Raw genomic sequence first — 112,678 nt, 5'->3', positions numbered from 1 at the left:
CACGACCGTCACGGCTGCCGTGAGGCCGGCCTTGGCCTTCGTGCGGCGGAGGAAGCTGGGCATCGGGGTGCTGGACATGAGGGGCCTTCCATGGAGGACGAGGGTGCGGTTCACCGGTCTTCGCACCGGCTGAAGGCCGGGCGGCGGCACCGCTTCCACCGTTGTAGCCAGCCCTTCCGAACCGCACAAACACCCTTTTCCCCTAAGCGGCTTCGTAGGACGCGGGGCCCCGCCGGACACGGTCCGGGCGAGTCCCGGCCCAGGTCGGCGCGGCGTTCGATCCCCGGCGGGCCCGGCACGAAGCGGGATAGTAGTGGGACCAAAGGCCTGTGACCTGGGTCACATCGGATGCGGGCCGGTCGGCAAACTGCCAGGTGAGAGGGCATGCCCGATCGGCGGGTAAGCCCCCTCCCCCGATGAAGTCCACCGGCCGGGGGAGGTGACGGCACAGACGCGGTCGCGGCTCTCGGCCGACCGGCAGCGCAGCGCAGAACCCCCGCACGGGCTGCGCACGGGGGTTCTGCGGGGTGGAGCCGGTTCGGCGGCGGCAGGCGGACCGAGGGCCGCCTTGTCGCACCCCTGTCCGGACCCTGCCGGAGCCTTGACCTGCCCGATCGTATGGCCGGGAGGCTGGCCGCTCGCCTGCCGCCACGAGCCGCGGCGGCCGTGGCGGTCCACCGTCAGCCCTGCCGCACCAAGGCTTCGTACGGGAAGGGCAGGTCCGGGGACAGGAACAGCACCTCGGTGGCGTGGTTCTCGTCGGCTCCGGGGTAGTGGCGGCCGAACGCCTCCCACTCGGCTACCAGCGCCTCGTAGACCGGCGTGGAGACCGGTGCGGAGGCAGGCGTGGAGACCGGCGTGGAGACCGGTGCGGAGACCGGTGCGGGCGCAGGAGCGGGATACGGCCGCCGCGGGGCCTCGTACAGGGCCACCGGAGGCAAGGGCGCAGGCGCCTGGGCCGGGGGCATGCGGTCGTCGGTGTACAGCGGGGGCAGCGGGGGCAGCGAGGGCAGCGGCGCGGTGGGAAACATGGCGGTGTCCTTTCGGCATGTGGGGGTGGGATGGCTCCGATGCTGCGGCGCCCGGCCTCCGGTGTCGAACGGTGCTCGCGTTGCCTGACGCGATGCCGCCCGTAACCCTCCGTTAGGCCCGGGCCCCGTAGCTTGTGCGCCGTGCACCCACCCCGGGCCACCGGCCGGTCAACGTATCCGGCCCACACGAGGAGGCGGTCGCCCAGAGCAGCCCCACCCCCGAAAGGATGGATCAACTCCATGTCCGACAGCAGTACTTGGCAGCCGCAATCGCCACCTCGCCGGCGCGCGGCCGCCGGACGTCACCGCAAGCCGTCCGGCCGGGGGACCATGATCGCGGTGCGCACCGGTGTCACCACGGGAGTGCTCGGCACCGTGGCGGCGGTCTCCCCGGTGGCGGCCGTAGGCGCCACCGATCCGGCCGAGCACGACCGGGAGTCCGTCACCATGGAGCTGAAACTGGACCTGTCCTCGCTCCTGGACTCGGCCACCGCCCAGACGTCGGACGCCCTGTGGCACCAAGGCGAGGTCCACGCCCGCCAGGCCGCCGAGGCGCAGGCCGCGGCCGAAGCGAAGGCCGCCGCCGAAAAGGCCGCACGGGAGAAGGCCACCGCGGAGAAGGCCGCACAGGAGAAGGCCGCCGCAGAGAAAGCGGCACGGGAGAAGGCCGCACGAGCCAAGGCGGCCAGGGAAAAGGCCGCACGGGACAAGGCAGCCAAGGCGAAGGCCGCGCAGGCGGCGGCGAAATCCGCACGGACCGCTGCGGCCGATCCGGCATCGGGCCCGCCCGCAACAGGAACCGGCTCAGCCGCCGTGGTCGACTTCGCCCGCGCCCAGCTGGGCAGCGCCTACATCATGGGTGGTACGAGCACTTCGGGGTGGGACTGCTCGGGGCTGGTACAAGCCGCCTACAGGCAGGCCGGGATCGAACTTCCGCGCGTGTCCCAGAGCCAGTCGGCCGTGGGCACCTCCGTGGCGCTGAACGCCCTGCGGGCCGGAGACATCCTGTACTGGGGCGCGCCCGGCAGCGCGCACCACGTCGCCCTCTACATCGGTGACGGCAAGTTCATCGGCGCCCAGAACCCGTCCGTCGGCGTCGTCGAACGCACCATGGACTACGACGCGCCGTCGGGGGCGGTGCGGGTGCTGTGATGCGGGGTGTGGTACCAGCACGACGTGCGGGAGCGGCAGCCATGTGGCTGCCGCTCCCGCACGTGGGGCCCGTTCCTCCGCGGAGGGGGCCCGGTCAGCCGACGCTGACCGCGAGCGGTCCGGCCGAAGAATTCAGATAGGTCACGAGCAGGACGACCTCGTCACTGCCCGTGTTGAGCCCCTCGTGAACGTGCTCGTCTCCACGAGGCTCCAGCAGGGCGTCCCCCGAGTGGTAGACGTGGGTGGTGCCGTTCGCGGCGACGTGCGTCAGCTCGCCCTGCTCCACGACGGCCAACACGTCACCGGGGTGGTAGTGCCGGCCCGTGCTTCCGCCCACCGGGATCGTGATGCGCCGCATGAGCACTTCCGACACGTCGTCGACGTGCAGTTCGATGGGCTCGGGAGCGGTTCCCTTGGCGAGGTGCCGGGCCGTCGGGGCGTACGGGTGGTCCCCGTACCCCTCGGCCCGGAATTCATCGGCCGGCGCGGTCGGGCGCCGAGCGGGGTCGGGGCGGGTGAGGGGGGACGTGGTGGCCATGGGAGCCTCCGGGTTCGAGTTGTCTTCCGACCCCTTCAGGCTCCGCCCGGCCGGGCGGATGGACACCCCCCGAACGGGGGACGGTAACGGACGGGATCTCCGACGCGACCATGCACGCCCGCCTCGTCGTGAACCACTCGCGAGGAGCATCCCGCCGATCCGGTCCAGGCGAAGAATCCGTCGTCGGCGTCCCGGCAGGCTCCCTACGACACACGGGCTACGGCTATGTCCTGCGCCCCTGCCACGATGGCTGCTCAGACGCGGCAGAACCCACCGGATCTCCCGCCGCGGCATCGAGTCCGCCCAGCGCCTGGGCCGTCACCACTGGACCATCGAACGCACCACGGCCTGGCTCGCCGGCTGCCGCCGGGGTGCGGAACACCTCGAGCAGTCCGACCAGGCCGACGCAGATCCGGGAGACCGCTCGTCGACATGCCTGCGTCCGGGCCGAGGGCTTCGACCAGGTCGTCGACGGAGCGCGAGGGGACCCCACGGGGATCGATCAGGCGCTCAGCACCGTGATCATCTCCTTGGTCTGCTCAAACACCCCCGGCGCGGAAGCCGCCGGCCCTCACCTTCGGGACGGCCCGGACCGAGCAGGCGAAACAAGCCGTGCCGGGACAAGGTCACCGTGCACTCCTCGGGCATGCGGGGCAAGAACTCACACACCGCCAACGAGCCAACGCACAGCATTTCGAATCATCATCCCCGCGCGATGGACGAAATGCCATAGTAGCGTGCAACACACTCGCGCACCCAACCCCTTTCTCCAGGGGAAAACGCATCAGTCAACCCAGCGATGGAAAGTGGACTGTATACCACTGGCCCCTTCGCGGCAATTGAAGCGACAATGCGCGTATTCTGATAGTCCCATTTCTGAGCCCTTACCTCCATGACCTGACCCAATTGCAGAAGGATGAACAGAAAATGCCAGGAGATAGCACACAAACCAATGGACGTGACGTTCTTGAGGATTCGCTCGGTGAGGATGTTCGAATTTCTACTTCTTAGCCAGATGCCAATCAAGAGGCCGCACCACACCAGTACCAGGACAAATCCCAGCAGGAAATCATTCCAGGTTCGGCTCACCTGGTAGCCGATTTCCCCCAAGGAAACTCGCACGAGAATCACCGCCAGCAGACTCGCCAGAATTTGGGCAGCGACTGGCACAACAAATACTTTCCAGTTGAGGAATGACCTGGGGGCAGGAGGCTGCAAAAACAGGGACACAAAAAGCCCGACCATCAGAGCGAGCAGATAACCCCAGGTGGTCAAAATGGTCCCCATGATTCGCAGCCAATCCACAACTCCATCCGCGATGACACCCAGCTGCACCCCGCCGTAGGCAAGGCTTCGACTCCGATCGCGACTGCCGGGTGAGGTGGCCAGGATGGCAACCCCTGATACCAGACCGGCCATGGCAGTAACAGACCACACTCCAGCGAAAACGTTTCTGCGCCACGGGAAAGCAACCAGGTACACCACAAGGAACGCTACTAGCACCAACCCGGTCTCTTCCCCCATCAGACTGATTGCCAAACCGCCACCGAACGTGCCGACGAGGCAAATTGCACGCGTTAGAGGCGCCTTACTCCTGTGCGCCCAGAGAACGAACGAAACGGCAACAACCGGAGGGACGGTGTGGGTCACCACCCCCGCCGACCAGTAAAATGTTTGATACGGGTTTGGCTGCGCGGCAAAAAACACCAACCGACGCGGCGCTGAACTTTTTACGGGAGATGGCAAGCGTGCCCCGAATCGTTCGACTGCAAGGTCGAAGAGCAGCCAGAAAGTCACCAGCGTAAAGGCGGCCAAAATGATCGGGAAAACCTTCAAGCCGAAGAGTCCGGCCTCGGCATATGCACCCACCACGAGGCCGTTGATGAACCGTCCATTCCCGACTGAGTAGAAATTCTCCGCGAGCCCAAACGCGGACATGGCATCCATGTCCGCGATGTAGCACCAGTCATCTGCAATGGGCCTGACGTAAGACGTCTGTGCACACAAAAGAAAAACGCCTGCCGCGAGCATCACGGCAGGCGCCCATTTAACAATTTCGGGAATGGTCAGCTTGATTGATCTAACGGTTGGCATACCCCACAGCCCTTCTCGTCATGTAAATCTCTTGACATGCTGTGGGCTACTTGCTTGATCCGCGATCTGGGTTACGCCCAACTGGCGGCACGACAGTCAGGGGTTCTCCACGGGGTAGGGGTTGCGGCGACGAGACTGGGCGAGGGCCCCGACACCAGGGCTAATTCATAGTCGTGTTGATCATGTTGCGTCGCAGGTCAGGGGTAGTCCGAGGAGGTCGAGTGGGTGGGTGAAGGGTGTGTCGGAGGTCTCGCGGAGTCCGGCGGCGATGTTGTGGTGGCCGGCGTCGCGGAGGGTGTTGATCGCGAGGTTGCGGAGGGTGGCCATGTTGGCGGGTCCGTGTCCGGTGCGGATCTTGGAGGCGTCCTCGGCGAAGGTGGTGTCCCGGACGTGGTGGACGGCCTCGATGCCCCACTGCGCTCTGGCGATACGGCCGACGACCTGGGGTGATGCCTCGGATGACGTCATGCTGGTGAAGGCATGGACAGTTTGGCAGGTGACACGGCCGGTCTTCAGATCGGTGCGGTGCCGCAGGATTTTCACCGCCTGGACGACGTGGGGGAAGTCCAGGCCGAGGCCGGTGACGGTGAGGGTGCGGACCGAGCGGGTCTCGCGCCGGCCGTGCCCGCGCTCGCGGTCGTAGCGGCGAGCGGTCACCTCCTTCCACGGCAGGGCCTTGATGGCCGCGTGGAGGTTCGGCTGGTTGCCCTTGACCACCATCAGGTAGTGGGCGTTCTTCGCCTCGACCAGCCATTTCGCGTGTTCGCGCTGGGTATGCAAGGGCGTCGGCGGTGACCACCGTGCCGGTCAGGTCGAACGGGGCGAGCAGGGCGGCGAACCCTGCTATTTCGTTGGTTTTGTCCGGTACTCGGAGCTGGCTGACTGTGCGGCCGGCGGCTGTGACTGCGGACAGGAGGTGGGCGGCTGGGGCGGTGTCGTTGCGTGATCCGCGGGCACTCTTGCCGTCGACCGCGACCGATTCCGTACCGGCCGGGCTGTGTCCCAGGAGGTCGGCAAGGCCGCCGGGGCACACTGCGATCAGTACCCGGCGCACGGTGGAGAGTGAGGCCGGACGGCGGACCCCGAGGGGGCTGCGCGGATGAAACCCCAGGCGGGCGAGGGTGTCCTGGGGTGCGCGGCGGGCCCACTGCCCGATCGCGGCGTAGGAGCGTGCCCCGGCCAGGACCGCACACGCCGCGGCCAGGAGCACCGGGGCAAGGGCATGGCGGCGTCCGCGGCGATCACGCGGATCGGGCAGGGCACTGAGCCGAACGTTCATGTCGGGGAGCTCGCGCTGCCGACGCGAGGGCGACTTGGTCAGACAGACGGTGGCGGACTGGCGGCACATCGAGGCTCCGATGATCAGGCGACGTGAAGGTCACCTTGATCATCGGAGCCTCGATACATGCCCCAATGCCGTACTGAAGGTTCGTCACACCCCTGTGACCAGCAAGTTCTCCAGGCCATCAGGACTATGAATCAGCCCTGCCGACACCCACGGCTCCCGTGCCGGCGCTGGAAGCTTTCGAAGTCTCAACCCGCTGCCATCGGCAAGCCCGGAAGGTCTTGGCAGGAAAGTTCAGACAGGACAAGTTCAGACGTCTGTCAAAGCGGTTCCGGGCCCAGTCGGCCTCAGTTCGAACCCCGCGTACACGGTCTTGCCGCATCCATTGTCGCGGCGGGGTGTCACACCCCAGCGGTCGGCGAGGGCGGTCACCAACTGGCAGCCGTAGCCGCCGGTCTCGCCCTTCGCCTCTTCCACGGGTTCCCGGGGCATGGCTTCGGACGTGTCCTCGACCTCGACCACGAGCTCGCCCCGCTCGCACCGCACCCGCACCTCGTCCACTCCGCCGGCGTGGCGGCAGGCGTTGGTGACCAGCTCGGAGACCACCAGGAGGACGTCATCGGCCCGGCGCTCGACTTCCCGGCACCCCGCGCGGCTGCAGTCGTCGATCAGGTCGGCCACGAGCTTGCGGGCGTCCCGGACGGCCATCGTCGCGCAGCCGGGCCGGATCAGCGACGATGCGGTGCAGGGGGTCTGGGGCGCCATGCTCATGATCAATCCCATTTCGGACGATGCAGCCGGACATATCCGGCACTCGGTTTGCGTGCTTCATTCAGCACACCCGAGCCGCCCCGTCCGGGGATCCACCAGCAGGCCGTCCCGGGACCGGACGCCGAGCCGCCCGGCGGCTGACACCGGGTCCCCCGAACGGCCCTCCCCGGATCGGCCCGGCTCCGCGCGCTGCCGCCCCGCCGCGGGGCTCGTTCCCCCCGCCCCCTCCCCCTACTGGTGGAGCCACCCCGCTCGCCCCGCCCGGCATCCTCGACGGACCAGCGACGCGAGGAGCCCCGGAGCGGGGGACGGACGGGAGCACACACCGTGGACAAGGCCATCGGACGTACAGCGGTGGTGGTGCTGTTGCTGCTCCTGGCCCTGTTGGTCCGTGCCACCTGGATACAGGGCCCCGAGGCCAAAGCACTGGCCGACAACGCCCACAACCAGCGGTCGTCACTGCGGCGCTACGCCCGGCCGCTCGGCGACATCTACGCGGGCGGGCAGCCCGTGACCGGTTCGAGCCGCACCGGTTCGGGCCCGCTCGCCTACCAGCGCACCTACACCGACGGCCCCCTGTACGCCCCCGTCACCGGATACGACTCCCAGCTCTACGGCAGCACCCTGCTCGAGCGGCTCTACCGGAGCGTCCTGGACGGCACGGACAGCCGCCTGCAGTCACCGCTGGACGTACTGACCAAGAGCCCCGGTCCCCCGGGAGCGGTCATGACCACCATCGACCCCGCGGTCCAGCAGGCCGGCTTCGACGCCCTGCACGGCGCCTCGGGAGGCGCCGTGGCCCTCGATCCGGCGTCGGGAGCCGTCCTGGCCATGGTCAGCTCGCCCTCGTACGACCCGGGGCCCATCAGCGGCGGCCCCGGCGCCACCGCGGCCTGGAAGCGGCTGTCGGCCGACCGGGGCCGCGCCATGGCCAACCTCGCCCTGCGCGAACCCGTCGCGCCCGGATCGGCGTTCAAGCTGGTCACCGCGGCCGCCGCACTGGAGGACGGGCTGTACCCGTCGATCGACACGCCCACCCGCAGCCCCCTGCCGTACACGCTGCCCGGCACCCGGACGACCTTGCCCAATGAGGAGGCGTCCGCGCCGTGCCGGAACGCCACGCTGCGTACTGCCCTGCGCTATTCGTGCAACAACGTGTTCGCGAACGTCGCCCATGACCTGGGGCAGCCGAAGATGCTCGCCATGGCCCGCAAGTTCGGCTTCGACGAGTCCCGTCAGGACTTCCCGGTCCGGGCGGCCACCAGCGTGTACCCCACCTCGGCGATGACGGCGTCCTCGCTCGCACTCACCGGCATCGGCCAGTTCGACGTCAGCGCCACTCCCCTGGAGATGGCGATGGTCTCGGCGGCCATCGAGAACGGCGGCAGCCTCACCGCCCCGTACCTGGTCTCCGAGGTCACCGACCACGCCGGCCATCCGGTGGCCGGCGTCCCCCACGGCGGCACGTCCCAGGTGATCAGCCCCCGGACCGCCGGGCAACTGCGCAGCGCGATGGAGACGGTCGTCGCCGAGGGCAGCGGCGCGGCCGCCCGCGTGCCGGGAGCGGAGGTCGGTGGCAAGACCGGCACGGCCCAGCAGGGCCTCGGCAACAGCGGGACCCCGTACGCCTGGTTCACCGCGTACGGACGCAAGGGCGACCGTCAGGTGGCCGTCGCGGTGTGGATCAAGGATTCGGGCGCGGCTCGCTCCGCCGTCTCGGGCGGGCGGCTGGCCGCGCCGGTGGCCGCACGGATGATGGCCGCCGCCCTGAACTCCTGACCGCCGGGAGCGGGCCATGGGGGGACCGCTCCCGGCGGGGGTGGTGCGGGACGGGAACACCCCGGGGCGAGGGTGTGTGACAGGCCCGGCCGCGCACCAGCCGGCTTCGCCGTCCGGCGCGCTCACCCTGACAGCGCCCGCCGGCCGGCGCACCCGGCCACCGGAGGCCCTTTCGGGGGACCGGCAGGGGCTCCGTACGGCCTCCCCCGGCCGGAACGGCTCCGGTCGGCCCGCTCGGTCCGCCCCCTCGGCCCGGCCTCAGCGACCCGCCGCGGCAGGGGCCCCCGCGGCCGCACGCGCACCCACGCTGCCCCGACGTCTACCCCGGCGACGGCTGCCTCCGGCGCGCCGCGGAGGCACCGTACGGAGGAGCACCCCTGCACCCGCCCGCAGGGGCAGTACCCCTCCAAGGAACCGACATGCCTCCTCCCCCCTCTTCCCGGGCCCGCCGCACGGACGGCCGCGGCACGCGCCGCGCGGGCCGCCGGGCCGCGCCACGCGGCAAGGCGGCGCGCCCCTCCACCTCCCCGCCCCGGCGGGCGGCTCCGCCCCGGGCTGCGGCCCGGAGGGGCACCATCGCCGGCCGGCTCGGCGTGTTCCTGTGCGTACTGGGCCTGCTGCTGGGGCTGTACACCGCCTACTCGGTGTGGGGTACCGACTTCTTCGCGAACCGGAGCGCCGAGAGCGCCTCCGCCGATCTGCGTGACCAGTGGAAGCACGACGGCACGGCGCCAGGCGGGCGCCCGCCTCCGCCGGGAAGCGCGATCGGATTCCTGTACGTGCCCAGGATGGGCAAAAAGCCCATCCTCATCGAGCCCGGCACGTCCAAGAACGTCCTCGACAAGGGTGTGGCGGGCGTCTACACCGATGCCGCCAGGCCCTGGGACACGACCGGCAACTTCGCACTGGCCGCGCACCGGGCCGGACACGGGGCGAAGTTCCTCGACATGGACCGGATCCGCCCGGGCGACGTGGCGGCCGTCGAGACCCGCGACACCTGGTACGTCTACACGATGGACAAGGTGCTGCCGAAGACCTCCATCTACAACACCGGCATCCTCCAGGCCGTGCCCAAGGGCTCGGGCTACACCGAGCCCGGCCGGTACCTCACGCTGACCACGTGCACCCCGAAGTACACCTCGAAGAACCGCATGGCCGCATGGGGGCACCTGGTGCGCACGATGCCCGTGGACCCCTCCGGGGCCCTGCCGAAGGAGCTGAGGTGAAGGAGCGCCCCCGGATCGACGTGGCACTGGGCCAGGACCGGGCCGCGGAACTCGTCGGCAGGTACCGCGACCGGCTCGTGGAGCAGGACATGATCCCGCCCGACCGGGCACTGCGCCTGGCGTGCCAGGCGTACTGCGACGGGTACGTGTACGTCCTCGCGGCGCCGGGGCAGGTCTGGGAACGGATCGAGCAGCACGCCTGGGGCGGCGACCACCTGCTGATCCTCTCCCTCGACCAGTCCTGGCTGGGCCGCACCGCCCTGTGCGAGTTCGACGACGGGGAGCACGAAGAGCTGCTCCTCGACGAGCTGGACGAGCACTACACGCTCCACTCCTGGCCCGCCGAGGAGGGCGGCGAGCCCTCGTGGACCGGCCCCGGGCAGCGCCCGTACTGACCGCACGGCAACCCAGTGGGGCCTCCCCCGCAGTCTCCCGGGCATGCGGGTGAGGGGTGGATCCCCCGGCCGCTCCGACGACCGGGGGATCGGCGGTGCGGCACTGCCCGCCCAGACTGGACGGACAGGCCCCACAGGCCCCCGCCCACCCCGCGCCACCTGCCCTTCCGGGTAGTCCGAAGGGGCAGAGGCGTCACTTCGGCCCCTCCGAGGAGCACGATGTCCGCCATCCTGACGCAACCGTCACCGGCCCGGCCGTCCGCCGGGGGCGGCGGCTTCCGCGGACATCCGCGGGGGCTCGCCACGCTCTTCATGACGGAGATGTGGGAACGCTTCAGCTTCTACGGCATGCGCGCCCTGCTCGTCTTCTACTTGATCTCCGGGGGCCCCGCCGGGCTGAAGGCCCACCTGCCCGGCGGCGGCCTGGGCATGACCCTGGCCACGGCGACCGCCGTGTACTCCGTCTACGAGGCCGTCGTGTACCTGATGACGATGCCCGGCGGATGGTTCGCGGACCGGGTCTGGGGCGCCCGGCGGACCGTGGCCTTCGGCGGCGTCGTGATCATGGTCGGGCACTTCGTGCTCGCCGTGCCCGGCAGCACGGCCTTCCTGATCGGCCTCGCGCTGGTCGCGGTGGGTTCGGGCCTGCTCAAGGCGAACGTGGCGGCCATGGTCGGCCACCTCTACCCGCGCCCGGACGACCCCCGGCGCGACGGCGGCTTCACGCTCTTCTACGTCGGCATCAACATCGGCGGCCTGCTCGCCCCCCTGGTGATCGGCACCGTCGGCGAGACGGTGAGCTGGGCACTGGCCTTCGTCCTCTCCGGTGTGGGCATGGCGCTCGGGCTGGCCCAGTACCTGGCCGGCACGCGGCACCTGGCCGAGGCCAGCGACCGCGTCCCCCACCCCCTCAGCGCGGGCGAACGCCGCTGCCTGACCCGCCGGACGCTCGCCGCCCTGGCCGTGATCGCCGCCTTCTACACGGCGGTGTCCGCCACCGGGCACTACACCCTCACCTGGGCCCTGCTGCCGCTGACCGTGATCGGTCTGGCCGTGCCCGTGACCGTCCTGGTACGGATGAAGCGCGACCGGACGCTGACGGCGGACGAGCAGGCGAAGCTGCGCGGATACGTCTGGCTGTTCGTCGCCGCGGCCGTGTTCTGGATGATCTACGACCAGGCCGGATCCACGCTGCTGGCGTTCGCCAAGACCAGCACCTCCCCGACGATCGGCGGGTTCGCCGTCCCGGGCTCCTGGTACCAGACCCTCAACCCCGTCTTCATCATCGTCCTGGCTCCGTTCTTCGTCTGGCTGTGGCTGCACCTGGCGCGGCGCCGCCGGCAGGCGAGCAACGCCGGCAAGTTCAGTGCGGGCCTGCTGCTGATCGGCCTCTCCTTCCTGGTCTTCCTGCTCCCCCTGCACCTGGCCTCGGGCGGCGCGCTGGTCAGCCCCTGGTGGCTCGTGGGGATCTTCCTGGTGCAGACGCTGGGTGAGCTGAGCCTGTCCCCCGTGGGACTGTCCGCCACCACGCAGCTCGCGCCGCGCAAGTACTGCAGCCAGATGATGGGCGTGTGGTTCCTGGCGATCACGGCGGGCGACTCCGTGACGGGCCTGCTGTCCATGGCGCACGTGAACCTGGCGGCCACTCCCGCCGTCGCGGTGGAGGGCACCGTGGCCGTCCTGGCCGGTCTGACCGTCTACCTCTCGCGCCGCGGCATCAGCCGGCTGATGGGCGCGGCGGCCTGACCGCCGCCAGCCCCGCCAGCCGACCACCGGGCCCCGAGGCCCGAGTCCGGCACCGGCCCACCCCCCCCCTCCTCCTGAAAGGCCCCCCATGACCCCCCAAACCCGGCTCGCCCGTGCCTCGGCCGCCACGATGACCACGTTCGGCCTGGTGGGCGCCATCAGCGCGGTCTGGGTGGTCCGCATTCCGGCCCTGCGGGACAAGTTCGGCCTGACCGAGTCCCAGGTGGGGCTGGAGGTGCTCGCCTGGGGCATCGGAGCCCTGGTGGTCATGCAGGCGTCCACCCGGCTCCTCGCCCGTTACGGAAGTCACCGCGTGCTCCGTGCGGCCGTTCCCGCTTCGGTGGCCGGTCTGCTGCTGCTCGCCTTCGCCCCCGGTTTCGGCTTCCTCCTGGCAGGGGGCTTCCTGTTCGGAGGCCTGTTCGGCCTGGTGGACGTGGCGGCCAACGCCCAGGCCTCGCACCTGGAACGGGTCGGCGGCCGTCCGCTGATGGGCCGGATGCACGCGGGGTGGAGCCTGGGCGCGGTGACCGGTGGTCTGCTCGGGTCCGGGCTGGCCGCGGCCGGACTGGGTTTCACGCCCTCGGTGGCGCTGGCCGCCCTGATCGCCCTCGTGCCGGCGCTGTACACGACCTCCGGCTTCCTGCCCGACGAGGCTCCCCCGGCCGGCGCCGCGGGCCGAGCCCCCCGCGTACGGCTCCCGCGTTCGGTACTGGTGCTGGGCGCCCTGATGTTCTGCGCCTTCCTCGCCGAGGGGGCGGTCGCAGACTGGAGCGGCCTGCACCTCCATGACGGGCTGGGGGCCTCGGAGGCGGTCGCGGCCCTCGGCTACCCCGCCTTCGAACTGGCCATGCTCGGCGGACGGCTGCTGTGCGACCGGCTGACCGGCCGCTGCGGGGCCCGGCTGCTGCTGACCGGTGCGGGACTGGCCGGTGCGGCCGGGTTCGCCGTCTTCATCGCCGTGCACTCCGCGCCACTCGCGGTCGCCGGGCTGGTCCTCGTCGGCGCCGCGGTGTGCGTGGTCGTACCGCTGACCTTCTCCCTGGCCGGGCTCACCGGCGGCGAACACGCCACGGCGGCCATCGCCCGGGCCGGAACCCTGGGCTACTGCGGGCTGCTCCTCGGTCCCGTCGCCATCGGCCTGGTCGCCGAGCACACCTCACTGCGGACCGGGTTCCTCCTCCTCATTCCGGTCTGTCTGGCGATCGCCGGCGGCGCCTGGTCCCTGCCTGACCTGCGGGTCCCGGCCCATGCGGACGCCGCCGACACACCGACCGGCCTCCACCACGCCTGACGCGAAAGGCAACCGCATCATGACCGACCTCTTCCTGATGGCCCACGGCACCGCCCCGTCGCTGGGGCCCCGGGTCCGCGTCCCGGCCGGGCGCAGCCTCGCCTTCTACGCGGATCCGGGCACCGCCCTGTCGATGACGGAGGTCCAGCTGGTCGTCTCCGGGGCGGACGGCGCTCCGGCGCCCCGGGTCCGCAGTGGCGTCATGGTCTCCAACACTCAGCTGTTCCCCGTGTCCGACTTCGAACTCTCCACGGCCTACGCGCACTTCAGTGAGTGCAAAGGCGAGTTGATGACCCTGCCGGGCGCGATGTGGCTCTGCACGAACCCCTCGCTCTGCTCGGGCCTCCGGCACGTGTGCGGCGGGGTGCTCGGCCCGGACTTCGCCGCGTACGACAGGATCCACGTACTGGCCTGCCGCGGCGGGGCCGAGAGCGCGAACTCCGTCCTGGAGGCGCTGGCCCGGGAGACGGACTGCTTCCTGGCGAGCAACTACGCGGCCACGCGAGCCCACTGGGGGACTCTGGACCAGACGCACCAGGCGCGCTACCTCGGGTTCGACGGGGTGCTGCTGTGGTTCCAGGTGCACAGCAGCGAGCTGCGGGCGGCGGGCGCGGTGGGCGAGTTCCACCGGCTGCTCGACTTCCAGACGTCCATGCCGAAGGAGTACCGGGACCTCCTGCTCGGGGCCGGGAACGACGCCTGGCCGTGGATCAAGGAGTTCATGGACCAGTTGCGGACCGAACAGCAGGCGCTCGTGGATCTGGAACGGAGTTTCGACGCCACCGTGTGGTCCGCCCTGAGCGAACCCGGACAGCGGCGCGCCCTGGAGGTCTACCGGCTGTGGGGCCCCTCGTACCTCGATTCGGTGGAGGACGCCATCACCGCCGCGGGACTGGTGGTGCCCGGCCGGCTGACCCTCTGATCTGCGGGCCGGCCGCGGGAACGAGCCGGTCGGCCCGGCCGGTGACACGCGTACCGCCGAGATCAGGCCAGACCTGCCAGGGCGGCCAGCACCGTTTCGACCCGGCGGTCCAAGGGGCCGTCGAGCTCCAGGATCGGCACGCGCCCCCACGCGTCCAGTGGATCGCCGTGCAGGATCTCGGTGAGGGCCTCGTCCACCACGCTGCGCAGGCCGGGCAGTTCCGCCCCGGGCAGTAGTCGTTCCGTCTCCTCGGTCACCGGCAGGAACACCAGGAGGTCCAGGCTCGACATGGCCGATTCCAGCGCCTCGTGCGTGGCGTCGTCGGCCTCCTCCTCGACGGAGCGGCCGTGCGCCACGAGGTAGGCGAGGAAGTCCGCCGGCGTCCGGTCGAAGACGACGTCGGCGTCACCGGGACCGAGCATCACCACAGACCTGGCGAGCTGCGCCCGGTAGTCCCCGGGCGTGGGGGGATCCGCGAAGGGGTAGCCCTCCTCCTCCATGACCAGGTACGGCTCCGCCGCGGCCGCGTGCCCGGGCAGCGCCGCACACAGCTCCTCCACCAGGGTCGTCTTGCCCGTTCCGTGCGTGCCGGAGACACCGATGCGCATGGCCGCCTCCTTCCCCGGGCCCGGTCCCCGCCCCTGCCACCGTACGGCTGCCGCGGCGGCCGCCGCGCGTCGGCCGCGGTGGCGCCCGCCACGAAGGGGATCTAGCGTCGGAGCATGCCGACCACTCACGGACAGCAGGCCGCCGGGCCGCCGGGCGGCCTCTCCGCCGGGCCCGTCGCACTGGCCTGGCTGACCCAGTTCCTCGTGGGCACGGACCTGTTCGTCGTGGCCCCGCTGCTGCCCGCCATCGCCGCGTCCTTCGGCGTCTCGGTGACCAGCACCGGCCTCCTGGTCACCGCGTTCTCGATCGCGTACGTGGTGGCCTCGCCCTTCGCCGGCTGGCTGTCCGACCGGCGTGACCGCGCCACGGTCCTGGTGTGGGCACTGGTCCTGTTCTCCGCGGCCAATGCCGGAACCGCGCTGGCACCGGACTTCGGCACGCTGCTCGCGACGCGGGTCGTCGCCGGCGTCGCCGCGGCCGCCACCGGCCCCACGGTGTACGCGCTCGTCTCGACGCGGTCCCGGGACCAGGCCCGGGCCCAGGTCCTCGCCGTCGTGGGGTCCGGACTGCTGACCGCCCTGTGGGTGGGTGCTCCCGCAGGTGCGGTGCTGGGCCGGCACGTCGGCTGGCAGGCCGCCTTCGTCATCCTGGCCGCCGGGACGCTCGTGCTGGCCGTGCCGCACGCGTTCGTCTGGCGGGCCCGGCCCGTGACGGCACCCGCCGAGCCGCCCCCGGCCCACGGAGCGGCCGCGCGCCCGCCGTGGACCGTGGCCGTGTCGGCCGTCGCGGTCACGGCCCTGTGGGCGTTCGCCGTCTACGGCCTGTACACCTTCCTGGCCGTCGCCCTGCACGCCGACGGGCGGGCCGGAGCCGTCACCTGGCTGCTGGTGGTGTACGGCGTCGGCGCCGTCATCGGCGGACAGCTCGGCGGCCGGATCGCCGACCGGGCCGGAGCCGTACGGGTCACCATGGCGGCACTGGCCCTGACGGCGGCCCTCGAAGCCGTCGTGGCCCTGGCCTTCCCGGTGACGTGGGCGCTGGCCGCCGCCCTGGGCCCGTTCGCCCTGGCCGCGTACGCCTTCTTCCCGGCCCAGCAGCGGCACCTGGTCGACTCGTTCCCCGGCCGGGCGACGGTGATGCTGTCGTGGAACAACAGCGCGCTGTTCGTGGGGCTGTCCCTGGCCGGGGTACTGGGCGGACAGATCGTGCACGCCCTCGACTACCGGGCGCTCGTCTGGATCTGTGCCGCCGTGGCCGTACCGGCGTGTCTGATCGCCCGCGGACGTCCGCCCCGGACCGGCGGCGAGCGGGGTGAGCGGTGAGCCGGCACGGGAGCCCGTGGCTACCCTCCGCGACGGCCGGCGTGCGCACGGCTCACTCCCCCTCGCGGAAGGCCTCGCCAACCTGCGCGGTTCCTTAGGAGTTCCTGATGAGGAGCATCAGAACCGTCTCAAACCCCGGTGGCGACCCTAGGCTCACGGTCGGCCAGAACGGCTAGATCCACTTCCGGCGGGCACCTCGCGCCGGCCCGTTCCGGCCGCGCTCCGTCGGCCTCCTCCCGGCCACGGAGAAGTCTCCGCTGACAAGGGGTACACCGTCATGGCCGCACACCGTCGTCAACGAGCGTCCCGCATACCGGGGCTCGTCCGTTTCTCCGCCGTCTCGCTGACGGTGGCCACCGCCGCGTTCGCCACCGCGTGCGGCGCCGACACCGGCAAGAGCGACAACGCCAAGAACGTGGCCGCGTCCTCGGCGCCGGAGCCGTACGTTTCGGAGACCCCGATCGGCACGGTGACGACGCCCGAGTCCGGCGACCCCACCCCGTCCGCCTCGGCCAGCGCCTCCGCCGCTCCCAGCACGTCCGCGTCCGCGGCGCCCGCCAACCCCAACGCCGCCCCCGCTTCGGCCCCCGCCGCCAAGACCTCCTCGAAGCCCGCGGCGTCCAAGGCGGCGCCCGCCCCGAAGACCAGCGCCCCCACCGGCGGCGGGGCCAAGGGCTCCTCCGGTTTCACCGCCGGATACCAGGAGGGCGCCAACGCCTCGTCGGCCGTCAAGGCGGCGATCGCCGCGGCCAAGGCCGACGGCAAGAAGGTGCTGATCGACTTCGGAGCGAACTGGTGCGGCAACTGCAAGGCCGCAGACAAGGTGTTCGGCGGCAGCACCGTGGGCGGGATCCTCGACTCGTCCTACCACGTCGTCAAGGCCGACATCGACTCCAACTTCGATCTGCTGCGCGACTACTCCCCGAGCACCGGCGAGGCGTACAAGATGCCGGTGCTCGTCATCCTGGACGGCAACGGCAAGGTCGTGACCGAGACCCACTCGACCGGCAACCCGCCCCTCACCAACGACGGCCTGAGCGCGTTCCTCCGAAAGTGGGCCTGATGGCCGGGCCCGTCCACAGAGCGCTGCGCGGGCCGGCGGCGGCCGGCGTGCTGCTGCTCCTCTCGCTCGGCACCGCCGGCTGCGGCGGCACCACTCCGCAGCCGGCGGGCCATGCGGCCTCCGGCACGGCGACCACGGTGGACGTCATCGACGCCGCCGCCCGGCAGGCCGCCCCCGACAGCTCCGGCACCGCGCTCGACGGCACCGGCACCGCCCTCAGCTCGTACCGGGGCGATGTGGTGGTCGTCAACGTGTGGGGCTCCTGGTGCGCCCCGTGCCGTACCGAGGCCCCTGAGCTGGCGGCCCTGGGCGACGCCCTGGGACCGCGCGGGGTGCGTCTGCTCGGCATCAACGTCCGCGACCGGTCGACCGGCCCCGCCCGGAAGTTCGAGGAGACCTACGGCCTGCGCTACCCGAGCATCCACGACCCGGACGGCGCCCTCCTGCAGGCCTACCCGCCCGCCCTGCTGAACCCCCAGGCCATCCCCTCCACCCTGGTGATCGACCGGGCGGGGCGGATCGCGGCGGCCGTGTCCGGGCCGGTCACCCGGGCCCAGCTGGAGCCGCTGGTGACACGCATCGCGGAGGAGCCGGCATGACGGGTACCGCCTGGAACGCTCTCGCGGCGGCGGACGGCATGGCCGTCACCGGCACGCTCCTGCTGGCCGTTCCGGTGGCCGTGGCCGCCGGCCTGGTGTCGTTCCTCTCGCCCTGCGTCCTGCCGCTCGTACCCGGCTACCTCAGTTACGTCACCAGCCTCTCGGTGGCCGACCTCAGCGAGGCGAACGGGGGCAGGCGCGGCCGGATGGTCGCCGGATCCGCTCTGTTCGTCCTGGGTTTCAGCGCGGTCCTGATCTCCGGCGGCGCCCTGTTCGGCTATGTCGGGCGGAACCTGATCGCCCATCAGGACACCATCACCTTGGTGCTGGGCCTGTTCACCATAGCCATGGGGCTCGCCTTCGCCGGCTGGCTGCCGGGCTTCACCCAGCGCGAGTTCCGCAGTCACCACCGGCCCACCCTCGGCCTGGTCGGGGCCCCTCTGCTGGGCGTCGTCTTCGGCGTCGGATGGACCCCGTGCATCGGCCCGACCCTGGCCGCCGTGCAAGCGCTGGCCTGGAACGAAGCCAGCGCCGGGCGCGGCGCACTGCTGATGGTCTTCTACTGCGCCGGGCTCGGCGCCCCCTTCCTGCTCACCGCCCTGGCCTTCCGGCGGGCGCTCGGCGCCTTCCGCTGGGTCCGTGAGCACCACCGGACCGTCATGAGGGCCGGCGGCCTGATGCTCGTCATGGTCGGCGCCCTGCTGGCCACGGGGATCTGGGCCGACATGGTCTACACCCTCCAACTGCACCTCGCCGGTACCTCTTCCGCCCTGTGAAGCCGGCACCGTCCCACCCCAGAGGAATTCGACACGTGAAACTGCACGCCTCCACCGCACGCCCCGGTACGGCCCCACACGAGGGCCCCCGCCGAGGCGCTCGGCGCCACGCGGCCCGGGCGGCAGCGGGCCTCCTGCTCGCGGCCGCCGCCCTCACGGGGTGCGGCCAGGAGAAGGAGAGCCAGCCCGAACACGCCGCGGCCGTAGCCGAGTTCAAGGAGAACGGCGTCACGGTGAAGCTGAGCGTCTCCGACTGGAAGGCCTCCGCGGGCACCCTGGTGGCCACGTTCACCCCGGACAAGCCCGGATACCACCTCTACAGCGCCGATCTGCCCGCGGACGGCATCGAAGGGGTGGGCCGGCCCACGGAGATCCGTCTCGGCGGGACCGCCGCCGCGACCGGCGCCCTGCAGGCGGACGCGGACGTACGGACCATCAGCGTCCCCGGAGTGGACTCTCCCGTACCGGTCTACCCGGACGGTCCCGTGACCACGAGGCTGCCGATCCGGGCGACGGGCCCGGGTGAGGCGGAGGTCGTGATCGGCTACGCGAGCTGCAGCTCGACCGAGGGGTGCACGATCCCGGTGTCCGGCCGCAAGGTGGCCCTGCACACCGACACCGACCACGTCTCGCTCACGGCGGGCTGACGGCAGTACCGGGGGAAGCCCGCGCCCGCGGCCCCCGGGCCGGGCGCGGGCGCGTCGGCGGGGCGTGTGACGGGCTCCTCCCCCGCCCGAGGGGCTGACCGGAGGATCCGGACCCGTGGCAGCGTCCTGAATGGTGGAGGACACACCCCTCCTCCCGCCGAAGGAACCCCTCCATGAGTGCCCAGCTCACCGCCCGGCCGCTGACCGAAGCCCGCCTGTCCGGGCACTGGGTGTGCGACTCCTGGTGCGGCACGTGCGACGGCCGCCCGGCGCAGCAGGTCGCGGTGTACGCCGCCTCCGCCTCCTCCCGTGCGGACGAGGCCGCCGCCGCCCTCGGCGGCGAGGCACACATCCACTACATAGCCCGTGGCGACCGCCTGTCGGTCGTCGTACCTGCCGGGGCACGGGCCTCCTGAACCCGTCGTCCCCCGAAGACGGGCCCGCCGCCCCCTGCCGGGGCGGCGGGCCCGTCTTCGTGCGTGACGGGGAAGGGCTACTGCGTGCCCACCGAGCACGCATGGGCCAGGGCCTGGTCCAGACCGGTCCGGTGGATGCCGTCGAGGTGCATCTGCCCGATCACTCCCGCCTTCGCCTCGTCCAGCGCCGCCCCGCACCCGGAGCTGCTCAGGAACGGCTGGGCCTCGTGGATCGCGGTGATCAGGTCGCCGTCGATGCGGTCCAGTACGGGCCGTACCTCCGTGGCGAGGTCGGGGCGAGCCCCGGGGCGGAGCGCGGGGTTCTTCTCCCAAGCCGCGTACAGCGCGCGCTGCACCGTCTTGTTTGCGGTGATCTGACCCTCGAAGATCCGCTGTACGCCGGCCCGGTCGACTCCGCGTTCGGCGGCCTGCGAGGCCGCGGCGTCGAGGACGGCCCGTTCCCGGGCCGGGTCGTCGATGGGCTGCTCGGTTCCCCACTTCGCCGCGGCCACCGTGTCGGCGGTCATCACGCGCTCGGCGGAGAGGCGTACGAGCTTCGACAGTGCCTGCTCTCCGGGCCGGGGGGCTCCCGGGTGCTGCGATGCTCCGCAGGCCACCAGGAGTACCGCGCTCCCGCACGTCAGGGCGGTCAGGACGATGGAACGTCGGTTGGTGCGCATGTACCCACCGTCCGCCGTCTTCGTGCCGGACAGCGCCACCGATCGGCTGTGGCGGCGGCTGATGTCCCGACGGCCCGATCCACCTGCCTCCGGGACCCCTGGCGGGACTCCGCTCCCCCAGTCGGGGGGCGGGCCGGTCCCCCTCAAGCGGATCTGATCGGCCCAGTCGGCCGGGCCCCTGCCGCTCGTACAGTCCGGGTATGAACAAAAGGTCTCCCCTGGACGCGGCCGACCAAGCCGAGTTCTCGCTGATCTGGTTCGACCACGCCCGGTGGGAAGGGGACTGCACGGGAATGCGCCGCGCCCTCCTGAGCATGGCCCGGTGCATGCACGACATGGGCGATCCGGCGACGGCCGCCGAGGTACAGGCCCTGGCGGACCTGCACGCGGCGCACCCCACCGCGGCACCGGTCGAGCCCAGCCGTCTCCCGCGGCAGGGCCGCGACCCGCACGACGGACCACTCGCGAACTGAACGGTTCCGGTGCGGGTCCGCGGGTGCCACCGTGCCGGACCCACCACACCGGGGGACCATGGTCCCGTACTCGAGAGGGAAACACCGTGTGCACGCACGAACCCGCATGTCCGTCGTCGGCCTCACCCGACAGCGACGCCGCCGTGATCGTCGTCAACCGCCCCGGACGGGGCTGGGCCCGGCTCGGCAACGGCGTGACCCTGTTCGCGGCCTCGGAGTGTGGTCATCGTGTCGCCTGAGTCCGCCAGGTACACCCCCGCGTCGGCCTTCGCTGAGGCACTGGTCCAGGTCGAGGCGCTCTCCCGCGCCTTCACCTCGGACAGCCTCCACCTGGAGCGGCTCGCCCTCCACCCGGGCCCCTCGGCGCACGACGGGCCGGATTCCCGCCGCCGGCGGTGGCTGCAACGGCTCCTGCTCCTCGACATCGCCTACGGCGAGCCCACGTCCGCCGTCGTCCGGCTCGCCTCCGATCTGACACGCGACTCGGGCGCCCTGCGACCCGCACGCGACCTCTGCCGGGCGATCCTGGCCGGCGGCGAACCCGCTGCGGAGTCGACGCTGGCGAGCGAGCTCGCATACGACGCGATCGCCCGCTACACGCTCGAGACCTTCCGGCCGAACCTGATCAAGGCACACGCCCTGTGGGCCGGTCCGTCCGCCCGTGAGCGGAACCGCTTCTCGTCGGAGGTCACCGCCGTACTGGACCGGGGCCGCGCCCGGCTGTCCGCCCTGGACGAAGCATTCCGCAACGCCGAACACGCGGCCTGGCTCCTGCGCCCCTCGGAGCGCGCCGCGCGGCACCCGGTGGCGTACTGAGCGCGTCCGGCACGACCCGTGCCCGCCCCTGTTCCGCATGGTCTCAGGGGCTCAGCCTGTGCAGGGCCTCCTTCCACGCCTTCGCAGCCACCGCGGAGAGAGACCCGGCGCCTTCGGCACGCTCCCCGATGTCGGAGGAGGGCTGCCAGGCCGAGTGCAAGGCACGCCAGAAATCGTTCCAGGCCGCCGTCTCCGTGGGCCCGTGGCCCTCGATGCCTGCCAGCGCGTCACAGGAGACGACGTAGCCGTCGGGTGTCAGGCGAACGGTCGGAGCGGACATGACGCACCTTCCCCGGGCAGTGGCTGGCAGGCCCAGTCTCCGTTGACGCGGCCGGATGCGCATGCCGGAGCACATCACGGGACACGCGAGACCACTCGGACAGCCACGGCACCCGTGGTTATGCCCCTGTAGCCACGGTCCGCGAGGGCGAGGATCCACCCGGTCGGACAGGCCACGGCATCATCCAAGCCTGCCCGACCCGGCACATCCTCGTACTCGCGGACCGCGCCTACCCTCGTGAAGGCTGTCCATGTCCTACCGACCTGCGACTGTTCAGGATAGAAACGGTGCAGCAGGAATCACGGTCAGCATGGAACAGCCCTGACGACTCACATGGCTTGGGGCGGCATGTTCTGAATTGCCTGATATTTGGCCACAACCCTTGCGAGGAACGGCGGAAATCCTTCCCAATGCACCTGGATCGCACCGTCCACATAGAGATTTCCGAGAATGCCGACGAGACATTGGATTATTTCGTCCGGCACCTTTGCGAGTTCCGCAGTGAAATCGTCCGGGATCATGCAGTTGATGTCGGCGAGGCCGTCGGCGTTCTTCTCTTTGAGGTACTTCTCCTTATAGAGGAAGAATTGCAACTCGCCAGAATTAATGGGCAGGACGTGACTTGCATCTAGAAACTCCACGATTTCCCGAAGCTCTTCGTCCGTACCGGAGCCCCTTGATACGATCGGCGAGATCAGGTAGTAGAGGTCAACGGCGGCGATCGTCCGGGGTGTGACTTGCTCGGCGATTCCGTTCAGGTAGGCATAGAAGGCGTTACGCCACTGCTCCGAGGTCGTGGCATCGAAGAAGCTGCTCGGTGACTCCCCGACACCCGACAGCACCTGGGGAAAATACTTCATTCCACTCCGCAGAAACGCCGCGATTCCATGCGGTGTAAGGGACTTCCACAGATCCTCGCACGCGGGACCCATGCCAGCCGACATGAGCTGCGCGGCCTTGACTGTTCGAGCTCGCTTCACCTGCGACACAACGGCCTGAGGATCCACCTTCGCCTTCCGCTTGAAATTGTTCACCTCTTTCCTGAGTGACGGAAAATGCCTATTGTCATCATCCGGGAACTCGGTCACCCCTCCGGGCCTACGCCAGGATTTATCGTAGTCCTTTCGCTCCTCGGATCCGAAGGCCACCGTACTTGAGTATTCGACCTCATTCAGGGGTTTTGCGTCAAAATTATTTACCCTGCATATCATGAGATGCAGGTCGATGGGCCCGGGGTGCTTCTTCGCTACTTCCGACAACAGGAAGCGCAGCATGGCAAAATCATGCTTCAGCCAATCCAGGGTTCCGAGGCCGGGTCCACTCACTTCATCCAAGCCGGCAATATAAAGTGTGCTCCCGGTGGCACCTTTGGCTGCGAGGGTTCGCGTAATCAGTGTATCGGTGAACCGGGTCACCTTGTAGTTCGGCATGGTAGCCCGCCCAGTGCCTCTACCGAACTCATCCCGCGCCCCGAGGGAGCCATTCGAGTCGATTGCCGCATAGGCATTTGGACCGAGCAAGGATTCTCCAGCATCGGCATACACAAAGACCTTCATGCCCGGCGGAATCTTTATTTCCTGACCCGATTGCAACTGGCCGTGCCCTGCAATGAATACCTTTTCCATCTTCACTCCCGTGTCGTCGTCGGAGGCATGCGGCTGGCCGATCCAGCCGATTTCACTCCATTCCCATACTCTCGCGCCAGGCTCATCGGGAGACAGGGCAATTGGGGCAGTATTTTCTTGGCATACTTGGCGCGCGATTGGGCACCCCACAAGCTCAACCAGCGAGAAGGGGCTGCCTGTGGCCCGGGTGCCCCTTCAACGGCCCTTTCGAGGAGTGGGGCTCCGCACCCGGACCAACGCCATCAGTGCGCCTGACCGGCAGGCCCAGCCGGCCCTGGAAGGCATGCTCAGGCTTCGCCCGCACCGTCTCCCAGCACCAGCGTCGTGGTGCGGGTATGACCGTCGCGCTCGTACGTGATGGCGGTCCGGTCGCCGGGGTGGTGCGCCCAGACCGCGGCTATGAGCGCGGGGACGGAGTCGACGGGACGGCCGTCGAAGGCGGTGATCAGGTCCCCGGGGTGCAGTCCGGCCTTGTCGGCGGGACCGCCGGACGTGATCGCCGCAGCGGTGTCCTTCGCGGACTCGGGCATGATCTGTACGCCGTCGCCCCGGAATCCGTTGTTCACCTTGAGGCCGAGCTGGGCGTAGTGCGCCGTGCCGTGTTCCACGAGGCTGTCGGCGACCCACTTCGCCTGGTCGATCGGGATGGCGAAGCCCAGGCCGACGCTGCTGGCCGGGCCGCCCTCCAGCGAAGTGGCGGCGCTGATGGCCGAGTTGATGCCGATGACCTGACCGGCGTCGTCGAGCAGCGGCCCTCCCGAGTTGCCGGGATTGATGGGTGCGTCCGTCTGCAGCGCGTTCAGGAACGCGGTCGCCGTGCCGTTCTGGGTGACCACCGGACGGTCCAGGGCACTCAGGATGCCCGACGTGACCGTTCCCGACAGGTCGAAGGGGGCGCCGACCGCCACCACGGGGTCGCCCACGACGGCGTCGTCCGAATTGCCGAGCGCCAGCGGAACCGAGGGCCGGTGCGAGCCGACGAGCTTCACGACGGCGATGTCGTAGCCGGGGGCCGCGCCGACGACGGCGGCCGGGGAGCTGGAGCCGTCGGCGAAGGTCACCGTGAGCTTGGCGGGCTTGCCCTGGGGGTCGACGACGTGGGCGTTGGTCAGTATGTGGCCCGCGGAGTCGAAGAAGAAGCCGGTGCCGACCATGTGAACGCCGGGGCGGGTGGCATCGATCGTGACGGTGCTGCGCAGGGCAGCCGCCGCGACTCCCGGGACCGGGCCGGCGTCTTGCCCGTTGCCGGACCGGGCTGCCGCCTCCGGGCCGACGGAGCGGACCTCCACGGATGCACCGGCACCGGCCGCGAGGGCACCCGCGGCGCCGCCCGCGGCACCGACCAGCATGGCGGCACCCAGCCCGGCCACCACGAGGCGCCGGGTGCGGTGCCGCCTGGCGCGGTCAGCGGATGCCGTTCGGGCTCCGGAGGTCGAAGCCGTTGGGGCCGGACCCGGGGCTGCGGCTCGTGCCGCCTCCGGATCCGGCGCGCCGGGCGGGGAGGAGAGCACGACGGCGGTTACGCAGCCGGGGGCCTTGCCGCGCGGGTTTCCGGAGGCCGGGGAGGCGGCAGCGGGCGAGTCGGGGGCCGCACTCGCCAGGGAACGGGCCTCTTCGGCCTCCTCGGCCTCTTCGCAGGTGCCCTCCGCAGCCGGGTCAGTGCCGGGAGGAACTTCCGTAGCGGTAGCTTCCACGCGCGGGGCGCCGGTGGCATGGGCCTCCGCGACCGCGCCCTCTTCGGTCGTGCCGACGGCGGCAGGGGCCTTCGTAGCCGGGGCCGGGGCCTTCCGCTCCGCCACAGGGGGCTCCTGAGACGGGGGCTGCGCGGCTCGAGCCTCCGAGGCCTGGGGCTCCGGGGCGCCCGTTTCCTCGTGCGGGAGCGGTGTGGTCGCCGGTGGTGGCGAAGGCGCCGCCGGGTCCTGCATCTCATTGGGCGTGCTCACCGGGGACCTGCCTTCCTTGGCCCGCGGGGCGGGCACGGCGGTGGAGTGACGACCCCAGCATCGGTGGCGCCGCGCCCGTGCCGGTTCCGCCGACCGGCGGAACCGGGCGGTGGATACGGCCCTCCGCCCCGGGTCAGCGTCCGCGGACCGTCCCGGAGGCGCAGAACACCGTCACCGTCGCCATGAGGGTGCCCGCCCGGTCACGGTGCAGGAGGCGCTGCATCCACCGCTCCAGCCCCTCGCGGTCGGCGTCGGCCCCGGACAGGAGGCCCCGCAACGTGCTGGTGAGGTCGAAGACCGCCTCGATCTCCGCATGGCCCCGAGCCGCCAGCAGGTGACCCGTCAGCGTGACGTCCCGTACTCCGGCCGCGTCGAGAAGCGCGGGCAGCTCCCGGCCGATCCAGCCGTTGCGGAATCCCGCGCACCAGGCGTGCGCCACGGCACGCGTGGTGTCCCGGTCGTCGTCCGTAACCGTGAAGGTCTCCCAGTCGGGTTCTGCACACGCCACCCGGCCTCCGGCCCGCACCGCGCGGACCAGCTCGCCAACGGCCTGCGCGGGGTCTCGTACGTGCTGGAGGGCACGGTCGACGCGGGCCGCGTCGAAGGCGCCGGCGGCCAGGGGGAGCCGGTGCGCGTCGCCGACCGCGTAGCGGACCTGCGGCATGTCCGTCGGTACGAGCGCCCGTGCGCGTGCCAGGAGCCCCGTGCTCCTGTCGACTCCGAGGGCGAGCCCGCGGGAGCCCACGCGACGGCCCGTCCGCACCACGTCGTAGCCCAGGCCGCACCCGACGTCGACCACCCGGTCGCCGGGTGCGGCGGACAGTCGCCGGGCCAGCTCGGCCTTGTAGGCCGCGGTGCAGCTCATGCCTTCGAGCACACGCAGACACGACGAGAGCGACGACACGTCCTGCGCGTCGGCCTCGCGGAACGCGCTCGCCAGGCTGTTTCCCGTAGCGGGTCCCGCCTCCCCGGGGTCGCGGGCATCCGGGCCTCGGGCGGTAGGACGAGGGGACGGTTCCACAGCCCTCCTCCCGCCGTCCGTATGCCTTCCTGAACCTCCCCAGTCTGGCCCCTCGGTACGTGGGGTGCACAGCCGTACGGCACGGGCACGGGCCGGATGACCACGGCCGGTACGTAGTCTTGGGCGCGGCGAGGGACCCGAAGCCCGGGCCCCGCCGCCCCTCCCCCGCCCCGGTAGCTCAGTGGACAGAGCAGGCGCCTTCTAAGCGCTTGGCCGCAGGTTCGAGTCCTGCCCGGGGCACCGCACGCCGATGCCACGGCGGCACCCGGCCCGCACACATCACGTGTTCGATCACCCGTGATCGCAGAGTACGGCCGGCCGGCCCGCCTCGCCCTATCCCCGACGACCTGCGTTCGCCGCGCGGGGGCGCTGGCGTACCCAAACGGCTCCGCGGCCCCGGCATCCCCCGCCGGAGTCGGCCGATCGGAGGAGGCCGTCCGCTTGGCCGTCCGGACACGATGGGGACATCACCCCGTTCGCACCGCAGCTAGGAGCTCCGGCATGTCCCGTACGACCCCCCGCTCGCGCTACAGGATTCCCGCCATCGCCGCGACCGCCGCGCTCGCCCTCGGGGCGCTGGCGTGTGGCGCCGGCGCGGCCGCGGCCGATCCCGCGCCCGCCGCCCCGTCGTCCGGGTCCACGACCTCGAGCCCGTCGGCGGACGCTGCGGCGCCCGCGCAGGTCCCGAGCAGCTTCACCAAGACCTCTCAGGGCGGCTCCGGTACGGTCGATCTGACCATTGACGACGGGCCGGATCCCGATTTCACTCCCCAAGTTCTCAAGGTCCTGCACGACAACGGCGTCCACGCCACCTTCTGCATGATCGGCAACAACGCGCAGCAGCACCCGGGCCTGGTCAAGAAGGTCGCGCGGGCGGGCAACCGGCTCTGCGACCACTCCGTCAACCACGACATGACGATGGACCAGAAGACCGTCCCGTACCAGGAGCGGGAGATCCTCGGCGCGGAGAAGACGATCGACACTGCCGCGGGCGGTGTCGCGAAGGCCCAGTACTACCGGGCTCCGGGCGGTGCGTTCACCCCGGCCAGCCGCGCGTTCGCCGCCTCGCAGGGCCTGCGGCCGCTGGGGTGGGACATCGACCCCAAGGACTGGAGCACCCCGGGTACGCAGCAGATCGTCTCCGCCGTGAAGGAGCAGTTCAACAACGGCAAGGGCAACGGGCCGATCATCCTGTTCCACGACGGGGGCGGCAACCGCTCCGAGACGGTGGCGGCGCTCAAGCAGCTGATCCCCTGGTTCAAGGCCCAGGGCTACGGCTTCTCCTTCCCCTCGACGACCGCGCCCTGACATCCCGCGGCCGGACTGCCTGCCGCACGCACGGATCCCCCCACCCGCACGTCCCCTACGCCCGCACGGGCTCATGGCCGCACGGGCGCACACCAGCCGGACGGCACGGCCCGCACGACGGCGTCCGGCCTCCGCACCTTCGCAAGGACCGTCGGAGTCACGTATGAAGAAGCCCTCCCCGACCATGACAGCCCTGCTCGCGGTGGGGGTGTGCGCCGCGGCCACAGCCGCGGCCCTCACCCTGCCCCCGGGCTCCGGCGGCAGCACGACCACTGCCGCCGCCCACGCCGCGCACCGGTCCGCGTCCATATCGTTCAGCCCCGCCGACGGAGCCACCGGGATCGCTCCCGGAGAAGGCGCCTCGGTCTCCGTGAGCGGCGGACGCCTGGACTCGGTGACGATGGACCCGGCCGCCCCTGGAGCCGACGCTTCGGGCACGCTCTCCCCGGACGGGACGCACTGGTCCTCCGGCGGAATCCTGGCCCCGGGAACCACGTACACCGTGCACGCCGTCGCCCGGACAAGCGGCGGATCGGGCCAGACGGTCACTCGGGACTCCTCGTTCACGACCCTGCCGGCGGCGGACGTCCTACACGCCACGGTGACGCCCTCGGCCTCGGCCACGGTGGGCGTCGGCATGCCGGTCTCCGTCACCTTCGACAAGCCCGTGGCTTGGCAGGGGGAGGTCCAGCGGCACATCACGGTGACCTCCAGCAGCGGCCACCAGGTGGTCGGCCATTGGTTCGGCCCGAACCGCCTCGACTTCCGGCCCGAGTCGTACTGGCAGCCGGGCTCGAAGATCGACGTGACGCTCGCCCTCGACGGAGTGTCCGCGGGACCGGACGCGATGGGTGTCCAGAACGCCTCGGAAGAGTTCACCGTGGGCCGCTCCCAGATCTCGACGGTCGATGTCGCCGCGAAGACGATGACGGTCGACCGCGACGGCACCATCCTCAAGACGCTGCCCGTGTCGGCGGGTTCGCCCGAGCACGCGACGTACGACGGCACGATGGTGATCTCCTCGAAAAGCCTGAGCACCGTCATGAACGGGGCCACCGTCGGGCTGCTCGACCCGGACGGCAAGCCCCAGTACGAGATCCCGGACGTACCGCACGCCATGCGCCTGACCGACTCCGGCACGTTCGTCCACGGCAACTACTGGGCGGATCCTCAGGTGTTCGGCAAGCAGAACACCAGCCACGGCTGCATCGGACTCCGCGATGTGCAGGGCGGCGCCGACCCGAACACCCCTGCCGCATGGTTCTACGACAACTCCCTCGTCGGTGACGTGGTGATCGTCAAGAACTCGAGCGGCACCCCCGTTGCGCCGGGCAACGGCCTGAGCGACTGGAACCTGAACTGGAGCCAGTGGACGGACGGTTCGGCTCCGAGCTGAGCCGCGGCGGGTGTACGCAAAAGCCCCGCGGGGCCGCCCCGTCTCCGATGTGGAGACGGGGCGGCCCCGCGGGCCGCGCCCTTCCGCGTATGCCGCTCAGCGGGTCAGTGGCGGCGGCGGGCCGCGATCAGCAGCGCCGCGCCGATCCCGGCCGCGCCCAGGGCTCCGCCTCCCCACCACAGGGCGTTGGTGCCCGTGGAAGCCAGGACCTGGTCGACCAGGGACTGCCCGCCGTCGTCGGCGGGAGGCTGCTGCCCGTCGCCGGGCGGTGGGGTCTGGCCGTCGGGCTTGCCCGGGTCGCCGGGGTTACCCGGGTCATCCGGCTTGCCCGGGTCGTCCGGCTTACCGGGGTCGTCCGGCTTGCCCTGGTCGTCGGGCTTGTCGGCGGTGGCCTTCACCCGGGTGCTGGCACAGATGTCCTGGCACTCCTGGGGGTTGGCCGCATCCGAACGGGCCGCCAGCACATCGAACGGGAACTCCTTGGCCTCCTCCGGGGTGAAGGAGAGCGTGAGCGACTTCTCCTCCCCCGCCTTCAGCCCTCCGACCTTCCAGGTCCCGTAACCCTCACCACCCGGCTCGCCGTTGAAATTGGCACCACCGTCGTGAGTAAGGCCGTTCACCGTCGGCAGGCCGACCTCGACGACCGTGTTACGGGCCGTCGAGGGACCCTCCTTGTTGGCGACCGTGACCTTCACCTTGGCCTGCTCGCCCACCTTGACGGTGTCCTTGCCGTCCAGCGCCGCGATCGTCACATCGAGCCCGGCGACCTGCTGCACGTCAACACTCTTCTCCACCGAGTCGCCGACCTTGCTCCCCTTGCTCTCGTCCAACTGCGTCGTCGACTGCTTCACAGTCGCCCGATAGTCCAGCTTGTCGTGATCGGGGAGCACCGTACCCGTCATCTTGAGCACGGCCTGACCGTTGACCGGCACATCCGCCGGCTTCCACAGACCGCCCTCATACGTCCCCCCGTTCTCCCCGGGCGCCGCCTCGGCGTCACCGACACCCGCCGGCACCGGAACCTCGATCTCAAGCCCACGCGCCTTGGACACACCCGGGTTCGCCGTCTTCACGGTCCACGACACCTTCTGACCCGGCAGCGGAAGACTGCCCGTGCCCCCCTCCGGGGTCACCGTCAGCAGCGCCGCAGCCCGCTGCACCACGTTCAACTCGCTCACGGCCATGTGACCCTCGACCGCGTTCTCGCCATCGCACGTCGTCTTGTAGTCGCCACGCGGGTCAGGGATATCGGCCCCTACGAGGCACACCCGGTGCACCGTCTTCTCCTCGTCGGCGGGGACGACCCCCTTGACCGTCAGTTCGGCGGTGTCCTCAGACGCGATAGCGGGGATGGTCCATACCCCGTCCTCGTACGACGTGCCCGTCGGACCGGTCCATGTGCCCGGCACCATGCCGGTGGGCATGGAGTGGGTGATCTGCACCTTCGAGGCCTTGGACGGACCGGCGTTCTTCACAGCGATCTTGTACGTGACGTGGTCGCCCGGTACATACTCCTGCGGCGCACCGCCAGCGGGAGGAACGACCGACACCCGGACGTTGAGCTTCGCATTCCGCTCGACCTGGACGCTCTTGGACGACGTGTCGTTACTGGGGTTGGTTTCGTCGAACTCCTCACCCGATGACCAACCGATCTTGGCGCCGAGGTCCATCCGCGACTCGTCGGCCGGCACAGTGACCGGGATCTTCAGCATGGCACTTTCGCCGGCCGGCAACTTCCCTACGGACCAGATTCCATCCTTGTACCCCGGCACCTCTTCGTCCGGAACAACGTTCTTGGGCAACGACACTTCTACGTCGACCTGCGCGGGACTGGCCGGACCGTGATTCGTAGCCGTCACGTTCAGCGAGACCTTCTCTCCGGGCTTCACAGAGTTGCCGACCGGCGAGCCGTCCTTGAGGATGTCCGCCTTCACCTCTAGATCGACTTTTCTCGTTGCCGTGCTCTCGAACAGCCTGGAATTCTCCCCCGGTTTCACATCGATGGTGCGCGACGAGAGGGCAGCCTGCGCCTTAAGAGAGCCGTCAGCACTGACAGCACCAACAGTTCCCGAGAAGGTCACGCTCACATCGCCCTGGGGGTCAATCTTTGCGATCTTGCATTCGAGGCCCGTGCGATTCTGATCCGGCAGGCACGCCTGACCGCCCGCCTCCGCCGCGAACGAAGACTCGGAGATTTCGGTTGGCCGAGCGACCTTGATGACGACGTCTTTAGCGGCAAATTTTCCGGCGTTCTTTACGTGCGTAACAAGATCGGCCTTGTCGCCCACCACGTACGAGGTGGCATTAAAACCGCTGTCCCCCAAGAATTGCAGGTCAGCCGTCGCAACATCAACATCCGCACCCGCCAGCGGAATTTTCTTTCCATCCAGGGCGAGATCGGGCTTCAGTTCAAACTTTCCGTTGAGCCCGGCAGCGTCAGACTTGCTACCGAAGTGGATCGGGTATGAAATCCTGTAGTGGTCACCCGTTTTCAGCTCACCGTCGCCGGCGCTTCCCATCGGAGCCACCAGAGAATGGTTGATCTCCTTTACATCCTTGACCGACTGAGGAACCTCCTTTCCGTCCACAATGCGGTCGATCTTCACCTTGTCCTTGTCGAAGTCGACCCCCTTCGGTAGGGGAACCGTGAACAGCGCCCCCCGCCCCGGCGCCCCACCGTCCTGAGTGACGTCATACGTCACCGTGCGGCTCTCCCCGTACTCCATGGGCTCGACAGCACTGGGAGTCCCCGTGACCACGGGTACATACTCGATCTTGAGGTTGTCAATCGCAACCGGGCCAACCGCACCCAGAAGGACAGCCTGGGTACCGCCCGAGGAATGGAACTCACCCGTAACGGGTGTCCACTTGTTGGGTTCCGCCGTGGTCGTCTTGACACTGTCGCCCACAGTCGACCTCAGCGACGCATAACCACTCAGCATGGATTTGACGTAGAAGCTGTACCGCAGGTTTCCCGCCTGCGCCGGGAATAGCTGCTTCAGCTGGTCATTGTCGACCACGACAAACTGGTCCCCATCTTTGGCACCTCCCCCCTGACCTTTTCCATAGATCTTTGGAGTGCTACTGCCGAGCATGAACCAGCCCTCGGGAATACGCGCCTCGATTCCACCCCCGACCGCAGGTTTTTCAAAACTTCCGTTCCGGAAGTCGGGCGGCGCCGCCGGCAACTCCGCAACCTGGTTGCGGCCGGCTTCGGCGCTCGCATACTGGAGCGCGAGTGTAGACATGAGCAGTGAGGCCGTTCCGGCCCCGACCCATGCCATCTTGCGTGAAGCCCTATGCTTTCTGCTCCCCATGTGCGGGACCTTCCGTCTGCCGAACCACTGAGTGCAATCCAGGACATGCTCATCGGAACGCGCGGTCGGCGCAGGTGCCGGACGGGTAATCGTTCGCGAGAGCTGAAGGGCCGGGCCGGCGCGGCCGGAACACCTCGGAAGGGTTCACCGTGGGCCGCTCCCAGATCTCGACTGCCGGAACCTGAACTGGAGCCAGTGGAAGGTCGGTTCGGCTCCGAGCTGAGCCGCGGCCGGTGCACGCGAAAGCCCCGCAGGGCCGCCCCGCCTCGACAACGGAGGCGGGGCGGTCCTGCGGGGAGGGCCTGAGCCCGGACCGGTGCGCGTGTGTGCGCGTGTGCCGCGCCGCAGGTCAGCGGCGGCGACGGGCCGCGATCAGCAGCGCCGCATCGATCCCGGCCGCGCCCAGAGCTCCGCCTCCGCACCACAGGGCGTTGCTGCCCGTGGAGGCCAGGACCTGGTCGACCAGGGACTGCCCGCCGTCGTCGGCGGGAGGCTGCCGCCCGTCGCCCGGGCAAGCCAGATGACCCGGTGAGCCGGACGACCCGGTAAGCCGGACGACCCGACCGGGGCGGGAAAAGGGGGACGGACGATCGGCCGGAGCCGGTCGTCCCCGCTCAGCAGTCACCGCGGTGCACGTGCCTGACCATTTCACGGGCGGATTTCCGACAGGACCGAAGTCACTACACCGATGGGACTTTTGTCAATCCACCAAAGGGGCCGACCCTTATCGGTCCAATCGTTGCCCGTATGCCTCCTCCGGCTTCGGGTGGTGGCGGAGAGGATGGGGCGTCATCACCCAACGGAGGCTTTACATGAACAGCACGCCCCGGCCGTCCATTCGCGTTCTGATCGCGGATGACCACCCCGTATACCGGAACGGGGTGCGCCGGGAACTGGAGTCCGAAGAGGGACTCGATGTCGTCCGCGTGTGCCAGGACGGCAAGGAAGCCCTGTCCGGCATCATGGAGGACGAGCCCGACGTCGCCCTCCTGGATCACCGCATGCCGGGCCTCGACGGCGCCCAGGTGGCCCGGAGCGCGGTCGAGTCCGGTTCCTCCACCAAGATGCTGATCCTATCCGCGTTCACGGAGAACTCGACGGTGTACCAGGCGCTGCGGGACGGAGCCTGGGGGTACCTCACCAAGGACGTCGAACCGTACGAGATCGTGCAGGCCGTCAAGGCCTGCCACCAGGGCGATCCGGTGCTGCCGCCGCGGCTCACCGCGGGGTTGATCTCCGAGATACGCACCCGCACCGAGATACGCGACCCGCATCTGACCCAGCGGGAGATGGAGATCCTCAAGATGCTGGCATCGGGGATGTCCACCCCCGACATCGCCCGCTCCGTGTACCTGGCGCCGTCGACGGTCAAGACCCACATCCAGCACGTCTGCGACAAGCTCGGGGTGTCGGGACGCGCCGCCGTCGTCGCGGAGGCCATGCGGCGGGGGATCCTCGATTAGCGGTCGCGCGGACGGCCCGGCGCACGCGGCCCTCGGGCCTCGGCCTCGGGCCGCCGGACCGGAACACGGCCGCGGGAACACGCCCGAGCATCCTCGCCGGCAGTCGATAGAGGTCCCCCACATCCGGGATTGCCCTGTGAACGACGCGACCGACCCCCAGCTCCGCGCCCGGACCGCGGGCTCCTACTCCGGCGGTGGCCTCGCCGCCGTCAAGACCTGGCACCTCGCGGACCTCGCACGGATCGCCGCCTGGCTCAGGTTCGCCTTCCTGGCCGTCCTCGCGCTGGCCTGTGTGCTGGAACGATCCGGCGGCGCTCCGCTGCCGCTGCCCGAGACGGCGGTGATCGCCGGCTACGCCGCCCTCGTGGCGGCGGCGATGGCGGCCCGCCGGCGGCTGCCGGCGCTGCGTCCCCACACCCGGTTCGCCTCCGCACTGCTGTGGGGAGACCTCGCTGTCGTGGTCGTCCTCCAACTGGTGTCGGACGGTGCTCCCGCGCTCGCGCTCGCGCTGTTCCTGGTACCGATGTCCGCGGGGTTCCAACTCCCGGTGCGGCGCACCGCCACCATCGCCGGCGTCTGTCTCGCCACGTACGCGGTACTGCTGGCGGCGGATTCACGGCTGCGGGTGCGCACCGTCGACGAGAACACCGTCGCGGTCCTCGCCTTCCTCCTGCTGACCTGCCTCGCCTGCCTGGCCCTGGCCCGGCAGCACCAGGAGCGGTCGGACCGGATCGACCAACTGACCTGCGAGCGGGCGCAACTGCTGGCGGAGGTGATGTCCGCCGAGGAACGTGAGCGGGCCACCCTGGCGGAGCTGCTGCACGACGGGCCGCTCCAGTCCGTGCTGGCCGTCCGGCTGGAGCTGGGGACTTCACAGCGGCTCGGCGGACCGGACGACGTCGCCACGGCACGCGTCCGGCTGCTCGACATCGCACGGCAACTGCGCTCCCTCACCGCCGAACTGCACCCGCTGATGCTGGAGGCGAAGGGCATCGGGCACGTACTGGAGCTACTGGTCGACACCACGGTGGCGCGGGCGGGCCTGCACGGCGAGTGCGTGGTCACCGTCGACCACGATGCCCGGCACCCCGACCACCGCGAGGCCATCGTGTTCACCGCGGCACGCGAACTGCTCAACAACGTCGTCCTGCACGCCCGGGCCACGCGCTTCAGCGTCTCGCTCACGGAGGAGGCGGGGGTGTGGCGCCTGGAGGTACGCGACGACGGCCGCGGCATCGCCCCCGGGGAGCCGCGCGACAAGCTGCTCGACGGGCACATCGGGCTCGCTTCGCTGCGCGTGCGCACGGAGGCGGCCCTCGGCACGCTGACGATCGGCTCGGGGCCGGAGGGCACCTGCGTCGCGGTCACCCTGCCGCCCCTGCGCGCCCCGTCCGCCCCGGCTCCGGGATCCGCCGGGCGCGGCCGCCGGGCCACCTGGCCGAACGCCGGCCCCCGCCGCCGGACGTGAGACCGCGCCGGCGCAAGGCGCCCGCTGGGCTTGCCGCAGCGCTCCGTTAACCCTGCGGGACGCACTCTGGACACGTCCTGTGTCCGCCCCTCGCAGCCCGCCGGCTCCACCAGCGGCAGTTTGGGCCCCGTCATGCGTCTCACCAACCCGTCCGGCCGTCGGCGCCGGAGCAGGCCTTGGTCCGGTCCCGGGCTCCGGGCCGGATCCTCCGGCGCAATCGGCCCCGGCCCCGGCCCCGGCCCCGAGCCGCCCCGGCGCGGCCGGGCGGAACGGCGGCGCCTGGCGCGGCGGGTCCGCAGGCGGCGGGCCCGGCGGGTGCCGCGCCGCGCCGCCGCCGTCCTGTGCGGCGGCATCCTGCTGACGCTCCTGCTCAAGACCTTCGTCGCGCAGGCGTTCGTGATCCCTTCCGCGTCCATGGATCCCACGCTCCGAGTCGGCGACCGGATCCTGGTCGAAAGGTTCAGCCGCTGGTTCGGGAGCGGTCCCGCGCGCGGTGACGTCGCCGTCTTCACCGACCCGGGCGGCTGGATCCAGCACCCGTCCGGTCCAGGGTCCGGCCAGTTCCCCGGCGAAGGAGTGCTCGCCGCGCTCGGGCTCGTGCCCAGCGGGGACGGCCGTACGCTGGTCAAACGCGTGGTCGCGGTCGGCGGTGACACCGTCGAAGGGGATGCGGACGGGCGCGTGCGCGTCGACGGCATGCCGGTGGACCCGCCTCCCGGCACACCCACCGGGCCGGTCCGCGCCGCCGCTCCGTTCCGCGTCACGGTTCCGGCCGGGCGGCTGTTCGTACTCGGCGACAACCGGGGGAACTCAGCCGATTCGCGGGCGCACCTCGACAACGGCTACGGGGGATCGATCCCCGACAGCTCAGTCGTCGGAAAGGCCGTCGCCGTGGTGTGGCCCGGCGAGCACTGGCGGTCGTTGTGACCCCCTCCTCCGCCCGGACCCGCCGATCGGTGGAGGTCCGACGGCGTGCGGCGGCCCAGCATGGGACCGTGCCCGCCGGGACGTTCGGTTCCCCCCTCGTCCCGGCCGGGCCGCCAAACCGCGGCGTGCGGACGGCCGGTCGGCCGGGACGACGCCGGAAATCCGTGCCGTACCGGCCCGTCCGATTGGCGAGAATTCGTTGGACACCAGAATTCTGTCCCCCATGCCGCGTACCGGCACCCTGACCCACCTCCCGCACGGCCCGCGGCTTCCCTCCGCCGCCTCTCCGCAGTCCACCCTGTCACTGGGGGTGGAGGAGGAGTACCTCCTCCTGGACGCCCGGACCTGGCAACTGGTCCCCGCCGCCCCCGAGATCCTCGCCGACGTCGCGGACTCCGGGCACGCCTTCCACGGCGAGGGCACCCTCTACCAGGTGGAAACGGCCACCCCCGTGCACTACACCCTCGACGGCCTGCGCGACAGCCTGACCGGCGCACGTCGCGTCCTCGCCACCGCCGCCCGCGCCCGCGGCTACCGCCTGGTCGCCTCGGCTTCCCCGGTCCTCGCGCCACCCTCCCCGCTGGCCCTCAACCTCGACAAGGAGCGGCGCCAGACCCGCCGGGCCCTCTTCGGGCCGCTGACCGACAACCTCGTCCAGTGCGGCCGTCACGTCCACGTCGGAACGCTCGACAAGGACACCGCCGTCCGCGCCTCCAACCGGATGCGCCCCTGGATCCCGACCTTCGTCGCACTCGCGGCGGGTTCGCCCTTCTGGAACGGGCGCGACACCGGTCACGCGAGCTGGCGGACCGTCGCCTGGTCCTCCTGGCCGTCCGCCGGGCTGCCCCCGCACTTCCTGTCCACGGCCGCGTACGACGGCGCGGTCCGGAGCCTGGTCGACTCCGGCGCCGCGCTGGACGACGGGATGGTCTATTGGGACCTCCGCCCCAGCGCGACCTGGCCCACCCTCGAACTGCGCGCGCCCGACATGTCTCCCCGACTGGACGGTGCTCTTCTCCAGGCGGCCTTGGCCAGGGCTCTGGTGGCCCATGCGACGGCCGACGACCCCGGCATGATCACCGGTCCGACGGTTTCCGACCGGGGACTGCGGCTGGCACGCTGGCGCGCCGCGCGGGACGGTTTCGAGGGCTCGGGCCTGGACCCCTTCACCGGCGCGGAAGTGCCGGCCGCCACCCTCGCGTGGCAGCTCGTCGACCTCCTCGGTCCGCACCTCGAAGCGGCCGGGGACTACGACCACGTCGCGCGGACCCTCACCGGAATGCTGCAGCACGGTTCGTCCGCCGCACGGCAGCGGGCCGCATTCGCCCGGCGCCAGTCCCCCGCCGACGTACTGCGCCACCTGGCCGACGAGACCGAGGCCTGCTGAGGGCCGACCGCCGGACCGCTCCAGCACCGCGGGCCCGCTCTTCCACCACTCGGGTCCTCCGATCGGTGGAGGAGCGGGCTCGCGGTGCTCCATACGTTGGGAACACGGGGCCGTCGGGCCCCGCCCCCCGCCCCCACCGGGCCGCCGTCGAAGGGTGAAGAAATTGTCCAGGTACACGCGCCGGGCCGAGATGACCCCGGAACAGAGTGCGAGGGAGCGGCGCGAGGTCAAACGGCGCAGGTACCTGGTCGAGCGCGGCACACCGTCGCGCAGCAAGGACATAGCCGCGGTCCGGAGGCACTGCCGCAGTCTCTACTACGAGGGCGGCATGACCTCCCACGCGATGGCCGCCCAGAGCGGTGTGGGCCGGGATACGATCATGCACCTGATCAACGGCTACCGGGTGGTCCGCGGTGAACGCGTGACGGTCGACTGTCTGCTCCAGTCGACGATCGACAAGCTCTGGAGCATCCGGCTGGAGCGGCCCGCGGCCAAGAGCCGCTCCGGGGCCCAGCTGCCGCCGCTCGGCACCCGCAGACGCCTCCAGGCACTCAACGCCATGGGGTACGACTGCGTCTGGATGGCCGGGGAGCTGGGGCTCTCCGCGGGCAACCTGAGCACCCTGATGCTGAGCCACCGCGGCCGCCGCTACGTGTACGCCGCCACGGCGCACCGCATCGCCGCCTTCTACGAGAAGTACCAGCACAGCAACCCCGCCGAGCTGGGCCGCAGCGCCTGGCACATCAGCACGACGCGGTCCCGTGCCCGGAAGAACGGCTACGTCCCGCCGTGGTGCTGGGACGACGAGACGATCGACGACCCGGCCGCCGAACCGGAGTGGACGGGCGCCTGCGGGACGGCCGAGGGGTACGCGATCCACCGGCGGGAGCAGATCCCGCCGTGCCGGCGCTGCCGGGACGCCCGGCGCGTCCCGGACGCCGACGTGCCGTCGGCGCCCCTGGCGGGGGCAGCGGCCTCAGCCGCTCCCGCGCTCGCCCGCCGCGCCGGCCGGCGCCCCGTGCGCCTCCCCGCCCCGGCAGCGGGGCCCGGGCGCCGGCCCGTGGCCGCCTGAAGCGGCCCGTCAGAACCGGGCGTCCTCGTACTCCGGCCCGGCCGCCCCGGTGAGCGTGCGGGCCATGCCCTGCGCCTGTTCCAGCCAGCGGGCGAACGGCTCGGCCTCCACCTCGGGCAGCACCTCGTACAGGTTCTCCACCTGCCAGGCGTACGGCTCCTGCTCGTTCGGGCGGGCGTACGAGACGTGGAGCGCTGCATACGCCAGCGCGTAGTACGGGGTGGTCGCGTCGAGGAGCCGACCCGGCTGCTGGGGGTCGAGCAGCCAGTGGGCCTGGACGACGTCGATCTGGTCGGGCAGGTACCGCTCGGGGTGGAGCAGCTCGGCTCCCGTGGCGTCGGCGCGTGCCGCACAGACCGTCCCGATGACCGCCGATGCCAGGTCCGAGACCACTACGCCGCCGACGACCGCCGTGCGGCTCAGGTCCAGCGGGCGCACCACGCCGCAGGCGTCCTCGAAGTGCACCGTCAGCCCGTCGACGACCATGCAGGGCCCGTGCTCACGCAGGGTCGCCGCGTCGGCGCGGTGCAGCGTGAAAACGGCCGTGGCGGAGAACCACGTCTGGGTCACCTGGTTCCAGAGCTTGAAGGCGTGCCCGGCGGTGCAGCGGTCGGGCAGCGGGACGCCCTGCGGCCGGCCCTCCGGGGCCTTCGCGCCCGCAGGGCGCACGGGCGGACGGGTGGCCCCCTTCGCCACGGCCCGGGCGTCGCCGGGCAGCTTCCGGCGTCCCTTCTCGTCGCCCACGGGAACGGGGGTCCGTAGTTCCGACCCCACCGCCTCGCGGACGACGGATACCAGGCCGACGGCGGCGCCTGCCGGTGTGGTGGCCATGACCAGGGTGCTCTCCGCGAGGGCCGCCGCCGCCGTGGCCATGCCCTGCTCGAAGGGGGTCCCGGCGCTCAGCACGTTCGAGACGACTCCGAAGCCTTCGTTGGTGGTGTCCAGCGCGTCCGCAGCCCGGCCCCCGGCGGTGCGCAGGCCGTGCTTCCCGGCCCGGGCGCTGCCGACCGGGGCCTTCTTGTCCTGCGCCGCCTTCTTCAGATCGCGCGTCGGGACGGCCTTCGTGCTCAGGAGTTCCGCGACACGGTTCGGGTCGGTCGTCTCCCGGGCGGCGCGGGCCTTCATGGCCGCCGCCGGCCCGACGACGCCGCCGACCGCGATGCCCACGGTCACGGCTGCCAGGGGCGGGCAGACGGCCGAGGCCGCCGTGCAAGCGGCGCTCAGTACGGTCACGCCGGCCTTGAAGGTCATGACCTTCAGGGCGAAGACCGGGTCGTAGTGGTCGACGGCGCCGGTGAACTCGGCCCGGGCGGTGTCGACGGCCCGCTCCCACACGTCTCCGCACAGTCGCGCGATCGTGTCGTGGTACGCCTCGACCGCCGTCCGGAGCCCTGCCAGATCACCGCGCGCACGGGTGAGCGAGGCCTTCAGGACGGCGTCGTAGCCCTGCTCCCCCGCATCGGAGCCCAGGGTCCGACCGAGTGCGTCGGCGCTGTCACGTAGTGCACGTTCCGCCTCCAGGAGGCCTGACAGGAGGCGGGACAGGTCCCGCTCCGCGGTATGCGCACCCGCTTTGGCCGGGCGGGTGTCTCCGGGGGCTCGCCAGGACAGGCTGTCCTCCAGCCGCAGCACGGACAGCATGCACTGCGCCATGTCCTCCTTCCCCGCGGCCAGGTCCTTCAGCATGGCGACGGCCCGGACGAGGGCGGCGCGAGCGTCTTTCTGCGTCGGGACGGGATCAGGAGCGGAGCCGCCCGGCCCTGCGGCGCCACCGGTCCGGGTGCCGCCCTCCAGCTCGGCATGGAGCTGCGCAATGGCATTGCGCAGCAGCAGGGCCTGCGCCCTCTCCAGCTCCTTGCCGGCCATCACCCGGGTCAGGAGGTCGGCAGCGACGAAGCCGCCGACGGCGTCCAGGTGCTTGCCCACCAGCCGTGCCTGGCGCAGGGCGTCCTTGCGGCGGTACCTGTACACGGGCAGGGGGCCGCGCTTCTTCAGGTACGCGGCGTCCTCGGCCGTCAGGCCGGCCGGGACGGCGCGTCCCTTCTTGTGGTTCGTCTCCATACGGTGCTCCTCTGATCGGGCGATCCGGTGTGTGAACCGGTGCTCCGGCGCACGCTAGGGAGGGTTCCGCGGCCGCGTCCCGCCCGATCGTGCAGGCTTGCGGCCCTCTCCCGGACTCCGGCGGTGGAGAGGATCACCACGCGTGCAGCTCGTCGAGGTCCTGGGGCCAGCGGGCGAGCTCGAAGCTCCGCCCGAGTTCGCCCAGCGGCACCCGGGCGACGATGCCGCAGGGCTCGCGGCACACCGCGAAGTGGCCGGATTCGTCGTTCTCCACCTCCAGGACGAGCAGTTCGTCCGCGTCGGGGGCCCCGCCACCGGTGCGCGCGGCCGCCTCGGCCGCGCTGCGCACCCACACCTGTCCCGGGGCGACCAGCAGATGGACGCAACCGGAGGCGAAGGCGTAGCAGGCGACCTCAAGGGCAGCGGACGGGGGAAGCAGGTCCAGCCGCTCCAGGCGCGCCCGGTAGGCGTTGACCAGCTCCGCGGCGCGTACGCCTCCCACAACCAGATCTATCCTCGAACCCATGTGAATCAACTCCGTTTCCGGTAGGGAAAAATGCTGCCGCGTCACCGCAGCGCCGGAGGTCGGCGTGCAAGGGGCGGAGCGCCCATGCTGCGGTCGGCTGCCGGGTCTGACCGATCCCCTTCGGGCAGCGCTCCGTGCAGTCCTCGCGCCGTGCCCCCCGGCTGCGCCAGGGGTCCCGCGAGGTCTGCCCCGGTGGCTGCCCGGCCGGCCCTGCCCGTGGTCCGCGCGACGTGATCGGCTGGATGCAGCCCGCCCGACGGGCCGCCGCGGCACCGCTCGTCAGGCGCCGTCCGTCCCCCGTATCCACCTGCTGTGAAGGTCCGCACCATGCACGTCCGTACCCGTAAGACCGCGCCGGCCGTCCAGGACATCGACATCGTCGACCGGGCCGAAGAGACCCTCCGGATCCAGTCCCAGGCCCTGGGGCTGCCGCCCGGCGCACTCGACGACCAGCTGGCCGTACGACGCGCCCGGGGAGCCCACGGACTGAGCGCGTTCGGCGCCTTCGAGGACGGTCGGCTGGTGGGCTTCGCCTACGGCGTGGGAGCCGACGAGTCCTACCCGTGGCGGGCGCCCGTCAGTGCCCGCCTGCACCGTGCGGGGCACAGCTCCTGGGCCGAGAACGCCTTCTACGTCTGTGAACTGCACATGCTGCCGGCGTTCCAGCGCCGCGGACTGGGCACTCTCCTGCTCACCACGCTCTGCTCGCGCGCGACGGAACGCCGCGTCGTCCTGACGACCCCGGCCGGACCGACGCCCGCCCGGCGGCTCTACCAGCGGTTCGGCTACCGCGACCTGGTGACCGAACCCGAGGGCGCGGAGCAGTACACGATCATGGGTGCGAGGCTCCCGCTGGTCCCCGAGGTGTTCCGCTCGATGGCGGCCTGAAGCCGGTCGCCACGCCACCGCCCCTCCCCCATCTGGCGGGGCCCCTCCCCTGCGGCACCGTCCGGTGGGCGGATCCCCCGGCCATGCGCCGACGGAGACGCTGTCAGCGGCACCCGCCCACACAACGGACGCCGCCGGCCGACCCCGGCCGGGCGGCGTCCCGTCCGCAGGAGAGGCCCATGCTCGCCGTCGAGGTCCCCACGTCCCGTCACTCGCGCACCGGGTGGATGCACGCCGCCCTGCGCCAAGCGTCCCGGTCCGGCTGCCGGTACACGATGGGCGCCGTCCTCGTGCGCGGCAACCGCGTCGTCGCGGCCGCCCCCAACAAACGGCGCAACTCCCCCTTCGTCGACTTCCGCAACAGCACCTTCCACGCCGAGGTGGCCGCGCTGCGGCGGGCCAGGCGCACCGAGGGGGCCACCATGTACGTGGCCCGCCTGGACGCGCTGCTCCGCCCGGCGATGGCCCGGCCGTGCCCCCGGTGCCAGCAGGCCCTCTGGGAGGCGGGCGTCCAGCGAGTCTTCTACACGGACGAATGCGGCTCCGTGCAGTGCATGGACATCGTCCAGGGCCCCTGACCCTCCTCCGAAGCCTTCACCGCCCGGGTCCGCCCGGCCGGCCCGCCGAGACGGCGACACCGTTAGGAAGTGCCATGGCATCGACCATCCCGCAGCTCACGGAGCGGACGCCGAAAACGGTGCGGAGCCCGATATCCGCCCGGATCGCCGCGCTGCCCGCGCGGCTCGACGAGGAGCCGGCGAACCGCTGGCTCCTGCGGCGGATGCCCGCTGCCCTCCGCCGGCCGGTGCGCAACGGTTCGCACCGAAGGGCGGCCCCGGTGCACGTGCCCCTGCGCGGCGGACCGGGGGTCGGCACCGTCGCGGCGCGGGACGCGGACGGGCCGCCCGGTGCCGCGGCCTGATGCGCGGCCCCGCCGCTGAAGCCCGGCGATCGCCGGCCACGGCGTTCACCCTCCCGCAGTCCCGCGTCAATGAACACCTAACCTCCGGGCCGCCAGCATGGAAGGCCCCATGGCGCCCGCGCGCCGCCCGTCCCGAAAGGCCCACCCCCACATGCTGCACGCTCCAGCCGACACCGCCCGCCCGGGCGGCACGCTCTCCCGGCCCCGGGAGGCCGGACCCTCCGCGATGCGGCGGACGTTCTACAAGCTGCGCCAGGAGGTCTGGCACCTCACGACAGCCAAACCGGTCAGCCGGAAGCAGCGGGTCCGATGAGCAGGTCACACCGCAGCCAGAGGCCCCGGGCCCACGGCCGGTCCCGGCGACGGCGCCTGCTCAGGGCCGGGGCGTTCGCGGCACTCGCCATGACCTTGGGGGGCGGCGCGCTGGCGTACGCCTGCTACGAGAACCTCGACGGGAACATCAAGTCGGCCGATCTCGCGGCTGCGTTGGGGGATGACCGGCCCGCCCGGTCCCCGCAGGGAGCCGTCAACATCGCCCTGATCGGCTCGGACAGCAGGGCGGGCACCGGCGGCGCCTACGGGAAGGGCTACACCAGCCAGCAGTCCGACACCCTGATGGTGCTGCACCTGTCGGCGGACCACCGACGGGCGACGGTGGTGTCGCTGCCGCGTGACTCCTGGGTGGACATCCCCAGCTGCGATCTCGGTGACGGCAAGACGTCCCGGCCGACCAAGGCCAAGATAAACAGTGCCTTCGCGGTCGGCAGTTCGCACGGCGGGGTGGCAGGCGGCGCCGCCTGCGCCATCAAGACGGTCGAGCTCAACACCGGCCTGCACATCGACCACTTCATGGAAATCGACTTCTCGGGTTTCAAGGACGTGGTCGACGCGCTCGGCGGTGTCCGGATGTGCCTGCCCCAGCCGATCGCGGACAAGAAGGCCTCCGTCTCCCTGCCCGCCGGCTGCCAGACCCTCGACGGCGAGCAGGCACTGGGGTTCGCCCGGGCTCGCTACTCCCTCGGCGACGGCAGCGACATCGGACGCATCGGACGGCAGCAGGAACTCCTGACCGAGATCTTCAGAACCGTCCAGGACAAGAAGTTCGACGCACCGGCGCTCTACCGGCTCGCCGACGCGGCGACCGGGTCGCTCACCGTCGACAACGGACTCGGCGGCCTGTCCGGCCTGCTGGGGCTCGCCCGGGACTTGCAGGCGATGCCCGAGCACGGCCTCACGTTCGTCACGGTCCCGAACCAGCCGCGCGCCCTGACGGTTCCGACCGACAAGGCCAATGTCGTGTGGAAACCCGCGGCCGCGGAACTCTTCGCCGCGCTGCGCGAAGACCGGCCCGTCGGCAAGGACGCGAAACCCCTCGCGGAGCCGGGTAGCGGTGTGCCGGACCCAGGCGGTCCCTCCGCGTCGTCGACCCGGCGGGACACCGAGGTCTCCGTCCTCAACGGGACCGGCCTGACCGGCAAGGCCTCCGAGATCGCCGCCAAGGCGACCGCGGACGGCTTCGGCAAGGTCACCACGGGCAACACTGCCACCCGGGAGGCCACCACCGTGATCCGGTACGCGCCGGGGCGCGAGGAGGCGGCGCGCGCACTGGCCGCCGCACTCGGACTCGACCCGTCGCTGCTGCGCCCGGCCGACGCCGGTGCGCCGGCCCCGGCCGTCACCCTCGTCATCGGGGCGGACCACTCCTCGGCCGGGCTCTGAGGCCCGTTCGGCGCCCGACCGCCGGTACGGCGGACGGCCCGGCCCCTCTGTGGCAAGGGGCCGGGCCGTCCGGCGTACCGGCGGTCCTGTTCGGCGGTGTCCCTCGTCTTCCCGGTCAGTGCCGTCGGCGTACGGAGCGGGCCCGCGGGCCGCGGGCGTCCGTGAACAGCTCGTAGAGGACGACATCGCCCTCGGCGGATTCCGCCTCAGGCGGGTCCGTCACCATGTCCGAGCAGTGGACCAACAGGTCGGCGGCGGCCCCGTCGTCCGGACGCACGAGCCCGAACTCCCCGTCCGGCGCCCGCCAGAGCAGTCTTCCCTGCACGGTCCTGCAATCGCTCTCCGGCATGACCGGCTCCTTCCTTCGCGGCACGTCATCACCGGTGTCAACCCATCACGTGCGCAGCGCGCGGAGAAGGGCATTCGGACAGCATTTCGCGCGGACGCTCACGCCGGGCGATCGGCCGCCGCCCTCCGGGATTCCCTCATCAGCATGCGGCGGCCCGCCACCACGGCCCCCAGACCGGCCGCCACGAGAGCGGCGTCGACCGCCCGGTCCGCCGTGGTGTCCGACGTGCGGCGGGACCCGGTGGCGGTGGCCGTGCGCGACGCCGCCTCGGCGGTCGGTGTCGCCGGGTCCTGCTTCGGGGCCGCGTCGGCGACCGGGGCGGAGCTGAGCCCGGAGTGCACGGCCTTCGCGACGGCCTCGACGGTGGCGATGCCGTAGCGGTAGCCCTCGCGGGCGGACCGCCCCGCGGGGGCACGGTTGTTCTGGGTCAGCACGACCAGGTCGTAGTCGTGGCCGGCGCCGGTGAACGCGGCCATGCTGTTGATCCTCCAGTCGCCTCGGTCGGCGGGCTCATCGGCCTTGTCCGACCGCTGCAGCCAGCCGTTCTTGACGTGGACCTCGGCGTCCTCGGGCGCCGAGGCAGGGGTCCCCCACCGCTGGTCGCCCCGGACCTCGTGCATGAGGCCGAGTGCGTACGAACCCTCCTCGGGGGTGAGCACCCCGCCCTCGCCGCGGAACACCCTCAGCAGCCGCACCAGGTCCTGTGCGTCGACCCGGGTGAGTCCGAAGGCACCTCCGGGCCCCGGTGCGGTCCCCTTCATGCCGGCCGCCTTCAGGAACTGCTCCACGCCGGTCGGCCGGACGGTCCCGTCGGCGCCGGTGGTCGACAGTTCCTTCCACAGCGCCGACGCCGCGTCGTTGTCCGAGGACACGATCATCTTGCGGGCCAGTTCCTGCTCCTCGGCGGAGAGGTGCCCCCCGCGGGCCCGCAGCAGGGCGCCGAGGACGATCGGTTTGGCGACGCTGGCCGCGTCGAACTGCCGCTGTGGTGCGAGCCCGCACGTGGTCGCGGTTCCCGCGTCGTCCAGGGCGACGGAGACGGTGCTGCGGCGGTCGCGCAGCGCGTCCGCTATGTCGGCGGCGAGCCTCCCCGCCCGCCCTCCCTCCGCCGAGGTGCAGCTGACGGCGCCCCCGGCCGTCTCGGCGCTCGCCGTCGTGGCCGCCCACGGCGCCGGTACCGCGTGCGCCGGAGACGCACATGCCGCGAGGGACACCGCGCACAGCAGTCCCGCCCACACGGCAGTCGACCGCATCGGCTTGCTGATCATCCTCGAGCCTTTCGAAGTCCGGCGGAAACCGCCGCGGGCACGCCACGGGCGCATCTCCCCCGAAGCCCCTCCATGCTCCGCGGCCGGGTCCGCGCGCGCCTCCACCGATCGGCGGTGCTCCGCGGAGGAGCGGCACACCGCCGGGGCCGCGGAAGCCGTCGCGCACGGTCCGGCGGACCCGCACGTCGCTCCCGTACGTACAACCCCCGGCAGCCGGGGCTTCCGGGGGAGCCGAGGTCCGGCGTCCGGCCGCGCCCGAAGGTCGATGGCAGAGCGGTGCGGCCCCCGCAGGATCGGATGACGATCCCGAAAGGAACGGAACATTGAGAATCAAGAGAACTGCTGCGACCGTCACGGCCGCCGTCGTCCTGGGCGCGGGGACGCTCGCCCTCGGGGGTTCGGGGGCATTCGCCACGGACACGCCGCAGCAGAAGCCCACCATCGTCCTGGTGCACGGGGCCTTCGCCGACTCCTCGGCATGGAGCGACGTCGTCCAGCGCCTCCAGGCACGCGGGTACAAGGTGGTCGCCGCGGCGAATCCGCTGCGCGGACTCGCCTCCGACTCGGCGTACGTCGCCGAGGTCCTGAAGGGGATCCCCGGCCCGGTGGTCCTGGCAGGCCACTCGTACGGCGGTGAAGTGATCACCAATGCGGCCGCCGGCTCCCCGCAGGTGAAGGCCCTCGTCTACGTCGCGGCCATCGCACCGGACACCGGCGAGAGCGCCAACGACGTCCTCGGCAAGTTCCCCGGCAGCCGGCTTCCCGAGTCACTCGACGCGGTGCCCTACACCCGTGCCGACGGCACCGCCGGAGCGGACCTCTCCATCAAGCCGGACAAGTTCCGCCAGGCCTTCGCCGGGGACCTGCCCGCCTGGAAGGCATCCGTACTCGCGGCCACGCAGCGGCCGATCGAGGCGTCCAGCCTGGGCGACCGCAGCGCCGCCGCGGCCTGGCGGTCCATCCCGTCCTGGTACCTCGTGGCCAAGCAGGACAACGCGATCCCCCCGGCCGCCCAGCAGTTCATGGCCGAGCGCGCCAACGCGCACACCGTGGAGGTCGACTCCTCCCACGCGGTCACGGTCTCGCGCCCCAAGGCGGTCACCGACCTGATCCTGGACGCGGCCGCCCAGGCCCGGTAGCGCACCCGGCGTCCCGGGCGGCCGGCACCGCCCGGGACAGCCATGCGCCGCCCGGGACGGGATTACGCCGCCCGGGGCGGTCATGCGGCGCCCGGCGCCCCCGCCGTACGGAGCAGCCACCCGGTCGCGTCGGCGGCGGGCAGGGCAGGGGCCACCAGCCATCCTTGGATGACGGTCACTCCCATGCCTTCCAGCAGGCCTCGCACCTCCTCGGTCTCCACGCCTTCCGCGACCACGTCGAGGCCGAGGGAATGAGCCAGACCCACCGAGTAGCGCACCACAGCCGCGTCCTTGGGGTCACTGGACATCCGCGAAACGAAGGACCGGTCGATCTTCAGCTCGTCGACGGGGAGTTCCCGCAGCCGGGCGATCGAAGAGTGACCGGTGCCGAAGTCGTCGAGGGAGACGCGTACGCCGTGGCGGCGCAGGTCGCCGAGGGCCACTGCCAGGGCGCGGACGTCGCGCGTCTCGGCGCTCTCGGTCAGCTCGATCGTCAGCGCCCGTCCGGGCAGGTCGTTGCGGCGCAGGCAATCGCGCACCTCGGCGGGGAAGCCCGGTACGAGCGCGTCGGTCGGCGAGATGTTGACAGCCACCGGAACGGCCAGTCCCTCCTTGCGCCAGGCCGCCGCCTGCGCGACGGCCTCCTCCAGCACGAACTGCGTCAGCCGGGGCATCAGGCCCTCACGCTCGGCCTCCTCGATCAGTGGGCCGGGCCCTTCGCGACGCCCGTCACGGCGCCGGTGCCGGAGCAGCGCCTCCATGCCGGCGGTCCTGCCCAGCGAGGTCGTCTGAGGCTGGTAGTACAGCTCCAGTCCCTCCGCGCCCAGGGCTCGTTCGAGGTCGCAGCCGTCGGACCGCCCGCTGCGGCGCGACTGTCCGGGGAACAGGGGGGCTGACGAGTTCCAGACGACGTGCACGAGGATCAGCACCACGCAGACGCCGCCCACGAACGCCACCGCGTCGAGGTCCCTCATCCGTGCCACGACGCCGAGGATGCCCAGCAGGGCGGCAAGTGCCAGGACGCACAGCGCCGCGCGGTCCGCGGTCGCCAGGCGCCGGACCTGGTTCGGCCTGCGCGCCCGGTCGTGTTCGAGGGTCCGCTCGGTGTGCTGTTCGACGTCCACTGTCGTGCTCTGCGCCTTCTCTCCGTACTGTCGGACGGCACACGTTCGCCGTCCCCCGGGCAACACACCAGTGGTGGACGGGCAGCCGGGCGGGCAGGTCTGCCGTCGGGGGCTGCTCCGGGACACCGCGGGAGCGCCGTCAGCCTGCCCGAAGGACCGGTCGGTCCGCCATGGGCCTTTCGGCCTCCCCCCTTCGCCTCCACCCCGGCACGAGGTCCGCCCCGGCACGGGGGCAGTGCCGGCCACGGGGTCCGAACGGCTGCCTGGTCGGGCAGCGGCGCCCGACGGACCGAATGCCACACTGCGCAGGTCATACGCCTGCCACAGAAGGCGACAGAGCCCGAAAGACCCCCTCATGGAACACAACTTCGACCACCTGCCCGACGCCCTGGGCACCGAAAGCCTCGAGGCCCTCGCCCGCTGCACGCCCGAGGAGCGGGAGCAGCTCCAGGGGCAGACAGAGCCGGACGGGCTGAGCGACGCGCTCACCGAAGCCTTCGAGTCGTACTGCCGGCACACCGAAGGATCCGGCCCGAATCCCTTCCTGTTCCTGCAGTTCAAGCTGCTGCTCGGTGCGGCCCCGACAGGGTTCCAGGACGCGGACCTGCTGTCGGGAACCCTCCAGCGGGCCCTCTCCGCCTGCTCCGCCGCGGCCCTGGTCGGCCTCCCGGACATGTCCCTCCGCGAGGCCGTCTCCCATCCTGAGCTCGCCGAGTCCTTCCGGGCCTTCTGTGAAGTCGCCGTCTTTCGTGCGCTGAGCGGCACCGGGCTGCGTCTCTCGGGGCTCCGTTACGCACGCACCAGCGTCGGTCGGATGGACGTGGAAATCGCAAAGCGGTTCGACGACTTCGACGTCGATGCCCTCTTCAAGGACTTCAAGGACTCTGCGGAGGAGTACCGGACGGGACACTCCCAGGACCACCAGCGCGCCGAAGAGCACCGCGAGGCGGGCTTGGAGGCCATCCGGAAGGCTCGTGAGGCCCGGGCATCCCAGGTGCCTGCCGGACGGAGCGCCGGTCCGGACGGCGTCCAGGCACCGTCGAAGCGCCGGTCCCCCTCGTCGTCCGATGGGGAAAGCTCCGACGAGGACCGCTCCGGCAGAGACCGCTCTGACGAGGTGGGCCCCGACTTCTGCGCGAGGCTGTACTCCCAGGAGAACCTTCGAAAGCTCGAGAACCGCGACAAGGCCGCCGTGCGCGCGGCCATCTCCGCCGACGAACGGCTGGCCGGCGATTTCCGGGGCCGCCTCTTCAACCTCGCCCGAGACCACGGACTGGCCTCGGCCATGACCGGGCTGGCCACGCCCACGATCGCGGACTTCTACGACCTGACCGTGACGGAGCTCTACAAACGGTGCAAAACCTCCGAGGCGAAGAAGGTCTTCGACACGGCCTGCAAGGAGTTCACGACGAGTTTCGCCTCCCAGGTCGCCTTCCAGCAGCACGCGGCGGCGGACCGGAAGCAGAAGCGGGAGGAGGCATTCGAGCGGGCGCGATCCGCCGTGGAGTCCCGCGGTGGATCGGCAAGCCTGCACGACCGGCGCCTGGTGCTGCTGCGCACCCGCTGCGACCTGCCGGACGACGTCCTGGAGCCATTGGCCAGTCTGCCGTCGGAAGAGATCGTGCTGTTCCGCGAGGTGGTGGCCAGCGAGTCCCTGCGCGCGATGGTCCACGCCGCCGTACGGCAGGGCCTGCACGAGCAGGGCAGCAGGGTGCTCGGCGGGGCGCTGACCGCCGCCCTGGCCGCCGGGCGCCGGGGTCCGCTGCCGGGCGGTTCCCCGGCCGAGGCCGTCTGGGCGGACGACTGTCGCCGGAAGCTCCGGTCCCGGCGCGAGTACAAGACCCTGCTCGACTTCCTGGGCCGGCCCTCCCTCACCTCGATCGCGCGAAGCCTGGACCTCAAGGCCCTGAGCTCGCGCAACCGGAGGAACCTGCCCGTGGCTCTCACGGGGAAGTCCGGCTGATCCGCTCCCCCCGCGCCCACCGGCATCGGCGATCCCTCAGCCGGGATGGGGCAGAATGCAGTCATGCCTGCTGCCCCCGGTACCCGCCAGAACATAGTCGACGCCGTACTGCGGATCATCGAGCAGGACGGGATCGCGGCCGTGACGAACCGGCGCATCGCGAAGGAGGCCGGCGTCTCGCTCGGTTCGGTCACCTACCACTTCGCGACCCAGCACGACCTGCTGCGCGAGAGCCTGCTGTACTTCGTGACCGAGGAGACCCGCTATTTCACGGCCCTCGCCGACGACTGCTCGGACGACGGCCTCGATGTCCGGCAGGCGGTCGAAACGGTGGCGCAGGTGGCCGGCGGCGGCGAGTCCGACACGCGGCGCATCGCCCCGTTCGAGCTGTACCTGCAGGCGGGCCGTGACGAGCGGCTGCGGGCCGCGGCGGCGGAGTGCTTCGCCGTCTACGACCGTCTTTCCGCGCGGATCCTGACCCATCTCGGCGTCCCCGATCCGGAGCCGCTCGCCGGAGCCGTCGTCGCGCTGGTCTTCGGGCAGCAGCTGCGGCGGCTCGCCACCGGGGCCCCGGCCGAGGACCTGGTCGACGCGCTGTTGGTGGTCACGGCGCCGTGGACGCGCCGCTGACCGGGCCGGAAGGGGACGTGCTTCCGGGCGAGGCTTGGTCCACCATGCCTCGGAAGTCGCCCCAGGCCTGCGGCGGTGGCCCGCTGGACCATACCTTCTGGGCCAGCGCCGCCAGCGGCATCCGGATCCCGGCCGCCACTTCCTCCTCCGTCTGGGCCTTGGCGTCGTCGCCCCAGACAGCGAGCCGGCCGCCGAGGAGCTGGTCCTGGTACTGGGCGGCGTTCGGTACCGGAGCCGTCCCCCTCAGCACGGACGGGGTCCACTGCTCGTGGATGGCCTGTCCCGTGGGGTACGTGAACTGGTTGGGCTGGCCCAGGACGTAGTAGAGGTAGGCGTCGTTGAGGTTGACCACCTTCCGGCCGTCGGCGAGGTACTGCTGCGGCGGCCGTGCGCCGATCTCCTTGCCGGTCCAGTACTCGACCTCGATCGCCGGATCCGCCTGGACGACCGTGCCGGCGTAGAAGCCGTCGTTCCACGCCTTGGGCTGCTTGCCGGCGGAGGCGACCGTCGCCGCCCGGGCGTTGAGCCAGCCCGTCGCCAGGTCCTTGATCTTGGCGTTCGGGCCGTACTGTGCGACGGCTGCCGCTGCCAGGCCCGGGAAGGCCGCTTCCGGATTGCTGCGGACCAGCGCCTGGTACTCATCGCCCCCGAGGTGCCACGCATCGCCGGGGAACAGCGGCAGGAACTCCTTGACCAGCCCGTCGACGACTGCGCCGGCGCCGTTCTTGGAGATGTCGATCGCGCCTTGCACAGGCCTCCCGTTCGCGTCCTCCAGCTGGAAGTCCGGGAACGCCTTCAGCAGCGCGCCCAGGTGGCCGGGCGAGTCGAACTCGGGGACCACCGTGATGTGGAGGGCTGCGGCCAGTTTGACGATCTGCGCGAGTTCGTCCTGTGTGAGGTACTGGGCCGGGAGCATCTTCCGGTATTCCGGTTGCTTGGTCTCGATCCCCAGGCCCTGGTCGTCGGAGACGTGCAGGCCCAGCTGGTTGAGTTTGAGGTCGGCCATCTCCCGCAGCCTGTCCTCGATCCAGCCTGGTGTGAAGTACTTCCGGGCGATGTCGAGGTTGAGGCCCCGCTGGGGCTTGGCCGGCGCGTCCTGGGTGGTGCCGGCGGCCATCGACCCCGTGGTGCGCACGGCCTGCTTGACGGTCCGCGTGCCGTAGAAGACCCCGGCCTCGTCGGGGCCTGTGATGGTCACGCCGTTCCCGTCCACGACGATCTTGTACGACTCGGCCGGGCCCGAGCCCTTCGGGGACAGTGCGAGCCGGATGTCACCGGTCCCGGCTGGCGCGGAGCCCCCGTAGCGCAGGCCGAGCTCCTGCGCGAGGAGCTTCCCCTCGTCGGCCAGTCCGGCGCTGTTCGAGTCGATCACGACCCGCGTGCCGCTGCCGTTTCCCGCGGCCTGCCCGGGCTTCCAGGGTTGCCCGGAGGAGGGTGTGAACGTCTCGACGGACGGCACCACGGCCGGGGCCCCGGCGGGCGGGGGCGTGGCTGCCGGGGGCGGTTGCGCCGCTGCCGCGGCCGGAGCCCCGACCGCGGTCAGCGTGAGTGTGGCGGCGGCTGCCGCCACTCCGATCCGATGCTTCGCACAGTATCCCGACATGATCACCGCTCCCGCTCCCCCCTCCCACGCTCGCACGCCGGATGGCCGGTCGCGACCTGGGGCCCCGGGCACCATGGCGGGCCCGGCCTCGTCCGCCCAGGCCCGGCGGCCCCACCACCGCGGCCCGGCCCGCAGCAGCGCGCACCGGCCCGGGCGAGGGCAGGTCCGCGTCCCCGCGGGAGACGCCGGACGGGGTCCCGGCTGCCGCACCCGGACCTCCGGCTCCCGCGCGGGACTCAGCGGACGACCCTGTGCAGCCCCTTCCGGTCGTACGCCGTGGTGACCGCCAGGCCCAGCAGCACCGCCGCTGCCAGACCCGCCCCGGTCATCGTCCACGCCCGGGCGAGACCGGCGTCAGCCTGCGCATCGAAGTAGAGGATGGACCTGACCCCGTCGATCACCTGCCGCATCGGCTCGAACTCGGCCAGGAACCGGTAGGCGCTGGGCACCGCCTGGACGGGGACGGTCCCCCCGGACGAGGGCAGTGCCAGCGCGATGAACACGAGCATGGCCACCGGCTGCCCCAGCCCGCCCAGGGCCGATGTCAGCGCCTGCGCACCCACTCCCACTGTGGCGGTGGCACACACGGAGTAGACCCACAGCAGCGGAAGGTGGTGGGCGTCCATGTCGAGGAACCCCACGGTGACCGCCATCAGGATCGAGGACGTCACGAACGAAAGGCCCACCGTGAAGGCGCTGTTGGCCAGGAAGACCCGCCGTCGGCTGACCTCCACCAACGGCCGGTGCCTGCGCAGCGGACCGAAATCACTGGCGGCATAGCCCAGCCCGATGTCGGTTCCGCTGCTGACGATCCCCGCGCACAGGAAACCGATGAGGACCAGGAGCAGCGCGTAGTAGAAGGCCGACAGCCCCATGCCGCTCCGCTCCCCGATGGGGTGGCCCACGGAGACGGCCACCTCCACCGGATCGGCGACCAGCAGCCGGGCGACCGGATCGGCCGGGGCCGCCGCCGACAGGGACGCACCCAGTTGCGCGGACGCCTGGCGGGCCGCCTGCTGCATGGCGGTCGAGGCCAGCGAGGAACCGAGGCTGCCCGCACCCGGACTGGTCAGTACGTCGATGCGCGGCCGCGCTGCGGCCGCACCGGGGTGGGTGAGCCCCTGCACTTTGGCGGTGAAGTCCGCGGGGACGGCGAGGATGCCGTAGAGCTTGTCGGAGGCGAGCTGTCGGCGCGCCTCGGCCATGTCGAGCGGCTTCCAGGCGATGCGGTGCTCCGGGTCCGACGCCCGGACGGCCTCCACGATGCGCTGCCCGAGTACGTCCGGAGCCCCGGCCACGCCGCGGTCCTCGCTCACCAAGCCGACAGGGAGGTCCTTCATGTCGCCCCGCGGGTCGAGAATGCCGCCCATGTAGATCAGCGACAGAAGCAGGGCCAGTACGCTGACCAGCCCCGCCGGCCCGGCCCAGACGGAGGGATGGGTGAGCACCCCGCGCAACGTGCTGTCGGCTTTTTTGTGCGTGGACGACATGAGACCTTCCCGGACCTTTCGAGCGGAGGCGGCGGCGGACCCGGGGGACGGTCCCCGGTGCACCTGGACGACCTGCGCATGGTTCCCCGCGGCCCTCCTCCCCGGCATCCCCCCACCGCAGTGCTCCGAGGTCTAGGCACCCGGCCCCGCAGTCTCCTTTCCGGCTCAGCCCTCGGCCGCTCGGGCGGTGTGCAGGATCGCCTCTTCGAGGTCGAGTCTGCGTACGAGCAGCCGCAGGGTCTCGGTGTCCAGCAGGCCCCGGTCCCGCAGGTCCACCAGGGTGCGCCGCTCCTCCGCGAGGAGTTCGCCGACCAGCCTCCGGTAGGCATCCTGTGCCTGCTCGACCTCGGACGGTGACGGCGCGCCGGGCCCCGCCGGTGCCCCGCCCACTGCACGGAGCCTGCGCCCGGGAACACTGCGCAACCGCTCCTCCAGATCGGCCGGCAGGATGTTGGCGGTGTCGGCGAGCAGTTCCTCGAGCCGGGCGACCGCCGCCCGGGACGCCACTTCCTGGGCCTCCAGCGCCTCCCTGGCGTGCTGGTCGGGGTCCGGCCCGGGCAGCTTCAGCCGCCGCACCAGGGGTGTCAGGGTCAGCCCCTGCACGAGCAGGGTGGAGATCACGGTGGTGAACGTGAGGAACAGGATCAGGCTGCGCGCCGGGAAGGCGTCCTCCTCTCCCGAAGGTCCCGCGACGGTCACCGGCACCGAGAAGGCCACGGCCAGCGAAACCACTCCCCGCATCCCCGACCAGCCGACCGTCAGGACCGTCCGCCAGGTGGTGTCCGGGTCACGGTTGCGGATCCGTGCGCTCAGCAGCCGGGGCAGGAAGGTCGAGGCGAAGACCCAGAGCAGCCGGCCCCCGACGACCAGCAGGAACACCAGCACCGCGTACAGGGCCAGGCGCCCTGGGCCGTACGGTTCGAGCCCGTCGATCACGTGCGGCAACTGCAGGCCGATGAGGGCGAAGACGACGGATTCGAGGACGAAGACCACCATGCGCCACACGGCGGCCTCCTGGAGGCGGGCGGCGAAGTCCACTTCCCAGCAGCGGTGGCCGAGGTAGAGAGCGATCACCACCACGGCGAGCACGCCGGACGTGTGCAGGTGCTCGGCCAGCGCGAAGGCCCCGAACGGCACGAGCAAGGACAGCGCGTTGTGCAGCAGCGGCTCCCGGATCCGGCGGCGCATCCAGTGGATGGGCAGCATCAGCACCAGCCCCACGGCTGTACCGCCCACCGCGCTCGTCAGGAACTCCGCTATGCCGCCCATCCAGCCCGCCCCCTCCCCCACGGCGATGGCGAGCATGACCTTGAACAGGGTGATGGCGGTCGCGTCGTTGGCCAACGACTCCCCTTCCAGCACAGCGGTGATCCGCGAGGGCAGTCTCAACCGGCGTGCGACGGCCGTGGCCGCCACCGCGTCGGGTGGCGCGAGGATCGCTCCGAGCACGAGGGCCGAGGTCAGCGGGATGTCCGGCACCAGCAGGTACACGCCGTACCCCACGGCCAGGGAGGCGAAGAGCACGTACCCGACCGCCAGCCACAGCACCGGCCGGATCGCCGCCACCAGATCCGGGTACGAGATGTCCGTCGCGGCCCCGTACAGCAGCGGGGGCAACAGCAGCGGGATGACGACCTGGGGGTCCAGGGCGTAGTGGGGCACACCGGGCAGCGCCGTGGCGGCCAGCCCCGCCAGGACCAGCAGCAGGGGTGCGGGCACCGGTCCGCGACGTGCCGCCGCACCGATCGCCACGCTTCCCATGATGAGCGCGATGACCTCCAGAGTGTCCATGACTGCCTTCTACGGAGGGAGGACTGAGTGACCGGTCCGCGCACCGGGCGGACGGCAGGGCGACCGATCCGAACTCCGTGCGCCGACGCGGACCCCAGCCCGGAACAGCGGGCACGGTACGCGGCTCCCCCACCCCGCCACATCTGCCATCGGCCTCCCCGACAGCACGACTCCGGAACGCGGAAGGACCTAGTGCTCCAGCGATGACCTGCGGGAACACATCGCCGAGCACCTGGGCGCCGAAGCCGGCGTCCTGATCATCGACGAGCCCTCGGGCGGTGGCTACCGGGCCGGTGGCAGTGTGGAGGCGCGCGCGGGTGGGTGGTTTCCGCGGCGGGTCAGGCGGTGCCACCAGTGGTGGCGGCGGGGGTGGACGGCGCGGCCCATGCGGCGGCCGAGTACGAGGTAGCCGAGCAGCGCGCCGGCGGTGTTGAGGATGACGTCGTCCACGTCGAAGGCCCGTCCGGTGACCAGGGATCCCTGGATGAGCTCCACGAGGGTCATCACCACGGCCGTCACCGCCGCCACCCGCACCAACCCGCGTGCCTGCGGCAGGAGCACCGGCAGGAGCATCCCGAACGGCACGCCCAGCAGGACGTTGCCGCCGAGCTGTTTCGCGGCCTCCCGGACGGAAGTCCCGTCGAGGTACAGGCGGATCGACGCGCCCGGCTCGGTGTTGCTGTGCACGACACCGGCCGAAGCCGCCGAGGGCTCCAGGGTCAGGCGCGCCAGGACCAGGCTGAACAGCACCGTCCCGACGAAGGCGGCCAGCATCGCGAGGGCCCGAACCACCGGCCGACCGGGAGACCGGACCGGAGGGACGGCCTCCCGTGCCCGCTCAGGCCGCTTGCCCCGGCGCGCGGCGGCGAGCCCCTTGCGTACGTCCATGAACAGCTCCCTCGGTGACCGTGACCGACGCGTGCCTCGGATGCCCGTGTACCCGCTGACGTCGACGACGCACTCGTCCGGGTCGCGGGAAGTGAACTCGCCGGGCGGGGCCGCATGGAGACGGGCCGTTGGGGCGCCGTCCAGAGCCAGGGCATTGCGCCGCTGCCGGGCTCAGCTGCGGGCGCGGCGAGCGGCGCGGCGCTGGGCGTGGACGGTCAGGGTGAGGGGGTGGGTGATCCCCAGGGCCCGGATGCAGGAGTCCAGGGTCTGTTTGTACCGGCGCAGCGCCTCCTTGCGCATGCCCTTCGCGTGGTAGGTGGCGGCGATGTTCATGCGCGTGTAGAGGCTGTCGGGGTGGGCCGGCCCGTGCACCCGTTCCTGGTGCGTGAGGTTGGCCTCGAGCAGGGCGAGTGCCCGGTCGTGGTTCCCGGCGGCGGCGTGGGCGACGGCCAGGCCGTGGCGGGCGGTGATGGTGTGGGGGTGCTCCTCGCCGAGCGTCCGTACGCACGCGGTGAGGTTGTCCTCGTAGAGCGGGATCGCCCGCGGCAGGTTCCCCGCGTCCTTGTACGCCTGGGCGAGGTGGTTGCGCGTGGTGAGGGCCTCGGGGTCGGTGGGCCCCGGCGCCTCCTCCAGGGCGTGGAGCACCTGTTCGTAGAGGGGGGCCGCTTCGTTCGGCGAACCCGCGAGCAGGAGGCTGTACGCGCGGAGGTTGAGGGCGGCGAGGGTGTCGGGGTGGGTGGGGCCGAGGGTCCGGGCGTATCCCTGGAAGGTTTCGTCGTAGAGCTGGGCGGCCCGGTCGAGTTCGCCCGCGAGCCGGTGGGCGTCGGCGAGGTGTCTGCGGGTGACCAGGGTGTCGCGGTGGTCCCTCCCCAGGGTCTGTTCGCGGAGCCGGAGGTTCTGCCGGAACAGGGCGATGGCCGGTCCCGGGTCCTTCTTCATCAGGTGGGCCACCGCCACGTTGTGGCGGGCGGTGAGGGTGTTGCGGTGCTCCTCGCCGCTCCCCTCCCGGCTGTCGGAGTAGGCCTGCACCAGCAGCGGCAGGGCGCCGTCCGGGTCGTCGGCCTTCAGGAACGCGTAGCCGATGTCGGCGCTGCGGGTGTCGGCGGTACGGGCATCGGGATCGCCCTCGTCCGCCGCGTGCGGGCCTCCGCCCGCTCCGGTGCCGGCCGGCTCGTCCGCTCGCGGGGCGGCCAGGGAGCGGACCCGGTCGAGACGGCCCGCCTCCCGGTGGGCGAGGGAGAGCACCACTCGCAGGGTGCGGGTCCTGGTGTGGTTCTCACCGTGGACGCGCATCATGTCGTGCAGGGTCCGCTCCAGGAGCGGGACGGCCCGGTCGAGGTCGCCCCCCTCCTTGTACGCGTACCCCAGATCGCCGCGGGCGAGGACGGTGTCGGGATGGTCCTCGCCCAGCACCCGCTCCATGTCGTGGAGGTCCTGCTCGAAGAGCTCCACGGTGGGGAGCCGGTGGCCGGCCGCCAGGCGGACCGCCGTCAGGTTGTGGCGGGTGATGAGGGTGAGGTGGTGGTCCTCGCCGAGCTCGCGTACGCAGTCCTCGATGTTGCCCTCCAGCAGGCGGACGGCCTCGTCGAGGTTGCCGGCGGCCTGCTGCGCGCGGGCGTAGTTCGTGACGGCCGCGAGGGTGCTGAGTTCGTCGGTGCCCCGCAGCAGGCCAAGGGCCACGTTCTCCTCGAGCAGGTCGAGGGCCTGGCCCGTCCTCCCGGCCTGCCGGTGGGTCTCGGCCAGGTTGTTGCGGCCGGCCAGGGTCAGGGGGTGCGTGGCACCGAGGGTGCGTTCCGCGTCTTCCAGGGCCCGTTCGAAGAGGGGAACGGCGCGCTGCAGGTCGCCGGCCCCCTGGTAGGCGCCGGCGAGGTTGTGACGGCAGGCGATGGTGTCGAGGTGGTCGGGGCCCAGCGCGCGCTCGTGGTGGGTGAGGGCGCGGCGCAGGTGTACCGAGGCACGGACCGCCAGGCCCTGGGAGTCGAGGAACACGCCGGCGTGGTTGAGGAGCCTCGCGGTTCTGGTGGTGTCGGCTTCGAGGGGTGTGTGCCGGGCGACCGCCTCCATGTGCGGGAGCAGGGTGCGTCCGGTGGACCAGGTCGCCGGATCCTGCCACTGACACGGCTGGACGGCCGCGAGCAGGGAGGCGGTCGCGTAGGCACGGGCCTCCTGGACGAGGCCGGGCGTGCGGTGCGGGTCGTCGGCGTCGGGGGTGCGGGTGATGGACTGGACGAGCCGGTGCACGGCGAGGGAACGGCTGACGGCGTCGACCTTGATCATGCTGTAGGCGTTCAGGGTGCCGATGGCGTCGGCGAGCTCGGCCGGTTCGGCCAGGTCGTCGAGGAGCGTGACGGGGATGCCGTCGGGGGCGTACCAGGCGACGATCCGCAGGACTTCGGCGGCCAGGGGCTGCCGTTGGGCGATGGTGTCCAGCGCCACGCGCCAGGTACGGGCGACGGTGCGTTCGGCCTCGATCGCCCCGGCGGCGCCCCGCCGCAGCATCCCGGCCGGGTCCTCCCGCAGCAGGTCCAGGTAGGAGCGCGGGGTGAGCAGGGGATTCTGCGCGAGGTGGGCGCCGGCCTGTTCGACGGCCAAGGGCAGGTGCCCCAGTTCGGCGCACAGCTCTTCCGCTCCGGCCATGTCGCGGGAGCCCTCGCCGGCGGCCACGGCTGTGAGGAGGGCCAGGGAATCGGCCGGGCCCAGGACGTCGAGCCGGATGACGGTGGTGGCGTCGTGCCAGACGGTGGCGAGCCTGCTGGTGATCAGGAACCGGCCGGTGGGCGCGCGGGCCAGCAGTTCGGCTATGTCGGCGGGGTCGTTGACGTTGTCCAGGACGAGCAGCCAACCGGTGTGCGTGGCCAGCCACTCCTTCCCGTTCTCGGCCAGGGCTTCGACGGTCATCACCTTGGATGCGGCGGGCTGGAGGGCCCTCCCCAGGGCGGCGAGGCCCTGCTCGACGCCGGCCGGGCTGTCCGCGGTGATCCAGCGGATCGGCGTGAGCCCCAGGGCGCTGGCCCGATGGGCGGCCCAGTGGGCCGCCAGAGCGCTCTTGCCCACGCCACCGAGTCCGTGCACGGCTTGCAGCAGCACCCCGGCAGGGCGCTCCGGCGGGCCTGCCAGGGCGGCGTCCAGGCGCTCGAGTTCGGCCGTGCGCCCGACGAAGCGGCCGGACCGGTAGGGCAGGTTGTCGAGACCCGGCCGGGCCATGACCCGGCCCGCGGGGCCCACCGCTTCCGGCGGGAGCATCACCGTGGAGTGGTCGTTGTAGATGCCCGTGACGGCTATGCCGCCGTTCGTGGCAGTGGCGTTGCCGCTCGCCCACACCTGCTGGCCGGGGTCGCCCGGTACCTCCGGGGCGACGCCGCCGAGCTCGCTCCTCGCCGGGGTGCGCCCGCCGGTGCCGCGCCGCCTGCCCCACTGCCACTTCGCCATACCGCCGCCCGCCCCGCCTAGTCGCGGACTATGCCGCTGACGGCGCTGGAACCGGCGCCCGTGGCCTGCGCGTCGCCGGTGTTCATCACCCGGGCCGGCCCCGGCCTTCCGTCGCTGCCCGTGCGCTTCACCCCGCTGACCGCGCTGCCGCCGCCGCTGGCCACGGCCCGCCCGGTCGCCACGGCGACATCGCCCGCGGCGGCAGCGGCGTCGGCGACGTACGAGACCAGCATGCGCAGCTCCTCGGCGGCCCGCTCCTGCTCCCGGGCCGTCAAGGACTCCAGCAGCATTTCGAAACGCGCCCGCCACTCCCCCTCCTGCCGGGACCGCTCCAGGTCCGGGTCCACGGTGGAGCCGGCTTCCAGGGCGTGCGCGGTCCGGTCGAGTCGCTCGAGTTCGGCGCGGCCCCGGGCGGAGTCGCCGCGCCCGAGGAGCGCCGCGGCGCGCTCCCGCACCACGTTCCAGGCGTCGGTCCCCGCGGCCTGTACGACCGCTCCGCCACCCGCTGCCGCCACCGCAGTCAACGCTTCCACCAACACAGGCCGTTCACCCCTTGGTTCGGCTCGACTTGGTCGGTTGAAACGTACCTCCTCCGTGGCGCGGACGGGGTCACGACCGCGCGATGGAAGGAAGGGAATGAAGGGGGAACCGGATCCGTCGAGCAGCAGGAGAAGCGACTGCACTCTGCCCTGGAGCACCCGCCTCAGCGGAACTCGTGGACCACCTGGATCTCGCCGACGATGTGGGCGTTGAAGTCGTCCAGCTCCTCGGCCGGAACCCAGAGTTCGAGGATCGTCCGCCCGCCGGCCTGCTGGATGGGATACCGGTTCAAGAACTCCGACTCGACCTCGAAGCACGTGACGAAACCGGCGCCGTCGTACTTCACGTTCCAGTCCCGCGCGATTCTGACCGCGTAGTCCTCGTTGAGGACCGGGTAGAAGATCGGCTGCTCGGGCAGCCGGGGCGGCCAGGCACGCCAGTTCAGTTCCCGGACCAGATCCAGCTCCTTGGGGCCGGTGGGGCGCCATAGGGTCGTCGTTGCCGGCCTGCTGGTCATCTGCGTCGCTCTCTGAACGTAGGCCGTCGGTACGGCGGGTCGGGACACCGGACGATACAGGCACCGCGAGCTGGGCAGCTACGCAGTTTCCGCGCGCTGTCCAGTTCCGTGACCAGCAGTTACGGGGCAGCCGGAGCCGGCCTCGCCGTCGCGGGTCACGTTCCGGGCGACGGGCTGGGTTCGCGCCCTGTGCTGTGGGGCGTACGGGTGGGCCGGGCGGTGTGCGGTCGGTGGCTGAGGAGTTCGGCGAGGCCTTGGCGGGTTGCGGCGATGACGACGCGGTCGTCGGGGCCGAGGAGGTGCCCGGGGTGCAGGTCGAAGAGGAGTCCGCTGTCGTGGCTCTGGCCGTCGAGGCGGGTGGCGCGCAGGTCGGGGCGCCTGTCGGCGGGGTCGGTGGTGTCCAGGGCGAGGACGCGCCAGTGGCCGGGGTTCAGGGCGTCGGCGACGGTACGGCCTTCGAGCTGGGGCAGGCCGGCCACGTCGATGGCGGCGAAGAGCAGGACGCGCCGTTCGACGGGGAGGGCGCCGAGGATTTGGCGTCCCATCATGGCGGTGGCGAAGGCGGGGGCGGCCAGGGAGGTGACGCTGCGGCTGCGGGTCACCGCTTGGGGGTGGGCGGAGCGCAGCGTGCGGTGAACGGCGGTGGCGAACTCGTCGTCGTACAGGCGCAGTGCGACGCGCAGGTCGGGGGTGGTGGTGCGGGCGCAGAGGATCGCTTCGAGGTTGGTGGTGTCGGAGCTGGTGAGTGCGAGGAGTGCGTGGGCGCGGTGGATGCGGGCGGCTTCGAGGATGCCGTCCTGGGTGGCATCGCCGAGGATGACCGGCACCCGCAGGGTCCGGGCCAAGGGGATGCCGCGGGCTTCGGGGTCTTCCTCCACACAGACGACGGGAATGCCGAGTTCGCGCAGGCGGGCCAGGACGCGGGTGCCGACCCTGCCCAGGCCCACCAGGACGACGTGGTCGGCCGTTCCGCGCGGCGGTCTGCGCAGGGCGGAGGCGGATCGGAAGGAGCCGGAGGCCTCGAGGACGGCGGCGACCAGGACCGGGAGCAGGAGCAGGCCGACGAGGCCGGTGAAGAGCTGGAGGAGTTGGCGTTCGGTGGGGTCGCCGATGGCGGGGTCGTTGATGGAGAACAGGTCCAGGAGGGTGACGTAGGCGGCGTGGACGAAGTGGTCGCCGGTGGTGATCGCGGAGGTGATGGCGATGGCGGTGACGGCGGCCGTGAACCCGGCGAGCGACCAGCGGACCCGGCGGGAGAAGAGCTCCATCACGGGCAGCCGGGGGGCGCGGAGCCTCCCGGGCGTCCCGGACGGCGGTGCGTGCGAGACGGCTTCCAGGACGACCGCGCCCCGTTGTGCCGACCGCGCGATGTCCATCGCGGCGGGCAGGAGCCTGGGGCCGGCCGCCCCGCTGCGGTCCGATCCCTCGGTTCCGGCCGGATCCTCGGTGGTCGAGGACAGCAGCGCCAGCGTGCACAGGACGGGACCGGTGGCGGTGCGCCGCTGCTGAGGGGTGCGTTCGATGGCCCGGAACAGTAAGCCGTCGGCTTGGAGCACCTTGCTCGTGCCGGCGACGACGGTGGCCGCGAGCGCGGGGGCGGCGGTGTCGGCGTCCGAGAGGACGGTGATCGCCGACTCGCCCGCCGAGCCGCCGGCGACCACGGCGGCCTGGTCGAGGAGCTCGGCGAGGTAGCCGCCGAGCTTGCGGTTGTAGAGACGGATGACGAGCCGGACCCGCGGGTTGATGCGGCGGGCCGTCAGCGCGGCGCGGATGTTGGTCGCGTCGTCCTCGTAGACCAGCGCGAGCGCCTCCGCCTGCGCGGCGCCGGCCTCGCGCAGGGCGGCGGCGTCCGGGGCGTCGGCTTCCACGACGCGGGTGGTGGGTGGCGGCTCCGGGCCGATGGTGTCGGCGTCGGGCACGAGGAGGGTGACGGGCCGGCGGTAGATGTCGTGGAGCTCGCCCGCCAGCCGTACGGCAAGCGCGTCGTCTCCGCAGACGACCATCGGCTGGGGTGCCGTGTCCTGGTGTGTCACCTGGCCCTCCTGATCCGCAGGCGCTGGACTAGCCCGTTGCCCGCTTCGCCCACCGCGATCAGGAGGACCGCGGACGCGCCGCATCCGAGCAGGAGCGATACCGCTTTGCGCTGCCAGTTCCGTGTCCGCATCACGGGGCGCCCTGCGGAGCGGCTGATTCCGCACTTGCTGCGTATGAAGATTGGCTCGTCGTCGTGACGCACGGACTTTCTCCCCCGGGTTGAATTCCTTGAGCGCTGTGCCCAGGCGCCAGCCAAGCAAGCGCGGGCATGGGCACCGGTACGGCTACGGCTACGGCTACGGCTACGGCTACGGCTACGGCTACGGCTACGGCTACGGCTACGGCTACGGCTCGATGAGGCCTACGCGGATGGCGTAGCGGGTGAGTTCGAGGCGGTCGCGCAGGCCGAGTTTCTGCAGGAGGTTGGCGCGGTGGCGTTCGACGGTTTTGGGGCTGATGACGAGGAGGTCGCCGATTTCCTTGGAACTGTGGCCTTCGGCGACGAGTTTGAGGATCTCTTCCTCGCGTTCGGTGATGGGCCGGTCCGGGAGCGGGCCGCCGGTGCGGGCGTGGTCGAGATAGGTGCGGATGAGGGCGGTTTCCGCTCCGGGGTAGATGAAGGGTTCGTCGCGCAGTGCGGCGCGGCAGGCTTCGACGAGGTCGCGGTCGGCCACGGATTTCAGGACGTAGCCGGAGGCTCCGGCGCGCAGGGCTTCGAAGAAGTACTGCTCGTTGTCGTACATGGTGAGCATCAAGATCCGCAGGCCGGGGCGGATGCGGGCGAGTTCGCGGGCGGCTTGCAGTCCGGTCTGGCGGGGCATGGCGATGTCGAGTACGGCCAGGTCGATGTCGAGGCTGCGGGCCTGGGCGACGGCTTCGGCTCCGTCGGCGGCCTCGGCGACCACGCTCAGGTCGGGTTCGCAGTCGAGGATGAGGCGCACTCCGCGGCGTACGAGGGTGTGGTCGTCGGCGAGGAGGATACGGGCGGGCCCGGACGCGGGCTGGGTCATCGTCGGGACCCCGTGGTGTCTGCGGTGTCAGTGATGTCGAGGCGGACCTGGGTGCCGCCGTGCGGGCCGGCCCCGACGACGAGTTCGGCGCCGATCAGCAGGGCGCGCTCCCGCATCCCCCGGATGCCCGCGCCCTCGGGTGCGTCGCGCAGGCCGTGTCCGTTGTCGCGTACCAGGAGCCCGACCCCGCCGCCGGGCAGGGGCCGGAGGTGGACCTCGACGCGGGTCGCGCCGGAGTGGCGGGCGGCGTTGGTCAGGCCTTCCTGGGCGACGCGGTAGACGACGAGTTCGGCGGCCGGATCCAGGTGCGGCAGGCCGGGAGTGACGTGCGCGGTGACGCCCAGGCGCCGGGTGGTGAACTCGGCGGCCAGGGAGCGAACCGCGCTGTGCAGGCCCAGCTCCTCCAGGACACCGGGGCGCAGACGGCGGGCGATACGGCGGATCTCCTCCAGGCTGGCGCGGGTGGTCTCCTGAGCCTGGCGCAAGTCCGTGCGGACCGCTTCGGGCGCATGGTCGCAAGCGTGCTTGAGCTGGAGCAGCACGGCGGTGAGGGTCTGGCCGATCTCGTCGTGGAGCTCCTGGGCGATACGTTTCCGCTCACCCTCCAACGCCGTCAGCACCCGCCCACTGCTCATCGCCCGCTCCGCCTCAAGCCGGTCCAGCATCGCATTGAAGGCCTGAGTGAGCGCGGCGATCTCCCCGGCGCCGCTGACGGCCGGCCGGGTGCCGGGCTTGAGGAGGTCGGCGGTGGCCATCGCCCGGTTCAGCCGGGCGAGCGGAGCCAGGCCGACCCGTAGCAGGACCGCGTTGACGACCAGCATCGCGGCCAGCCCACCGAGCAGCACGAGCACCTCCCCGAACAGGACCGGCGTGGACACGGTGACCGGGCCCAGCAGCAAAGCCACCGAGAGGGCCAGAACACCGGCGTTCAGCAGGAAGATCCGCCAGTACAACGACACGGCCACACGCCTTTCCAGCCGGTCCCCCAGCACATCCGCCACGACCGCCCGACCGCCCCGCCTCCAGGCGCTCTGACCTGCAACGGAACCCACTCCCCCGCCCCATCCTCACCCCGCTGGAGGCCACTGTCCATCCGTGCCGGCCCCCATTTCGGCCCGGCGGAAAGTGGCACGATGGGCCCGCCGGGTGCCCGGCATCGGGGTCCCATGCGACCTCACCACCCGCTACACCGAACCCGCGGCCGCGTGGATCGGCAGCCGCCGCACCCCGCCCCGGCCGGTCCTGGCCGCGGTGCCGTCCCAGCCGGGACACCGTTCTGCTGCTCGCCGCCCTGGCTGTCTGCTTCGGCGGAACGGGCGGCTTCGCCCACCGTCTGCACCGCTTCCCGGCCGGTCATCCGGGCTGGCACCGGGACACCGCACGCGATCCGGTCTCCACCGCGGTCACCCTCACTCTGCTCCGGGTTCCGATCTGCCGTGTTCGCCGAGCCAGCGGGCGAGTTTGCCTCGGCGGCCGACGGCGCGCAAGCGCCGTTCGGTGGCCTGCCGGGTCACCTGGGTTGTGACGAGGAGGAGTTCGTCGCCCGATGCAAGGACCGTGTCGGGGCCGGGTACGTGGGTGGTGCCGTCGCGGACCAGGAGGGTGATCACCGCCGGCGGTGGGAGCCGTAGTTCGAAGACGGCGACGCCGTGGAGGTGTGAGCCGGGCGGGATGGTCACGGTCAGCAGGTCGGCGTCGAGAACGTCCAGGGGTGCGCTCTCGACCTGGATCTCCCGCATGGCCCCGGGCCGGGCGATGTGCAGGAGCCGGGCCACGGCGGGCAGGGTGGGGCCCTGGACGAGCGTGAAGACCACGACGAGCACGAAGACGATGTTGAGCAAGTGCCCGGAGCCGTCAACGTTGGCGACGATCGGGAACGTGGCGAGGACGATCGGGACCGCGCCGCGCAGCCCGGCCCAGGAGACGAAGGCCTGTTCCCGCCAGGGGGTACGGAAGGGCAGCAGGCAGGCCGTGACCGAGACGGGGCGGGCGATCAGCAGCAGGACGAGGCCGACCGCGAGGGCGGGCAGGACGGCCGCTGATAGTTCGCTGGGGTCGACGAGCAGGCCGAGCATGACGAACAGGCCGATCTGGGCGAGCCATCCCGTGCCCTCGGCGAACGAGCGGGTCGCTGCCCGGTGGGGCAGCCGCGAGTTGCCCAGGACCAGTCCGGCGAGGTAGGCGGCGATGATGCCGCTGGCGTTGACGAAGCCGCCGGCGGCGAAGGCGATGATGCCGAATCCGACGGTGGCCAGCGGGTACAGGCCGGTGGCCGGCAGGGCGATGTGCCGCAGTGCCGCGACCCCGATGCGGCCGACGGCCAGCCCCAGCAGTCCGCCGACGACGAGCTGGTAGAGGACGTTGCCGAGGATGGCGGCCGGGCCGGGCAGATCGGCCGCCGCGGTGGAGAAGACCAGCACCAGGATGATGGTGGGGGCGTCGTTGAACCCGGACTCCGCCTCCAGCAGCCCGGTGGTCTTACGGGGCAGGGGCAGGGGAAGCGAGCGCAGGACGGCGAAAACGGCAGCGGCGTCGGTGGAGGAGACGATCGCGCCCAGGAGCAGCGCCAGGTGCCAGTCCATGCCGAGGAGGTAGTGGGCGCCGGCCCCCGTGACGGCCACGGAGACGGCGACGCCGGCGGTGGCGAGGACACCGGCCGGTGCCAGCATCCGCCTGACGTCGGGCCAGTGGGTGCTCAGGCCGCCCTCGACGAGGATGACGGCGAGTCCGGCGGCGCCCAGGGACTGGGCGAGCTGCGCGTCGTCGAACTCGATGCCGATCACGTCCTCGCCCGCGATCACACCGACGGCGAGGAACAACAGCAGGCTCGGCAGGCCGAGCCGGTGCGCGGCCCGGGCGGCGGCGATGCTGGCCATGAGGACGATGCCGCCCACCAGCAGGACCAGGTACAGCTGCGGCAGTGCCACGGCGTGCCTTCAGGGCCGACGCCGGTGAGCGCGTCGCCGGCGGGTGGTGTCGAAGAGGTTCACCGCGAGCGCGGCCATGATCAGACCGGCTGCCAGCACCAGCCCGTGCGGTACGAGGGCACCGGTGACCACGGCGGCCAGCGCCAGCGCCATGGCCAGCCAGGCCCGGCCGCGCCGGTACTCGCGGGGCCGCCGGGGGCGGCCCTTGCCCAGTCCGCGGGCGAAGCGGGGATCGTCGTGCCACAGCAGCGCCTCGATGCCGGCGATCCGCTCGTCATCGGAATCCGTCATGGTCCGTACCTCCTTTCCGTACGTCAGGCGAGGGCGAAGTAGCGCAGCCACACGTACGCCCCGGCCAGCACCGTCGTGACGGCGGTGACGACCAGGCCGTAGCGGCTGAACTGCCAGAAGGAGATGTGGTGTCCGGCGCGGTCGGCGATGCCGACGGTGACGACGTTGGCGGAGGAGGCGATGATCGTGGCGTTGCCGGCCAGGTCGGCGCCGAGCGCGAAGGACCACCACAGCACTTGGGCCTGTTCGGGCCCTCCGGAGGCGGTGACGATCTCGGAGACGATCGGGCTGGTCGAGGCGACGAAGGGGATGTTGTCGATGACCGCGGACGGCACGATCGATCCGAAGAGCAGGGCCATGGAGGCGCCGAACAGGTTGCCGTCGAGCGCTCGGGCCGCGGCCTGGCCCAGGTCGGTGAGGATGCCCGTCTGTACCAGTGCGCCGACCATCACGAACAGACCGGCGAAGAAGGCCAGGGTTTCCCATTCGACATCGGCCACGACCTTGCGGGCGTCCAGCCGGGAGACGGCGAGGAGGACCAGCCCTCCTGAGATCGCCACGACCGAGGGCTCCAGGTGCAAGGTGGTGTGCAGGACGAAGCAGGCCATCACGATCATGACGACGATGCCGCTGACGGCCAGCAGCCGGCCGTCGGTGATGGCGTCCCGCTCCCGCATGGCCATGACGTGCGCGGCCCGCTTGGGGTCGAAGGAGAACGCGCCACGGAACATCCAGCGGGCCATCACCACGAACACCACGATCAGCACGGTGGTGACCGGTGCCATGTGGAGGAGGAAGTCGTTGAAAGACAGGTCTGCCCGGGATCCGATCATGATGTTCGGCGGGTCGCCGATCAGAGTGGCCGCGCCGCCGATGTTGCAGGCCATCACTTCGGCGATCAGGTACGGCACGACGGGGACGCCGAGCTTGGTGCAGACCGCGATGGTCACGGGGGCGATCAGCAGGACGGTGGTGACGTTGTCCAGCCAGGCCGACAGGAACGCGGTCGCGAGGATCAGGAGCACCATCAGCCGGTACGGGCGTCCGTGCGAGCGCTTGGCGGCCCAGATCGCGACGAACTCGAACAGGCCGGTGCGCTTGAGGACGGAGACGATCAGCATCATGCCGAGGAGAAGGAAGATCACGTTCCAGTCGATGCCGGCGTCTTCGGAGAAGAAGGCGTGCTCCGCGCTGGTCGCGCCGATCAGCAGCATGACGACGGCTCCGCCCAGGGCCGCGGTGACGCGGTGGACCTTCTCCGTGGCGATCAGCACGTACACGGCAGCGAACACCGCCACGGCCAGCCACGCGGTGACACTCATGGCGGGGCCGCCCGGCCAGTGCCGGAGGGATGGAGGGACGGGAGCGGGGTCGTCATCGGCTCGGCTCCGTTCGCAGGTGCTGCCGCGAGCACCTGCGTCCCACGAGGGCCGCCCCGAACCGCGAGTGCTCCAGATCCCCACCATCACCTGGCGCCCCAGCCCGGCGCATCGGGGCCAGCACCCATCTTCACCACCCCCGACCACGAAAGGCCTTCCCACGGCAGACCGTTTCTCGCAGGTCAGGCCGCCAGGCTCCGCCTCCGCGGCCTGGCCGACGCGGCCGGTAGGCGCCCACATGGGCCGTGCGACGCACGCATCGCGGGAGGGATCCGCCCGGAGACCCCGCGGCGGCCCGCGGCGGTGACGGTCGCCAGGGCCGCCAACGCGGGGATCTGGACCGGGCGCTGACGTCCACCGCCCGACGTGGCCCCGGCAGGTGGGTGCACCAGCAGCGCGAGGAGTCGGCACGGTGTGCGAGCGGGGCGAAGGGATGGAGAGCATCCCATCGGGGGCTGGGCGGCTTATCCGCTCTGCTCGGTGATCATGTTGATCAGGTCCTGGGCCGTGTTGTGCTCGGAGTCGATCCCCGGAACCTCTCCACCTTCAAAAGTGACGGCCTCGGCGCTCCGGGGGAACATGGCCTCCTCGTACTCGGCGAGCGCGGCCTCGACGTCGTCGGGGTGTGCGGCGAGGGCCTTGCCGAGCTCGGCGCCGTCCTGCATGGCCAGGTTGGCGCCTTCGCCGTTCGGGGCCGCCAGGTGGGCGGCATCGCCGAGCAGTGTGACCCCCGCCACCCGGTCCCACCGGTGCCCGGTCGGCAGCGCGTAGTGGGGCCGCAGGACCGGTGCGGTGTCGCCTTCGGTGATCAGCGCGGTGAGTTCCGGCGCCCAGCCGTCGAACTCGCGCGCGATGCGCGCGGTGGCCGCTGCGGCATCGGTGAAATCGATGGCGGCGAACCAGTCCTCCGGCCTGGTCAGCGCCACGTAGGCGTGCAGGGTGTCGCCGCTTTCCCGGTGAGCGAAGATCTCCCTGCCCGGCGAGGGCGCGATCAGCATCCCGCCTCCGACCGCCTTCGCGGCGGCCGAGTGACGGGTGTCGGCGTGGAACAGGTAGGTCTCGACGAACGAGGTGCCGGTGTACTGCGGTGTGGCGGTGGAGAGCAACGGCCGCACCCGGGACCAGGCGCCGTCCGCACCGACCAGCAGGCCGGTGACGACGGTGCCGCCGTCGGCGAACGTCACCTCGTGGCGGCCCGAGCCGAGGGCGCGGGTGCCGGCGACCTTGCGCCCCCACCGGACGGTGCCGGCCGGGAGCGAGTCGAGCAGGATCTGCCGTAACTCGGCGCGCAGCACCTCGGGGCGGCCGCCCGTGCCGTCGTCCGCCTTGTCGAGCAGGACGGTTCCGTCCCGGTCGAGTACCCGCATGGCCTGGCGGCCCTCCAGGACGATGGCGCGGAACTCGTCCATCAGGCCGGCCGCCTCGAGGGCGAGCTGCCCGTTGTAGTCGTGGATGTCGAGCATCCCGCCCTGCGCGCGCGACGTCGGGGAGGGCTCGGCCTCGTAGACCGTGACCGGGATTCCGTGGACGTGCAGGACGCGGGCCAGCGTAAGTCCGCCGAGCCCTGCGCCAATGATGGTGACGGGCATGTGCATGGTCGCTCCTGGGGACCGGGGCCGCCCGGTGGACTCCGGCCGGCCGTCTCCGGAACCCTGACGGACCGCGCCGACAAGCCGCCGACATCGAACCGGCAGCCGCCGATGGACGACCGACACCGCACATCGGTCCCGACACATCGGAGCGCCGTGCACGGCTCACTTTCGTGAGGGCCGATTGCTGACGGAAGTCGCAGCGAAGGCCCCGGATGGCACCTCACGCTGGAATGACCGCGCCCCGGCGTCCTTCGATCGCCCCCTGGCCTCAGGACACGCCGCGTGGCGTCGTACCCCCCGTACGCAGTGCATCGCCGATGCCCGTCCGGCGCCTCGATCGATCGCGCGCTCGGATCAGGGCTGCGTCTGCCCCTTTCATGACTTCGGAGCTCGTTCATGCTGTTCGCCCTGCCCATGTCCTTCACGCGTTCCCGGATATCCCGGCGCTTGCGTCGCTCCATCGCTGTGGCATCGGGTTCGGCCGCGACGCTCGTATCCCTGTTCTCCGGAGGGGCAAACGCGGCCGGCGGCGATGTGTGGGACCGCGTCGCGGACTGTGAGAGCACGGGCAACTGGCAGACCGACTCGGGCAACGGTTTCTACGGCGGCCTGCAGTTCACGGCGAGTACGTGGGCCGAGTTCGGCGGAACGCGGTTGGCGCCGCAGGCGCACCAGGCGAGCCGGGAGGATCAGATCGCGGTGGCGGAGAAGGTCCTGGCAGCTCAGGGGCCGCAGGCCTGGCCGGTGTGCTCGGTGAAGGCCGGGCTGAGCCAGGGCGGCCTGAGCCAGGGCACTGTCGCTGCACCGGCTTCGGAGGCCGGTGATCAGGCAGAGGTTGCGGGTACTGCCGATGCGCAGGTTCCTCCCGGCGAGCAGCCGGCGGTGGACACCTACAAGATCAAGAAGGGGGACACCCTGCGTGGTATCGCCGACCGCCTGCGTTTCCCTGGCGGCTGGCAGCAGCTCTACGACTGCAACCGCAGGGTGATCGGCGATGACCCGTTGGTGCTGCCCGAGGGAGCCCGGCTCTCGGTCGGCAGCACCGTCATCGACACTGCCCCCAGGTTCGCACCGGCGGACGCCACGGAGGCGGCCTCCTCCCCGGGCTCCGGGGCGGCTCAGCTCTCGGGCGAGATCGGCACGGCGTTGAGCGCGGTCGCCCCGGTGCAGGCACCGGTCACCACGCCCTACCGGCAGGCCGGTGCCATGTGGTCCAGCGGCTACCACACCGGAGTCGATTTCATGGCGGCCACCGGCACCCCGGTCAAGGCCATGGCCCCGGGCGAGGTCGTGTCCGCCGGGATCGCGGGCTCCTACGGGAGCGAGGTGGTGATCCGGCACGAAGACGGCAAGTACAGCCAGTACGCTCACCTGTCCCGACTGGACGTGAGCCCGGGCCAGCGCGTCACGACCGGAGCGGAGATCGGCCTGTCCGGTGCGACGGGCAACGTCTCGGGGCCTCACCTCCACTTCGAGGTGCGCACCGGACCCGGCTACGGCAGCGACATCGACCCCGTCGCCTATCTGCGCGGGCGGGGCGCCACCGTCTGACCGCGCCGCCCGGGAGCTCTCAGCCGAGGCATGAGGTGAGGTGATCCCCCACGGGCGGGGACTGCGGCCCCGGCTTCTCCGGCACGCCCTCGTCCGGCTCAGTATGCACGCCGGAGTGGTCCTGGCCGGGTTTGCGGGTAGGCGCACCACATGACAGCCACAGAGCCCCTCGCGGCCTCCGCTTTCCCGTCCCTCTACCTGATCCTCGTCGGCGTGGTCGTCGTCGTACTGCTGATCGGTGCCTTCTGGTACGGCAGCAGACGCGCGGCGGCCCGCAAGGACCCCGGAGCGAGCCCGTCCGAGCAGGTCCCCGCCGCCCGGGCCCGACGGAAGTCCTGGCACACGCCCGACGACACCGGCAGCGGGACCGGCCCCCCGCAACGCCCATGACTCCTGGCCTGCACGCGCGCGGCCCTGTTCCGGCTGCACTCCGGAACAGGGCCGTAACGCGGCCTGGACGTTGGCCGAGAGGCCGTGTCAGCGCCCGACGTCAGCGCGCGTGGTTGTGAACTCCTCGCTGCCCGGGCACCCCGGATGACCGGGCAGCGGCCGGCCGGCGGTGGCCGGATCGCCGCCAGCGACCCGGGAACGGATTGCGGCGCACCGGAGCACTGGGGGCCGCGGCCAGAAGGCCGACAAGTGCGAGCACCGCAACGAGGATGAGCACGGCAACGAGGTTCATGGTCCTTCCTTCCGTCGGGTAGTGGCTACCTGTCACTGTCTTGTTACCAAATTGACGGACGGTAAACACAGACAGTGACACGATCTTCAAGACGCAGGGCCCCTGTCCGCATGCCGGTCCCGCCGTACGCGGGCCCGTGGACCTCGTCATGATGGGCTCATGATGCACAGCGACGACCAGCCCACCGACTCGCCGGCGATAGTCCTGCTCAAGGAGATGGGAGCGCAGACGACCAAGCACTCCGGCGGCACGCTCCTGACCCATCTCCTGCGCGTCGAGGCGCTGCTCGCCGAATGGGGCGCGCGGCCCGCACTGCAGTCCGCGGCGCTGTGCCACGCCTTCTACGGCACCGACGGGCTGCCGCTGGTGCTCCTGGAGCTGTCCGAGCGCGATCGCCTGGCCGAGGCGATCGGTACGGAGGCCGAGGAGCTCGTGTACTTCTACGCCAGCTGCGACCGCGCGGCCTCCTACCCCAGCCTCGCCGCACCTGACGCATCGGCGGTGACCTTCCGGAACCGGTTCACCGGTGAGGAGTTCACGCCGTCCCTGCAACAGCGACGCGACGTCGCCGAACTCACCGTGGCCAACGAGCTCGACCTGGCCAAGGTCAACGAGTCGTTCCGCGAACGCAACGGGGCGGACCTGCTCGAGTTGTTCACCCGCTGGGCGCCCCTCCTGTCGGAGGCGGCACGCCGCGAGGTGACCGCGGTCCTCGGCTGAGCCGTGTTCACCGGGTTCGGCGGTCCAGGCCTGGCACCTGCATGTTCGCCTGGGTCATGCCCCCGGTTCCTCCGTCACGGGCAGGCACTCGGCGAGCAGGTCGACGACGTCGCGCCAGGCTCGCTGCGCGTGCAGTCGGTGGTAGCCGACTCCGGGGACCACGGGGTGGTCGACCGGCGGGTGGTGGAAGGCGTGCAAGGCTCCGCCGTAGACCGTGAGGCGCCAGTCGACGCCTGCGGCCTGCATCTCAGCGGCAAACGCGTTCCGTTGCGCGGGCGGCATGATCGGGTCTTCCGACCCGACCCCGGCCCACACCGGGCAGCGGATGCGCGCTGCCTCGCCCGGCCGGCCCGTGGTCAGTGCGTTGACCGTCCCGATCGCGCGCAGGTCGACGCCGTCGCGCCCGAGTTCCAGTCCGATGGCGCCCCCGGTTCCGTAGCCGACGGTGGCGATCCGGTCGGGGTCGGTCCGGGGTTCGCTGCGCAACACGTCGAGCGCCGCGTGGCCGATCCCCCGCATCCGGTCGGGATCGGCGAGCAGTGGCATGCAACGGGCCAGCATCTCCTCGGGGTCGCCCACATAGCGCCCGCCATGAAGGTCGAAGGCCAGCGCTACATATCCCAGCTCGGCGAGCGCATCGGCCCGGCGGCGCTCGACGTCGCTGAGCCCCATGCCCTCTGGTCCGAGCAGTACGGCGGGCCGGCGGTCCACACCGGCCGGGAGCGCGAGGTGCCCGATCATCGTCAAACCGTCTGCCGGGTACTCGACCGTGCGCGTCGTCATCTTCGTCATGAGATGGGACCTTAGTGATCGTCGAGCCCGGTCCGGCCGGTGTTCTGCCACTGGCAGAACGGATTGATCATGGCCCGGTGGACGTCAGGGTGAGGACGGGCAGCGGATCGGCCTGACTCAGCCAGCCGGACAGCTGGGGCACCACCGTCGTGTCCGGGTCGGCCCCGATCGTGTCCAGCGTCTCGTACGTCGCCCCGACCGCGCCGAGTCCCAGTACGACGGACCAGACCGACAGGGGTGCGTACCGCAGCCACTTCCACTGGAGCCGCGCGACGGTGTCGCGTTCCGCTTCCACGGCCGCCCGGCGCACCAGGTCCTCGCGCAGCGTCTCGGCGTCCTGCCGGGACAGCGCGTCCAACGTCAGTACGGCGTTGTCCGCGGAGCCGACGCGGTGCCCCGTGCCCCCCTTCACCGTGGCGATCCGGAATATCCGGTGCACCGGGTTCGCGGACACGTCGACGCTGCGTACCCGGTGCCGGGGGATGGCGCGGTGGCTGCGCAGCAGGATGCCCGTGCGCAGCTCAAGGCGTTCCGGGGTGAGCCGGTAGTACGTCTTGGTCCAGCGGAACATCTCGTACCCGACGACATACGCCATCGGAAGCGGAACCGAGGCGTGCAGCCACCAGGGGGCGTCCCGCCACCACATGACCACGGCGGCTACGAAGATCAGCAGCGTGCACACGGTGCCCGTGACGCCGATGACGCGAGGGTCGAGCCGCCGCCACGCGACCCCCTCGTCCGAGGCTTCGCTCACGTCGCGTCCCCGGGGGTGGTCTGCGTGATCCGGGTCAGTTCCTCCGCGAGGTCACGGGCCGGTCCGTGCGCCAGGCCGTGGATCTTCACCGCTCCCGCGGCCGACGCGGTGGTGACGACGAGTGTGGACAGGCCGAACAGCTGCTGGAGCGGCCCCCGCACGGTGTCCACGGTCTGGATACGCGACAGCGGCGCGATCCGCCACTGCTGCCGCACCCACCCGGCCCGGGTGAACACGGCTTCATCGGTGGTCTCCCACCGGTGCACCCGGTACCGCCACGACGGCACCACCGCCGCGTACAGCAGACCCGGCCCCGCCACCACGGCCGCCGCCGGAAGCAGCCAGTCCCTGGCCGGGGTGATCAGTATCCCGAGCAGGACGAGGACCAGCACCAACGGCACGAAGGAGACCAGCGCCTGGACCGTCCACCAGGGGATCGACCGGCGGTCCATCGGGTGGCTGGGCGGGCGCAGCTCCAGGACCGCTCCCGAGGGCGCGGCGGCGGACGGGGAATGGACTTCGGACGTCGCGGAATGAGGCATCGTCAACTCCCGCGACGGGTCCGGTGATGGGAACAACTCCCCTGCGGACGTTCCCACGTCGCGGGCGACTTGCCGGGGCGGCGTTGCTCACGACCGGCGCGGCTCCGTTCTCAGCGAGGGAAGAGGGCTTGCATATTTATCACAACGTTCGCCCACACCTCGTCGGCCGGCCGTCTTCCCCGTGAAGGGCAGTGGGCCGGCGCGGTTGTCCTCCGGGAGTCCTGCCCCGGTCAGGCACCCGCACCGGCCCACTCGCTCGCCCGATGGCCCGAGGGTCAGGGGGCGTCGATGAGGATCCGGCCGTCGGTCGGCACCGTTGCCATGAGCCCGTTCGCGTACGCGTTCTGCACACGGGATCGCTCGGTCGCGTTGGGCACGGCGTTGGTGCAGGCCGTCCCGGGGCTGGACCCGGACATCAGCTGGGAGCACGGCCCCGGCTTGGTGTCCGGGAGGCCCAGGCTGTGGCCCAGCTCGTGCGCGGCGATGCGCGTCTTGTCGTACCCCTGGCTCACAGCCTGCGCGCCGAGTTCGACTCGCACCTGCCGCCCGGGACGGACCGGACCGAGGGTGGCCTGCGGCCAGCCGGTGGTGGCCACGATGACGATCTCGGCGCGGACCCCGGGGGCGGCCTCCACCAGCCGAACGTTGCCGACGTTCGCGTTCCAGGAGGCGACGCCGGCCGCGATGGCCGATTCCCAGCCGCCGGCCCTGCTGTCGTCGTACCGGAGCGTCACTACCGCTGTGGTGGAGTCCGGTATGGGCGCGGGTGCCGCGGTCGCGGCGGTTGCCGCCGCGAGGACCATCGCGGCGGCGGAGGTTCCTATTTTCAGCCAGGTGCCCAGAGACATGGTCGTCTTCCTTCATCCGTGGGGGGCCCGGCCCCTCGGCGGAGCCGGGGCACTGGAGACGCGGCCACCGACCGCCTGTAGCCCGCACGTTCGGACAGCCGCCCCTCCGGAGCCCTAAGAAGGTAGCCCCGCGCCCCACCAAACCGTCATGCACCTGCCAGCCAATTGTGGCAGCCACTCCAGCCGACGCCCGGTCAGCGGGCGGCACTACCCAGCCGGCCCTGTCGCTTTCGTGGCCGGCCTCGCATCACGTCGGGCCACGGTCAGTCGGTGAGGTCCGTACGCCACTGGGCGCGGGCGGTGGAGAGGAGCCGTGGGAGGTCCGAGGTCTGCGCGTCGTACTGCTGGTCGTTGACGAGGAGTTGGTAGACCTGTCCGCCGTCGCCGGCGACGAAGAGTTCTGTGCGGTGGCACGGGGTTTCGCGGGCGGGCCAGTGGTAGTCCAGCTCCAGGCGGGCGGCTTCCTTTCCGTCTTGCGCGTCCGCGTGGGTCGTTGAGGTCAGGGCCACCATCTTCGACTCCTCCGCCTCGGCGTACCAGGCGAGTTGTCCTTGGGCGGCCACCTGGGCGGTGTGGCCGTTGCTGTCGTCCCGTTTCACTCCGATCACGTAGCGGCCGTCAGGTGAGACCCAGGTGGACTGGAGCGCGTTGTCGATGTCCGGTCTCCAGCCGTCGGGTACGGCGACGGCGAGGCGCAGCGCCTCCACGCGGACGGTATGCCAGCCGGACGGCACTGGTGGGGGTGTCTGTTGCGCGGAGCTCGGCGAGGGCAGGGACGCGGGGTCGGAGCCTTCGGATGGTGTGGGGGTTGCGGCAGGGGGGTTCGGCGGGGCAGGTGCTGCGATCGGCTGGTCTTGCGCTGTGTCTGCGCGTGAGGAGGCCCCGTCGGACGTCTGGGGCGAGCCGTTGTAGTGGTTGGCGACCACCAGGACGGCAACCAGGCCCGCGAGTGCGGCCCACTGCGCGGGGGCGCTCCAGCGTCCCCAGCACCGCACGGCACGCGGTGCGCGCCGGGCACGCCGATCCGTGCCGGTGTCCGGTTCGTTGGCGGCTCGGCCCCCGGGCAGGGGCCGGGCCGCCGTACCCGCCGGCGGGATCGGTTCCGTGTCCGTCAGGGCAGCAGCATTGCCTGGGTCTGGTGGGCCGCCGCCGTCCTGCACACGTGCGCTCGTCACGGTCGTTGGCGTCGTCGCGGCGGTGTGGAGGCGGCGCGCTTGCTGGAGCTTGTCGGTTCTGGTGCGGGCGTCGCGGGGGTAGCGGTTCTCGATGATCTGGTTGAGCCGCGTCAGCGGAATGATCTTCGCGCCGGAGCGGTACTCGCTCCACACGCTCCTGCTCAGCCGGTAGCGCTCTTCGAGCCGGCTGACGGTGTCCTCGGCCGTCAGCTCCCGCAGGAACCGCGCCAGATCGTTGGCTTCGGGTGTGCGGCCCTCAACGGGCCCGGCGGACGCCCCGGTCTGTTCATCCCTCCCCCTCCTCTGCTGTCGGCGTGTGCGCGGACGTCCGCGCACATTCGCGGTTGTCCGGTGTCCCCAAATCGCTGACCTGCACTGACGACAACACGACCCAACGGACAATCAGATCAGGTTCCAGCGTGGTGTTCCACCGCTTCCGCCAACGCGGACAGCGGGACCACGACCAGGAGGGAACCACCGTGCACCGACCGTTCGTCCGCCGGCCCAAGGCACTCGCGGCCCTGGCGGGACTGGCGCTGGCCATCGGGCTGGCCGTCATCCCCGCACAGGCCCAGAGCACACCGCACTACGAGCGCCCCATGACAACCGGAAGCATCGGCCGGGGAGCGGCACCCGGCGGGCCCGCCACCCGGGAGCAGGTCATCGCCCGGGCCGAGCACTGGGTGAAGAAGGGTGTCGCGTACAGCCAGGCGCGCTGGTGGAAGGACGAGGCGACCGGCGGCTCCTACCGGCAGGACTGCTCCGGGTTCGTGTCGATGGCCTGGCAGCTGAAGGAGAGCCTGACCACCCGGTCGCTGCCTGCCGTCGCCGACCGGTTGTCCGGCTTCGACCAGCTGCAGGCGGGTGACGCCCTCGACTACCCGGCCGCCCATGCCGTGCTGTTCGGCGGCTGGACCGACAAGGCCAAGGGCGACTTCGTCTACTACAGCCAAAGCCGCAGCGGCCGGCCCGCCCGCAAGGACACCGCCAACATCCACGACAGCCGCATCGCCGGGCACCCCCGCACCGCCTACATCCCCCTGCGCTACAAGAAGATCACCACCGCACCACAGGCACCCTCCCCGGCACCGGCCCAGCCCACCGCACCGCCGAAGCCCAAGGCAGAGCCGAAGCCGAAGGCGAAGCAGGAGTCGAAGCAGGAGTCGAAGCAGGAGTCGAAGCCAGAGCCGAATCCGAGTCCCACCGCCCCGGCCGCGGCCGCGTCGCCCTCCGCCTCGAAGCCTCCGGCCGGCACCGCGGGCGCCCCCACCTCGGCCGCCCGGCCGGACGCCACCGTTCCCGCGCCCGGCGGCGGCTGCGCACCCACCGTCCGGGTCTCCTTCTGGCAGTGGATCTTCAGTTTCTGAATCGCGCCCTTCCGCGCCCGTGCACGTCCACCGACCGTCCCCGAAGGGATCTCGATGAATAACGTCATGCCCCCACACGCCCCACACACCCGGCAGGCTCCGCACGCCCCCAGGGCTGCCGTCACGTGGTGGCGCAGGTTCCACGGCGCGTTCCGCATGCTGTGCCTGCTGGCCGTCGGGGTCGTCGCCCTCGGCGTCGCGGCGAACGCGGCGCCCGCCAAGCGGCAGTTCCACCGCGCCTCCGCCCCGGCACCGACGATCGCGATGGATCAGATCGTCACCACCGGCACGGCGGTCTACGCTCTCGCCGCCGACCACCATGGCGTCTACGAATGGTCCACCCACCAGAACAACTGGATCAAGGTGTACGGGCCCGCCAAGAACATCTACGCGGGCGGTACGAACCTCTACGCGACCGATGCAGCAGCGGGCGACATCCACAAGTACCGCGGCAAGCCCGATCAGTGGGACCGCATCGGCGGGCCCGGCCTCACGTTCGTCGCCACCGGCGAGAAGGTGTACGGCATCAGCCCCGACAACAGCGGAGTCTGGGAGTACACCGGGAAGAAGGACATCTGGACACGCATCGGCGGACCCGCCAGGAACCTCTTCGCCGGCCCGGCCAACGACGTCCGCTACACCGCCAAGGGCATCAACCGCCGCCCACTCAGCACCCTCTACAAGACCGACCTGGCCACCGGCGCCCTCTACTCGTACGACGACAAGCCCGACCAGTGGACCAAGGCCGGGGATCCCGGCGCCAGGTTCGCCGTCACCGACAAGAACCTCTACCGGCTGAACGCCGACCACAAGGTCGTCGAACGTGACGCGAAGAGCCGCAAGTGGGAGACCGTCGGCAAGCAGGCCGGCCACATCTTCGCCGGCAACACGCTCTACAAGACCGACAAGGCGACCGGCGACCTCTACCAGCACAAGGGCAACGGCCGGTGGAACCGCATCGGCGGCCCCGCCGCCGCCTTCGCCACCAACGGCCACTACCTCTACCGGCTCTCCCCCGACCACCGCTCCGTCCAGAAGTACAACGGCGACGGCTCCAACGACAAGTGGCTCGACCTGCGCGCACCCACCGCCCCGGCCACCCACGCGGAGAAGGTCGCCCGCCTGACGGCCCTCACCCAGTTCGGTACCGACGCCACCAACGCCTGGTACAGGCAGTACGGCGCCCACCGCACGGGCAAGCCCGACCGCTTCGAGTTCCGGTGGAGCACCAACCAGTGCAACTCCCCCGCCCCGAACTCCGTCGGCAGCTACGACTTCACCCTCGCCTGTATCCGCCACGACTTCGGATACCGCAACTACCGCGACCTCCTCGGTGAGACAGCCTTCCGTACCAACCCGGCCGGAAAGCAGCGCATGGACCTGATCTTCCGCCAGGACCTGAACGAGGTCTGCGACCAGCGGGGCTTCCCCCGGGTCTACACCCCCACCGAACGCGCAGAATGCAAGAAGGCCGCCACGGTCTACTTCGGCGCAGTCGCCACCGCCCGCGGCTGACCCGCTCCCCACACCGCACAGGCCCCTCGCCGGCGCGGCCGGCACGCACAGGCCCCCGGCCGCGCCCCGCAAGGGGAGCAGCCGGGGTTCAGCCGTCCCCGGCGGTGTCAAGCCCCGAAATCCCGGTGCATGACCTCTCGGGGGTGGCTCCGGCCTACTGGAACCGAGACCAAGGGCGCCGGACGGGTGCCCTGCCCTACCAGCAGGAAAAATCAATGACTCACAAGATCCAGAAGAACTCCGCGCACCTGAGGGGCTCGGCGATCGCGGCGGTGGCCGTGGCGGTCGCGGGAGGCATCCTCCTCCCCGCCACGACGGCGACGGCGGCTCCGACGGTCAAGGTGACCACCGTCTCGTCCGAAGAAGACCCAGCGCCCGTGACCTGGGGGTACACCCCTCCGGCGGAATGAGCCACTGAACATCCCGTACGCGACGCCGGCGGGTTCGCACCGGGGGGCGGCCCGGCCGCCCCCCGGCCCGTCGTCAACTGGACCCGTGGATGGTGCGTGCAGCGCCCCGATCGCCTCGGTGACCGAAGCAGAGGCGACGGCCTCGCTAACGCCAGCCCTGCGTCACCTTGTCAGGCGCGGTGTTCCAGCTCTTGGGTATGAAGGTGACCATGTAGGCTCCACGGTCGAAGTCCGCGTATCCGGCCGACCATTTCTGGAAAATGCTCTCGTACACCTCCATGGGTCCCATGCCGCCGTTGGGCGAGTGGTAGTGGTTGGCGTGGGTCCAGATGGTCTTGTCGGCAGCAGTCTCCTTCTGGTCGCCGAACCAGCCGTAGTCGAAGTTGACGTAGCTTTCGCCAGGCTTGGTGGCGCTGCGTGACGTATTCCTGTCCTGCGACATGTCGACGAGGCCTGTGGCCTGGTCGGGGCGGAACCCGCCAGGGTCTCCGTACTTCCTCTTGTCGGAGGAGGAACGCGGGTCCTGTCCACTCCAGAAGTGTTTCGAGTAGATGACCGCCTTCATCTTGGAGGGATCGAAGTTTCCTCCGTCCTCGTCCTTGAAGGACGGTGTGTTCCTCAGAGCCGCGTAGAAGTCGGATCGGCTCTCCTCGCCGAGCAGAGCGTCATCCCTCTCGGCGAGCTCTGCCTTGAGCTTGGTGAGATAGGCGCCCTCGTCGCGGGAGCCTTCCAGGGCCCTGTTCATGATGGACGCCACGTCCCGCGCGCGCTTGAAGCCCTTCTCTTCGTCGAAGCTCTGCTTGGCTATTCGCCCCTCGAACTCGGCTCGCGTTTCACCCCGTCGGGGGCTGCCGTTCTTGACGGCGTCCTGGTACTTGTCCTCGTCGAAGAACGCGAAACCCAGCTTGTTCTTCGGGTAGTTCCCGGAATTCACCCAGGTGACGCCGACGCAACCATAGGCGAGCTGCTCCCGCTGCTCCGCGGTCATCTGCTGCTGTCGGCCGTCACGGTGGCTGTATATCTGCTGCCACTTGCGTATGTAGTTGCCGACGGGCGTCGAGGCTCTGCCGCCGTAGGCCCGGTACGCATCGGGCATCCTGCCGAGCGGCTCGGCCCGCGGTATCTCCATTCCGCTGTCCGACGCGGAATCCCTGGGTGACGGGACAGCGTTCGGCGGTACCTGTCCTGGGGGATTCTCGGGCTGCCCCAGTCGCAGGGCCTTCTCGTTCAACGCGTTGATGCGGTTGACGTCATCCGCGGTCAGTCCATGGTTCTCGGCGTAGGACTCGCCCTTGTCCACGGTGGGACTGTCGGCCGCGAAGCTGACGGACGGGGCTAAAGCAGCGGTACACATCACCACGCTCACGGTGGTGAGCGTGAGGGACTTCGAGCGTTTGTGCATAGGGATCAGAAACTCCACTCCGGTGAAATTGGAGGAACGACGCACACCTGAAGGAGGCTTCGGGAACGCTGAAGACTGTGGTGACACGGAAGTAGAACCCGGCCACCGACCGAATGTCCGCTGGCACGTCAGGCCCTCTTGCGGCCACACGCGCCGGCCCCCTGCCGGGCCGCAGAAAATTCAGAACTTCCACTGTGCGGCGTCATCCGGGCAAGGTCAGACACAAGCCCGTCGCACCGCACCCTCGGGGCAATCAGCGCCGGTTGCCTGCGGGCTGTCCGGCTCTATCCCGTGGAAGGGGGGTTGGCATCACTTCTCAGCTCCCGAATGGGTCGTCAGGTCGTACGAGGAAAGATCATGTCCCTCATGCCGGCTCCCCGACAACACCCGGCTACAGAACCGGCCACGCTCTCGGACGGTGCTCTATCCGGCCATGAATCCGAGCCTTCCGGATGTAAACGGATGCGACGCTGAGGAAGCCCCTTCCCTCCGCACCCGCGACCGCGGAGATGGAAATGCCGATGCCTCGGACGCAGGAGCGGAGCGGTCATGGGCTGGCATCACTGATGGGCGGGGCGCCGCTTCAACGCCGGCGACTCGAACGTGAAGGGGCCGGTCGTCGACGGCCCCTGGGACATCGACGACGCCACCACCGCTCCCTTCCCCTGACAGGAACCGTCAGGTCTTCGCCACTCGCCGCCGCAGCCCCTCCCCCGCCGCGTCGGACCGCGAGCGCTGCTGCCACACACCCGTGCCTCACCGGAAAGGCTGGTATTGCCCCCCTTGGGCGGGACGCAACGAAACGGCGAGCCGGACCATCGCCATCGGGCAGCGCCCGCTACCCGCGGCCGCGTCGGGTGCGGTGCGCCGCGAAGCCGGTCAGACCGGCCAGCGTCAGGCAGAGGGGCGAGTACAGGACGAGGTCCCAGTGCCGGTAGGGGTCCGGAGCGTCGCCGAGGGCCAGGCCGGACTGGATCAAGCCCTGGATGCCGCGTGCGGCCAGTACGCCGGCCACCGCCCACGCACCGAGGCGGTGCAGCCTCTCCGGTCCGACCCCAGGGACGATCCGGCCTGTGCTGAGGACCGCATAGCCGGCCGCTCCCAGTGCGCCCGCGACGCCGAGCGTCAACGGGACCGAGGGCAGCCGGTCCTCCGTCACCCCCACGACCGTCTCGGCGAACTCGGCAGCCGACCCGAGCGGCCAGGGTGTGAACACCCAGACGGCGTGCAGTGCCCCCGCCGCGACCAGCCCGGCGGCCGCGGCGGCTGCGGCGGCACGGGTGACGCCGTCGGCGTCCGATACGTGCTCGGCCTCGGCGGACAGGTCGGAGTGGTCAGCCCTCACAGGCGTTCCGGCCGTGTCGGATGTGCGCGCGTCCATCGTGATCCCCTTCCCGGCAGGGTCTTCCATACAGCACTGTATGGATAATCCATACAGTAGCGTATGGAACATGGCCAAGGGGAGAGTGACCAGCGAGGACTGGACGATGGCGGCGCTGGCGGCGCTGGCCCGCGGTGGAGTGGCCGCCGTGGCGGTGGACGTGCTCGCCAAGGAGCTGGCCGTGACCAGAGGCAGCTTCTACTGGCATTTCAAGAACCGGGACGCCCTGCTGGTTGCCGCGCTGGAGACCTGGGAGAGGCTCGCGACCGGCGAGGTCATCGAGGAGGTCAGCGCCGAGCCCGACCCGCTGAAGCGGGCCAGGGCGTTGTTCGCCAGGGCACTGGAGGACGAGGAGATCGCCGGGCTGGAGCCGGCGATCGTCGCGCAGGTCGACCACCCGGCCGTCGCCGAGGTACTCGACCGGGTGACGCGTACCCGGCTCGACTACCTCACCGGCGTCTTCACCGAGCTCGGCCTGCCCGACGGGGACGCCCGGCGCCGGGCCGTGACCGCGTACGCCGCGTACCTCGGCTGGATCGAACTGCGCAGGGCCGCGCCGCAAGCCGCCCCGGAGACCGTGGCCGACAGCGAGGGCGCACGGGAGGCCCTCGACCATCTGGTCGAGCTGCTCGTCACGGGCACCCCTCGCAACCGCGCGGTGTGAGGGGACCCCGGCCGTGGGCCGGCGGACAGCCGGACACCGTTTTCGACCCCAGGTTGCGTGGTCACGGGCCGAAGCCGCGGGTCCCTTCGCGGAACGCGCGGTCGTAGCCGCCGTCGCCGAGGCCGGCACGCGCCAGGCTCTCGCCCTCCTCCCTCAGCGGTTTCAGCTCCGGGGTGCCGCGCTGCGGGTGCCCGACCGTCTGCCAGAGCGCATGGGCCGCCCCGGCCGCACGCGCCGAGGTCTCGGCGTCCCCTCCGGCAGCGCAAGCAGCGGCAAGGAGGTCCAGGCCGAGGGCGGTGCCGAAGCTGTCGCCCAGGTACTGCTTGGCGTCCAGCATGGAGCGGGCGTACGCCGCAGCCATCGCCGGTTCGTCGTCCAGCAGCGCCATCAGCGACAGCTGGTAGTCGAGATACGAGCGGGTCCATCGCTCTCCGACGTCGATGCAGCCCGACCTCAGGGCCTGCGCCTCGGCGCGGGCCTCGGAGCGCAGCCCGATCGCGGTGAGGGCGAACAGCCGCACGAGATGACAGCGCAGCCGCGCCGCCGACGCGAAGGGGTCGCCGGGCAGGCCCTGAAGGGCGTTCTCGGACACGATCCTCGCAGCCAGCGGGCGTCCGGAGACCAAGTGGCTCAACCCCAGGAGGTACGTCGCGTCGAGGACCTCATCGGCGTGGCCGGGCCCGGCCACGGCCTGCGCATGGCCGGCGACCGCCAGCCGGTGTGCCGCATCGTGCTCCCCCCGGAGCAGGAGCACGATGCCCAGGGCCCAACGGGCTCGGGCCGAAGCCGTGCGGCCGTCCCGGGTCATGCGGCCGTCCCGGGCCGTACGGCCGGGACGGGATGCGGCGAGGGCACGGGTGAGGTACGCGGTCGCCTCGTGCAGGCGCCCGCAGCAGGCCCAGAAGAAGGCCGCGCGCGCCGCTGTGTCCAGGGCCCGGTCGGGGTCGGTCCGCAAGAGGAAGTCCATGGCGGCGCACAGGTCGTGATGGTGGGCCCGCAGCCGCCGGTACCAGGCCCCCTGCTCCGGACCGAGCCAGCCCTCGTCCGCCTGGCGCACCAGGTCCTGGAAGTGCGTTGCGTGTCTCAGGAGCAGGGTGTGCCGTTCGCCGAGGCGCCCGAGCCACATGTCGCCGTATTCGCGGACGGTGTCGAGCAGGTGGTGCTCGGCGGCGGCCCGCCGGACGACGGACTTGGCGACCAGGCCCTCCAGCGCGACCGGCACTTCGTCCGTTCCCAGCGAACCGTCCGCGCACACGGCTTGGGCGTCCTGCGCCGTGAAGGGGCCGCGGAACACCGAGAGGCGGGCCCAGAGCAGCCGTTCGGCCGGATCGCACCACTCATGGCTCCAGCCGATCGTCGTCCGCAGGCTCCGGTGACGGCGCGGCCCCCGGATCCGGTTCGCCGTGAGCGGGTCGATGCGACGGCGCAGGCGGAGCGCGAGCTCCTCCACGGTGCAGTAGGCGAGTTGGGCGGCGGCCAGCTCCAGGGTGAGCGGGACGCCCTGGAGGCGCCGGCAGATCTCCCGGGCCGCGGCGAGGTGTTCGGCCGGCCACGTCGGCGCAGCCGGCCCGCCGTTGGCGTCCGCGGCCCGTCGCACGAACAGCTCGAGGGCGTCTGCGGGCCCCAACGGACCCAGCGGGAGCGCGTGTTCACCCGGCAGGCCCAGCCGCTGACGGCTGGTGGCCAGGATGGACAGACCGGGCGCCACGGTGAGCAGGTCCACCGCGAGTACGGCGGTCTCGCGGGTCAGGTGCTCGCAGGAGTCGAGTACGAGGAGCAGTCGCCGCTCCCCCAGCCAGGCGCACAGGGCGTCCAGCGGGTCACGGACGGTGTGGTCGGCGAGCCCGAACGACCCGGCCACCACCGCCGTGAGCCGGGAGCCGTCGGGCAGGGACGACAGCTCCGCCCAGTGGACGCCTCGGGCGGAACGCGGGACATGACGCTCGACGTACCGGCGGGCCAGCCGGCTCTTGCCCGTCCCGCCCGGTCCCACCACCGTGACCAGCCGGTTCTCCTCCATCGCCGCGGCGAGCAGCCCCAGCTCACGATCACGTCCCACGAACGTGCCACATTCACCGAGATCTTCGCGCACGGGAGAAGTCTGGCCTGCGCTCATGCACGGGACCGGCACGCGGGGCGTCCGTCCACCGCGCCCACGCGATCGGAAAGGGCCGCAGGAACGCCGTACACGGCGCCTCACACCTCCGCGCCGGGAGCAGACGGCCATGATGAGAGGTCACCCGAAGGAGGACCGGCGCGCGGCGCCCTCGGGCCCCGAGCGCGGCTGCCCATGGCACCGCTCACCTCCCCCGGCTCCTCCAGCGCCTCGTGAAGGCGTACGAGCGCGGCCTCATCCGCCCCGAGGACTGACCGCGCGACCCCCGCCCCCGGACTCACCAGCCCCGTCTCCGCTAGGGCCTGTCGTCAAACTCCCGTCTGCCCAGCGACGCCGCGGACATCCGTCAGACGCCCCCTAGTCCCGTCCCCCGCTCTCCCCGTCCAGCGCGGTGAGGGACGTACCGCTGTGCAGGCGGGCGGTCAGGACGGGCGGGGTGGCGCCGGGCGGGGCGGCTGGTGCGGCGAACGTACGGCCCGTGGCGCGGGCCCGGACCGAGCCGGAGGCGGTGATGTCACTCACCTCTCGGCTTCCGGCGGCCAGTTGGTAGGCGCGGCCGGACGGGGCTCGCCAGACGGCGGCCGCGAGCACGTGCTGCCCGAAGCGGCCGCACGCGGCGGTCGCCGGGACCTTGGCCGCTGTCACCGGCTGACCGCCGCCGGGCGGTCGCAGGCGGACCACCACGTCGCCCCGGCCGGTCCAGTGCGTCGCCCGGACACAGGACCACAGCCCCTGACCGGCTCCTTCCGGCAGGTCGGCGCGTGCAAAGTCCCACAGATTGACGGACCGGACCGCCCGCCCGTCCACCTCCCGCAGTACGCAGGCCTCTCGGGCCCAGCGCTCCAGGGCAGCCGAACCGGTGGCCTCTCTGGGCTGGCGGGCGTGCGCCACGCCGGCGGCCTCCGGCAGCGGCGTGTACGTCAGGTGAACCGGCAGCAGGCCGCCCAGATCGGCGAGGAGGAATGCGTGCTTCTCCACGATCCGCGCCGATGACGCGACCTCCAGTGCGGGTTCGGGTGCCGTCGCACAGCCCGTTCCTCCCCCGGCCCGCAATGTGACGGTGCCGTCGCCGGCTACCGGCAAGGGGCGCGCAGGAGTTGAGGGGGCGTTCAGGTCTCGGACCGCGGCGGTGGCGATCCACGGGGCCAGCAACTGCACCGCCGGCCCGGCCTTGCCCTGGACGTCGCCGCGCAGGAGGACGACGGAGGCTGCGGTGGTGACGCCCGCGTCGTTCGTCTGGGCGAAGTCCATGCTCCTGGCGGTGCCGCGCTCCGTGTAGCGAACGAGCCGGCCGTCGGCGTCCAGGAGCACTACGACGGACACGCCCTTCTCGGGCTGCCCTGCGTACAGCAACTGCGGTGCTTGCAGGGGCGGTCGGGTCGAGGTGGCGGGTGCGGCGGTGATGGTGGCGCCGGCGGGTGGTGTGCCCCAGGTCGCGAGGGCGCGGGCCAGCAGCGCCCGGTCGGCCGTGCGGTCGCCGCGGGCCGGCCAGGCCGTGAAGTCCAGGCGGCCGGTGTCGGACCACGCCGGACCGGGCACCCGTACCAGCCGCCCCGGGTCGAGGGCGGCCCGGGCGGCGGGCGCACCGGCGTACGGGCCCGGCGCGGGAGCCCCGCCGCCCCCGGAGGCCGTGGCCAGGGCCGCGCACAGCGCCAGTACGCCGAGTCCCGCCCAGCCGGTGCGCGCCCGGGCCCGGCGCAGAAGCAGGTCGGCGGGGCGGGTGTGCACGTGCCCGGGGTGTACGACGGCGTCCCGCTCCCCGACCGCCGCGTTCTGCGGGATGACGGCGAAGCCGACGCGTACCGCTCCGGCCGGATCCGGAGCCCCGGCCGAAGCCAGGATCCGGGCCGCATGCTCTTCGGACAGACCGTCCCAACGGCACAGCACGTGCGCGGCCCGTGCAAAGGCGGGCAGCGCGGCCAGGTCTCGGGACGCCTCGTCCAGGCCCTCGGCGCTGGGCCAGATCCGCAGCCCCCAGACACCCACCCACGGAGGCAGCGGCAGCATCCGCCCGGCCGCCCGCCGCAGCACTTCCGCGCGCAGTGCGTCGAGGGGGTCCGCGCCCTGGGCGACCCGCCGGCCGGCCGGGTTCAGCGACTGCTGCACCGCACGGTGGGCGCGCAGCACGCGCGTGTGCCGGCCGAGGCCGGCCGGAAGCGTCAGATAGGCCAGGCGCACCCATCGCGGGTAGCGCTCGACGACGACGGCCTCGACCTGCCGCACAGCCGTCCCGCGCCGATGTCGTAGTGCCACGCCACGACCAACGAAACGATCATGAGATGGTCACATGGCTCAGGACCCGAACCGGCGTTCGCCTGCCGCTCAGGTCACAGCCGGCGCCCGGCACGGCCGACCGGATGCGTCGGCCGCACGTACGCGTCGTCGATGTACGGATACAGCCCGCCGGGCTCGGAGCACCTCCGGCCGACCGAGATGCGCCGCGCCGCGTCGTCCTCCTCGGCGAGTGCCACGGCGATGCCCACCTGGAACAGGATCTCCCCGGCGGAGCATCTGAAGTATCCGGAGGTCGCGGAAGGCAGCGGGGCTTCGGAGGGCAGGAGCCTCCACGGGAGGACGCGCACCTTCCGTGGGGACGCCTCAGGGGTCTCACTCCCGTCCCACACGCCGATCTCCAGGAAGCAGCCCACGCGGTAGCAGTCCCCCGCCCACGCCTGGAACTCTGTCAAGGACGCTTGACACGAAACGGGGCCCCTCATAGCGTGTCAAGCGTCCTTGACACCTCGCCGAAGGGCGGCACCCCGTGCAAGCGCATAACGAGATAAGGGCGACCGCTCGGCTCGCACTCTGGACAGTCGCCTGGGCGTCGACCCTTGCCCTGGCCAAGTTCGGCCCGCGACTTCTCTGGGATCCGCCACAGCAGGTGATGAGCTGGGCCGCCATTGCCGTCAATCTCGCCGTCGGCATCGGCTGGATTGCTTCCTTCACGCGCTTTCTCCGCGCGCTCGATGAGCTGCAACGGAAGATCATGCAGGATGCGCTGGCGGCCACGCTGGGCTTGGGGTGGATCGTCGGATTCTCCTACGTCGTCGCGAACGCCGCCGACCTCGTCACCCACGAAATCAACATCGCCGTCCTCCCCATGCTCATGGGAGCCTTCTTCGTGATCGCCTTCGCCGTCGGCAAGATCCGATACCGATGAAGAACCGCATCACGGACCTGCGCGCCGAGCGCGGTTGGACGCAGGCCGACCTGGCTCAGCATGCCGGAGTGTCCAGGCAGACGGTCAACGCCATCGAAACAGGGAAGTTCGACCCAAGCCTTCCCCTCGCGTTTCGTCTCGCCAAGCTCTTCGGCCTGAGAATCGAAGAACTCTTCATCGACGAATGAACCCAACGCGTTTCCGATCAACATCGCCCACGGTTTCGCGCAAGCCGGTACGCGTCCCTGCGTCGCCTGGCCCAGCTCGCCGCCCACCACGGGCCGATGAGGCCGCGCGCCGGCGGCCCCGACCGGCCTTCGGGTAGGTCAGCTCGTCGGCAGAGGCTGGTGGGGCCGGCTACTCGGCCGCCGCCAGGGACTGCTGGGCGAGCCGGAAGGCGGGCAGCATCTGCTCGTGCTCGTCACTGTCCAGGCCGCCCAGTTGGATGACGACCGCCTTGCCGCCCGGAGTGACCGCGGCGAAGGCGCTCTCCTTCTTGGGCTCGTCCAGCGGCGCCGTCTCGTACGAGGCCTGGACGCCGGGCAGCGCGGCCTTGCCGGTGCCCGCCTGCACGTCGGTGTAGACGGGCGCGCCCTTGACCCTCTCGCCGGCCATGAACGCCTCGAGCACCTTGCGGGCATCGCCGGGCGCGGCCGGCTCATCCGCGGCCCAGACGCGCGGGAAGCCGATGATCCCGGCAGGCTTGGCGTCGATCTCGCAGGCGAGGGTCGTCCCGCCCTGCTTGAAGAGGGCGGCGAACTGGTCGTCCTCGGCGTGGGTGACGGCCTTCGGCTTCCAGCCCTCGGCCAGGTCGAAGGAGACGGGCAGGCGGCACGGGGTTCCGTCACCGCCGACGGATCCGGCGGCCTTGGCGCTGCCGGCCGTCCCCGCGCTCGCGCCGGGGGCCGCGCCCGGGGTCGCGGTCGACTTCGGGTCCTGCGCGCCCCCTGTGGCCGTGGCCTTCTCCGGTTCCGACGGCCCGCAGGCCGTCAGTCCCGCCACCAGGGCACCCGCCCCGATCACACCGATCGCCGCTCGCACCAGCCCGTACCGCATCGTCCGTACTCCCCCACTCGTGAAAACGTCTTCCGAACAGCGACAAACGGCCAACTTAGCAGGTCAGGCGCGTGCGGCTGCCGGCCGAGACTGGCGCCTCGTCCCAGACCGCGGACCTGCCGGCGCTCCGGTCGGGTTGTCAAGTCCCGAGCTTCCGTGCCGTGACGGTGCGCGCCCTTCCCGGCTGAATGGAGTGATGGACGGCACTGAAGGGCCGGTGGAACCCGGACCCCATACGCATCACGGCAGACGCCCTCGGGGCGAGGAGGCATTCCCATGACCGACACCAGGCTCCGGCGTCTCGGCGCTCTGACGGCCGTCGTACTGGCCGTCGTGGGCGCAGGCCTGTCCCCCATCGTGGGGGCCGTTCCCGCCGCGCCCTCGGCGGGCTACCCGGCGGTGCCGCCGGAACTGCGGCGCTACTACGAGCAGGACCTGTCCTGGGAGAAGTGCGCACCAGCCCCGCAGTTCGACTGCGCCGCACTGCTGGCACCGTTGGACTACGCCCACCCGCTGGCGGGCGACATCAAGCTGACCGTCATGCGTAAGGCGGCCAGCGGGAAGGGCGAGCAGCGCATCGGCTCCTTGCAGATCAACCCCGGCGGTCCGGGCGTGCAGGCGCTCGACTACCTGGTGAACAATGCGGACGCCTTCTCGGCCTCCCTCCGGGCCTCGTACGACCTGGTCGCGATGGATGTGCGCGGCACCGGCGACAGCACCCCGGTGGACTGCGGTCCCGACCCCGCCCCGGCCGACAACCCCGTGGACATCGACGCGAACGCGGCCGTGAACGAGCGGATCGCCGCTACCTGCGAGCGGCACGCCGGGGAGCTGCTGCCTCATGTCGGCACCCTGGACACGGCCCGGGACATGGATGTGCTGCGCGCGCTCCTGGACGACGAACGACTGCACTACTACGGCATGTCCTACGGAGGCTACCTCGGTACGGCCTACGCCGAACTGTTCCCGTCCAGGGTGGGCCGCATGGTGCTGGACGGCCCGATGGACCCCGCCCTCGACGGATTCGACCGATGGCTCGACAGTGCCCGCGGATATCAGAAGGCCTGGGAGGTCTTCGCCGAGGACTGCGCCACCCGCGACGACTGTCCCGTAGGCCGCTCCCCCCAGGAGGCTGCACAGACCCTGGACGCACTGCGTGCGCAGCTGAATCGCGCTCCGATCCTGCAGGGCAAGGACATCAGGGTCACCGGAGAGTACCTCTCCGTTTCCATCAAAGGCGCACTGCGAGGACATAGGTGGGAGGACCTTCGCCAGATGCTCCGCGAGGTGCGGGACGGCGTCCCGACGGTGGTGGAGCAGTACTCGGACGACACCCCGTCCGGAGAACAGGCGTTCTGGGTGATCAGCTGCCTCAGCTCCACGCTCGGTGCCCGGTTGACCCCCGCGGAGGCGAAGGCCGCACGGGCGAAGTTCATCGAGGTCTCGCCGCAGTTCGGCGAATCGACCGCTCTGGGTCTCACCGGGTGCACCCACTGGCCGGCTCCGGCGAACCAGACCTCACACCCCGTCACCGCGCCCGGCGCCGCACCGATCCTCATCATCGGCACCACGGGTGACCCGGCCACCCCCTACAGGTGGGCCCGGTCGGTGGCCCGCCACCTTTCCTCCGGCCGCCTGCTCACCTACGACAACACCGTCCACACCGCAACCTTCGCCGGCAGCGCCTGCATCGACACCGCGGTCGACCGCTACCTGGTCAGCGGCCAACTCCCCCCTGAGGGCAAGATCTGCACCTGACGACGCCCGCGAGGGCACCGGTGATCGGTGGTCTGCGGGGTGTGCGTCGCCGATCAGCTGCGCCGTGAGCTCCATGCAGCGGATCTGGGCGGGAGACAAGTCGTAGGGCATCTTGGTGATCGCTTCGCAAGCAGTCATCTGCGCGTCCTCCTCCCCTTTCAGATCGGCGTCGTAGATCTCGAAGAGCTCCTCCTCCGCCGTGTCGAGCCCCGCTGCTTCGACGGCTTGCTCCAGGGCAGTCTGTTGGGCGCATCGCCGTACGGCGAGCTCTTCGACCCGCGGGTCGTCGGGGTCGACTCCGTTGTCGAGGGCGGCCTCGGCTGCGTCGAGACGGTCTTGCTCTGCCCGCAGGTCGGGGTGGGTGGCCAACGCGATGAACATGCTGGCCTGGATGGCGGCGCCCAGCGGTCCGAAGACCCGCTCCGTGACCAGCAGGGCTTCCACGTCCGATGTCCGCAGCGCGCCCGGTGGCAGATGCTTGAGGCGGTCCGTCACCAGTTCGGAGAGCAGTCCCAGCGGACTGCCCACCTCCTGCAGACGCTGGACAGCCGCACGCCGGCTCTTGACGGCCGCCTCCTGCTCCGCCAACGTCTCCTCCAGTCTGCGCAGGATCTCCTCGGTGTCCCGTGCTTCGTCGAAGGCGGCCCGCATGTCGTCGAGGCTGATGCCGGCCGCCGCCATCTTGCGGATCCACAGCAGGCGGATCATGTCTTCGTAGCCGTAGCGGCGGCGGCCGTCCCCACCTCGCCGGGGCTCCGGCAGCAGACCGATCGCGTGGTAGTGGCGGATGGCCCGTGGGGTGGTCCCGGCGAAGGCGGCAGCGTCACCGATCTTGACCTGGCGGGGAGGCGTGAGGGAGGGGTACATCGCGGCTGGACCTTTCGTGCGGGGTGTCCCCACCCCACCACATGCCGCTACGGCAGGTGCAACAACCCGGCTCAACCGGGTGCTTCACGTCCGCTGCCGGGTGCGCCGCTGACGGACCTGAGCGGGGACGCGACGAAGTCCCACGCGATCGGTGACAGCGGCCCCGGGTGTACCGCCTTGCGGGCCCTACGTGAGGAAGTCCCGGAGCACGTCGGCCATCTCCTCCGGGGCCTCGAAGGGCCAGAAGTGTCCGGAGTCGAAGAGGTGGACGCCGCTTCCCGCCGGGAGCTTTGCCAGGACCTCGGGGTCCTCGTAGAACTCGCGGGGCTGGAGGGGGTCGTCCGCTCCCTGCAGCAGGAGGACGGAGCACGACCAGCCGGGGATCAGCCGCGTGCGTCGCTCCAGCCATTCCTGGCGGAACGACGAGGAGTTGAAGTAGCGCGGAACCGCCGTGCTGATGCCTTCGTAGCTGAACTCCTGGACGGTGCGCACCAGGTCCGACGTCTTCACTTCGCGTTCGGTGAGGAGCGTGTAGGCGGTGACGACCAGGCGGCGTGCGTCGGCGAGCATCGAGGGGGCGTCGGCCGCGGTGAACATCGCCTGCTGGGGGTGGAGGTCGGGGTGCAGGTGCCACAGGTGCTGCTGGCCGCGGCCGTAGCGGATCACGCGGTCACCCATGCGGGCGACGAGGTGATCGGCCACCGGGGTTCCCCGGTCATGCGTGATGAGGCTGAACCGTTCCAGCCCCAACTGGTCCAGGAGGGCCTGGAGCTGCATGGCCACTCCCTCCTGCCGGTAGTCGCCGGTTCCCTTCTCCGACTGGCCGTACCCCTTGAGGTCGACGGCCAGGCAGCGGTACTCGGCGCCCAGCGCCTCCAGGGCGTGGTGCCACTGCCACCAGGAGTCGGGGACGCCGTGCAGGAAGACGACGACGGGGGCGTCGGCGGGGCCGCACTCGACGAGGTGCCAGCGGACGGTCTCGCCGTCGCCGGGCGCGTCGACGAAGCGGTGGGTGACGGTTACCGCGCCCAGTGCCTCTTGGGCACCGTCGGTTTCCGGGGCGCGCGGAGGCGTTTCGGGGAGTTCGGCCAGCAGCGCGTCGACCGCGGCCAGCTTGCCGACTGCCTCGTCCAGTCCCGCCAGTACGCGAGAGGGAGGCGTGGTGTAGTCGTGGGTGCTCACGTTCTGGGACATCGATGGCCCTTCGGATTTCGGAGTTCGGAACGCGGGGTTCGGAACGGGGTGGGGTGCTTTACGGGCAGCGCGTTGACGCGGTGGAGGTCAGGAGCCGCGCCCATGACCCGGCCGAGGCCGTGAGGCCGTCGGGGTCGTGGGCGCCGCGGCCGGCCAGTACGACGCGGTCGGGACGCAGGAGGGCCGCGCCGCCGCGCAGCCAGGTGCGGAGCGCACCGCTGCGGTCGACGACCCAGGGGGTGCCGGGTGCGGGGGTGGACGGGTTGCCCGGCGGCAGCACGGTCAGGACCCGCGCGGGGAGAGCTCGGGCGAGGCGCAGCTCGCCGGGCGTGAGGGGTTGGCAGGTCAGGAGCGCGAACCCGTCGTCTAGGAGCTCGTCGAGGCGTACGGGGTCTCCTTCGGGGGTGTGGAGCGGGGGTTGTGGGCAGAGCCGGCCCGGACGGGGCGCGCGTACGGGCCGGAGGGAGCGGCGGGTGAGCGCGCTTCCGTGCAGGGCGGGGCTGAGGGTGGTGAGCGCGGCTCGGGAGAGCAGTGCGCTGTCCCGGCCGGCGGCGAGGGCGCGGCGGGCGGCGCGGGCCGCGGGGTGGGCCCCGGTCATGGCCTGGCCGATGAGGACCGCGGTACGGACGAGCCCGACGGCGTGGGGGCGGCGTTCGCTCTCGTAGGTGTCCAGGAGGGGCTCGGGGCTGTGGCCGTCGAGGACCCTGGCTAGTTTCCAGACGAGGTTGTGTGCGTCGCGCAGGCCGGCCCCGAGTCCTTGGCCGATGAACGGCGGGGTGAGGTGCGCGGCGTCGCCGAGGAGGAAGACGCGGCCTCGGCGCCAGCGGTCGGCGACCTCGGCGCGGAAGGTGTAGCGGGCCGTGCGGACGATCTCCAGGTGGCGCGGGTCCACGTCCCCGGTCCAGGGAGCCAGGAGCCGCAGGATCCCGGAGGGGTCCCGCCCGGCCGCGTCGGCGGCCTGGCCGGTGAGGCGGAACTCCCAGCGGTAGCGGTCTTCACCGATGCGCATGTAGGTGGCCGCCCGGTCGGGGTCGCACACCTGGTGGACACCGTCCCAGGCGGGGAGCGGTACGGGGCACCGGACGTCGACGACGAGCCATTGCTGGGGCTCGCCGAGGGTCTGGTGGCGGGAGCCGATGGCCTGGCGGGTCAGACTGGTGGCGCCGTCGCAGCCGAGGACGGCGGCCGCGCGCTCGGTGCGTTCGGCGCCGGTGGCGAGGTCCTTGACGCGGACGGCGACGGGACCGCGGGTGCCGGTCGGCGGCAACGTGAGGCCCAGCACCTCGGTGGAGCCGTGCAGCCGCGCCAGGTGCTGTTTCTCCAGCCGTCCGCGGAGGACGTCCTCGAGTTCGGGCTGGTCGAACATGTTGGCCTGGGGGAAGCCGTGGGCTCCCAGGGGCTCGTCGCGCAGGAACCGGGCCAGGACGCGGTGGCGGGAGTCGACGAGCTGCATGCCCAGGGCAGGTCTGCTGCGGGCGGCGAAGGCGTCGGCGGCGCCGACCGCCTGGAGGATGCGCATCACCTCGTCGTCCATGTGGACGGCGCGGGGCAGCGGGTACGGCGCCGCGTGGCGTTCGAAGACCTCGCAGGGAATTCCGTATCCGGCCAGCAGCAGGGCGGCGGCCAGCCCGACGGGGCCCGCCCCGATGACGGCGACCGGCAGGCGGCTGCCGGAAGTTCCGGGCGGAGTGGAAGTCCCGGGCGGGGTGGAGGTTCCGTTCGCGGGCTTCATGAGTTCATCGCTTTCACGAGCGCGCTCAGTCGGGCCGGGTCGAGTTCGTTGTCCTCGCGCAGGGCCGTCAGCACGGTCCGCAGCATCGCGGGTGACGGGGTCGCGCCGAGGAAGTCCCGGGTGGCGGGCGGGCCCCACTGGGCCAGACCGGAGGCGGACATGGCGGCCCAGCCGGGTTCGAGGGTGTGGTCGAAGAGGTCGCCGTCGGTGAAGTGTTCGACGAGGAACCGGTCGGGGTCGCGCCAGTAGTCGAAGATCTGGCTGCCCTGGATGTGGCGCCCGATCCCCCAGGAACGGCGGTAGCCGCGCCGGGCGAGGTAGGTGCCGCCGGCGGCGAGGGCGTCGAGGTCGGCGACCTGGTAGGCGGAGTGGACGTAGCCGCTGTCGGGTCCGAGGTGCAGGGCGAGGGTGTGGTGGTCGGCCGGTTCGGATCCCCGGTCGCAGCGGATGAAGGCCATGGTGGGTCCGCGGCCGCGCTGTCCGTCGAGGTAGAGGAAGTCGCTGACGATGAGGCCGAGGTGACGCAGGTACCAGTCCAGGGCGCGGCGGAAGACGCGGGTGGACAGCACCAGATGGCCGAGGCGTTGGACGCGGGCAGGTTCCACCGGTGGCCGCTGCGGGGTGTTGATCCGCGCCGGCTCGGTTCCGGTGTTGAGGGTGTGGGGGAACTGGCCGGGCAGGGCCGGGTGTTCGGCGACTCCGTGGACGACCCGGACCGGCAGGCCGGAGGGGTCGAGGAGGTCGACGGCATGCCCTCCCCCGAACTCGTGCAGGGCGTGTGCGCGGCGTCCGGTGACGGCCGCGAGGCGATCGAGGTCGGAGCGGTCGGCGGCGAGGAAGGCCGGGCCGAGGAAGCGGGAGGCGGGGCCCTTGCGGATGACCAGGCAGTGCGGTTCTTGCATGGTGCCGCGCAGGTAGAGGGTCTGCGGGGTACGGGCGGCGACGATGAAGCCGAAGTCGCGGGCGAAGGTTTCCGCGCGTTCGAGGTCGGGTTTGACGAACTCCAGCCAGGCGAGGTCGAGGGCCTTGATGACGGGCTGCCGGTCACGGCCGGGGTGTTCGCCGCGGCGGGAGCCGTCCTCGCCGTGCAGTCCGTGGTGGGGGTCCTGCCCGGGGGCGTCAAGGGCAGCAGGGGCGGCAGGGGTTGCAGGGGAATGGGAGGTCATGGGTGGCTCCAGACGTCCGGTGGGACGATCGGTGGAACGATCGGTGGGACGGCGCTCAGTCCTGCGTGAAGGTCCAGTCGAACGTGTACTTGCCGAGGGCCTCGGTGATCCGCTCGGCATCGGCGACGGCCCGGGGCCGGGGTACGGTCACCAGCAGGCGAGCCCCGTCGACGTCGCAGCCGACGCCGCGCGACGGCAGGTCGAGGGCCGTGAGTTCGTCGAGGGCGGTCTGCTCGAGGACGCGCATCCGCAGCGGCACCTTGGTGGGCTTGCCGACGGCGGTGACCGGAAGGCTGTCGAGGACGATGACGTCCCTGGGTACCGCCGCGCTCTCGTGCAGGAGGTTGCGCGCGTGCGCGATGAGCAGGTCGGGCCGGGTCGTGGCCTCGGGGGCGCCGGGTGCGAGGGTGACGTAGACGACGGGTACCTCGCCGGCGTGCGGGTCCGGGCGTCCCACCGCGCTCGCGCCGGTGACGTGGGGGTGCCGCAGCAGGGCGTCCTCGATGACGGCGGGGTCGAGGTTGTGGCCGCCGCGGATGATGAGGTCCTTGGCGCGCCCCACGAGGTGGATGAACCCGTCCGTGTCCACGCGGGCCAGGTCCCCGGTGTCGAGCCAGCCGTCGCGTACGGTGCCCAGCGCGTCGAGGTTCGGTCCGCCCGGGCCCTGTCCGGTGACGTAGCCGGGGAAGACGGTGGGCCCCTTGATGAGCAGTACGCCGGTTTTTCCGGGTGCGAGGTCCAGCCAGTTGCCCTGCGCGTCGACCAGGACCGTTTTGACCTGCTGGTACGGGAGGCGCTGTCCCACCGATCCGGGGCGATGGCCGCTTCCGGTGAAACCGCGGGCGCTCGCGCAGGTCGCCTCGGCCAGCCCGTAGCCCTCACAGATCTCGACGCCCGTGTTCCGGGTGAAGGCGGTCCGCACGGTGTCGGGCAGGGTTGACGCGCCGACGGCGGCGAACCTCATGGAGCTGATGTCCGCGTCCACGGGAACCTGCGCCAGGACGGAGTAGACCGTGGGGACCGCGGACATCGCGGAGATCCGGTAGCCCGCGATGATCTTCCAGATGTGGCGGTAGAGGGCGGGTTCGCGATAGCCCAGGGGGCCCGCCCACACCACGTGCTGCCCGCGGAGCATCGGCGCCAGCAAGGTGACCACCAGGGCGTTGACGTGGAAGAGGGGCAGGCCGGCGAAGACGACGGACCGTTCGTCGAGGAGCGAATGGGCGGCCACGCTCCACGCGTCGACGACCTCGTTGGCCTGGGTGTGCGCGGCCAGCTTCGGCGTGCCGGTGGTACCGCCGGTGTGGAACAGGGCCGCGAGGTCGCGGGAGGCCGGCGGCCGGGAGGACCGCCGGTCCGGGTGCGCGGCCATAGCGGTGTCCAGGTACCCGACGGAACTCCCCGGCAGGTCGCCGAGTTCCGGGCCGGGTCCCTCGGCGCCGGTGGGCCGCAGCGCGTACAGGGCGGTGGGGTGGAGCTCGGCCGCCACCGCCAGGGCCGTGCGCCACACGTCGGGATCGAGTTCGGGCCCGGCGGCGACCAGGACCCGGGCGCCGGCGAGCCGCAGCAGCCGGGCGATGTGGGGCGCGGGAAGGTGGGGGTTGACGGGGGCCGCGATCCCGGCGGTCTGCGCGGCCAGCAGGGCGGAGGGCAGGAGCGCGGTGTTGGGCGACAGGAGTCCCACCGCGTCGCCGCGGCCGATGCCGTGGGCGCGGAAGACGTGGACGATGCGGTGTACCTCGGCACGCAGCTCGGCGTACGTGCGCCGGTGGCCCCGGTCCCAGTCCTCGGCCCGGGGAAGAAAGGTCATGGCCGGCCGGTCGGGCCATCGGTCGGCTGCCCGGTCCAGCACGGCGTAGGTGGAGGCGGGCAGGTTCCGGGCCTCCAGCGGCACGGCTTCGATCGCCGCGAGGGAGTCCGGGCGGGAGTAGTCGGGCCACAGGCCCGGGGTCGTGTTCATGCCCGCTCCTCGGCGGCGGCGGCACGTACCGGGGTGCGCTGGGTGCCCAGGTCGAGGGATCCGTCGGAGGTGCTGATCGAGGTGGTGACGACGTCGCCCGGTGTGAGGTACGCCGGATTCCGCTCCTGCCGGGCGAAGAAGGCCCGCCACTTCCTGGCGGGCGGCAGCAGCGAGCCGATCAGCTCCAGCGCCTTGCCCGGGGAGCGCAGGGCGGTGCCGCCCGGAGTACCGGTCAGCAGCACGTCCCCGGGGTCCATGGCCTGGAACCGGGCGAGCGCGGTCAGTGCCCGGTCCGGCTTGGTGATCATGTCGGCCGGCGTGCTGTCCTGGCGGACCTCGCCGTTGACCGAGCAGAGCAGCCGCAGCTGCTCCAGACGGGCGAGGTGCTGCTCGCCGACGAGGAGGAGGCGCGGGCCGATCGGGGTGAACGTCGGGTAGGACTTGCTCTCGTAGAACTGGGTCTTGGGCAGTTGGAGGTCCCGGGCACTGATGTCGTTGGCCACGACCAGGGCTGCGACGTAGTGCGCCAGGGACCCGGGGGTGACGTCGGTGTTCAACGGGAGCCGCGCTCCGAAGACGAGGCCGAGTTCGACCTCGTAGTCGAGGAGCCGTACGTGGCCGGGCCGGATGATCTCGGCGGCGGGACCGGTGACCGATCCGGAGGCCTTGCGGAAGAAGGCCGTGGGCACCTGGTCGGGGTCGAAGCCGGAGTCCGCCGCGTGCGAACGGTAGTTGACCATCTGCGCGACCACACGGCACGGCGTGGTCACCGGAGACAGCAGCTCGCGCGGGCCCAGCTCCTCCCAGCCCCCTTCGGCCGCACCTGCGCGCTGGACTGCCGGGCGATCGGCGAGCAGTTCGGCGGTGGTCCGGGCGTCGGTGCCGACCTGCCGGACCAGGCCGTCGGCGCGCTGGACCCACCAGCCCGCACTCGTACGGACAACGGCTGTACTCATGAGGTTCTCCTGCTGGGAATGGTCTGGGGCAGTGAACGGGCCCTGCCCGGGACTCGCACGCGATGGGGGAAGGGAGGTGTCCTCCCGCGGTGACCGGGGGTGTTTCACCTCACCAGTTCTGATGAAATCATCAATCTTGACCGCCACGTCTGTCAATGAGATGTTTCCTGCGAGTAACCGTCCGGGGCGTGGGCCCTCAACCGGTCCGGACCGGTCTCGGGATCACCTTCGGAACGCGCTCGGTGCGGGGCGAAGACCAGGCAGCCGACCGCGGCCAGGACGAGGATTGCCGCGATGACACCGGTGGCGGAGGCGAAGCCGGTCATGAAGGCGTCACGGACCGCGTCGGACAGCCATACGCCCCGCTCTCCGAGGTGGGAGGCGACCTGGAGCCCGCCGGCGGCCGAGTGGCGCACCGTCTCGGCGGCGTCGGCGGGCAGCTGGCGCAGCGCATCGGGCAGCGCCGAGCGGTACCGGCTGGAGAAGACCGAGCCCATGACGGCGATGCCGACGGCCGAGCCGACCTCGCGCGCGGTGTCGTTCACGGCGGAGGCGACGCCCTGGCGGTCGGGGCCCAGGGAGTCGACGATCGTGCTGGTGCCGGAGGAGCTGACGAGGCCGATGCCGACTCCGGCCACGACGAGGGCCACCAGGAACGAGGGGTAACTGCTCGACGCGTCCAGGCGGGTCAGCCAGAACATGCCCGCGGCCAGGCACAGCAGCCCGGAGGGCATCACGGCCTTGTGACCGAGGCGGTCGACCAGCCGCGGGGTCAGCTGCGAGGTGGGCAGGACCACGGCCGCGACCGGAATGAGGGCGACGGCGCTCTTGAGGGGGCTGTAGCCGAGGATGAGCTGGAGGAACTGCAGGCCGACGAAGAAGAACCCGAAGACGGCCATGAACTGGGCCAGGATCGCGAGGGTGCCGGTGCGGAAGCCGCGCAGGCCGAACAGGCGCGGGTCGAGAAGGGGGTGGCGGCTGCGCAGCCCGAGCAGGGCGTACCCGGCCAGGGCGAGAACGGAGACGGCGAAGGCGACCAGGACCTCGGGGCGGGTCCAGCCCCGGTCGCTGCCCTCGATGATCCCGTAGACCAGGGTGCCCACCATCAACGCGGTGGTCACCGTGCCGCCCCAGTCGAAGGGCTCGGGCTCGGAGCTCCTGGTCTCCGGCGCCAGCAGCAGCGCGGCCGAGGCGGCGAGCAGGGAGGCGATCGCACTGACCACGAAGATCGACCGCCAGGTCCACTGCTCCAGGAGGCCGCCGGCGATCAGCATGCCGATGATGGCACCGGCTGCGGCGAATCCGGACCAGGTGGCCACACCCCGGTCCTTCTTGTCGGCGGGGAAGACGGCGGTGATCGTGGACAGCGTGCCGGGCATGATCATGGCCGCACCGAGCCCCATCACCACGCGCCAGACGATCAGGTGCGTCGCGGAGTCGGAGAACGCGGCCATGAGAGCGGCCGCACCGAACACCAGGTTGCCGAGGACGAGGATCTTGCGGCGGCCGAAGAGGTCACCGAGCGCGCCCAGGGGCAGGACGAGGGCGGCCAGCGCGACGGTGTAGCCATCGGCTATCCAGGTCAGCGACGAGTTGGTGGCGTCGAGGTTCACGGCCAGGTCCGGAAGGGCCAGGTTGAGCGCGGAGACCGACGCGACGACCAGGACCAGGGACAGGCACATGGCGAACAGGACGCCGCGGGTACCGGCGCGGCCCGCACGGAATGACTTGTTCATGGGAATCATCGTAACTGAGGTTTTCATCAATTACGATCGAAACTTCCACTCCGAGAAGTGGCGGTGATGCGTGCGAAGCGGTCCGTTTCCGGCCGGGAACCGCGGAGGCCGCGCGGCGCGCCCGCCTACCCCAGTGGCGGCAGCGGCTGGGTAGCCAGCGCGTGAGCCTCGTCGGCGTCCAGCCCGAGCATCCGCAGGACCATCTCGGCCGTCTGCTCGCCCGCCGCGTCGTTCAGGTCGGCGGTGGCACGGAGCTGGACCATCCCGAGGACGGCTCCGCCGACGGCGCTCAGCGCGACGCGGGCATCGGCGATCCGGAACCGTCCGGACGCCTTGCCGACCTCGAGATCGCGCAGGGCGCGGGGGCCCAGGCCCGTTCCGCTGTGGACGTGCTGGAGTCCGCGGAAGCGGAGGATGCCGGTGATCTCGGGGTGGCTCGCTGCCAGTTGGAGGGTGAGACGGACGTTGGCCGCGACCGTGGCGGCCGGGTCGTCGATCTGCCCCGTGGCGGAGTCCAGCAGCTGCCCGTACTCCTCCAGTGCGTCGGCGACGGCCGCGTCGAAGAGGGCTTCCTTGGTCTCGAAGTGGTTGTAGAACGTCCCGAAGCCGACGTCCGCACGCTCGGCGATGACCTGGATGCTCACCTCGGTGTCGCCCCGCTCGGCCAGGATCTGGCGGGCGGCGCCGACGAGGGCCTGGCGGGTCTTGGCCCGGCGGCGCTCGAAGCGGTTGGCGGGCTGGGCGGGCGTGGGCTGCATGGTGTGATTCTAGGCGGTGACAGAACTGATGGTTCCATCAGGTACTGCCCGAAGGGGGCGCTCGAATCGGATCAGCGCGGCTGCGGGTACTCGAACTGCTTCCACGGCAATGGGCCTTCGCCGTGATAGTGCCCGTATCCGCCGAGCCAGTCGGAGAGCGTTCCGGCCGGCGGGTAGGCCACCCGTACGCCGTCGGCTGCCCGGGGGTCACCCCGCAGGAAGGCCCGGGCGATCCGCTCGGCCTGCACGGCGGGGTCCTCGTCGGTCACGGTGAGCCTCGCGCCGAACTCCTCGACCCGTCGCACGGTGTTCTCGCCGGAAGGCTCATCGCGGAGGAAGTAGACGAGCACCCGGCCCGGGCTGTCGGGATCGGTCCACACGTTGCCGAGCTCGCACGACCAGCGGTCCAGCCACGCCTTCTCGGCGCGCAGTGCGCCGCGCAGCAGCCGGGCGACCGTCTGGGCCGGCCACTCCCAGCCGGCATCCTGCCCGGCGCGCTGTAGCTCGATGTCGTACTGCGCGGCGTCGAAGCGGTACTCCGGCAGTTCGGGGCCGCCCTCGGCCCCGGCCTTCCAGGTCCACACCACCACGTCGTCCTCGCGCCGCAGCTCCAGGTACATCAGGGGCGGGTGGCAGCCGCACCAAGGCTCGGCCATGTCGACCCAGTGCGGTCCGGTGCCCACCGCCAGCGGGCCGTCGGGAATCAGCCAGTCCCTGGGGTCCCCGCAGCGGGCTCCCTCGTCCGAGTCGGCGAACGCCTCCTCGAGCACGTCGACCCCGTCTATCAAAGGCCGGATTTCGAGATCCACGTACGGGTCCTGGGGGCCCGGCTTCCTGATGTGTATGCGCAGTGCGTTCTTCGCGGTGGTCATCGGACCAGGCTGACGTCGGCCCGACCTATTGTCACGCCGGTTTCAGCAGGCCGACGCCCCGCCGCCCGCCGGCCGCTCCTGCGGTCAGGCCTTCTTGACCACGCTCGACTTGAGCTGCATGGCGCCGAATCCGTCGACCTTGCAGTCGATGTCGTGGCCGTCGACCCCGTCGACCAGGCGGATGTTGCGCACCTTGGTGCCCACCTTGATCCCCGACGGGCTGCCCTTGACCTTGAGGGCCTTGACGACGGTCACGGTGTCGCCGTCGTTCAGCACGTTCCCGACGGCGTCCTTGACCACGCGCTCCCCGTCGGCGCCCGCGACATCCGCCCCGGCAGCGCCGGCCGCGCCGGGCACCCACTCATGAGCGCACTCCGGGCAGACCATCAGGGCGTTCATCTCGTAGGTGTACTCGCCGGAGCACTTCGGGCACGGGGGCAGGCTCGCCGTCATCTGTTCTGTCCTAGCTTGGCGCGTGCATGCGGGGCACCTGGGGCGCCCGCGCAAGGGGGGTTCAGGATATCCCAATTGCATACTTCTGCAATTAGCCAGATTCGCGGGTGCTCTGCGCGCTGTCAGTGGATGGCAGGTCTCGCAGGGCCGGCGCCGTGGGCACCGGTCAGGTGTGCCGGCTGGCCTTGAGGTCGGCCAGGAGTTCGGCCTGGCCTTCCAGGACACCGGAGAGGATGCCCCGGGCGACCCGCAGCAGCTCGGCGATCTGGGGGTGGGTGAGGCTGTAGTACACGTTCGAGCCCTCCCGGCGGGTGACCACCAGGTTCGCCTTGCGCAGGACGGCCAGCTGCTGGGACAGGCTCGCGGCCTCCACCCCGACCTCCGGCAACATCTCGGCGACCGCGTGCTCGCGTACCGACAGGAGCTCCAGGACGCGGATACGGACCGGGTGCCCCAGCGTTTTGAAGAACTCCGCCTTCAGCTGGTACAGCGGCGCGCTCACCCGCGTACCCCTGCCCTGACTGCCCATTTCGTCCACCCTGAACCGTTCCCTCGCAGAGGCATTCACTCACCCCTCTTCGCACCTTGTGACCTCCACAATTGCAGATGCCTGCAACTCGCGGGGGCCCTGCGGGCCACCTTCGTGACGTTCGGCCCCCCACCGCCCCGAGCAGTACGGTCGGTCCGTGATGATCAAACCGGGCGCCCCCCGCACTCTCGGCGTTCCTTCCTCCCAGCTGATCATCCCCGGCAAGGAAGGTGACACCCCGCACCGGAGGCTGCCGCCGCGGCCGCCCGGCCGGTGCGGCTCCTGTCCCTCGTGACCTTGGAGTGGTCACCCCGGCCGCTCGACCGGACAAGTCCTCGACTCGCGTGGGGCGGTGAACCGAGGTTTCGTGGTTCCAGGGGCTCTCGTCGTGTCGATGCCGCGGCTGCGCGGTCGACGGGGACCCCGGCGCAACGGAGGAGGGCCGACCATGCCCCGGTCCGGACCGGCAGGCCACCGCCAGCACCGCGCGGTGGTGCTCGTCGCCGCGGCGGTCTGCTCGACCGTACTGGGCCTGCCCGGATCCGGCGCCGCCCAGGACACACCCTCACCCCCGGCGGACGTCCCCCGACTGGACTGGCGCCCCTGCTCGTCCGGCAGCCCGTACGACTGCGCCACCGCCCGCGTCCCCCTCGACCACTCCGCCCCCGCCGGCCGCACCATCGACCTGGCCGTGGTCCGCCGGAAGGCGACCGACGGCGCGCACCGCATCGGCACCCTCTTCGTGAACCCCGGCGGGCCCGGCGGACCCGGGACGGTGCAGGTCCCGCAGAACTACGACTCCTTCCCCGAGGAGCTGCGGGAGCGGTTCGACATCGTCAGCTGGGATCCTCGCGGGATCGGCAACAGCACGGCCGTGAACTGCTTCGACAGCACCGACGGCGCCGAGGCATGGGGGCGTTCCAAGCCCGTCGGCTTCCCCGTGGGGGCGAAGGAGCGTACCGCCTGGATCGACGCCTACGAGGACCTCGGCAGGCGCTGCGAGAAGCGCGACGCCGATCTCCTGCGCCACGTGTCGACGGCCGACACCGCCCGGGACCTCGACCTGCTCCGGCAGGCCGTGGGCGACCCGCAGCTCAACTACTTCGGCGTCTCCTACGGCACCATCCTCGGCGCCACCTACACCAACCTGTTCCCCGACAAGGTCCGCGCCATGGTCCTGGACAGCAACATCGCGCCCTCCGCGTGGACGAACGACGACCGGGCGGACGCCCAGTCCCCCACCTTCCTGCGCATGGGCTCCGACCGCACCGCCGCGGCCACGCTGGACCGGTTCCTCGACCTGTGCGGATCCGCCACCACGGACCGCTGCGCCTTCTCGGCCGGCCGCCCCGAGGCGACCCGCGCGAAGTTCGAGCAGCTGGTGCAGCGGCTCAGGGAACACCCGGTGGGCACCTGGACGTACGCCAGGACGGTTGCCGACACCGTCAGCGGCCTCTACATCGTCGACCCGGGCTGGCCGGACCTCGCCCGCCGCCTCCAGGACCTGTGGCAGGGCCGGGCGCCACAGCCGGCCACGTTCCCGCCCCCGCCGCCCGTCGCCAACCCCGATCCGTACCTCGGCGACGAACAGGCGATGGCCGTGTGGTGCGGCGACAGCCCCAACCCCCGCGATCCCGCCGCCTACCACGGTCTGGAGGAGAGCAGCGCCGAGCGGGCGGGCGACGCGGGCCGCTTCTGGACCTGGGCCGGAGAGCCGTGCGCGACCTGGCCGGCCCGGGCAGCCGACGGATACACCGGACCGTGGAACAAGCCCACCGCGCACCCCGTCCTGGTGGTCGGCACCACGTACGACCCTTCCACCCCGTACGCGGACTCCCAGGCCATGGCGCGGGAACTGGCGAACGCCCGGCTGCTCACCCACGACGGGTACGGCCACACCGCCTTGTTCAACAACGCCAGCAGCTGCGTGAAGACATACGAGAGCCGCTACTTCATCGACGGCGCGCTGCCACCGCCCGGGACCATCTGCCGCCCGGACCGACAGCCCTTCTCCTGACCGTCTCACGTGCCGCCGGGCCGGGTGGACTGCTGGTGGTGCAGCCAGGCCGTCAATGCGGCCTGGAGGTCGGCTGCTTCGCGGGGGTCGAGGGTCCGGCTGGCGGTGCCGACGTGCAGTCGCACTCCCCTGCCTGTGATCGCCCAGGCAGGACCGCTTCGCGGGGCGGAGGTCAGCGCTCCGCCCTCGGCCAGTGTGTGCAGCGCTTGGCGGACGCGTGCGGGGACGCGGCCGGTGCCGGGCGGGACGGCTGTACGGGGGCGGGGGGTGAGGCCGATGGCGGTGTAGAAGGCGGCCAGGGCGTCCTCGAGCGACCCGTGGCCTGCGGGTGCGGCGCCGGTGAAGTCTGCGAGGAGTTCGGGGTGCGGGCGCGGGGCATGCGGACCGTACGGCTTGTCGTGCAGGGGATACTCGTCGGTCTCCAGACGTACGCATGCGGGGGCGATCAGTTCGCGGGTGAAGCCGCGGCCGATCAGGACGTGGTAGACCTTGCGCAACTCGGCGGCCTGGCGCGGCACCGGGTGCGGGTCGGGGTTGATCGGCGCGTGGGGCTTCGAGGACCGTGGCGCCATCCCGAGAACACCCGTGCTCTGGTGCAGCACGCCGGCCTGGGTCAGCACCAGCGTCGCCTGCCGGCCCTTCGCGTCAGAACCCAGCCGGAAACCCACCACCATCGTGCCCATCGCGCGCCGCCCTCTCCTGACTGCCGCAGCCGTCCCACCACGCTAGCCAGCCCGCGCACGCGCTGGGACAGGATGGCGATGTTCCCCCGGGCCGGGGGCCGCACGTGCTAGGGCCTGTCGTCGTTCAGGCTCTTCACGACCGGGTCCTCAGCGGCGCCGCGCCGACAAGCAACGGCCGGCGCCGAGCTGTCCGGCGTCGGCGTTGGCGTTGGCGTCAGCGCGTGCGTACGGCCGTGACGGTGAAGCGCTCGACCTCCGCCAGGTGGCCGCCGGTGTAGGCCACGACGGTCAGGACCGGGTCGGCGGGGCGGGTGTACGAGACCGTCGCGGTCCACGGTTGGTCGGAGCCGCCGCCCGGGGTGCAGCATGCGGTGCCCAGTGGCTGCGCCGACGAGGGCTGGCGCACCTGCACCCTGATGCTCTCGTCCACGCCGGTGATCCGTCCGCCGACCCGGAGCGGGGAGCTCGCCGTGGCGCCGTACGAGGGTGTGGTCAGCGTGAACGTCGTGTCGTCGGTGCCCACCACCTCCCAGGGGGCATCCGGTCCCGTTCCGTAGCGCACCAGGTGGATGACCGCCGCGGTGCTGCGGCGGGCCTCCTCGGGTGCGCTCGGGCCGAGGCCGACCCGGGCGTGCCGGCCACTGACGGAACTCGAGGAGATCCGGTCGATCTCCGCGAAGCCCAGGTAGTCCCGGACGAATGCCAGCGCGGTCTGGTCGGCGTCCAGGTGCCAGGGCTGATGGCCGCCTTCACGGTAGGACCGCTGCCAGTCCTGCGCCTGGGCGGCCGTGGCGAACGGCCACAGCGGCTGCAGGTCCCCTCCGAGGGCCGGTTCGGCCGCTCCGGGTGCCGAGGCGGCAGGGGCGGGAGCAGGGCTGGTCGAGGTGGGCGTAGTGGGCTCGGAGACCGTCGACGGAGATCCGGAGGGCGTGCCGGTCGGCCGGCCGGAGGGCTCCGGGCGCTCCGGGGTACCGGAGTTGCAGCCGGTCAGCAGCAGCCCGGTGATGGCCGCGGCGGTGAGGAGCCGGGTGAGGTTCCGGGTGGGGAACCGATGGGGCCGAGTGGGCCGGAGCCTGATGATCATGGGGACTCCAGGACGGTGACGCCGGACGAGCACTCCCCCACGCTGGCGGGTACCGCCGATTGCGTCATGGTCCCACCAGACCGCCCCGCTGGGAAGCCGGGGCGCCCGCCCGACCAGCGCCGTCGGCCTCCGGGGCCCCTCCGAACCCGTCCCCCACGGCGATGCGAAGCGGAACAGCCGCGCGGCTGCGTTCATCGCACCGGGCAAGGGCCTGGAAGGGAAACGGAACACGGCGGCTCAGTGAATTCCCCCGCGTACGGGGCGGATTGGAAGGATCTCCACACATCGACGGGGGTGGCTTTTTGGATCTTTCACCAGTACGCCGCCGGTCCGCGGTCGGATGAAACTTCCTCCACGGGCCGCGGCTCATTTCAGGAGCCGACGCCACAAATCGAGGGGAACCGCCACGATGAGTGGTCAGCTGTACGACGGTATCGGGGAAGCCTTCGAAGGCTTCAAGACCCTGCCCATCATCCGCTACGCCGAGGTACCGGGCTTCCTCGCCCTCGTCGGCGACGTGACGGGGAAGTCCGTGCTGGACATCGCCTGCGGGACCGGCTTCTACAGCCGAGAGCTCCGCCGCCGCGGTGCGTCCAGGGTCCTCGGTTTCGACATCTCCGGCGCGATGGTGGACGCCGCCGAAGCCATCGAGCAGGCGGAACCCCTCGGCATCGCCTACGAGGTCGGAGACACCGCCAGCCTGCGCACCTTCGAAGAGCCCTTCGACGTCGCGGTGGCCGTGCAGGCGTTCAACTACGCCCAGGACGTCGCCGAGATCGAGCAGATGATGCGCAACATCCACCGCAGCCTCAACCCGGGTGCCTCCTTCCTCCTCTTCGTGCAGAGCCCGGACTACGACTTCAACGGCCCGTCGCTGTCCAAGTACGGGTTCCTGTGCGAGTCGACCGGCAAGGACAACGAGATCGGCCGGGGAATCCGGCTCACGGCCCTGCTGGAGCCGCCCGTGTCGTTCGAGGCCACCGTGCCGTCCCAGGAGACGTACGAGAAGACGCTGACGGCTGCCGGGTTCTCCGCGGTCGAGTGGGTCCGCCTGGACGTCTCGGAGGCCGGCGTGCAGGAGTTCGGCGAGGAGTACTGGCAGGACTACACCGGGAACCCCCCGCTGACCATGATCCGCTGTACCGCCTGACCGGACCGCCCTGGTGCTCACCCGGCCGCCCCTCGTCCATGGTGCGGCCGGGTGAGCGCCTGGGCGTGTGCAGGGAGTTCTGGAGTTCTGTCTACGCCGCGGACCAGGACCTCAGGCGGCGAAGGGGTTGGTGTGGCCGGGCAACTGCCGCCCCGGGCGCAGGAACCGCTGGACGCCCTGTTCGTCGCGCACCGTGAGGAACCCGGCGTCCGTCAGCCGCTGTGCGATCTTCCTGCGACGGATCGTGCCCACGTTGAACGCCACGGTGACGAGCAGCGCGACCGCTCCGCCGGAGGCGACCGCTTCGACCGGCGACCGCTCGATGAACAGGAGGGCGGTCAGGACCGCGCAGGCGAGGTAGCCCTTCACCTTCTGGCTCCGGTCGGCGACGTACAGGGCCATGACGTCGAAGGTGACGAGGTCCTTCAGCACCGCCACGGCACCGGCCGCTCCGGGGAGCGGCTTCAGCGAACCCTGCTCCAGGCCCGGCACTGCACCGCCGTTGCCCGCCTGCGGATGGGCGGCGATGGTGGCGGCCTCGCGGACGCGCGCATCGGGGTGCGGGTCCCGGTACATCCGGACCCGGACGAGCGAGTTCTTGAACCCGGTCCGGTACGCCATGCCGTACGCGTAGCCGTACTGCTCCGCCACGTACGCCAGGGCGGCCGCCTTGGGCGTGGAGCCCTGGGCGGCGATCTCGACGATGTCCTGCTGACGGGCGATCTGCTGGAGCATCCCCGCTATGTGACGTTCTACGGACATCCTGTTCCCCGCCCCCTCAGACCCCGCGCCCGGGTCCGACCGACGTACAGCCTAGTCGCGCTGGATCATGTGCCTCACGACACGACCAGGCCCTCTGCGCCTGGCGGGGCGGGCCGGGCCGGCGGGATGGAGCCGGGGCAGCGGGACCCGACCGGGTGGCCGCCGGCGCGGCGCGCCGTGGCGGCGGTCCGGTGGATCGATTCGCCGCCCGCCGTCGCTTCTAGGGTCGGACCCGCACCATCCGTGATCATCATCCGGAAGGATCCCTCCCGTCATGAAGCTCCGCACCACCCTCGGCGCCGGCCTCGGCGCGCTCACCCTCATCCTGTCCATGGCCGGCTCCGCCCAGGCAGCCCAGGGCGACTTCACGTACAAGTACGTCGACGGCTACGGCGTGGAGCGGCAGATCGCCCTCCACAACCCGCACAGTGGCAAGTGCGTCAACCTCCACGTCGTCGGCGACGACGAGGAGCAGCCGGGATACGGCCCGCACAACAACACCGACACCGCCGTGACCGTCTACGTCGGCGCGAACTGCCAGGGCCCCGAATGGCGGCTGAAGGCACACGGCCAGCCCGCACGGGACAACCTGGAAGTCCGCTCGGTGCGGTTCGACGACCCCAACGCCGCATAGCGGCAACGGCCGCGGCGAACCGGGCCGCGGTCTGCGTTCCCGCCAGCCTCGGCACGGGACCGTGATGGTGGGGTCCGCAGAGCGGTTGTGGGCCAGAGGCGTGAAGCTCTGGTAGAACCGGTCCATGCGTCCACGGCCCGGGGAAATGCTGCACTTCTCGGAAGACCCCACGATCACCCTCTTCCGCCCTCACATCGCTGCCACCGCCCGGCACCCGGACGCTGTCGTATGGGGCGTCGATGCCGCACAGGCTCCCGACTACTGGTTTCCCCGCCAGTGCCCGCGCGCCATGGCCTGGGCCGTGCCCGGATCGACCGAGACCGACGAGGAGCGGATCATCGGCCCCGGTGGCGGCCGGCGCGTGCACGCGATCGAGTACGGCTGGATGGAGCGCTTCCTCGGCGTGGAGCTGTTCGCCTACCGACTCCCCGCCGAATCCTTCCGCCCCATCGGCGATCCCGTACCCCACGCACACGTCTCCGGCCAGACCGTCGAACCCCTGGGGCCCGCCGAGCCGGTAGGCGACCTGCTGCGCCTGCACCAGGACGCCGGCATCCAGCTCCGTGTCCTGGACAACCTCTGGAACTTCTGGGACGCCGTCACCTCGAGCACCCTCGGCTACGGCGGCATCCGCCTGCGCAACGCACTGCCCCGGCCCACCAGGCCATGACCGCGTTCCCCGTCATGGGTACTGGCCACCACGTTCTTCATCACGGTGGTGGCGCTCAGGCATGGGACGCCCGGCACAAGCGCGTCCGTCACCGCCCGGTCCGGTTGGTGACGGGCTGTTGAAGGGGAGTCGTCGGTGTGAACAATGCCTGGACGGTTTCGGTGGCCAGGTCTCGCAGCCAGGTGTGGGCGCGGTCGTTGTCGTAGCGCTGATGCCACAGCAGGTACAGGGGGACGTCGGGCAGCGGGAGCGGCAGGGGCATTGAGGCCAGGCCGAGTTGGTCCCGGGCCGTGCGGGTGACCGCGTCGGGGAGGGTGACGACCAGGTCGGTTCCGAGGGCGAGTTGCAGGGCGAAGGCGGCGGTGGGCCCCGCGGCGACGACGCGTCGTTCGAGGCCGCGCGCGGTCAGGGCGTCGTCGATCGGATCACGCAGGTTTCCGCGCCGCGAGACGGTGAGGTGTTCGGCGGCTGCGTAGCGCTCGAGGCTCAGAGGACCTTCGGTGAGCGGGTGGCCCGGACGGACGGCGACGATCAGCCGGTCCCTGCCCACGAGGCGGTGGCGGACGTCGGGGAGCGTCGGAGTGCTGGAGCTCGATTCGAGGTCGACCTCGCCGCGGCGCAGCTCGGCGTCGTCCGTCCCGGGT

103 protein-coding genes, 1 tRNA gene and 3 pseudogenes (2 of these 107 cut by a window edge) are annotated in these 112,678 nt (G+C 71.4%); 48 read left to right on the top strand and 59 right to left on the bottom strand.

What is annotated here, in order from left to right:
- Nucleotides 1–78: the beginning of a transglycosylase SLT domain-containing protein gene (locus tag ACTVZO_RS38605; protein ID WP_443302822.1), read on the bottom strand. Its footprint begins 336 nt before the window's first position; the window shows 78 of its 414 coding nt (coding positions 1–78); the start codon lies at nt 76–78; its stop codon lies beyond the left edge, outside the window.
- A 602-nt stretch (nt 79–680) separates the two neighbouring features.
- On the bottom strand, nt 681–1,031 hold the full coding sequence (locus ACTVZO_RS38600) for a hypothetical protein (protein WP_443302821.1): 351 nt from the start codon (nt 1,029–1,031) through the stop codon (nt 681–683).
- 330 nt (nt 1,032–1,361) lie between these two features.
- Between ACTVZO_RS38600 and ACTVZO_RS38595 the strand changes: the two genes are divergently transcribed.
- Nucleotides 1,362–2,183 (top strand): C40 family peptidase, encoded by an 822-nt coding sequence (locus tag ACTVZO_RS38595; protein ID WP_443303405.1) that lies wholly within the window; start codon nt 1,362–1,364, stop codon nt 2,181–2,183.
- A gap of 94 nt (nt 2,184–2,277) precedes the next feature.
- On the opposite strand, the gene ACTVZO_RS38590 is transcribed toward ACTVZO_RS38595, so the two are convergent.
- From ACTVZO_RS38590 to ACTVZO_RS38570, 5 genes and pseudogenes are all read right to left on the bottom strand, one after another.
- Entirely contained in the window at nt 2,278–2,721 is a 444-nt protein-coding gene (locus ACTVZO_RS38590) for a cupin domain-containing protein (protein ID WP_443302820.1), read from the bottom strand.
- 702 nt (nt 2,722–3,423) lie between these two features.
- Nucleotides 3,424–4,815, bottom strand: a complete 1,392-nt coding sequence (locus ACTVZO_RS38585) for a DUF6056 family protein (RefSeq protein ID WP_443302819.1) — start codon at nt 4,813–4,815, stop codon at nt 3,424–3,426.
- A 180-nt stretch (nt 4,816–4,995) separates the two neighbouring features.
- Nucleotides 4,996–5,595: an ISAs1 family transposase gene (locus tag ACTVZO_RS38580; RefSeq protein ID WP_443302818.1), complete on the bottom strand. Its 600-nt coding sequence runs from the start codon at nt 5,593–5,595 to the stop codon at nt 4,996–4,998.
- A gap of 241 nt (nt 5,596–5,836) precedes the next feature.
- Nucleotides 5,837–6,094 (bottom strand): annotated as a pseudogene (locus ACTVZO_RS38575) (transposase family protein); the annotation flags it as partial.
- Between the two features lie 315 nt (nt 6,095–6,409).
- The gene (locus ACTVZO_RS38570) at nt 6,410–6,871 is read right to left on the bottom strand and encodes an ATP-binding protein (protein WP_443302817.1); all 462 of its coding nucleotides are present in this window, start codon (nt 6,869–6,871) and stop codon (nt 6,410–6,412) included.
- 327 nt (nt 6,872–7,198) lie between these two features.
- Between ACTVZO_RS38570 and ACTVZO_RS38565 the strand changes: the two genes are divergently transcribed.
- The 6 genes from ACTVZO_RS38565 to ACTVZO_RS38540 all read left to right on the top strand — a co-directional run bounded on the left by ACTVZO_RS38565 (nt 7,199) and on the right by ACTVZO_RS38540 (nt 14,230).
- Nucleotides 7,199–8,650, top strand: a complete 1,452-nt coding sequence (locus tag ACTVZO_RS38565; RefSeq protein ID WP_443302816.1) for a penicillin-binding transpeptidase domain-containing protein — start codon at nt 7,199–7,201, stop codon at nt 8,648–8,650.
- A gap of 419 nt (nt 8,651–9,069) precedes the next feature.
- The gene (locus ACTVZO_RS38560) at nt 9,070–9,876 is read left to right on the top strand and encodes a class E sortase (RefSeq protein WP_443302815.1); all 807 of its coding nucleotides are present in this window, start codon (nt 9,070–9,072) and stop codon (nt 9,874–9,876) included.
- Nucleotides 9,873–10,271 (top strand): hypothetical protein, encoded by a 399-nt coding sequence (locus tag ACTVZO_RS38555; protein ID WP_443302814.1) that lies wholly within the window; start codon nt 9,873–9,875, stop codon nt 10,269–10,271. Before ACTVZO_RS38560 ends, ACTVZO_RS38555 begins: the two co-directional genes overlap by 4 nt.
- Nucleotides 10,272–10,490: 219 nt before the next feature.
- Nucleotides 10,491–12,017, top strand: coding sequence for a peptide MFS transporter (locus ACTVZO_RS38550; RefSeq protein WP_443302813.1), 1,527 nt, complete (start codon nt 10,491–10,493; stop codon nt 12,015–12,017).
- Nucleotides 12,018–12,105: 88 nt separating this feature from the next.
- Nucleotides 12,106–13,308, top strand: coding sequence for an MFS transporter (locus ACTVZO_RS38545; protein ID WP_443302812.1), 1,203 nt, complete (start codon nt 12,106–12,108; stop codon nt 13,306–13,308).
- Between the two features lie 19 nt (nt 13,309–13,327).
- Nucleotides 13,328–14,230, top strand: a complete 903-nt coding sequence (locus ACTVZO_RS38540; RefSeq protein WP_443302811.1) for a putative adhesin — start codon at nt 13,328–13,330, stop codon at nt 14,228–14,230.
- A 62-nt stretch (nt 14,231–14,292) separates the two neighbouring features.
- Here ACTVZO_RS38540 and ACTVZO_RS38535 read toward each other — a convergent pair whose 3' ends face one another.
- Nucleotides 14,293–14,838 carry an AAA family ATPase gene (locus ACTVZO_RS38535; protein WP_443302810.1) on the bottom strand — a complete coding sequence of 182 codons (546 nt, stop codon included), beginning with the start codon at nt 14,836–14,838 and terminating at the stop codon, nt 14,293–14,295.
- 114 nt (nt 14,839–14,952) lie between these two features.
- Between ACTVZO_RS38535 and ACTVZO_RS38530 the strand changes: the two genes are divergently transcribed.
- The 6 genes from ACTVZO_RS38530 to ACTVZO_RS38505 all read left to right on the top strand — a co-directional run bounded on the left by ACTVZO_RS38530 (nt 14,953) and on the right by ACTVZO_RS38505 (nt 19,662).
- Nucleotides 14,953–16,161 (top strand): MFS transporter, encoded by a 1,209-nt coding sequence (locus tag ACTVZO_RS38530; RefSeq protein WP_443302809.1) that lies wholly within the window; start codon nt 14,953–14,955, stop codon nt 16,159–16,161.
- Between the two features lie 277 nt (nt 16,162–16,438).
- Nucleotides 16,439–17,224 (top strand): TlpA family protein disulfide reductase, encoded by a 786-nt coding sequence (locus ACTVZO_RS38525; RefSeq protein ID WP_443302808.1) that lies wholly within the window; start codon nt 16,439–16,441, stop codon nt 17,222–17,224.
- Nucleotides 17,224–17,823: a TlpA family protein disulfide reductase gene (locus tag ACTVZO_RS38520; protein WP_443302807.1), complete on the top strand. Its 600-nt coding sequence runs from the start codon at nt 17,224–17,226 to the stop codon at nt 17,821–17,823. The genes ACTVZO_RS38525 and ACTVZO_RS38520 overlap by 1 nt, the downstream gene beginning before the upstream one ends.
- The gene (locus tag ACTVZO_RS38515; RefSeq protein WP_443302806.1) at nt 17,820–18,599 is read left to right on the top strand and encodes a cytochrome c biogenesis CcdA family protein; all 780 of its coding nucleotides are present in this window, start codon (nt 17,820–17,822) and stop codon (nt 18,597–18,599) included. Before ACTVZO_RS38520 ends, ACTVZO_RS38515 begins: the two co-directional genes overlap by 4 nt.
- 35 nt (nt 18,600–18,634) lie before the next feature.
- Entirely contained in the window at nt 18,635–19,246 is a 612-nt protein-coding gene (locus ACTVZO_RS38510) for a hypothetical protein (protein WP_443302805.1), read from the top strand.
- Between the two features lie 173 nt (nt 19,247–19,419).
- On the top strand, nt 19,420–19,662 hold the full coding sequence (locus ACTVZO_RS38505) for a hypothetical protein (protein ID WP_443302804.1): 243 nt from the start codon (nt 19,420–19,422) through the stop codon (nt 19,660–19,662).
- Between the two features lie 77 nt (nt 19,663–19,739).
- Here the strand turns inward: ACTVZO_RS38505 and ACTVZO_RS38500 are convergent, their stop codons facing one another.
- Entirely contained in the window at nt 19,740–20,342 is a 603-nt protein-coding gene (locus tag ACTVZO_RS38500; protein ID WP_443302803.1) for a chorismate mutase, read from the bottom strand.
- 200 nt (nt 20,343–20,542) lie between these two features.
- On the opposite strand from ACTVZO_RS38500, the gene ACTVZO_RS38495 reads away from it, so the two are divergent.
- From ACTVZO_RS38495 to ACTVZO_RS38485, 3 genes are read left to right on the top strand one after another with little or no spacing between them, the layout of a single operon-like run.
- Nucleotides 20,543–20,815 (top strand): hypothetical protein, encoded by a 273-nt coding sequence (locus ACTVZO_RS38495; RefSeq protein WP_443302802.1) that lies wholly within the window; start codon nt 20,543–20,545, stop codon nt 20,813–20,815.
- A gap of 23 nt (nt 20,816–20,838) precedes the next feature.
- Complete coding sequence (locus ACTVZO_RS38490) at nt 20,839–21,054, top strand: DUF5999 family protein (protein WP_443302801.1); 216 nt, start codon at nt 20,839–20,841, stop codon at nt 21,052–21,054.
- Entirely contained in the window at nt 21,044–21,631 is a 588-nt protein-coding gene (locus ACTVZO_RS38485) for a hypothetical protein (protein WP_443302800.1), read from the top strand. The genes ACTVZO_RS38490 and ACTVZO_RS38485 overlap by 11 nt, the downstream gene beginning before the upstream one ends.
- A 43-nt stretch (nt 21,632–21,674) precedes the next feature.
- Here ACTVZO_RS38485 and ACTVZO_RS38480 read toward each other — a convergent pair whose 3' ends face one another.
- Entirely contained in the window at nt 21,675–21,911 is a 237-nt protein-coding gene (locus tag ACTVZO_RS38480) for a hypothetical protein (protein WP_443302799.1), read from the bottom strand.
- Nucleotides 21,912–22,069: 158 nt separating this feature from the next.
- Here ACTVZO_RS38480 and ACTVZO_RS38475 point away from each other — a divergent pair.
- Nucleotides 22,070–22,171: pseudogene (locus ACTVZO_RS38475) on the top strand (IS5/IS1182 family transposase); the annotation flags it as partial.
- A gap of 69 nt (nt 22,172–22,240) precedes the next feature.
- Here the strand turns inward: ACTVZO_RS38475 and ACTVZO_RS38470 are convergent.
- The 3 genes from ACTVZO_RS38470 to ACTVZO_RS38460 form a co-directional block, all read right to left on the bottom strand.
- A complete protein-coding gene (locus ACTVZO_RS38470) occupies nt 22,241–23,536 on the bottom strand; it encodes a putative adhesin (protein WP_443302798.1) in 1,296 nt (431 codons plus the stop codon).
- 287 nt (nt 23,537–23,823) lie between these two features.
- Nucleotides 23,824–24,885, bottom strand: a complete 1,062-nt coding sequence (locus ACTVZO_RS38465; protein WP_443302797.1) for a S1C family serine protease — start codon at nt 24,883–24,885, stop codon at nt 23,824–23,826.
- Between the two features lie 727 nt (nt 24,886–25,612).
- Nucleotides 25,613–26,344, bottom strand: coding sequence for a methyltransferase domain-containing protein (locus tag ACTVZO_RS38460; protein ID WP_443302796.1), 732 nt, complete (start codon nt 26,342–26,344; stop codon nt 25,613–25,615).
- Nucleotides 26,345–26,667: 323 nt separating this feature from the next.
- On the opposite strand from ACTVZO_RS38460, the gene ACTVZO_RS38455 reads away from it, so the two are divergent.
- From ACTVZO_RS38455 to ACTVZO_RS38445, 3 genes are all read left to right on the top strand, one after another.
- Nucleotides 26,668–26,740: transfer RNA gene (locus ACTVZO_RS38455), tRNA-Arg, on the top strand.
- 261 nt (nt 26,741–27,001) lie between these two features.
- Nucleotides 27,002–27,808, top strand: coding sequence for a polysaccharide deacetylase family protein (locus tag ACTVZO_RS38450; protein ID WP_443302795.1), 807 nt, complete (start codon nt 27,002–27,004; stop codon nt 27,806–27,808).
- Nucleotides 27,809–27,971: 163 nt separating this feature from the next.
- On the top strand, nt 27,972–29,204 hold the full coding sequence (locus ACTVZO_RS38445) for an Ig-like domain-containing protein (RefSeq protein ID WP_443302794.1): 1,233 nt from the start codon (nt 27,972–27,974) through the stop codon (nt 29,202–29,204).
- Nucleotides 29,205–29,308: 104 nt separating this feature from the next.
- Here the strand turns inward: ACTVZO_RS38445 and ACTVZO_RS38440 are convergent, their stop codons facing one another.
- Nucleotides 29,309–32,452: a hypothetical protein gene (locus tag ACTVZO_RS38440; protein WP_443302792.1), complete on the bottom strand. Its 3,144-nt coding sequence runs from the start codon at nt 32,450–32,452 to the stop codon at nt 29,309–29,311.
- Nucleotides 32,453–33,333: 881 nt separating this feature from the next.
- On the opposite strand from ACTVZO_RS38440, the gene ACTVZO_RS38435 reads away from it, so the two are divergent.
- The 5 genes from ACTVZO_RS38435 (at nt 33,334) to ACTVZO_RS38415 (ending at nt 38,838) form a co-directional block, all read left to right on the top strand.
- Complete coding sequence (locus ACTVZO_RS38435; protein WP_443302791.1) at nt 33,334–33,984, top strand: response regulator; 651 nt, start codon at nt 33,334–33,336, stop codon at nt 33,982–33,984.
- Between the two features lie 136 nt (nt 33,985–34,120).
- Nucleotides 34,121–35,452 (top strand): sensor histidine kinase, encoded by a 1,332-nt coding sequence (locus ACTVZO_RS38430; RefSeq protein ID WP_443302790.1) that lies wholly within the window; start codon nt 34,121–34,123, stop codon nt 35,450–35,452.
- Nucleotides 35,453–35,584: 132 nt separating this feature from the next.
- Nucleotides 35,585–36,379 (top strand): signal peptidase I, encoded by a 795-nt coding sequence (gene lepB, locus ACTVZO_RS38425; RefSeq protein WP_443302789.1) that lies wholly within the window; start codon nt 35,585–35,587, stop codon nt 36,377–36,379.
- 223 nt (nt 36,380–36,602) lie between these two features.
- Nucleotides 36,603–37,766 carry a carboxylate-amine ligase gene (locus ACTVZO_RS38420; RefSeq protein ID WP_443302788.1) on the top strand — a complete coding sequence of 388 codons (1,164 nt, stop codon included), beginning with the start codon at nt 36,603–36,605 and terminating at the stop codon, nt 37,764–37,766.
- Nucleotides 37,767–37,929: 163 nt separating this feature from the next.
- Entirely contained in the window at nt 37,930–38,838 is a 909-nt protein-coding gene (locus ACTVZO_RS38415; protein WP_443302787.1) for a hypothetical protein, read from the top strand.
- A gap of 9 nt (nt 38,839–38,847) precedes the next feature.
- On the opposite strand, the gene ACTVZO_RS38410 is transcribed toward ACTVZO_RS38415, so the two are convergent.
- Nucleotides 38,848–40,899, bottom strand: a complete 2,052-nt coding sequence (locus tag ACTVZO_RS38410; RefSeq protein WP_443302786.1) for a hypothetical protein — start codon at nt 40,897–40,899, stop codon at nt 38,848–38,850.
- A 133-nt stretch (nt 40,900–41,032) separates the two neighbouring features.
- Nucleotides 41,033–41,401: a hypothetical protein gene (locus ACTVZO_RS38405; RefSeq protein ID WP_443302785.1), complete on the bottom strand. Its 369-nt coding sequence runs from the start codon at nt 41,399–41,401 to the stop codon at nt 41,033–41,035.
- 351 nt (nt 41,402–41,752) lie between these two features.
- Between ACTVZO_RS38405 and ACTVZO_RS38400 the strand changes: the two genes are divergently transcribed.
- The 5 genes from ACTVZO_RS38400 to ACTVZO_RS38380 all read left to right on the top strand — a co-directional run bounded on the left by ACTVZO_RS38400 (nt 41,753) and on the right by ACTVZO_RS38380 (nt 44,954).
- A complete protein-coding gene (locus ACTVZO_RS38400; RefSeq protein ID WP_443302784.1) occupies nt 41,753–42,313 on the top strand; it encodes a GNAT family N-acetyltransferase in 561 nt (186 codons plus the stop codon).
- Between the two features lie 179 nt (nt 42,314–42,492).
- The gene (locus ACTVZO_RS38395) at nt 42,493–42,891 is read left to right on the top strand and encodes a deaminase (RefSeq protein ID WP_443302782.1); all 399 of its coding nucleotides are present in this window, start codon (nt 42,493–42,495) and stop codon (nt 42,889–42,891) included.
- A 74-nt stretch (nt 42,892–42,965) separates the two neighbouring features.
- Nucleotides 42,966–43,235: a hypothetical protein gene (locus ACTVZO_RS38390; protein WP_443302781.1), complete on the top strand. Its 270-nt coding sequence runs from the start codon at nt 42,966–42,968 to the stop codon at nt 43,233–43,235.
- A 151-nt stretch (nt 43,236–43,386) separates the two neighbouring features.
- Nucleotides 43,387–43,548: a hypothetical protein gene (locus ACTVZO_RS38385; RefSeq protein WP_443302780.1), complete on the top strand. Its 162-nt coding sequence runs from the start codon at nt 43,387–43,389 to the stop codon at nt 43,546–43,548.
- On the top strand, nt 43,545–44,954 hold the full coding sequence (locus tag ACTVZO_RS38380) for an LCP family protein (protein WP_443302779.1): 1,410 nt from the start codon (nt 43,545–43,547) through the stop codon (nt 44,952–44,954). The genes ACTVZO_RS38385 and ACTVZO_RS38380 overlap by 4 nt, the downstream gene beginning before the upstream one ends.
- 115 nt (nt 44,955–45,069) lie before the next feature.
- On the opposite strand, the gene ACTVZO_RS38375 is transcribed toward ACTVZO_RS38380, so the two are convergent.
- The gene (locus ACTVZO_RS38375) at nt 45,070–45,303 is read right to left on the bottom strand and encodes a cold-shock protein (protein WP_443302778.1); all 234 of its coding nucleotides are present in this window, start codon (nt 45,301–45,303) and stop codon (nt 45,070–45,072) included.
- A 98-nt stretch (nt 45,304–45,401) separates the two neighbouring features.
- A complete protein-coding gene (locus tag ACTVZO_RS38370) occupies nt 45,402–46,571 on the bottom strand; it encodes a serine hydrolase (protein ID WP_443302777.1) in 1,170 nt (389 codons plus the stop codon).
- A 323-nt stretch (nt 46,572–46,894) separates the two neighbouring features.
- On the opposite strand from ACTVZO_RS38370, the gene ACTVZO_RS38365 reads away from it, so the two are divergent.
- Entirely contained in the window at nt 46,895–47,710 is an 816-nt protein-coding gene (locus ACTVZO_RS38365) for an alpha/beta fold hydrolase (protein ID WP_443302776.1), read from the top strand.
- Nucleotides 47,711–47,790: 80 nt separating this feature from the next.
- On the opposite strand, the gene ACTVZO_RS38360 is transcribed toward ACTVZO_RS38365, so the two are convergent.
- Nucleotides 47,791–48,834 carry an EAL domain-containing protein gene (locus ACTVZO_RS38360; RefSeq protein ID WP_443302775.1) on the bottom strand — a complete coding sequence of 348 codons (1,044 nt, stop codon included), beginning with the start codon at nt 48,832–48,834 and terminating at the stop codon, nt 47,791–47,793.
- Nucleotides 48,835–49,189: 355 nt separating this feature from the next.
- Here ACTVZO_RS38360 and ACTVZO_RS38355 point away from each other — a divergent pair, with 355 nt between their 5' ends.
- Together ACTVZO_RS38355 and ACTVZO_RS38350 are read left to right on the top strand one after the other, a co-directional pair.
- Entirely contained in the window at nt 49,190–50,797 is a 1,608-nt protein-coding gene (locus ACTVZO_RS38355; RefSeq protein WP_443302774.1) for a hypothetical protein, read from the top strand.
- A 63-nt stretch (nt 50,798–50,860) separates the two neighbouring features.
- Nucleotides 50,861–51,427 (top strand): TetR/AcrR family transcriptional regulator, encoded by a 567-nt coding sequence (locus ACTVZO_RS38350; RefSeq protein ID WP_443302773.1) that lies wholly within the window; start codon nt 50,861–50,863, stop codon nt 51,425–51,427.
- Here the strand turns inward: ACTVZO_RS38350 and ACTVZO_RS38345 are convergent.
- The 8 genes from ACTVZO_RS38345 to ACTVZO_RS38310 form a co-directional block, all read right to left on the bottom strand.
- On the bottom strand, nt 51,402–53,003 hold the full coding sequence (locus tag ACTVZO_RS38345) for a beta-N-acetylhexosaminidase (protein ID WP_443303404.1): 1,602 nt from the start codon (nt 53,001–53,003) through the stop codon (nt 51,402–51,404). The genes ACTVZO_RS38350 and ACTVZO_RS38345 overlap by 26 nt on opposite strands.
- A 263-nt stretch (nt 53,004–53,266) precedes the next feature.
- The gene (locus ACTVZO_RS38340) at nt 53,267–54,520 is read right to left on the bottom strand and encodes a YhgE/Pip domain-containing protein (RefSeq protein WP_443302772.1); all 1,254 of its coding nucleotides are present in this window, start codon (nt 54,518–54,520) and stop codon (nt 53,267–53,269) included.
- Nucleotides 54,521–54,685: 165 nt separating this feature from the next.
- Nucleotides 54,686–56,311, bottom strand: a complete 1,626-nt coding sequence (locus tag ACTVZO_RS38335; protein ID WP_443302771.1) for a Na+/H+ antiporter — start codon at nt 56,309–56,311, stop codon at nt 54,686–54,688.
- Between the two features lie 282 nt (nt 56,312–56,593).
- Nucleotides 56,594–57,199 (bottom strand): VanZ family protein, encoded by a 606-nt coding sequence (locus ACTVZO_RS38330; protein WP_443302770.1) that lies wholly within the window; start codon nt 57,197–57,199, stop codon nt 56,594–56,596.
- 171 nt (nt 57,200–57,370) lie between these two features.
- A complete protein-coding gene (locus ACTVZO_RS38325) occupies nt 57,371–60,628 on the bottom strand; it encodes a tetratricopeptide repeat protein (RefSeq protein WP_443302769.1) in 3,258 nt (1,085 codons plus the stop codon).
- Between the two features lie 17 nt (nt 60,629–60,645).
- Nucleotides 60,646–61,161, bottom strand: coding sequence for a hypothetical protein (locus tag ACTVZO_RS38320; RefSeq protein WP_443302767.1), 516 nt, complete (start codon nt 61,159–61,161; stop codon nt 60,646–60,648).
- Nucleotides 61,162–61,331: 170 nt separating this feature from the next.
- Nucleotides 61,332–61,685: a hypothetical protein gene (locus ACTVZO_RS38315; protein ID WP_443302766.1), complete on the bottom strand. Its 354-nt coding sequence runs from the start codon at nt 61,683–61,685 to the stop codon at nt 61,332–61,334.
- Nucleotides 61,686–61,840: 155 nt separating this feature from the next.
- Entirely contained in the window at nt 61,841–63,688 is a 1,848-nt protein-coding gene (locus tag ACTVZO_RS38310; protein ID WP_443303402.1) for a potassium channel family protein, read from the bottom strand.
- A 268-nt stretch (nt 63,689–63,956) separates the two neighbouring features.
- On the opposite strand from ACTVZO_RS38310, the gene ACTVZO_RS38305 reads away from it, so the two are divergent.
- Nucleotides 63,957–64,097 carry a hypothetical protein gene (locus tag ACTVZO_RS38305; RefSeq protein ID WP_443302765.1) on the top strand — a complete coding sequence of 47 codons (141 nt, stop codon included), beginning with the start codon at nt 63,957–63,959 and terminating at the stop codon, nt 64,095–64,097.
- Here ACTVZO_RS38305 and ACTVZO_RS38300 read toward each other — a convergent pair.
- From ACTVZO_RS38300 to ACTVZO_RS38275, 6 genes are all read right to left on the bottom strand, one after another.
- Complete coding sequence (locus tag ACTVZO_RS38300; RefSeq protein WP_443296652.1) at nt 64,064–64,729, bottom strand: response regulator; 666 nt, start codon at nt 64,727–64,729, stop codon at nt 64,064–64,066. The two genes, ACTVZO_RS38305 and ACTVZO_RS38300, sit on opposite strands and share 34 nt — an antisense overlap.
- A complete protein-coding gene (locus ACTVZO_RS38295; protein WP_443303401.1) occupies nt 64,726–65,688 on the bottom strand; it encodes a sensor histidine kinase in 963 nt (320 codons plus the stop codon). Before ACTVZO_RS38295 ends, ACTVZO_RS38300 begins: the two co-directional genes overlap by 4 nt.
- A 450-nt stretch (nt 65,689–66,138) precedes the next feature.
- Nucleotides 66,139–67,656 carry a potassium/proton antiporter gene (locus tag ACTVZO_RS38290; RefSeq protein ID WP_443302764.1) on the bottom strand — a complete coding sequence of 506 codons (1,518 nt, stop codon included), beginning with the start codon at nt 67,654–67,656 and terminating at the stop codon, nt 66,139–66,141.
- A 9-nt stretch (nt 67,657–67,665) separates the two neighbouring features.
- Nucleotides 67,666–67,947 (bottom strand): DUF3040 domain-containing protein, encoded by a 282-nt coding sequence (locus ACTVZO_RS38285; protein WP_443302763.1) that lies wholly within the window; start codon nt 67,945–67,947, stop codon nt 67,666–67,668.
- A 23-nt stretch (nt 67,948–67,970) separates the two neighbouring features.
- Nucleotides 67,971–69,269 carry an SLC13 family permease gene (locus ACTVZO_RS38280; protein ID WP_443302762.1) on the bottom strand — a complete coding sequence of 433 codons (1,299 nt, stop codon included), beginning with the start codon at nt 69,267–69,269 and terminating at the stop codon, nt 67,971–67,973.
- Nucleotides 69,270–69,790: 521 nt separating this feature from the next.
- Nucleotides 69,791–70,921, bottom strand: coding sequence for an FAD-dependent oxidoreductase (locus ACTVZO_RS38275; protein ID WP_443302761.1), 1,131 nt, complete (start codon nt 70,919–70,921; stop codon nt 69,791–69,793).
- Between the two features lie 393 nt (nt 70,922–71,314).
- Here ACTVZO_RS38275 and ACTVZO_RS38270 point away from each other — a divergent pair, with 393 nt between their 5' ends.
- From ACTVZO_RS38270 to ACTVZO_RS38260, 3 genes are all read left to right on the top strand, one after another.
- A complete protein-coding gene (locus ACTVZO_RS38270) occupies nt 71,315–72,469 on the top strand; it encodes a transglycosylase family protein (RefSeq protein ID WP_443302760.1) in 1,155 nt (384 codons plus the stop codon).
- A 150-nt stretch (nt 72,470–72,619) separates the two neighbouring features.
- Nucleotides 72,620–72,859 (top strand): DUF6479 family protein, encoded by a 240-nt coding sequence (locus ACTVZO_RS38265; protein WP_443302759.1) that lies wholly within the window; start codon nt 72,620–72,622, stop codon nt 72,857–72,859.
- A gap of 451 nt (nt 72,860–73,310) precedes the next feature.
- Nucleotides 73,311–73,871 carry a DUF6817 domain-containing protein gene (locus tag ACTVZO_RS38260; RefSeq protein WP_443302758.1) on the top strand — a complete coding sequence of 187 codons (561 nt, stop codon included), beginning with the start codon at nt 73,311–73,313 and terminating at the stop codon, nt 73,869–73,871.
- Between the two features lie 54 nt (nt 73,872–73,925).
- On the opposite strand, the gene ACTVZO_RS38255 is transcribed toward ACTVZO_RS38260, so the two are convergent.
- The 5 genes from ACTVZO_RS38255 to ACTVZO_RS38235 all read right to left on the bottom strand — a co-directional run bounded on the left by ACTVZO_RS38255 (nt 73,926) and on the right by ACTVZO_RS38235 (nt 77,514).
- Complete coding sequence (locus tag ACTVZO_RS38255) at nt 73,926–74,663, bottom strand: dienelactone hydrolase family protein (RefSeq protein ID WP_443302756.1); 738 nt, start codon at nt 74,661–74,663, stop codon at nt 73,926–73,928.
- 67 nt (nt 74,664–74,730) lie between these two features.
- The gene (locus tag ACTVZO_RS38250; RefSeq protein ID WP_443302755.1) at nt 74,731–75,417 is read right to left on the bottom strand and encodes a PH domain-containing protein; all 687 of its coding nucleotides are present in this window, start codon (nt 75,415–75,417) and stop codon (nt 74,731–74,733) included.
- Complete coding sequence (locus tag ACTVZO_RS38245) at nt 75,414–75,959, bottom strand: PH domain-containing protein (protein WP_443302754.1); 546 nt, start codon at nt 75,957–75,959, stop codon at nt 75,414–75,416. The genes ACTVZO_RS38250 and ACTVZO_RS38245 overlap by 4 nt, the downstream gene beginning before the upstream one ends.
- A 275-nt stretch (nt 75,960–76,234) precedes the next feature.
- Nucleotides 76,235–76,807 carry a snapalysin family zinc-dependent metalloprotease gene (locus ACTVZO_RS38240; protein ID WP_443302753.1) on the bottom strand — a complete coding sequence of 191 codons (573 nt, stop codon included), beginning with the start codon at nt 76,805–76,807 and terminating at the stop codon, nt 76,235–76,237.
- A 263-nt stretch (nt 76,808–77,070) separates the two neighbouring features.
- Nucleotides 77,071–77,514: a hypothetical protein gene (locus ACTVZO_RS38235; protein WP_443302752.1), complete on the bottom strand. Its 444-nt coding sequence runs from the start codon at nt 77,512–77,514 to the stop codon at nt 77,071–77,073.
- A gap of 947 nt (nt 77,515–78,461) precedes the next feature.
- Between ACTVZO_RS38235 and ACTVZO_RS38230 the strand changes: the two genes are divergently transcribed.
- The 3 genes from ACTVZO_RS38230 (at nt 78,462) to ACTVZO_RS38220 (ending at nt 81,274) form a co-directional block, all read left to right on the top strand.
- On the top strand, nt 78,462–79,349 hold the full coding sequence (locus ACTVZO_RS38230; RefSeq protein ID WP_443302751.1) for a hypothetical protein: 888 nt from the start codon (nt 78,462–78,464) through the stop codon (nt 79,347–79,349).
- A 66-nt stretch (nt 79,350–79,415) separates the two neighbouring features.
- Nucleotides 79,416–80,864 carry a phospholipase A2 gene (locus tag ACTVZO_RS38225; RefSeq protein WP_443302750.1) on the top strand — a complete coding sequence of 483 codons (1,449 nt, stop codon included), beginning with the start codon at nt 79,416–79,418 and terminating at the stop codon, nt 80,862–80,864.
- Nucleotides 80,865–81,079: 215 nt separating this feature from the next.
- Nucleotides 81,080–81,274, top strand: coding sequence for a hypothetical protein (locus ACTVZO_RS38220; protein ID WP_443302749.1), 195 nt, complete (start codon nt 81,080–81,082; stop codon nt 81,272–81,274).
- A gap of 145 nt (nt 81,275–81,419) precedes the next feature.
- On the opposite strand, the gene ACTVZO_RS38215 is transcribed toward ACTVZO_RS38220, so the two are convergent.
- Nucleotides 81,420–82,676, bottom strand: a complete 1,257-nt coding sequence (locus ACTVZO_RS38215) for a protein-glutamine gamma-glutamyltransferase (RefSeq protein WP_443303399.1) — start codon at nt 82,674–82,676, stop codon at nt 81,420–81,422.
- Nucleotides 82,677–83,514: 838 nt separating this feature from the next.
- Nucleotides 83,515–84,057, bottom strand: a complete 543-nt coding sequence (locus ACTVZO_RS38210; RefSeq protein ID WP_443302748.1) for a DUF3995 domain-containing protein — start codon at nt 84,055–84,057, stop codon at nt 83,515–83,517.
- 70 nt (nt 84,058–84,127) lie between these two features.
- On the opposite strand from ACTVZO_RS38210, the gene ACTVZO_RS38205 reads away from it, so the two are divergent.
- Nucleotides 84,128–84,721 (top strand): TetR/AcrR family transcriptional regulator, encoded by a 594-nt coding sequence (locus ACTVZO_RS38205; protein WP_443302747.1) that lies wholly within the window; start codon nt 84,128–84,130, stop codon nt 84,719–84,721.
- Nucleotides 84,722–84,782: 61 nt separating this feature from the next.
- Here the strand turns inward: ACTVZO_RS38205 and ACTVZO_RS38200 are convergent, their stop codons facing one another.
- From ACTVZO_RS38200 to ACTVZO_RS38190, 3 genes are all read right to left on the bottom strand, one after another.
- Nucleotides 84,783–86,780 (bottom strand): ATP-binding protein, encoded by a 1,998-nt coding sequence (locus ACTVZO_RS38200; RefSeq protein ID WP_443302746.1) that lies wholly within the window; start codon nt 86,778–86,780, stop codon nt 84,783–84,785.
- A gap of 414 nt (nt 86,781–87,194) precedes the next feature.
- The gene (locus ACTVZO_RS38195; RefSeq protein WP_443302745.1) at nt 87,195–89,060 is read right to left on the bottom strand and encodes a hypothetical protein; all 1,866 of its coding nucleotides are present in this window, start codon (nt 89,058–89,060) and stop codon (nt 87,195–87,197) included.
- 104 nt (nt 89,061–89,164) lie between these two features.
- Nucleotides 89,165–89,524: a hypothetical protein gene (locus ACTVZO_RS38190; protein WP_443302744.1), complete on the bottom strand. Its 360-nt coding sequence runs from the start codon at nt 89,522–89,524 to the stop codon at nt 89,165–89,167.
- Nucleotides 89,525–89,598: 74 nt separating this feature from the next.
- Here ACTVZO_RS38190 and ACTVZO_RS38185 point away from each other — a divergent pair, with 74 nt between their 5' ends.
- Together ACTVZO_RS38185 and ACTVZO_RS38180 are read left to right on the top strand one after the other, a co-directional pair.
- Nucleotides 89,599–89,997, top strand: a complete 399-nt coding sequence (locus ACTVZO_RS38185; protein ID WP_443302743.1) for a hypothetical protein — start codon at nt 89,599–89,601, stop codon at nt 89,995–89,997.
- Nucleotides 89,994–90,185 carry a helix-turn-helix transcriptional regulator gene (locus tag ACTVZO_RS38180; RefSeq protein ID WP_443302742.1) on the top strand — a complete coding sequence of 64 codons (192 nt, stop codon included), beginning with the start codon at nt 89,994–89,996 and terminating at the stop codon, nt 90,183–90,185. The genes ACTVZO_RS38185 and ACTVZO_RS38180 overlap by 4 nt, the downstream gene beginning before the upstream one ends.
- Nucleotides 90,186–90,354: 169 nt before the next feature.
- Here ACTVZO_RS38180 and ACTVZO_RS38175 read toward each other — a convergent pair whose 3' ends face one another.
- On the bottom strand, nt 90,355–91,053 hold the full coding sequence (locus ACTVZO_RS38175; protein WP_443302741.1) for a lipoprotein: 699 nt from the start codon (nt 91,051–91,053) through the stop codon (nt 90,355–90,357).
- A gap of 276 nt (nt 91,054–91,329) precedes the next feature.
- Between ACTVZO_RS38175 and ACTVZO_RS38170 the strand changes: the two genes are divergently transcribed.
- Nucleotides 91,330–92,811 (top strand): alpha/beta hydrolase, encoded by a 1,482-nt coding sequence (locus tag ACTVZO_RS38170; RefSeq protein ID WP_443302740.1) that lies wholly within the window; start codon nt 91,330–91,332, stop codon nt 92,809–92,811.
- A gap of 24 nt (nt 92,812–92,835) precedes the next feature.
- On the opposite strand, the pseudogene ACTVZO_RS38165 reads toward ACTVZO_RS38170, so the two are convergent.
- The 11 genes and pseudogenes from ACTVZO_RS38165 to ACTVZO_RS38115 all read right to left on the bottom strand — a co-directional run.
- A pseudogene (locus tag ACTVZO_RS38165) lies at nt 92,836–93,678 on the bottom strand (MerR family transcriptional regulator); the annotation flags it as partial.
- A 186-nt stretch (nt 93,679–93,864) separates the two neighbouring features.
- Entirely contained in the window at nt 93,865–94,872 is a 1,008-nt protein-coding gene (locus ACTVZO_RS38160) for an alpha/beta fold hydrolase (protein ID WP_443302739.1), read from the bottom strand.
- Between the two features lie 58 nt (nt 94,873–94,930).
- On the bottom strand, nt 94,931–96,604 hold the full coding sequence (locus ACTVZO_RS38155; protein ID WP_443302738.1) for a bifunctional 3-(3-hydroxy-phenyl)propionate/3-hydroxycinnamic acid hydroxylase: 1,674 nt from the start codon (nt 96,602–96,604) through the stop codon (nt 94,931–94,933).
- Complete coding sequence (locus ACTVZO_RS38150) at nt 96,601–97,770, bottom strand: VOC family protein (RefSeq protein WP_443302737.1); 1,170 nt, start codon at nt 97,768–97,770, stop codon at nt 96,601–96,603. The genes ACTVZO_RS38155 and ACTVZO_RS38150 overlap by 4 nt, the downstream gene beginning before the upstream one ends.
- A 55-nt stretch (nt 97,771–97,825) precedes the next feature.
- Nucleotides 97,826–99,730, bottom strand: coding sequence for an acyl-CoA synthetase (locus ACTVZO_RS38145; protein WP_443302736.1), 1,905 nt, complete (start codon nt 99,728–99,730; stop codon nt 97,826–97,828).
- Entirely contained in the window at nt 99,727–100,686 is a 960-nt protein-coding gene (locus ACTVZO_RS38140; RefSeq protein WP_443302735.1) for a fumarylacetoacetate hydrolase family protein, read from the bottom strand. Before ACTVZO_RS38140 ends, ACTVZO_RS38145 begins: the two co-directional genes overlap by 4 nt.
- Before the next feature lie 152 nt (nt 100,687–100,838).
- Entirely contained in the window at nt 100,839–102,422 is a 1,584-nt protein-coding gene (locus ACTVZO_RS38135; protein ID WP_443302734.1) for an MFS transporter, read from the bottom strand.
- 125 nt (nt 102,423–102,547) lie between these two features.
- Nucleotides 102,548–103,180 (bottom strand): TetR/AcrR family transcriptional regulator, encoded by a 633-nt coding sequence (locus tag ACTVZO_RS38130; RefSeq protein ID WP_443302733.1) that lies wholly within the window; start codon nt 103,178–103,180, stop codon nt 102,548–102,550.
- 71 nt (nt 103,181–103,251) lie between these two features.
- On the bottom strand, nt 103,252–104,052 hold the full coding sequence (locus ACTVZO_RS38125) for a hypothetical protein (protein ID WP_443302732.1): 801 nt from the start codon (nt 104,050–104,052) through the stop codon (nt 103,252–103,254).
- An 84-nt stretch (nt 104,053–104,136) separates the two neighbouring features.
- Entirely contained in the window at nt 104,137–104,505 is a 369-nt protein-coding gene (locus ACTVZO_RS38120) for a zinc ribbon domain-containing protein YjdM (protein ID WP_443302731.1), read from the bottom strand.
- Between the two features lie 166 nt (nt 104,506–104,671).
- Nucleotides 104,672–105,007: an ArsR/SmtB family transcription factor gene (locus ACTVZO_RS38115; protein WP_443302730.1), complete on the bottom strand. Its 336-nt coding sequence runs from the start codon at nt 105,005–105,007 to the stop codon at nt 104,672–104,674.
- Nucleotides 105,008–105,482: 475 nt separating this feature from the next.
- On the opposite strand from ACTVZO_RS38115, the gene ACTVZO_RS38110 reads away from it, so the two are divergent.
- The gene (locus tag ACTVZO_RS38110) at nt 105,483–107,051 is read left to right on the top strand and encodes an alpha/beta hydrolase (protein ID WP_443302729.1); all 1,569 of its coding nucleotides are present in this window, start codon (nt 105,483–105,485) and stop codon (nt 107,049–107,051) included.
- Between the two features lie 5 nt (nt 107,052–107,056).
- Here ACTVZO_RS38110 and ACTVZO_RS38105 read toward each other — a convergent pair whose 3' ends face one another.
- Nucleotides 107,057–107,734 (bottom strand): hypothetical protein, encoded by a 678-nt coding sequence (locus ACTVZO_RS38105; RefSeq protein WP_443302728.1) that lies wholly within the window; start codon nt 107,732–107,734, stop codon nt 107,057–107,059.
- Between the two features lie 214 nt (nt 107,735–107,948).
- Entirely contained in the window at nt 107,949–108,818 is an 870-nt protein-coding gene (locus ACTVZO_RS38100; protein ID WP_443302727.1) for a hypothetical protein, read from the bottom strand.
- Between the two features lie 409 nt (nt 108,819–109,227).
- Here ACTVZO_RS38100 and ACTVZO_RS38095 point away from each other — a divergent pair, with 409 nt between their 5' ends.
- Nucleotides 109,228–109,968: a class I SAM-dependent methyltransferase gene (locus ACTVZO_RS38095; RefSeq protein WP_443302726.1), complete on the top strand. Its 741-nt coding sequence runs from the start codon at nt 109,228–109,230 to the stop codon at nt 109,966–109,968.
- Nucleotides 109,969–110,079: 111 nt separating this feature from the next.
- Here ACTVZO_RS38095 and ACTVZO_RS38090 read toward each other — a convergent pair whose 3' ends face one another.
- The gene (locus tag ACTVZO_RS38090; RefSeq protein ID WP_443302725.1) at nt 110,080–110,730 is read right to left on the bottom strand and encodes a hypothetical protein; all 651 of its coding nucleotides are present in this window, start codon (nt 110,728–110,730) and stop codon (nt 110,080–110,082) included.
- A 274-nt stretch (nt 110,731–111,004) separates the two neighbouring features.
- On the opposite strand from ACTVZO_RS38090, the gene ACTVZO_RS38085 reads away from it, so the two are divergent.
- A complete protein-coding gene (locus ACTVZO_RS38085; protein ID WP_443302724.1) occupies nt 111,005–111,364 on the top strand; it encodes a hypothetical protein in 360 nt (119 codons plus the stop codon).
- A gap of 124 nt (nt 111,365–111,488) precedes the next feature.
- Nucleotides 111,489–112,034, top strand: a complete 546-nt coding sequence (locus ACTVZO_RS38080) for a DUF6886 family protein (RefSeq protein WP_443302723.1) — start codon at nt 111,489–111,491, stop codon at nt 112,032–112,034.
- Nucleotides 112,035–112,122: 88 nt separating this feature from the next.
- On the opposite strand, the gene ACTVZO_RS38075 is transcribed toward ACTVZO_RS38080, so the two are convergent.
- Nucleotides 112,123–112,678, bottom strand: the 3' portion of a protein-coding gene (locus ACTVZO_RS38075) for a LysR family transcriptional regulator (protein WP_443302722.1). 389 nt of this gene lie beyond the right edge of the window; 556 of the gene's 945 nt are visible here — the last part of the coding sequence; its start codon lies beyond the right edge, outside the window; it ends in the stop codon at nt 112,123–112,125.

The sequence above is a fragment of the Streptomyces sp. IBSNAI002 genome (assembly GCF_052244475.1).
Taxonomy (GTDB): domain Bacteria; phylum Actinomycetota; class Actinomycetes; order Streptomycetales; family Streptomycetaceae; genus Streptomyces.
Note: the sequence above shows the minus strand (reverse complement) of the source record. Positions and strands in the feature narration are given on the sequence as shown.

Bases quoted from the DNA above. Each gene is read 5' to 3' on its own strand.
- ACTVZO_RS38600 (WP_443302821.1), bottom strand. From the start codon at position 1,031: ATGTTTCCCACCGCGCCGCTGCCCTCGCTGCCCCCGCTGCCCCCGCTG.
- ACTVZO_RS38595 (WP_443303405.1), top strand. From the start codon at position 1,362: ATGATCGCGGTGCGCACCGGTGTCACCACGGGAGTGCTCGGCACCGTG.
- ACTVZO_RS38590 (WP_443302820.1), bottom strand. From the start codon at position 2,721: ATGGCCACCACGTCCCCCCTCACCCGCCCCGACCCCGCTCGGCGCCCG.
- ACTVZO_RS38585 (WP_443302819.1), bottom strand. From the start codon at position 4,815: ATGCCAACCGTTAGATCAATCAAGCTGACCATTCCCGAAATTGTTAAA.
- ACTVZO_RS38570 (WP_443302817.1), bottom strand. From the start codon at position 6,871: ATGAGCATGGCGCCCCAGACCCCCTGCACCGCATCGTCGCTGATCCGG.
- ACTVZO_RS38560 (WP_443302815.1), top strand. From the start codon at position 9,070: ATGCCTCCTCCCCCCTCTTCCCGGGCCCGCCGCACGGACGGCCGCGGC.
- ACTVZO_RS38550 (WP_443302813.1), top strand. From the start codon at position 10,491: ATGTCCGCCATCCTGACGCAACCGTCACCGGCCCGGCCGTCCGCCGGG.
- ACTVZO_RS38545 (WP_443302812.1), top strand. From the start codon at position 12,106: ATGACCCCCCAAACCCGGCTCGCCCGTGCCTCGGCCGCCACGATGACC.
- ACTVZO_RS38540 (WP_443302811.1), top strand. From the start codon at position 13,328: ATGACCGACCTCTTCCTGATGGCCCACGGCACCGCCCCGTCGCTGGGG.
- ACTVZO_RS38535 (WP_443302810.1), bottom strand. From the start codon at position 14,838: ATGCGCATCGGTGTCTCCGGCACGCACGGAACGGGCAAGACGACCCTG.
- ACTVZO_RS38530 (WP_443302809.1), top strand. From the start codon at position 14,953: ATGCCGACCACTCACGGACAGCAGGCCGCCGGGCCGCCGGGCGGCCTC.
- ACTVZO_RS38525 (WP_443302808.1), top strand. From the start codon at position 16,439: ATGGCCGCACACCGTCGTCAACGAGCGTCCCGCATACCGGGGCTCGTC.
- ACTVZO_RS38520 (WP_443302807.1), top strand. From the start codon at position 17,224: ATGGCCGGGCCCGTCCACAGAGCGCTGCGCGGGCCGGCGGCGGCCGGC.
- ACTVZO_RS38515 (WP_443302806.1), top strand. From the start codon at position 17,820: ATGACGGGTACCGCCTGGAACGCTCTCGCGGCGGCGGACGGCATGGCC.
- ACTVZO_RS38505 (WP_443302804.1), top strand. From the start codon at position 19,420: ATGAGTGCCCAGCTCACCGCCCGGCCGCTGACCGAAGCCCGCCTGTCC.
- ACTVZO_RS38500 (WP_443302803.1), bottom strand. From the start codon at position 20,342: ATGCGCACCAACCGACGTTCCATCGTCCTGACCGCCCTGACGTGCGGG.
- ACTVZO_RS38495 (WP_443302802.1), top strand. From the start codon at position 20,543: ATGAACAAAAGGTCTCCCCTGGACGCGGCCGACCAAGCCGAGTTCTCG.
- ACTVZO_RS38480 (WP_443302799.1), bottom strand. From the start codon at position 21,911: ATGTCCGCTCCGACCGTTCGCCTGACACCCGACGGCTACGTCGTCTCC.
- ACTVZO_RS38470 (WP_443302798.1), bottom strand. From the start codon at position 23,536: ATGGAAAAGGTATTCATTGCAGGGCACGGCCAGTTGCAATCGGGTCAG.
- ACTVZO_RS38465 (WP_443302797.1), bottom strand. From the start codon at position 24,885: ATGCTGGTCGGTGCCGCGGGCGGCGCCGCGGGTGCCCTCGCGGCCGGT.
- ACTVZO_RS38460 (WP_443302796.1), bottom strand. From the start codon at position 26,344: ATGAGCTGCACCGCGGCCTACAAGGCCGAGCTGGCCCGGCGACTGTCC.
- ACTVZO_RS38450 (WP_443302795.1), top strand. From the start codon at position 27,002: ATGTCCCGTACGACCCCCCGCTCGCGCTACAGGATTCCCGCCATCGCC.
- ACTVZO_RS38445 (WP_443302794.1), top strand. From the start codon at position 27,972: ATGAAGAAGCCCTCCCCGACCATGACAGCCCTGCTCGCGGTGGGGGTG.
- ACTVZO_RS38440 (WP_443302792.1), bottom strand. From the start codon at position 32,452: ATGTCTACACTCGCGCTCCAGTATGCGAGCGCCGAAGCCGGCCGCAAC.
- ACTVZO_RS38435 (WP_443302791.1), top strand. From the start codon at position 33,334: ATGAACAGCACGCCCCGGCCGTCCATTCGCGTTCTGATCGCGGATGAC.
- lepB (WP_443302789.1), top strand. From the start codon at position 35,585: ATGCGTCTCACCAACCCGTCCGGCCGTCGGCGCCGGAGCAGGCCTTGG.
- ACTVZO_RS38420 (WP_443302788.1), top strand. From the start codon at position 36,603: ATGCCGCGTACCGGCACCCTGACCCACCTCCCGCACGGCCCGCGGCTT.
- ACTVZO_RS38410 (WP_443302786.1), bottom strand. From the start codon at position 40,899: ATGGAGACGAACCACAAGAAGGGACGCGCCGTCCCGGCCGGCCTGACG.
- ACTVZO_RS38400 (WP_443302784.1), top strand. From the start codon at position 41,753: ATGCACGTCCGTACCCGTAAGACCGCGCCGGCCGTCCAGGACATCGAC.
- ACTVZO_RS38395 (WP_443302782.1), top strand. From the start codon at position 42,493: ATGCTCGCCGTCGAGGTCCCCACGTCCCGTCACTCGCGCACCGGGTGG.
- ACTVZO_RS38390 (WP_443302781.1), top strand. From the start codon at position 42,966: ATGGCATCGACCATCCCGCAGCTCACGGAGCGGACGCCGAAAACGGTG.
- ACTVZO_RS38385 (WP_443302780.1), top strand. From the start codon at position 43,387: ATGCTGCACGCTCCAGCCGACACCGCCCGCCCGGGCGGCACGCTCTCC.
- ACTVZO_RS38380 (WP_443302779.1), top strand. From the start codon at position 43,545: ATGAGCAGGTCACACCGCAGCCAGAGGCCCCGGGCCCACGGCCGGTCC.
- ACTVZO_RS38375 (WP_443302778.1), bottom strand. From the start codon at position 45,303: ATGCCGGAGAGCGATTGCAGGACCGTGCAGGGAAGACTGCTCTGGCGG.
- ACTVZO_RS38370 (WP_443302777.1), bottom strand. From the start codon at position 46,571: ATGATCAGCAAGCCGATGCGGTCGACTGCCGTGTGGGCGGGACTGCTG.
- ACTVZO_RS38355 (WP_443302774.1), top strand. From the start codon at position 49,190: ATGGAACACAACTTCGACCACCTGCCCGACGCCCTGGGCACCGAAAGC.
- ACTVZO_RS38350 (WP_443302773.1), top strand. From the start codon at position 50,861: ATGCCTGCTGCCCCCGGTACCCGCCAGAACATAGTCGACGCCGTACTG.
- ACTVZO_RS38340 (WP_443302772.1), bottom strand. From the start codon at position 54,520: ATGTCGTCCACGCACAAAAAAGCCGACAGCACGTTGCGCGGGGTGCTC.
- ACTVZO_RS38335 (WP_443302771.1), bottom strand. From the start codon at position 56,311: ATGGACACTCTGGAGGTCATCGCGCTCATCATGGGAAGCGTGGCGATC.
- ACTVZO_RS38330 (WP_443302770.1), bottom strand. From the start codon at position 57,199: ATGGACGTACGCAAGGGGCTCGCCGCCGCGCGCCGGGGCAAGCGGCCT.
- ACTVZO_RS38325 (WP_443302769.1), bottom strand. From the start codon at position 60,628: ATGGCGAAGTGGCAGTGGGGCAGGCGGCGCGGCACCGGCGGGCGCACC.
- ACTVZO_RS38315 (WP_443302766.1), bottom strand. From the start codon at position 61,685: ATGACCAGCAGGCCGGCAACGACGACCCTATGGCGCCCCACCGGCCCC.
- ACTVZO_RS38310 (WP_443303402.1), bottom strand. From the start codon at position 63,688: ATGGTCGTCTGCGGAGACGACGCGCTTGCCGTACGGCTGGCGGGCGAG.
- ACTVZO_RS38300 (WP_443296652.1), bottom strand. From the start codon at position 64,729: ATGACCCAGCCCGCGTCCGGGCCCGCCCGTATCCTCCTCGCCGACGAC.
- ACTVZO_RS38285 (WP_443302763.1), bottom strand. From the start codon at position 67,947: ATGACGGATTCCGATGACGAGCGGATCGCCGGCATCGAGGCGCTGCTG.
- ACTVZO_RS38280 (WP_443302762.1), bottom strand. From the start codon at position 69,269: ATGAGTGTCACCGCGTGGCTGGCCGTGGCGGTGTTCGCTGCCGTGTAC.
- ACTVZO_RS38275 (WP_443302761.1), bottom strand. From the start codon at position 70,921: ATGCACATGCCCGTCACCATCATTGGCGCAGGGCTCGGCGGACTTACG.
- ACTVZO_RS38270 (WP_443302760.1), top strand. From the start codon at position 71,315: ATGCTGTTCGCCCTGCCCATGTCCTTCACGCGTTCCCGGATATCCCGG.
- ACTVZO_RS38265 (WP_443302759.1), top strand. From the start codon at position 72,620: ATGACAGCCACAGAGCCCCTCGCGGCCTCCGCTTTCCCGTCCCTCTAC.
- ACTVZO_RS38260 (WP_443302758.1), top strand. From the start codon at position 73,311: ATGATGCACAGCGACGACCAGCCCACCGACTCGCCGGCGATAGTCCTG.
- ACTVZO_RS38255 (WP_443302756.1), bottom strand. From the start codon at position 74,663: ATGACGAAGATGACGACGCGCACGGTCGAGTACCCGGCAGACGGTTTG.
- ACTVZO_RS38245 (WP_443302754.1), bottom strand. From the start codon at position 75,959: ATGCCTCATTCCGCGACGTCCGAAGTCCATTCCCCGTCCGCCGCCGCG.
- ACTVZO_RS38240 (WP_443302753.1), bottom strand. From the start codon at position 76,807: ATGTCTCTGGGCACCTGGCTGAAAATAGGAACCTCCGCCGCCGCGATG.
- ACTVZO_RS38225 (WP_443302750.1), top strand. From the start codon at position 79,416: ATGCCCCCACACGCCCCACACACCCGGCAGGCTCCGCACGCCCCCAGG.
- ACTVZO_RS38220 (WP_443302749.1), top strand. From the start codon at position 81,080: ATGACTCACAAGATCCAGAAGAACTCCGCGCACCTGAGGGGCTCGGCG.
- ACTVZO_RS38215 (WP_443303399.1), bottom strand. From the start codon at position 82,676: ATGCACAAACGCTCGAAGTCCCTCACGCTCACCACCGTGAGCGTGGTG.
- ACTVZO_RS38210 (WP_443302748.1), bottom strand. From the start codon at position 84,057: ATGGACGCGCGCACATCCGACACGGCCGGAACGCCTGTGAGGGCTGAC.
- ACTVZO_RS38205 (WP_443302747.1), top strand. From the start codon at position 84,128: ATGGCCAAGGGGAGAGTGACCAGCGAGGACTGGACGATGGCGGCGCTG.
- ACTVZO_RS38180 (WP_443302742.1), top strand. From the start codon at position 89,994: ATGAAGAACCGCATCACGGACCTGCGCGCCGAGCGCGGTTGGACGCAG.
- ACTVZO_RS38175 (WP_443302741.1), bottom strand. From the start codon at position 91,053: ATGCGGTACGGGCTGGTGCGAGCGGCGATCGGTGTGATCGGGGCGGGT.
- ACTVZO_RS38170 (WP_443302740.1), top strand. From the start codon at position 91,330: ATGACCGACACCAGGCTCCGGCGTCTCGGCGCTCTGACGGCCGTCGTA.
- ACTVZO_RS38160 (WP_443302739.1), bottom strand. From the start codon at position 94,872: ATGTCCCAGAACGTGAGCACCCACGACTACACCACGCCTCCCTCTCGC.
- ACTVZO_RS38155 (WP_443302738.1), bottom strand. From the start codon at position 96,604: ATGAAGCCCGCGAACGGAACCTCCACCCCGCCCGGGACTTCCACTCCG.
- ACTVZO_RS38150 (WP_443302737.1), bottom strand. From the start codon at position 97,770: ATGACCTCCCATTCCCCTGCAACCCCTGCCGCCCCTGCTGCCCTTGAC.
- ACTVZO_RS38145 (WP_443302736.1), bottom strand. From the start codon at position 99,730: ATGAACACGACCCCGGGCCTGTGGCCCGACTACTCCCGCCCGGACTCC.
- ACTVZO_RS38140 (WP_443302735.1), bottom strand. From the start codon at position 100,686: ATGAGTACAGCCGTTGTCCGTACGAGTGCGGGCTGGTGGGTCCAGCGC.
- ACTVZO_RS38135 (WP_443302734.1), bottom strand. From the start codon at position 102,422: ATGAACAAGTCATTCCGTGCGGGCCGCGCCGGTACCCGCGGCGTCCTG.
- ACTVZO_RS38130 (WP_443302733.1), bottom strand. From the start codon at position 103,180: ATGCAGCCCACGCCCGCCCAGCCCGCCAACCGCTTCGAGCGCCGCCGG.
- ACTVZO_RS38125 (WP_443302732.1), bottom strand. From the start codon at position 104,052: ATGACCACCGCGAAGAACGCACTGCGCATACACATCAGGAAGCCGGGC.
- ACTVZO_RS38120 (WP_443302731.1), bottom strand. From the start codon at position 104,505: ATGACGGCGAGCCTGCCCCCGTGCCCGAAGTGCTCCGGCGAGTACACC.
- ACTVZO_RS38110 (WP_443302729.1), top strand. From the start codon at position 105,483: ATGCCCCGGTCCGGACCGGCAGGCCACCGCCAGCACCGCGCGGTGGTG.
- ACTVZO_RS38105 (WP_443302728.1), bottom strand. From the start codon at position 107,734: ATGGGCACGATGGTGGTGGGTTTCCGGCTGGGTTCTGACGCGAAGGGC.
- ACTVZO_RS38100 (WP_443302727.1), bottom strand. From the start codon at position 108,818: ATGATCATCAGGCTCCGGCCCACTCGGCCCCATCGGTTCCCCACCCGG.
- ACTVZO_RS38095 (WP_443302726.1), top strand. From the start codon at position 109,228: ATGAGTGGTCAGCTGTACGACGGTATCGGGGAAGCCTTCGAAGGCTTC.
- ACTVZO_RS38090 (WP_443302725.1), bottom strand. From the start codon at position 110,730: ATGTCCGTAGAACGTCACATAGCGGGGATGCTCCAGCAGATCGCCCGT.
- ACTVZO_RS38085 (WP_443302724.1), top strand. From the start codon at position 111,005: ATGAAGCTCCGCACCACCCTCGGCGCCGGCCTCGGCGCGCTCACCCTC.
- ACTVZO_RS38080 (WP_443302723.1), top strand. From the start codon at position 111,489: ATGCGTCCACGGCCCGGGGAAATGCTGCACTTCTCGGAAGACCCCACG.